Source organism: Streptomyces venezuelae (assembly GCF_008642275.1).
GTDB classification, from domain to species: domain Bacteria; phylum Actinomycetota; class Actinomycetes; order Streptomycetales; family Streptomycetaceae; genus Streptomyces; species Streptomyces venezuelae_E.
Window position 1 is genome coordinate 3,912,986 of the sequence record NZ_CP029189.1, and the last position, 109,915, is coordinate 4,022,900.

The 109,915-nt window shown below is 71.5% G+C and carries 113 protein-coding genes and 1 pseudogene (2 of these 114 cut by a window edge); 56 read left to right on the plus strand and 58 right to left on the minus strand.

The window, feature by feature from the left end:
- Nucleotides 1–276: the 5' portion of an MbtH family protein gene (locus DEJ51_RS35740; protein ID WP_150258377.1), read on the minus strand. Its footprint begins 102 nt before the window's first position; only the first 276 of its 378 coding nucleotides appear in the window; the start codon lies at nt 274–276; its stop codon lies off the left edge, out of view.
- Nucleotides 277–864: 588 nt separating this feature from the next.
- On the opposite strand from DEJ51_RS35740, the gene DEJ51_RS17185 reads away from it, so the two are divergent.
- From DEJ51_RS17185 to DEJ51_RS17200, 4 genes are all read left to right on the plus strand, one after another.
- Nucleotides 865–1,731, plus strand: coding sequence for a cupin-like domain-containing protein (locus DEJ51_RS17185; RefSeq protein ID WP_223835846.1), 867 nt, complete (start codon nt 865–867; stop codon nt 1,729–1,731).
- Nucleotides 1,732–1,823: 92 nt separating this feature from the next.
- A complete protein-coding gene (gene ectB / locus DEJ51_RS17190; protein WP_150258379.1) occupies nt 1,824–3,074 on the plus strand; it encodes a diaminobutyrate--2-oxoglutarate transaminase in 1,251 nt (416 codons plus the stop codon).
- A gap of 130 nt (nt 3,075–3,204) precedes the next feature.
- The gene (locus DEJ51_RS17195) at nt 3,205–4,509 is read left to right on the plus strand and encodes an MFS transporter (RefSeq protein WP_150258380.1); all 1,305 of its coding nucleotides are present in this window, start codon (nt 3,205–3,207) and stop codon (nt 4,507–4,509) included.
- An 18-nt stretch (nt 4,510–4,527) separates the two neighbouring features.
- A complete protein-coding gene (locus DEJ51_RS17200; protein WP_150258381.1) occupies nt 4,528–5,286 on the plus strand; it encodes a thioesterase II family protein in 759 nt (252 codons plus the stop codon).
- A 28-nt stretch (nt 5,287–5,314) separates the two neighbouring features.
- Here the strand turns inward: DEJ51_RS17200 and DEJ51_RS17205 are convergent, their stop codons facing one another.
- Entirely contained in the window at nt 5,315–6,313 is a 999-nt protein-coding gene (locus tag DEJ51_RS17205; RefSeq protein WP_150258382.1) for a ketoacyl-ACP synthase III family protein, read from the minus strand.
- A gap of 325 nt (nt 6,314–6,638) precedes the next feature.
- Between DEJ51_RS17205 and DEJ51_RS17210 the strand changes: the two genes are divergently transcribed.
- From DEJ51_RS17210 to DEJ51_RS17245, 8 genes are all read left to right on the plus strand, one after another.
- Nucleotides 6,639–7,916, plus strand: a complete 1,278-nt coding sequence (locus tag DEJ51_RS17210) for a lysine N(6)-hydroxylase/L-ornithine N(5)-oxygenase family protein (RefSeq protein ID WP_223835847.1) — start codon at nt 6,639–6,641, stop codon at nt 7,914–7,916.
- Nucleotides 7,917–7,930: 14 nt separating this feature from the next.
- The gene (locus DEJ51_RS17215) at nt 7,931–10,111 is read left to right on the plus strand and encodes an AMP-binding protein (RefSeq protein ID WP_190620442.1); all 2,181 of its coding nucleotides are present in this window, start codon (nt 7,931–7,933) and stop codon (nt 10,109–10,111) included.
- Nucleotides 10,108–10,401 carry a phosphopantetheine-binding protein gene (locus tag DEJ51_RS17220; protein ID WP_150258384.1) on the plus strand — a complete coding sequence of 98 codons (294 nt, stop codon included), beginning with the start codon at nt 10,108–10,110 and terminating at the stop codon, nt 10,399–10,401. The genes DEJ51_RS17215 and DEJ51_RS17220 overlap by 4 nt, the downstream gene beginning before the upstream one ends.
- Entirely contained in the window at nt 10,398–11,123 is a 726-nt protein-coding gene (locus tag DEJ51_RS17225; protein ID WP_150258385.1) for a hypothetical protein, read from the plus strand. Before DEJ51_RS17220 ends, DEJ51_RS17225 begins: the two co-directional genes overlap by 4 nt.
- Nucleotides 11,120–11,365, plus strand: coding sequence for a phosphopantetheine-binding protein (locus tag DEJ51_RS17230; protein WP_150258386.1), 246 nt, complete (start codon nt 11,120–11,122; stop codon nt 11,363–11,365). Before DEJ51_RS17225 ends, DEJ51_RS17230 begins: the two co-directional genes overlap by 4 nt.
- A 95-nt stretch (nt 11,366–11,460) precedes the next feature.
- On the plus strand, nt 11,461–11,892 hold the full coding sequence (locus tag DEJ51_RS17235) for a GNAT family N-acetyltransferase (protein WP_150258387.1): 432 nt from the start codon (nt 11,461–11,463) through the stop codon (nt 11,890–11,892).
- Nucleotides 11,893–11,986: 94 nt separating this feature from the next.
- Nucleotides 11,987–13,171: a cytochrome P450 gene (locus tag DEJ51_RS17240; RefSeq protein ID WP_150258388.1), complete on the plus strand. Its 1,185-nt coding sequence runs from the start codon at nt 11,987–11,989 to the stop codon at nt 13,169–13,171.
- 77 nt (nt 13,172–13,248) lie between these two features.
- Complete coding sequence (locus tag DEJ51_RS17245; protein WP_150258389.1) at nt 13,249–14,064, plus strand: dimethylarginine dimethylaminohydrolase family protein; 816 nt, start codon at nt 13,249–13,251, stop codon at nt 14,062–14,064.
- 104 nt (nt 14,065–14,168) lie between these two features.
- Here DEJ51_RS17245 and DEJ51_RS17250 read toward each other — a convergent pair whose 3' ends face one another.
- From DEJ51_RS17250 to DEJ51_RS17290, 9 genes are all read right to left on the minus strand, one after another.
- A complete protein-coding gene (locus DEJ51_RS17250; RefSeq protein ID WP_150258390.1) occupies nt 14,169–15,518 on the minus strand; it encodes a sulfate adenylyltransferase subunit 1 in 1,350 nt (449 codons plus the stop codon).
- 2 nt (nt 15,519–15,520) lie between these two features.
- Entirely contained in the window at nt 15,521–16,456 is a 936-nt protein-coding gene (gene cysD / locus DEJ51_RS17255; RefSeq protein ID WP_150258391.1) for a sulfate adenylyltransferase subunit CysD, read from the minus strand.
- Nucleotides 16,453–17,007, minus strand: coding sequence for an adenylyl-sulfate kinase (gene cysC / locus DEJ51_RS17260; protein ID WP_150258392.1), 555 nt, complete (start codon nt 17,005–17,007; stop codon nt 16,453–16,455). The genes cysD and cysC overlap by 4 nt, the downstream gene beginning before the upstream one ends.
- 109 nt (nt 17,008–17,116) lie before the next feature.
- Nucleotides 17,117–18,391 carry a (3,5-dihydroxyphenyl)acetyl-CoA 1,2-dioxygenase DpgC gene (dpgC, locus tag DEJ51_RS17265; protein WP_150258393.1) on the minus strand — a complete coding sequence of 425 codons (1,275 nt, stop codon included), beginning with the start codon at nt 18,389–18,391 and terminating at the stop codon, nt 17,117–17,119.
- Nucleotides 18,388–19,047 (minus strand): enoyl-CoA-hydratase DpgB, encoded by a 660-nt coding sequence (gene dpgB / locus DEJ51_RS17270; protein ID WP_150258394.1) that lies wholly within the window; start codon nt 19,045–19,047, stop codon nt 18,388–18,390. The genes dpgC and dpgB overlap by 4 nt, the downstream gene beginning before the upstream one ends.
- Before the next feature lie 14 nt (nt 19,048–19,061).
- The gene (dpgA, locus tag DEJ51_RS17275) at nt 19,062–20,141 is read right to left on the minus strand and encodes a 3,5-dihydroxyphenylacetyl-CoA synthase DpgA (RefSeq protein ID WP_150258395.1); all 1,080 of its coding nucleotides are present in this window, start codon (nt 20,139–20,141) and stop codon (nt 19,062–19,064) included.
- Between the two features lie 110 nt (nt 20,142–20,251).
- Nucleotides 20,252–21,535, minus strand: coding sequence for a PLP-dependent aminotransferase family protein (locus DEJ51_RS17280; RefSeq protein ID WP_223835848.1), 1,284 nt, complete (start codon nt 21,533–21,535; stop codon nt 20,252–20,254).
- 215 nt (nt 21,536–21,750) lie between these two features.
- On the minus strand, nt 21,751–24,879 hold the full coding sequence (locus DEJ51_RS17285) for a non-ribosomal peptide synthetase (RefSeq protein ID WP_150258396.1): 3,129 nt from the start codon (nt 24,877–24,879) through the stop codon (nt 21,751–21,753).
- A gap of 376 nt (nt 24,880–25,255) precedes the next feature.
- Nucleotides 25,256–26,293, minus strand: a complete 1,038-nt coding sequence (locus DEJ51_RS17290) for a helix-turn-helix transcriptional regulator (RefSeq protein ID WP_150258397.1) — start codon at nt 26,291–26,293, stop codon at nt 25,256–25,258.
- Nucleotides 26,294–26,573: 280 nt separating this feature from the next.
- Between DEJ51_RS17290 and DEJ51_RS17295 the strand changes: the two genes are divergently transcribed.
- The 3 genes from DEJ51_RS17295 (at nt 26,574) to DEJ51_RS17300 (ending at nt 28,286) form a co-directional block, all read left to right on the plus strand.
- Complete coding sequence (locus tag DEJ51_RS17295) at nt 26,574–26,855, plus strand: hypothetical protein (RefSeq protein WP_150258398.1); 282 nt, start codon at nt 26,574–26,576, stop codon at nt 26,853–26,855.
- A 97-nt stretch (nt 26,856–26,952) separates the two neighbouring features.
- Entirely contained in the window at nt 26,953–27,132 is a 180-nt protein-coding gene (locus DEJ51_RS34550; RefSeq protein WP_190620446.1) for a hypothetical protein, read from the plus strand.
- A 158-nt stretch (nt 27,133–27,290) separates the two neighbouring features.
- Nucleotides 27,291–28,286, plus strand: a complete 996-nt coding sequence (locus tag DEJ51_RS17300) for a ParB/RepB/Spo0J family partition protein (protein WP_190620448.1) — start codon at nt 27,291–27,293, stop codon at nt 28,284–28,286.
- Between the two features lie 128 nt (nt 28,287–28,414).
- Here the strand turns inward: DEJ51_RS17300 and DEJ51_RS17305 are convergent, their stop codons facing one another.
- A complete protein-coding gene (locus DEJ51_RS17305) occupies nt 28,415–29,089 on the minus strand; it encodes a hypothetical protein (protein ID WP_223835849.1) in 675 nt (224 codons plus the stop codon).
- 78 nt (nt 29,090–29,167) lie between these two features.
- Here DEJ51_RS17305 and DEJ51_RS17310 point away from each other — a divergent pair, with 78 nt between their 5' ends.
- Nucleotides 29,168–31,012, plus strand: a complete 1,845-nt coding sequence (locus tag DEJ51_RS17310; RefSeq protein ID WP_150258400.1) for an NHL domain-containing thioredoxin family protein — start codon at nt 29,168–29,170, stop codon at nt 31,010–31,012.
- 24 nt (nt 31,013–31,036) lie between these two features.
- Here DEJ51_RS17310 and DEJ51_RS17315 read toward each other — a convergent pair whose 3' ends face one another.
- The gene (locus DEJ51_RS17315) at nt 31,037–32,329 is read right to left on the minus strand and encodes a M18 family aminopeptidase (RefSeq protein WP_150258401.1); all 1,293 of its coding nucleotides are present in this window, start codon (nt 32,327–32,329) and stop codon (nt 31,037–31,039) included.
- Nucleotides 32,330–32,478: 149 nt separating this feature from the next.
- Here DEJ51_RS17315 and DEJ51_RS35855 point away from each other — a divergent pair, with 149 nt between their 5' ends.
- Entirely contained in the window at nt 32,479–32,694 is a 216-nt protein-coding gene (locus tag DEJ51_RS35855; RefSeq protein WP_223836184.1) for a helix-turn-helix domain-containing protein, read from the plus strand.
- Between the two features lie 166 nt (nt 32,695–32,860).
- Here DEJ51_RS35855 and DEJ51_RS17325 read toward each other — a convergent pair whose 3' ends face one another.
- The 4 genes from DEJ51_RS17325 to DEJ51_RS17340 form a co-directional block, all read right to left on the minus strand.
- Nucleotides 32,861–33,589, minus strand: a complete 729-nt coding sequence (locus DEJ51_RS17325; protein WP_150258402.1) for a hypothetical protein — start codon at nt 33,587–33,589, stop codon at nt 32,861–32,863.
- A 147-nt stretch (nt 33,590–33,736) separates the two neighbouring features.
- Nucleotides 33,737–35,563 (minus strand): acyl-CoA dehydrogenase, encoded by a 1,827-nt coding sequence (locus DEJ51_RS17330; protein ID WP_150261980.1) that lies wholly within the window; start codon nt 35,561–35,563, stop codon nt 33,737–33,739.
- A 116-nt stretch (nt 35,564–35,679) separates the two neighbouring features.
- Entirely contained in the window at nt 35,680–36,042 is a 363-nt protein-coding gene (locus DEJ51_RS17335; RefSeq protein ID WP_150258403.1) for an ATP-binding protein, read from the minus strand.
- The gene (locus tag DEJ51_RS17340; protein ID WP_150258404.1) at nt 36,039–36,245 is read right to left on the minus strand and encodes a hypothetical protein; all 207 of its coding nucleotides are present in this window, start codon (nt 36,243–36,245) and stop codon (nt 36,039–36,041) included. The genes DEJ51_RS17335 and DEJ51_RS17340 overlap by 4 nt, the downstream gene beginning before the upstream one ends.
- Nucleotides 36,246–36,360: 115 nt before the next feature.
- Here DEJ51_RS17340 and DEJ51_RS17345 point away from each other — a divergent pair, with 115 nt between their 5' ends.
- The 5 genes from DEJ51_RS17345 (at nt 36,361) to DEJ51_RS17365 (ending at nt 40,396) form a co-directional block, all read left to right on the plus strand.
- Nucleotides 36,361–37,212, plus strand: a complete 852-nt coding sequence (locus tag DEJ51_RS17345; protein WP_150258405.1) for a helix-turn-helix domain-containing protein — start codon at nt 36,361–36,363, stop codon at nt 37,210–37,212.
- Nucleotides 37,193–37,552 (plus strand): DUF397 domain-containing protein, encoded by a 360-nt coding sequence (locus DEJ51_RS17350; RefSeq protein WP_150258406.1) that lies wholly within the window; start codon nt 37,193–37,195, stop codon nt 37,550–37,552. The genes DEJ51_RS17345 and DEJ51_RS17350 overlap by 20 nt, the downstream gene beginning before the upstream one ends.
- Before the next feature lie 81 nt (nt 37,553–37,633).
- The gene (locus DEJ51_RS17355) at nt 37,634–38,092 is read left to right on the plus strand and encodes an SseB family protein (protein WP_033215170.1); all 459 of its coding nucleotides are present in this window, start codon (nt 37,634–37,636) and stop codon (nt 38,090–38,092) included.
- A gap of 58 nt (nt 38,093–38,150) precedes the next feature.
- Nucleotides 38,151–39,101, plus strand: a complete 951-nt coding sequence (locus DEJ51_RS17360; protein ID WP_223836185.1) for an ArsR/SmtB family transcription factor — start codon at nt 38,151–38,153, stop codon at nt 39,099–39,101.
- A 299-nt stretch (nt 39,102–39,400) separates the two neighbouring features.
- Complete coding sequence (locus DEJ51_RS17365) at nt 39,401–40,396, plus strand: pirin family protein (RefSeq protein ID WP_150258408.1); 996 nt, start codon at nt 39,401–39,403, stop codon at nt 40,394–40,396.
- 10 nt (nt 40,397–40,406) lie between these two features.
- On the opposite strand, the gene DEJ51_RS17370 is transcribed toward DEJ51_RS17365, so the two are convergent.
- Entirely contained in the window at nt 40,407–41,480 is a 1,074-nt protein-coding gene (locus DEJ51_RS17370) for an AI-2E family transporter (protein WP_150258409.1), read from the minus strand.
- A 60-nt stretch (nt 41,481–41,540) separates the two neighbouring features.
- Nucleotides 41,541–43,820, minus strand: coding sequence for a SpoIIE family protein phosphatase (locus DEJ51_RS17375; RefSeq protein WP_150258410.1), 2,280 nt, complete (start codon nt 43,818–43,820; stop codon nt 41,541–41,543).
- Between the two features lie 171 nt (nt 43,821–43,991).
- Here DEJ51_RS17375 and aspS point away from each other — a divergent pair, with 171 nt between their 5' ends.
- Nucleotides 43,992–45,812, plus strand: coding sequence for an aspartate--tRNA ligase (aspS, locus tag DEJ51_RS17380; RefSeq protein ID WP_150258411.1), 1,821 nt, complete (start codon nt 43,992–43,994; stop codon nt 45,810–45,812).
- A 123-nt stretch (nt 45,813–45,935) separates the two neighbouring features.
- On the opposite strand, the gene DEJ51_RS17385 is transcribed toward aspS, so the two are convergent.
- A complete protein-coding gene (locus DEJ51_RS17385) occupies nt 45,936–47,849 on the minus strand; it encodes a VWA domain-containing protein (protein ID WP_223835850.1) in 1,914 nt (637 codons plus the stop codon).
- A 309-nt stretch (nt 47,850–48,158) separates the two neighbouring features.
- Here DEJ51_RS17385 and DEJ51_RS17390 point away from each other — a divergent pair, with 309 nt between their 5' ends.
- Nucleotides 48,159–50,246 (plus strand): PhoX family protein, encoded by a 2,088-nt coding sequence (locus tag DEJ51_RS17390; protein WP_150258413.1) that lies wholly within the window; start codon nt 48,159–48,161, stop codon nt 50,244–50,246.
- Between the two features lie 81 nt (nt 50,247–50,327).
- On the opposite strand, the gene DEJ51_RS17395 is transcribed toward DEJ51_RS17390, so the two are convergent.
- The 4 genes from DEJ51_RS17395 to DEJ51_RS17410 form a co-directional block, all read right to left on the minus strand.
- Entirely contained in the window at nt 50,328–51,617 is a 1,290-nt protein-coding gene (locus DEJ51_RS17395; RefSeq protein ID WP_150258414.1) for a sensor histidine kinase, read from the minus strand.
- Nucleotides 51,605–52,306 carry a hypothetical protein gene (locus DEJ51_RS17400; protein WP_150258415.1) on the minus strand — a complete coding sequence of 234 codons (702 nt, stop codon included), beginning with the start codon at nt 52,304–52,306 and terminating at the stop codon, nt 51,605–51,607. The genes DEJ51_RS17395 and DEJ51_RS17400 overlap by 13 nt, the downstream gene beginning before the upstream one ends.
- A gap of 76 nt (nt 52,307–52,382) precedes the next feature.
- Nucleotides 52,383–54,377 (minus strand): FUSC family protein, encoded by a 1,995-nt coding sequence (locus tag DEJ51_RS17405; protein ID WP_150258416.1) that lies wholly within the window; start codon nt 54,375–54,377, stop codon nt 52,383–52,385.
- A gap of 82 nt (nt 54,378–54,459) precedes the next feature.
- Nucleotides 54,460–55,287, minus strand: coding sequence for a hypothetical protein (locus DEJ51_RS17410; RefSeq protein WP_150258417.1), 828 nt, complete (start codon nt 55,285–55,287; stop codon nt 54,460–54,462).
- Between the two features lie 125 nt (nt 55,288–55,412).
- On the opposite strand from DEJ51_RS17410, the gene DEJ51_RS17415 reads away from it, so the two are divergent.
- The 3 genes from DEJ51_RS17415 (at nt 55,413) to DEJ51_RS17425 (ending at nt 56,891) form a co-directional block, all read left to right on the plus strand.
- Entirely contained in the window at nt 55,413–55,886 is a 474-nt protein-coding gene (locus DEJ51_RS17415) for an RrF2 family transcriptional regulator (RefSeq protein ID WP_150261981.1), read from the plus strand.
- Between the two features lie 135 nt (nt 55,887–56,021).
- Nucleotides 56,022–56,420 carry a RidA family protein gene (locus DEJ51_RS17420; RefSeq protein ID WP_150258418.1) on the plus strand — a complete coding sequence of 133 codons (399 nt, stop codon included), beginning with the start codon at nt 56,022–56,024 and terminating at the stop codon, nt 56,418–56,420.
- Between the two features lie 66 nt (nt 56,421–56,486).
- Nucleotides 56,487–56,891, plus strand: a complete 405-nt coding sequence (locus DEJ51_RS17425) for a hypothetical protein (RefSeq protein WP_150258419.1) — start codon at nt 56,487–56,489, stop codon at nt 56,889–56,891.
- Nucleotides 56,892–56,987: 96 nt separating this feature from the next.
- Here the strand turns inward: DEJ51_RS17425 and DEJ51_RS17430 are convergent, their stop codons facing one another.
- From DEJ51_RS17430 to DEJ51_RS17455, 6 genes are all read right to left on the minus strand, one after another.
- A complete protein-coding gene (locus DEJ51_RS17430) occupies nt 56,988–57,182 on the minus strand; it encodes a hypothetical protein (RefSeq protein ID WP_150258420.1) in 195 nt (64 codons plus the stop codon).
- A 57-nt stretch (nt 57,183–57,239) separates the two neighbouring features.
- Entirely contained in the window at nt 57,240–57,623 is a 384-nt protein-coding gene (locus DEJ51_RS17435; RefSeq protein ID WP_150258421.1) for a hypothetical protein, read from the minus strand.
- A gap of 114 nt (nt 57,624–57,737) precedes the next feature.
- Nucleotides 57,738–58,337 carry a class F sortase gene (locus tag DEJ51_RS17440; protein ID WP_150258422.1) on the minus strand — a complete coding sequence of 200 codons (600 nt, stop codon included), beginning with the start codon at nt 58,335–58,337 and terminating at the stop codon, nt 57,738–57,740.
- A gap of 219 nt (nt 58,338–58,556) precedes the next feature.
- On the minus strand, nt 58,557–58,805 hold the full coding sequence (locus tag DEJ51_RS17445) for a hypothetical protein (protein ID WP_150258423.1): 249 nt from the start codon (nt 58,803–58,805) through the stop codon (nt 58,557–58,559).
- Between the two features lie 21 nt (nt 58,806–58,826).
- Complete coding sequence (locus tag DEJ51_RS17450) at nt 58,827–59,594, minus strand: CbtA family protein (RefSeq protein WP_150258424.1); 768 nt, start codon at nt 59,592–59,594, stop codon at nt 58,827–58,829.
- 50 nt (nt 59,595–59,644) lie between these two features.
- Complete coding sequence (locus DEJ51_RS17455) at nt 59,645–59,860, minus strand: CbtB domain-containing protein (protein WP_150258425.1); 216 nt, start codon at nt 59,858–59,860, stop codon at nt 59,645–59,647.
- Between the two features lie 188 nt (nt 59,861–60,048).
- Here DEJ51_RS17455 and DEJ51_RS17460 point away from each other — a divergent pair, with 188 nt between their 5' ends.
- Nucleotides 60,049–60,504, plus strand: a complete 456-nt coding sequence (locus DEJ51_RS17460) for a histidine phosphatase family protein (RefSeq protein ID WP_150258426.1) — start codon at nt 60,049–60,051, stop codon at nt 60,502–60,504.
- Between the two features lie 118 nt (nt 60,505–60,622).
- Here the strand turns inward: DEJ51_RS17460 and pucL are convergent, their stop codons facing one another.
- The 6 genes from pucL to DEJ51_RS17490 form a co-directional block, all read right to left on the minus strand.
- Complete coding sequence (gene pucL, locus DEJ51_RS17465) at nt 60,623–61,540, minus strand: factor-independent urate hydroxylase (RefSeq protein ID WP_150258427.1); 918 nt, start codon at nt 61,538–61,540, stop codon at nt 60,623–60,625.
- 282 nt (nt 61,541–61,822) lie between these two features.
- A complete protein-coding gene (locus DEJ51_RS17470; protein WP_150258428.1) occupies nt 61,823–63,172 on the minus strand; it encodes an aspartate aminotransferase family protein in 1,350 nt (449 codons plus the stop codon).
- Between the two features lie 67 nt (nt 63,173–63,239).
- Nucleotides 63,240–64,091 carry a PaaX family transcriptional regulator C-terminal domain-containing protein gene (locus DEJ51_RS17475; protein ID WP_150258429.1) on the minus strand — a complete coding sequence of 284 codons (852 nt, stop codon included), beginning with the start codon at nt 64,089–64,091 and terminating at the stop codon, nt 63,240–63,242.
- Between the two features lie 206 nt (nt 64,092–64,297).
- Entirely contained in the window at nt 64,298–67,597 is a 3,300-nt protein-coding gene (locus tag DEJ51_RS17480; protein WP_150258430.1) for a BTAD domain-containing putative transcriptional regulator, read from the minus strand.
- 122 nt (nt 67,598–67,719) lie between these two features.
- Nucleotides 67,720–68,091 (minus strand): hypothetical protein, encoded by a 372-nt coding sequence (locus DEJ51_RS17485; RefSeq protein WP_150258431.1) that lies wholly within the window; start codon nt 68,089–68,091, stop codon nt 67,720–67,722.
- A 197-nt stretch (nt 68,092–68,288) separates the two neighbouring features.
- Nucleotides 68,289–68,492 (minus strand): cold-shock protein, encoded by a 204-nt coding sequence (locus DEJ51_RS17490; protein WP_030011983.1) that lies wholly within the window; start codon nt 68,490–68,492, stop codon nt 68,289–68,291.
- Nucleotides 68,493–68,924: 432 nt separating this feature from the next.
- On the opposite strand from DEJ51_RS17490, the gene DEJ51_RS17495 reads away from it, so the two are divergent.
- Complete coding sequence (locus DEJ51_RS17495) at nt 68,925–69,290, plus strand: 5-carboxymethyl-2-hydroxymuconate Delta-isomerase (protein WP_150258432.1); 366 nt, start codon at nt 68,925–68,927, stop codon at nt 69,288–69,290.
- 31 nt (nt 69,291–69,321) lie between these two features.
- Here the strand turns inward: DEJ51_RS17495 and DEJ51_RS17500 are convergent, their stop codons facing one another.
- The gene (locus tag DEJ51_RS17500) at nt 69,322–70,062 is read right to left on the minus strand and encodes a PP2C family protein-serine/threonine phosphatase (protein WP_150258433.1); all 741 of its coding nucleotides are present in this window, start codon (nt 70,060–70,062) and stop codon (nt 69,322–69,324) included.
- Between the two features lie 257 nt (nt 70,063–70,319).
- Here DEJ51_RS17500 and DEJ51_RS17505 point away from each other — a divergent pair, with 257 nt between their 5' ends.
- The 3 genes from DEJ51_RS17505 to DEJ51_RS17515 all read left to right on the plus strand — a co-directional run bounded on the left by DEJ51_RS17505 (nt 70,320) and on the right by DEJ51_RS17515 (nt 72,562).
- Nucleotides 70,320–70,565 (plus strand): hypothetical protein, encoded by a 246-nt coding sequence (locus DEJ51_RS17505; RefSeq protein WP_223835851.1) that lies wholly within the window; start codon nt 70,320–70,322, stop codon nt 70,563–70,565.
- 53 nt (nt 70,566–70,618) lie between these two features.
- The gene (locus tag DEJ51_RS17510; RefSeq protein WP_150258435.1) at nt 70,619–71,989 is read left to right on the plus strand and encodes an FAD-binding oxidoreductase; all 1,371 of its coding nucleotides are present in this window, start codon (nt 70,619–70,621) and stop codon (nt 71,987–71,989) included.
- A 138-nt stretch (nt 71,990–72,127) separates the two neighbouring features.
- Complete coding sequence (locus DEJ51_RS17515; RefSeq protein WP_150258436.1) at nt 72,128–72,562, plus strand: hypothetical protein; 435 nt, start codon at nt 72,128–72,130, stop codon at nt 72,560–72,562.
- Between the two features lie 88 nt (nt 72,563–72,650).
- Here DEJ51_RS17515 and DEJ51_RS17520 read toward each other — a convergent pair whose 3' ends face one another.
- Nucleotides 72,651–74,045, minus strand: a complete 1,395-nt coding sequence (locus tag DEJ51_RS17520; protein ID WP_150258437.1) for a chloride channel protein — start codon at nt 74,043–74,045, stop codon at nt 72,651–72,653.
- A 55-nt stretch (nt 74,046–74,100) separates the two neighbouring features.
- Nucleotides 74,101–74,649 carry a potassium channel family protein gene (locus DEJ51_RS17525; RefSeq protein WP_150258438.1) on the minus strand — a complete coding sequence of 183 codons (549 nt, stop codon included), beginning with the start codon at nt 74,647–74,649 and terminating at the stop codon, nt 74,101–74,103.
- A gap of 112 nt (nt 74,650–74,761) precedes the next feature.
- Here DEJ51_RS17525 and DEJ51_RS17530 point away from each other — a divergent pair, with 112 nt between their 5' ends.
- The 3 genes from DEJ51_RS17530 to DEJ51_RS17540 all read left to right on the plus strand — a co-directional run bounded on the left by DEJ51_RS17530 (nt 74,762) and on the right by DEJ51_RS17540 (nt 77,343).
- Nucleotides 74,762–75,151 (plus strand): SHOCT domain-containing protein, encoded by a 390-nt coding sequence (locus tag DEJ51_RS17530; protein WP_150261982.1) that lies wholly within the window; start codon nt 74,762–74,764, stop codon nt 75,149–75,151.
- 108 nt (nt 75,152–75,259) lie between these two features.
- Nucleotides 75,260–75,745, plus strand: coding sequence for a MarR family winged helix-turn-helix transcriptional regulator (locus DEJ51_RS17535; RefSeq protein ID WP_150258439.1), 486 nt, complete (start codon nt 75,260–75,262; stop codon nt 75,743–75,745).
- Nucleotides 75,746–75,858: 113 nt separating this feature from the next.
- Complete coding sequence (locus DEJ51_RS17540; protein WP_150258440.1) at nt 75,859–77,343, plus strand: MFS transporter; 1,485 nt, start codon at nt 75,859–75,861, stop codon at nt 77,341–77,343.
- On the opposite strand, the gene DEJ51_RS17545 is transcribed toward DEJ51_RS17540, so the two are convergent.
- Entirely contained in the window at nt 77,306–77,734 is a 429-nt protein-coding gene (locus DEJ51_RS17545; RefSeq protein WP_150258441.1) for a MarR family transcriptional regulator, read from the minus strand. The two genes, DEJ51_RS17540 and DEJ51_RS17545, sit on opposite strands and share 38 nt — an antisense overlap.
- Nucleotides 77,735–77,765: 31 nt before the next feature.
- On the minus strand, nt 77,766–78,608 hold the full coding sequence (locus DEJ51_RS17550) for an NAD(P)H-binding protein (RefSeq protein ID WP_150258442.1): 843 nt from the start codon (nt 78,606–78,608) through the stop codon (nt 77,766–77,768).
- Nucleotides 78,609–78,706: 98 nt separating this feature from the next.
- Here DEJ51_RS17550 and DEJ51_RS17555 point away from each other — a divergent pair, with 98 nt between their 5' ends.
- Entirely contained in the window at nt 78,707–79,177 is a 471-nt protein-coding gene (locus tag DEJ51_RS17555) for a MarR family winged helix-turn-helix transcriptional regulator (protein ID WP_150258443.1), read from the plus strand.
- Nucleotides 79,178–79,255: 78 nt separating this feature from the next.
- Here DEJ51_RS17555 and DEJ51_RS17560 read toward each other — a convergent pair whose 3' ends face one another.
- A complete protein-coding gene (locus DEJ51_RS17560) occupies nt 79,256–81,103 on the minus strand; it encodes a galactose oxidase early set domain-containing protein (RefSeq protein WP_150258444.1) in 1,848 nt (615 codons plus the stop codon).
- Between the two features lie 376 nt (nt 81,104–81,479).
- Here DEJ51_RS17560 and DEJ51_RS17565 point away from each other — a divergent pair, with 376 nt between their 5' ends.
- Genes DEJ51_RS17565 through DEJ51_RS17575 form a run of 3 tightly spaced genes read left to right on the plus strand, consistent with a single transcriptional unit; the run spans nt 81,480 to nt 82,973 of the window.
- Nucleotides 81,480–81,890 (plus strand): VOC family protein, encoded by a 411-nt coding sequence (locus tag DEJ51_RS17565; RefSeq protein ID WP_150258445.1) that lies wholly within the window; start codon nt 81,480–81,482, stop codon nt 81,888–81,890.
- A gap of 28 nt (nt 81,891–81,918) precedes the next feature.
- Nucleotides 81,919–82,347 carry a helix-turn-helix transcriptional regulator gene (locus DEJ51_RS17570; RefSeq protein ID WP_150258446.1) on the plus strand — a complete coding sequence of 143 codons (429 nt, stop codon included), beginning with the start codon at nt 81,919–81,921 and terminating at the stop codon, nt 82,345–82,347.
- 5 nt (nt 82,348–82,352) lie between these two features.
- Nucleotides 82,353–82,973: a glyoxalase gene (locus DEJ51_RS17575; RefSeq protein ID WP_150258447.1), complete on the plus strand. Its 621-nt coding sequence runs from the start codon at nt 82,353–82,355 to the stop codon at nt 82,971–82,973.
- Nucleotides 82,974–83,146: 173 nt separating this feature from the next.
- On the opposite strand, the pseudogene DEJ51_RS17580 reads toward DEJ51_RS17575, so the two are convergent.
- Nucleotides 83,147–83,980 (minus strand): annotated as a pseudogene (locus DEJ51_RS17580) (alpha/beta fold hydrolase).
- A 48-nt stretch (nt 83,981–84,028) separates the two neighbouring features.
- On the opposite strand from DEJ51_RS17580, the gene DEJ51_RS17585 reads away from it, so the two are divergent.
- Entirely contained in the window at nt 84,029–84,640 is a 612-nt protein-coding gene (locus DEJ51_RS17585; protein WP_150258448.1) for a TetR/AcrR family transcriptional regulator, read from the plus strand.
- A gap of 51 nt (nt 84,641–84,691) precedes the next feature.
- Here the strand turns inward: DEJ51_RS17585 and DEJ51_RS17590 are convergent, their stop codons facing one another.
- The gene (locus DEJ51_RS17590; protein WP_150258449.1) at nt 84,692–85,156 is read right to left on the minus strand and encodes a DUF1772 domain-containing protein; all 465 of its coding nucleotides are present in this window, start codon (nt 85,154–85,156) and stop codon (nt 84,692–84,694) included.
- 302 nt (nt 85,157–85,458) lie between these two features.
- Between DEJ51_RS17590 and DEJ51_RS17595 the strand changes: the two genes are divergently transcribed.
- Nucleotides 85,459–86,772, plus strand: coding sequence for a VWA domain-containing protein (locus DEJ51_RS17595; protein ID WP_150258450.1), 1,314 nt, complete (start codon nt 85,459–85,461; stop codon nt 86,770–86,772).
- A gap of 49 nt (nt 86,773–86,821) precedes the next feature.
- On the opposite strand, the gene DEJ51_RS17600 is transcribed toward DEJ51_RS17595, so the two are convergent.
- The 6 genes from DEJ51_RS17600 to DEJ51_RS17625 form a co-directional block, all read right to left on the minus strand.
- Nucleotides 86,822–87,784, minus strand: a complete 963-nt coding sequence (locus DEJ51_RS17600) for a CAP domain-containing protein (RefSeq protein WP_150258451.1) — start codon at nt 87,782–87,784, stop codon at nt 86,822–86,824.
- A gap of 165 nt (nt 87,785–87,949) precedes the next feature.
- Entirely contained in the window at nt 87,950–90,124 is a 2,175-nt protein-coding gene (locus DEJ51_RS17605; RefSeq protein ID WP_150258452.1) for a hypothetical protein, read from the minus strand.
- On the minus strand, nt 90,121–90,822 hold the full coding sequence (locus DEJ51_RS17610) for an ABC transporter ATP-binding protein (protein ID WP_150258453.1): 702 nt from the start codon (nt 90,820–90,822) through the stop codon (nt 90,121–90,123). The genes DEJ51_RS17605 and DEJ51_RS17610 overlap by 4 nt, the downstream gene beginning before the upstream one ends.
- 64 nt (nt 90,823–90,886) lie before the next feature.
- A complete protein-coding gene (locus DEJ51_RS17615) occupies nt 90,887–91,240 on the minus strand; it encodes a hypothetical protein (protein ID WP_150258454.1) in 354 nt (117 codons plus the stop codon).
- 19 nt (nt 91,241–91,259) lie between these two features.
- Complete coding sequence (locus tag DEJ51_RS17620) at nt 91,260–91,601, minus strand: hypothetical protein (RefSeq protein WP_150258455.1); 342 nt, start codon at nt 91,599–91,601, stop codon at nt 91,260–91,262.
- Between the two features lie 199 nt (nt 91,602–91,800).
- Nucleotides 91,801–93,504 carry an FAD-dependent oxidoreductase gene (locus tag DEJ51_RS17625; protein ID WP_150258456.1) on the minus strand — a complete coding sequence of 568 codons (1,704 nt, stop codon included), beginning with the start codon at nt 93,502–93,504 and terminating at the stop codon, nt 91,801–91,803.
- 48 nt (nt 93,505–93,552) lie between these two features.
- Between DEJ51_RS17625 and DEJ51_RS17630 the strand changes: the two genes are divergently transcribed.
- Complete coding sequence (locus DEJ51_RS17630; RefSeq protein ID WP_223835852.1) at nt 93,553–94,227, plus strand: TetR/AcrR family transcriptional regulator; 675 nt, start codon at nt 93,553–93,555, stop codon at nt 94,225–94,227.
- Nucleotides 94,228–94,435: 208 nt separating this feature from the next.
- On the opposite strand, the gene DEJ51_RS17635 is transcribed toward DEJ51_RS17630, so the two are convergent.
- Nucleotides 94,436–95,374, minus strand: coding sequence for an alpha/beta fold hydrolase (locus tag DEJ51_RS17635; RefSeq protein WP_150258457.1), 939 nt, complete (start codon nt 95,372–95,374; stop codon nt 94,436–94,438).
- Nucleotides 95,375–95,502: 128 nt separating this feature from the next.
- Here DEJ51_RS17635 and DEJ51_RS17640 point away from each other — a divergent pair, with 128 nt between their 5' ends.
- The 9 genes from DEJ51_RS17640 (at nt 95,503) to DEJ51_RS17680 (ending at nt 100,972) form a co-directional block, all read left to right on the plus strand.
- On the plus strand, nt 95,503–96,129 hold the full coding sequence (locus DEJ51_RS17640) for a TetR/AcrR family transcriptional regulator (RefSeq protein WP_150258458.1): 627 nt from the start codon (nt 95,503–95,505) through the stop codon (nt 96,127–96,129).
- 128 nt (nt 96,130–96,257) lie between these two features.
- On the plus strand, nt 96,258–96,710 hold the full coding sequence (locus tag DEJ51_RS17645) for a DUF3995 domain-containing protein (protein WP_150258459.1): 453 nt from the start codon (nt 96,258–96,260) through the stop codon (nt 96,708–96,710).
- 31 nt (nt 96,711–96,741) lie between these two features.
- Nucleotides 96,742–97,242 (plus strand): RNA polymerase sigma factor, encoded by a 501-nt coding sequence (locus DEJ51_RS17650; RefSeq protein WP_150258460.1) that lies wholly within the window; start codon nt 96,742–96,744, stop codon nt 97,240–97,242.
- Complete coding sequence (locus DEJ51_RS17655) at nt 97,239–97,691, plus strand: hypothetical protein (RefSeq protein ID WP_150258461.1); 453 nt, start codon at nt 97,239–97,241, stop codon at nt 97,689–97,691. Before DEJ51_RS17650 ends, DEJ51_RS17655 begins: the two co-directional genes overlap by 4 nt.
- Nucleotides 97,688–97,861: a hypothetical protein gene (locus tag DEJ51_RS35105; protein WP_223835853.1), complete on the plus strand. Its 174-nt coding sequence runs from the start codon at nt 97,688–97,690 to the stop codon at nt 97,859–97,861. The genes DEJ51_RS17655 and DEJ51_RS35105 overlap by 4 nt, the downstream gene beginning before the upstream one ends.
- Before the next feature lie 144 nt (nt 97,862–98,005).
- Nucleotides 98,006–98,692: a hypothetical protein gene (locus DEJ51_RS35110; RefSeq protein WP_223835854.1), complete on the plus strand. Its 687-nt coding sequence runs from the start codon at nt 98,006–98,008 to the stop codon at nt 98,690–98,692.
- Nucleotides 98,693–99,031: 339 nt separating this feature from the next.
- On the plus strand, nt 99,032–99,508 hold the full coding sequence (locus tag DEJ51_RS17670) for a cupin domain-containing protein (protein WP_150258462.1): 477 nt from the start codon (nt 99,032–99,034) through the stop codon (nt 99,506–99,508).
- Nucleotides 99,509–99,785: 277 nt separating this feature from the next.
- The gene (locus DEJ51_RS17675) at nt 99,786–100,223 is read left to right on the plus strand and encodes an NUDIX hydrolase (RefSeq protein ID WP_150258463.1); all 438 of its coding nucleotides are present in this window, start codon (nt 99,786–99,788) and stop codon (nt 100,221–100,223) included.
- Nucleotides 100,224–100,492: 269 nt separating this feature from the next.
- Nucleotides 100,493–100,972, plus strand: a complete 480-nt coding sequence (locus DEJ51_RS17680; protein ID WP_223835855.1) for a hypothetical protein — start codon at nt 100,493–100,495, stop codon at nt 100,970–100,972.
- Between the two features lie 374 nt (nt 100,973–101,346).
- Here the strand turns inward: DEJ51_RS17680 and DEJ51_RS17685 are convergent, their stop codons facing one another.
- The 7 genes from DEJ51_RS17685 to DEJ51_RS17710 form a co-directional block, all read right to left on the minus strand.
- Entirely contained in the window at nt 101,347–101,901 is a 555-nt protein-coding gene (locus DEJ51_RS17685) for a GNAT family N-acetyltransferase (RefSeq protein ID WP_150258464.1), read from the minus strand.
- The gene (locus DEJ51_RS17690) at nt 101,898–102,407 is read right to left on the minus strand and encodes a lasso peptide biosynthesis B2 protein (RefSeq protein WP_150261985.1); all 510 of its coding nucleotides are present in this window, start codon (nt 102,405–102,407) and stop codon (nt 101,898–101,900) included. Before DEJ51_RS17690 ends, DEJ51_RS17685 begins: the two co-directional genes overlap by 4 nt.
- A gap of 116 nt (nt 102,408–102,523) precedes the next feature.
- Nucleotides 102,524–102,649 (minus strand): hypothetical protein, encoded by a 126-nt coding sequence (locus tag DEJ51_RS35565; RefSeq protein ID WP_263411709.1) that lies wholly within the window; start codon nt 102,647–102,649, stop codon nt 102,524–102,526.
- A gap of 538 nt (nt 102,650–103,187) precedes the next feature.
- Nucleotides 103,188–103,736: a hypothetical protein gene (locus DEJ51_RS17695; protein WP_150258465.1), complete on the minus strand. Its 549-nt coding sequence runs from the start codon at nt 103,734–103,736 to the stop codon at nt 103,188–103,190.
- A 729-nt stretch (nt 103,737–104,465) separates the two neighbouring features.
- A complete protein-coding gene (locus tag DEJ51_RS17700) occupies nt 104,466–105,497 on the minus strand; it encodes a helix-turn-helix domain-containing protein (RefSeq protein ID WP_150258466.1) in 1,032 nt (343 codons plus the stop codon).
- Between the two features lie 7 nt (nt 105,498–105,504).
- The gene (locus DEJ51_RS17705) at nt 105,505–106,116 is read right to left on the minus strand and encodes a hypothetical protein (protein WP_150258467.1); all 612 of its coding nucleotides are present in this window, start codon (nt 106,114–106,116) and stop codon (nt 105,505–105,507) included.
- Between the two features lie 137 nt (nt 106,117–106,253).
- Complete coding sequence (locus tag DEJ51_RS17710; RefSeq protein ID WP_150258468.1) at nt 106,254–107,279, minus strand: tetratricopeptide repeat protein; 1,026 nt, start codon at nt 107,277–107,279, stop codon at nt 106,254–106,256.
- Nucleotides 107,280–107,751: 472 nt separating this feature from the next.
- Between DEJ51_RS17710 and DEJ51_RS17715 the strand changes: the two genes are divergently transcribed.
- From DEJ51_RS17715 to DEJ51_RS17730, 5 genes are all read left to right on the plus strand, one after another.
- Complete coding sequence (locus tag DEJ51_RS17715) at nt 107,752–108,078, plus strand: hypothetical protein (RefSeq protein ID WP_150258469.1); 327 nt, start codon at nt 107,752–107,754, stop codon at nt 108,076–108,078.
- Between the two features lie 35 nt (nt 108,079–108,113).
- The gene (locus tag DEJ51_RS34555; RefSeq protein WP_190620452.1) at nt 108,114–108,260 is read left to right on the plus strand and encodes a hypothetical protein; all 147 of its coding nucleotides are present in this window, start codon (nt 108,114–108,116) and stop codon (nt 108,258–108,260) included.
- Between the two features lie 104 nt (nt 108,261–108,364).
- Nucleotides 108,365–108,667 carry a hypothetical protein gene (locus tag DEJ51_RS17720; RefSeq protein ID WP_150258470.1) on the plus strand — a complete coding sequence of 101 codons (303 nt, stop codon included), beginning with the start codon at nt 108,365–108,367 and terminating at the stop codon, nt 108,665–108,667.
- 9 nt (nt 108,668–108,676) lie between these two features.
- Complete coding sequence (locus tag DEJ51_RS17725) at nt 108,677–109,096, plus strand: hypothetical protein (RefSeq protein WP_150258471.1); 420 nt, start codon at nt 108,677–108,679, stop codon at nt 109,094–109,096.
- 5 nt (nt 109,097–109,101) lie between these two features.
- Nucleotides 109,102–109,915: the 5' portion of a UDP-N-acetylglucosamine 1-carboxyvinyltransferase gene (locus tag DEJ51_RS17730; RefSeq protein WP_150258472.1), read on the plus strand. Its footprint extends 488 nt past the window's final position; the window shows 814 of its 1,302 coding nt (coding positions 1–814); it begins with the start codon at nt 109,102–109,104; the stop codon falls past the right edge of the window.

Sequence of the window (109,915 nt, forward strand, 5' to 3'; positions counted from 1 at the left end):
GGACATGGCCTTGAGTTCGTCGGCGTCCACCAGCTGCGAGAGTACCATTCGACTTCCTTGTGCGATTAGAGATCCGGCGTTTTCAAGGGCCTCGCGAACGCTCTTCGGGCGCATGTCCGTCCAGACCCGTTCGATGTGGTCGAGGCATTCCTGGCGGGGACGCGGGCCGCCCACCGCCGTCCAGCCGTCCGGCAGTTCGCTGACGGCCGGCCAAATCGAGTACTGCTCCTCACCGTTTACCACCACTAGGTATTCGGCGTTCTCGTCGTCGAACATCAGATCAGAGGTCCCATACAGTAGTTACCGGTCAGAGAGGTGCGGGATGCGCTCTCGGTAAAGACACTGCCGGATCTTCATCTGCCGCCCGTCGTGGCGGTCCAGGAATTTCAATTCCCGAAGTTCGGCGGGATTCAAGCTAGGTCAGCCCCGCAAAAAGTGTCAAGAAACCTCGGACCGCAGCGCTTTCGGTGAACAGGCGGCTGTCCTTCTCGGGCGGTGCAGGTCAAGTGGTCAACCAGGAGTTCCCGTGCAATCCCCCTTGACCATATGGGCGGACCTGGGAATCCTCGAACACCGGCAGAAGCGCCCGGTAAGTCGCCGGAGCGCAGGACCGGAGCGATCACAGACATTACGAGCCGGACGGAAACCGTCCAAGGCCGTGCCGCCCGAGCGGATCTGTTCGCACCCCGGCCACCGCACCTTGTTCGACCGGCGCCGCGCCCCACTTGGACAGCGGCCCGCGCAGAGTCCGGCGCCCCGCCGGCGCCCGGGCGCCGCCGATGTCCTGCGCCCGAGCCCGCCCGCCGACGCGGAAGACGATAGGAGATGTCAGTGACAACGACGGCCCAACCGGTCGCTGTGGACGTGCGGACCGATCTGAGCCCGGAGGAGTTCCGTGCCGAGTACATGGGGCGCAGGCCGGTCCTGATGCGCGGCGCGGCCGCGCACATGCCCGCCGTGTCCACGTGGTCGGCCGCCCGGCTCGCCGAGGCGGCGCCCGACCAGGAGGTCCGGGTCAAGGTGGGCACGGTGTCCACGGGGCGCACGGCCGTCATCCGGCTCGCCGACTACGCCCGTCAGCTCGCCGAGTGGGAGGCCGCGGTCGCCAGGGGGGACGATGCCGGCGATCCGCCCGGCTACCTGCACGACGTGCCGCTGCTGTCGATGATCCCGGAGCTGCGCCGCGAACTGGAGCCCTTCCCGGCCGACTACTTCCCCCCGTTCTTCCGCGACCAGTGGTGGAAGTTCACGCAGTTCTTCGTCGGGCCCGCCCGTGCGGTGACCCCGCTGCACTTCGACACCCTGCTCACCCACAACCTGTTCTTCCAGATACAGGGGTCCAAGCGGTTCGTCATGGTGGCCGACGCCGAGCGCGACAAGTGCTACCCCTACAACTGGCGTTGGGCGGAGGTCGACCCGGAGGCGCCGGACCTCGAACGGCATCCGCTCTTCCGTGACGCGACGGTCATGACCTGCGACGTCGAAGCGGGTGACGTCTTCTACATGCCGCCCGGGACGCTCCACAAGGTCGTCTCTCCCGGCGCCTCGATCTCGTTCAACATCGACTGGCACGACCGCGCCAGCGCACTGCGGGGCGTCACGGCGGTGCGCGAGGGCATGCCGCTGAAGAACCTGCGCTACAACCTGCTGTTCGCGTTGGGGGTGGTCGCCGGACTGCCGCGCCGCCTCCTGATGCCCGGACTGCGCTCGTACTACTCCTACATCTCCTAGTGCTCCGACCGGAGGGCTCCACCTCTCCGGTCAGAGCACTGGCGAAGGCCGGGCCACGGCCTTGCTCCTCCTCTCATAGGGAAAGGGATTCCATGAGCATCTTTGACCAGCACGAGTCGAACGTGCGGTCCTACAGCAGGCGTTGGCCGGTCGTCTTCTCCCGCGCCACGGGCAGCCACCTGCACACCGAGGACGGCGGGCGCTGGCTCGACTTCTTCGCCGGCGCCGGCTCGCTGAACTACGGGCACAACAACCCCGTGCTCAAGCAGGCGCTGCTGGACTACGTGGCCGCGGACGGGGTCATCCACGCCCTCGACATGTTCACCACCGCACGGCACGACCTGCTGGAGACGCTGGTCGAGGTGGTGCTCCGGCCGCGCGGCATGGACCACAAGGTGATCTTCCCGGGACCCGGCGGCGCCAACGCCGTCGAGGCGGCCCTGAAGCTGGCCCGTACGGTCACCGGCCGCACCGGGATCGTGCACTTCACCAACTCCTTCCACGGCGCGACGCTCGGCGCGCTCGCGGTCACGGGCAACCCCGCGCACCGCCGCTACGCCGGCGTGCCGCTCACCGGCGCGACCCCGGTGCCGTTCGACGGACAGGACGGACACCCCACTCCGGAGTACCTGGCCCGGCTCCTGGACAACCCGGGCAGCGGGCTCGACCTGCCGGCCGCGGTGATCGTGGAGACGGTGCAGGCCGAGGGCGGCGTGAACGTGGCGAGCAACGAGTGGCTCCGTGCGCTCGCCGATCTGTGCCGACAGCACGAGATCCTGCTGATCGTCGACGACATCCAGGCGGGCTGCGGCCGGACCGGCGGCTTCTTCAGCTTCGAGGACGCGGGCATCGTGCCGGACATCATCTGCCTCTCGAAGTCGATCGGCGGATACGGGCTGCCGCTCGCGCTGACCCTGGTCCGGCCGGAGCTGGACGTGTGGAAGCCGGGAGCCCACAGCGGCACGTTCCGCGGCGTGAACCCGGCGTTCGTCACGGCGACGAAGGCGCTCTCGACGTACTGGCGCGACGACGTGCTGGAGAAGTCCACGCGTGTGCGGGGCGAGTGGGTCGGCAACGCGCTGGCGGACATCGCCGGTGCCCACCCCGGCGCCGGTCTGTCGACCCGCGGCCGCGGCCTCATGCAGGGCCTGGTGGTCGGCGCGGGACTGGCCGACGCGGTGGCCGACGAGGCGTTCACGCGGGGTCTGCTGGTGGAGACCGCAGGTCCCAGGGACGAGGTCGTCAAGCTGCTGCCGCCGCTGACGGCCACCGACGCGGAACTGGCCGAGGGGATCGAGATCCTCGAACAGTCGGTACGCGTGGTGCTCGAACGCGCCGCATAGGGAACGTGGTCATGGCCGCACCGGAACTCAGCCCGTCAGTGATCCGAGACAGGAATCCGCTTGTGAACTCGCAGTACATCGACCCGATGCGTGCCCTGCCGCACGCCCCGACCCGAGGGGTGGCACGCTGATGGCGGAGGGGAAGGGCAGCGGCAGGCGGCGCGCCCTCGCCGAGGCGCTGGCACCGCTCGCGCTGCGGGAGTTCCGCATCCTGTGGACCGGTCAGGCCGTGTCGGCCGCCGGCGGCGGGATGACGAAGGTGGCCCTGATCTTCGCCGTGCTGGCGGTGGACGGGTCGGTCACGGACATCGGCCTGGTGATGACCGCGCAGGTCCTCACCCAGGTCCTGTTCACGCTGGCCGGCGGGGTGTGGGCGGACCGGCTGCGCCGCCAGTTCCTGATGCTGACGTCCGACCTGATCCGCGCCGCCACGCAACTGGTGCTGGCCGTGCTCCTGCTGACCGATGCCGCCCAGGTGTGGCACCTGGCGGCCGGCGCCGCGGTCTTCGGAGGCGCGCAGGCGTTCTTCGGCCCGGCGTCCAGGGGGCTGATGGCGGAGATCACGCCGCCCGAGCTGCTGCAACGCAGCAACGCACTGATGTCGTTCAGCACCAGCGCCTCCACGGTGCTGAGCCCGGCGCTGGCCGGTGTGCTGATCGCGCTGTGGGGGCCGGGGCTCGTGCTGGCCATGGACGCCGTCACGTTCATCGTGAGCGCCGTGTCGCTGGCGATGCTGCGGCTCCCTCCGCGCACGATCCCCGCGCCCGAGTCGTTCTGGCGGGACCTGGGCACCGGCTGGCGCGAGTTCGCCGTACGGCGGTGGCTGTGGCTCAACCTGATGGTGCACATGCTGCAGAACCTCGCCGTCGCGGCGTACTACGTCCTGGGCCCCGCCATCGCCAACGATTCGCTCGGCGGGCCCTCGGCCTGGGGCGTCATCGTCGCGGGGTTCGCGTGCGGCGCCCTCGTGGGCGGGTTCGTGGCGCTGCGGCTGGAGCCCAGCCGGCCGTTGATCGTCGGCAACCTCGCGCTGGCCCTGACCGCGCTGCCGCTGCTTTCCCTCGCGGTGCCGATGCCGCTGTGGGCCGTGGTGGGCGCGGCGTTCCTCAGCGGAGCGGCGACCCTGTTCCTCGACGCCCTGTGGCAGGCGTCGATGCAGCAGCTGATCCCCGCGGAGGTGATGTCGCGGGTCGAGTCCTACGACTGGCTGTTCTCCACCATCGCCGCCCCGCTCGGCCTCGCCCTGGTCGGCCCGCTGGCCGCCCAGAACGGGCAGACCCAGACCCTGCTGATCGCCGCCGCGATGATCGTCATCCCGTGCGCTCTCACTCCGCTGGTGCCCGGCATCCGTGCGGTCCGGCGCGAGCCGGACGGCCGTATCACGGGCCCCACCCCCAGCCCGGCGGCGAATCCGCAGAAGCCCGCACACGTCTGAGCCGACGAACGAGGAACCATGACCAACGGACAGGACGCATGGATACGCCGGTACCGGGCGGCGCCCGAGGCCCCGGTGCAGGTGGTGTGCCTGCCGCACGCCGGCGGGACCGCGAGCTACTTCCGGCCGATGGCGAAGGGGCTGTTCCCCGCGGCGGAGGTGCTGGCGGTGCAGTACCCCGGCCGGCAGGACCGCATCGGCGAACCGTGCATCACCGACTTCGAGGAACTGATCGAGCGCACGTTCGCCGCGGTGCGCTCCGCGACGGACAGACCGGTGGCGCTGTTCGGACACAGCATGGGGGCGCTGCTGGCCTTCGAGGTGGCCGGACGGCTGGAGGCCTGCGGAGCGGCGCCGACGGCGCTGTTCGCATCCGGAGCGCGGCCCCCCGGCCTGCCGCTGGACAGGTCCGGCCACACGGCGACCGACGACGAGCTGATCGCCGAACTCGCCGCGCTGGACGGTACCGACGAGCGGTTGCTGCAGAACGAGGACATGCGCGTGATGGTGCTGTCCGCGCTGCGCGCGGACTACCGGATGCTGGAGTCCCGCCGGCCCCACGGCTCAGCGGTGGCGTGCCCGGTCGTGTCCCTGACCGGGGACGCGGACCCCGTCGTGTCGGTCGGCGAGGCGGGCGGGTGGGCGGACCACACCACCGGCCCCTTCGACCTGCACGTCTTTCCCGGTGGCCACTTCTACCTCGGTGACCACTGGGCCGGTGTGAGCGCGGCGATCACGCAGCGGCTCGGGCGGCCCGCACCGGTACGGGCGGGATGACGGACGCGGGCCGGGAGGCCGGTCGGCCTCAGGGCCCGACCGGCCACGCGGCCGGGGCGGCGATCTCCAGTACCGCGCCACCGAAGGCGAACCCGGTGGAGTCGCCCATCATGACGACCCGGTCGCCGACCTCGACGGCCCCCGTCTCCAACAGGTGGGTCAGCCCGACGAACGGGTCGCCGCCACTGATGAGGTGGCCGATCGTGCGGCCCAGTCCCCACGTGGTGCGCTCGTCGTCGATGCCGAACTCGGCGTAGAGGTCACGGTCGACCAGGAACCGGCCGGAGTAGGGCAGGAGCCAGTGCCTGACGTCCTCCGGCCCGGTCTCCGCGTCGGCGAGCACGGCCCGCAGGCAGTCGCGCTTGGCCTCGGTCATCGTCCGCATCATCGACACGACGCGCCTGCGCTGCGCCGTGCGGTACGCCTGCTGGTCGTCGAAGCGGCCGGGGTCCAGCGGGGTGAGCCTGCTGAGCCTGCCGTCGCCCACGATCTCGGTGGAAAGGAGCCGTGCGACACCGGACCCGCGGGCCAGGACCATGGCGGTCGCGCCGTCACCGGCGACGGCGCCCTGGTCCTCGCGATAACGGTCCACCTGCCGTCCGTACTTGTCCGCCGAGGTCAGCACGGCCGCACCGCCGGCGGACACGTACATCGCGCCGAGCTCCAGCGAGGCGATCGCGCTGTTGCAGCCCTGCCGCAGCCCGAGGGCCCGGGCCCGTCCGTCGTGGGCCATGCCCTGTACGTAGGAGGCCGGCTCGGCGACTCCCTCCGGTCCCTGTTCGTCGACGTAGGCGTGGACGAACACGCCGATGTCGGCGTGGTCGACGGCGGACCGGGCGATGGCGGTGCGGGCGGCCTCGACGGCCATGTCGGCGGCGCAGCCGGAGCCCGCGACCGATATCGACTCGTAGCCGTGCGCCTCACGGACGGCCGGGTCGTACCGGCCGGCCGCCACCGCGTCCTGCACCGGCTCCCGGTCCCCGAGGACCACCGCAGTGGACCGGACATACACATCGTCCCAACGCACGAGACAACCTCCTGGAGCCTTAGGGGTGCTGAGAGTGAATGAGCCCGACCGTAACGATCTCCACGCAGCACCGGCAACGCTCGTGCCGGACGAGGTCCGTGACACCGCAGCGCGCCGGGCGCGCCTGGTCACGGCCTCGGAAGCGGCCCCGGAGGCCGCCTCGTCACGCCCTTCCGGCCCGTGTTCACGCACCTCGTGCGTGCCTTCACCGACCGGTGACGCTGTGGATACGATCCCGCGACGAACCGGGCCTGAAGGAGCGGGAATCGACCGCACCGTGCCCCGTGGGGTGCCCGAACGACCTGAACCGGAGAGGAACACCACCGTGACAGCCGCCGTGCTGCCCAACGTAGAGACCGTGGATGTCGCGGGGGTCGGCTTCGGTCCCGCCAACCTCGCCCTGGCGATCGCGCTCCAGGAGTCCGGGGCGCCGGTCACCATGGCCTTCCACGAGCGGCAGGCGAGCTTCGGCTGGCACACCGGCATGCTGATCGAAGGCGCCACCATGCAGGTCTCCTTCCTCAAGGACCTGGCGACGATGCGCAACCCCGGCAGCCGCTACACGTTCCTCGCCTACCTGCACGCCCACGGCAGGATGCCGGCCTTCATCAACAGCAAGATGCTGTACCCGTACCGGATCGAGTTCCACGACTACCTCGGCTGGTCCGCCGCGCAGTTCGACGCCCACACGTCCTACGGCTCGACCGTCGTGGACATCAGCCCGGTCCAGGGCCCCGACGGTCACGTCGACCTCCTCGACATCACCACGCAGGACGCCGACGGGAACCGGCACGTCCAGCGGGCACGCAACGTGGTGATCGGCACCGGGATGGTCCCCCACCTGCCCCCCGGCGTGACCGCCTCGGCCCGGATCCGCCACAGCTCCCAGCTGCTCACCCACGACTTCGGCACCCCCCGCCACGGCCGGTACCTCGTCGTCGGGGCCGGGCAGAGCGCCGCCGAGTGCGCCGACTACCTCCACCGCACCCACGGCGACGCGGCCGTGCACGCCGTCCACTCGCGCTACGGCTACAGCGTCGCGGACGACAGTCCCTTCGCGAACGCCATCTTCGACCCGGCAGCCGTCGACGACTTCTACCGGGCGCCGGACCAGACCAAGGAGGCGCTGCTCGCCCACCACGGCAACACCAACTACGCCGTGGTCGATCTGGACCTGAGCCAGGAGCTGTACCGGCGCGTCTACCTGGAGGAGGTGCAGGGCAGCCCGCGGCTGCACGTCCACCGGGTCTCGCGGCTGCGCTCCTGCACGGAGACCGCCGACGGCGTCGAGGCGGAGGTGGAGTCGCTGGTCACCGGTGAGGTGACGCGACTGATGGTGGACGGCGTCGTCTACGCCACCGGCTACCGGCCGGCGGATCCCCTGCCCCTGCTCGGCGACCTGGCCGACGAGTGCAAGAAGGACGACAGCGGCCGCCTGTACGTGGACCGCGACTACCGCGTCCGCACCTCGGACTCGCTGCGCTGCGGCATCTACCTGCACGGTGCCGGCACCGAGGCCAGCCACGGCCTGAGCGCAGGACTCCTTTCCAACACCGCGGTCCGCGCCGGCGAGATCGTGGAATCGATACTCCGCCAGAACTGACCCGGAGAGACACAGTGTTCGTTCCACCGAAGTACCGGGTCACCGAGCCCGGCCAGCTGCACGACATCATCCGGCAGAACCCCATGGGCATGCTGGTGAGCAACGGCCCCACCACGCCGTTCACCACCCTCCTGCCGATCATCCACCCCCCGCGCGACGACGAGCCCGAGTCCTTCTCCGGCTTCTCGCTGCTCGGCCACCTCAACCGGGCCAACCCGCACTGGCGGGCACTGGCCGGGGGCGGCCCCGCGAGCCTCGTCTTCAGCGGCCCCCACAGCTACGTCACCCCGGCCCTGTACGACACGTCGGTGGCCGCACCCACCTGGAACTACGTCACGGCCGAGCTGACCGGCGAACTGGTGCCCCTGCCCGCGGGCGAGGAGACCCTGGAGGTCGTCCGGCGCACCGCCGAACTGTTCGAGCACCGGTTCGGCAAGGGCTGGGAGTCCGCCGGGTCGGTCGACTACTTCCGGAGCATCGTGAGCGGGGTCGGCGCCTTCCGGTTCGACGTGACCTCCTCGCGGGCCCTGGTCAAGCTCAGCCAGGAGAAGAGCCCCGCGGTACGCGCCCGGGTGGCCCGGAGCATGCTCGACGACGCAGACGCAACCCGTCGCGCGCTCGGCGCCCACATGTGCCGGGTCGGGCGGGCGGAGCCGGCGCCGGGCCCCGCCCTGTGGGGTGGGACCGCACGGCCGGAGTGCCTCCTGGAGGGGCTGGTCCGCACCGTGGCGGAACGCCCCGACGAGCTCGCCCTGGTCGACGGGTCCACCCGGCTGACCTACGCGGAGCTGTGGGCCTGGGTCGCCGAGCTCGCCGCGACGCTCGGCCGCAACGGGGTCGAACCCGGCACCCGCGTCGCGGTGACCGGCGGGCGCAGTGCGCGCACCGTCGCCGCCCTGCTCGCCACCGTCGCGGTCGGTGCGACCTACGTTCCGCTGGACGCGTCGTACCCGGTGAACCGGCTCACGTTCATGCTGCGGGACAGCGGCGCGAGCCTGCTGCTGCACGACGGGCCGCCGCCGATCGCGGACGCGACGGCGACCCTTGCCATCGAGGACCCCTCGGGAGCCGGGGCCGGCGACTTCCGGCCGGTCGCCTGCCGGCCCGACCTGCCGGTGTACGTCATCTACACCTCCGGCTCGACCGGCAGGCCCAAGGGCGTGACGATCCAGCACAGCGTCCTGGACAACATGGCGACCTGGCAGCGCACCGACTCCGTCCGGCCCGACCTGCGGACGGCGCAGTTCGCGCCGCTGAACTTCGACGTCTGCTTCCAGGAGATCCTGGGAACGCTGTGCGGCGGCGGCACCCTCGTCATCGCCCCCGAGACGCTGCGGCGCGATCCGTTCGCCTTCCTGACCTGGCTGGCCGAACAGCGCATCGAGCGCCTGTTCCTCCCCTACGTCGCCCTGCACATGCTCGCGGTCGCGGCCTCGGCGCAGGACGGCGGACCGGACCTGTCGCTGCTGGAGGTGAACACGGCCGGGGAGCAGCTGCTGACCACGCCCCCGATCCGGGCCCTGTTCGAGGCGCTGCCCCGGGCCCGGCTCGGCAACCACTACGGACAGAGCGAGTCCGCGATGGTCAGCTCGTACGTCCTGCCCGCCGACCCCGGCACCTGGCCGCTGCTGCCGCCCATCGGCCGGCCGCTGCCCGGCTGCGAGCTGCTGGTGGATCCCACCGACCCGGACGACCCGACCGTCGGCGAACTGCTCGTCGCGGGCGCCCCGGTCTCGCTGGGCTATCTCGACCGGCCGGAGCTCAACGCCGAACGCTTCGTGACCGTCGAACGTACCCCGCACGGGCACACCGAGGCCTTCCGCACCGGCGACCTCGTGCGGGTCGAGGGCGACCTCGTGTACTTCCTCAGCAGGCTCGACCACGACGTGAAGATCCGCGGCATCCGCGTCAACCTGCTGGAGGTCGAGGCGTGCCTGTTGCAGCAGCCGGGCGTCGCCACCGCGGTCTGCGTGGCCCTGGAGCCGGTCCCCGGCTCACGTCAGCTCCGGGCGGCCGTGACCCTGCACCCGGACGTGGAGGAGCCCGGCGATCTCCGCGCCGCGCTCGCCGACCTGCTGCCCGAGGCATCGGTACCCGCCTCGGTGACCGTACTGACCGGACTGCCGCGGACCCCGAGCGGCAAGATCGACCGTGACTCGGTCGCCGAGTCCCTGGCGAGCGGAGGCCACCGATGACGACCGGACCACTCACCGGCGGGACCACCGAGGCCGGGACCACCGCGGCCGACGCCGCCGGGCCGTACCCGGCGCGCATCGCGGAGCTCTGGTCGGCGGCGCTCGGCACGCCGGTCACCGCGGCCGGCCACGACTTCTTCGCGGACGGCGGGGACTCCTTCCAGGCCGCGCTCGCGACCGCGACGGTGCGCCGGGAGTGGGGGTTGGAGATCACCGTCCAACTGCTCATCGACCACCCCGTGCTGCGGGAGTACGCGGAGCGGGTGGCGCGGCTCGTGGACGAGCGGTGACGGCTCCCACGGCACCGGACGCGCTGATGGTCCTGGACTACCCGGGGCGCCGGCCGGAGGCTCCGGTCACCGCCCTGGGGCTCGACGGCATGGTCGCGCTCCTGGCGGACCCGCTGCCCGTCGAGGGAACCGGCCCCGCGTACGCGGCCCGGCTCGACGACGGCCCCGGGCCGGTGCTGGCGTACTGCGCCGCCTCGGCCATCGCGGTCCACCTCGCCCGCCGGTCCGGGCACCCGCGCCCCCTGGTCCTCTTCGACCCGATGCCGACCACCGACGACGACGTCGCCCGCGGTTACGCCGACGCGGTCGCGCAGGTGCCGGGGGGCTCCGAGCCACCCGTGCCGTTCGGGGAACTGCCGGCCGCGCCGGAGGCGTTCCTGCGGGCCGTCCGCCAGGACCTCGCGCGGCGTGCGGAGGCGGCCCTGCGGGCGCAGGGCCTGGACGACGAGGTGACCGCCGGGCCGGTGGCGCACTTCACCCGGCAGCACCTGTCCTACCTCGCCTACCTGCTGGCGGCGAGGGGCGCCCTGCCCAGGGAGCCCGTCGGACCGGTGCTCCAGGTCCTGTCCCGCGACCACCCCGACCACGGGGACTGGCTCCCCGAGGGGCCGCTGACGACGCTGCGCGTCGACTGCGACCGGGCCGGGCTCACGGCCCACGAGACGACCAGGACCGGCGTGGTGTCGTTCCTGTCCGCGACAACGAGGAGGCAACACGCATGACGGGTGAAGAGCTGCGGACCGAGGTCCGGACGATCTGGCAGGACGTGCTGGGGACCGACGTGGACGACGACACCGACTTCTTCGGTGCGGGAGGCCACTCGTTCGCCGCGCTGCGCATCATCGCGGTGGTCAACGACCGGCACGGGACGTCGGCGCCGGTGAAGGTGCTGTTCGACAACCCCCGGTTCGCCGACTTCGTCGCGGCCCTGGACGAGCAGCCCGAACTCAGCCGCCAGGGCTGACGGTCCCGCTGTCCCGCCGTCCCGCCGTCCCGCGGGCCGGTCGAGCACGCATGTGATCAGTGGTCCGCGGGCGGCCTTGCTGCTTGCATGGACCCATGACCACTGAACTCTCCGCCGGCTACGACATATCCACCGACGTGGACCGGCTCGACCGTGCACTCGTTCACCGGTGGCTCTCCCAGGACGCGTACTGGGCCCTGGGCCGGTCCCGGGAGAAGCAGGACACGGCCATCGACTTCTCCTTGAACTTCGGCGTCTACGACAGCACCACCGGGGCGCAGGTCGGTTACGCCCGTGTCGTCACCGACCGGGCCACGTTCGCCTGGCTGTGCGACGTGTTCATCGCGCCCGACAGCAGGGGGAAGGGCCTGGGGCACGCCCTCGCCGGTGCCGTCTGCGCGCACCTCGCACCCTTCGGACTGCGTCGCACGGCGCTGGCGACGGCCGATGCCCACGCGATCTACGCCAAGGAAGGCTTCGTGCGGCTGGAGCAGCCGGAGAACTGGATGGTGCTGGGCGCGCAGTAGGCCCCGTGGCGGCCCCGTACGACCACGCGACCACACGGCCGGTCCCGCGATCGCGGGGCCGCAACCACTGACCACCGAGAAGCAGGGGGCTTCCTTGTCCGTTTCGTTGACGGTCGACTTGTTGGATTCGGCGCTGTACGCGGACGGGAACCCGTACGAGGTGTGGCGGGCGATGCGGGAGGCCGGACCCGTCCACCACCAGGTGGCGAAGTCCGGGGCGCGGCACTGGGCCGTGGTCGGGCACGAGGCCGGCAAGCAGGTGCTGACCGACTGGCGGGTCTTCACCTCCACCCGTGGCACGACACTGCGCGAGAGCGACAACTCCGCCCCGTACCCCGGTGCGGGGAAGATGCCCGTCCTCACCGATCCGCCCCGGCACACCGAGCTGCGCAGGGCCGTCGCCCCGCTGTTCACACCACGTGCCGTGGAGAAGCTGGGTGCGCTCGGCCGTGAGGTGGCGGGTGCGCTCCTGGCCGACCTGAGGGAACGGGGCGGCGGCGACTTCGTCACCGATGTCGCCGCGCGGTTCCCCCTCGCGGTGCAGGCCGAGATCCTGGGCATCGCCCCCGACGACATCCCGCTGGTCCTGGACGCCACGGGCCGCTCCGCGGACGAGACCGGAGACGGCGCCACCGGCCACCACGACGTCATGGCGTACTACCTGAAGGCGCTGGGCACCCGGCGGGGGGACGCCGGCCGGGACCTGGTCGGCACCCTGTTGCAGGCCCGCACGGCCGGCCTGCCGCTGTCGGACGAGGAGATCGTCCTGACCTGTGACAACATCGTGGTGGCAGCGACCCAGACCGCTCAACACGCCGCCAGTGGAGCTCTGTTGGCCCTGCTGGAGCACCCGGACGCGTGGCGGGCGCTGCGCGCGGGACGGGTCGACCCGGACTGCGCCATCGACGAACTGCTGCGTTTCACCGCACCGGCCACGCACGTGATGCGCACCGCGGTGTGCGACACCGAGCTCGCCGGTACCGCGATCCGCGCCGGCGACGCGGTGGCGGTGTGGATCCCCTCCGCCAACCGCGACGGAAGCGTCTTCGCCGACCCGGACGAGCTGGTCCTGGACCGTCGTCCCAACCCGCACCTGAGTCTCGGTGCGGGCATGCACTTCTGCCTCGGCGGTCCCATGGTCCGTGTGCTGCTGCGGGCACTGCTGGAGGACCTGATCGGGGCCGGGACGTCCCTGGCACTCGCGAACCCGCCCGTCCGCAAGTCCGGCGCGGTGGCCAACGGACTGCGCTCCCTGCCGGTGACGGTCGTCCCCGCCTGACCGGACCGTCACGAAAGCGCGCGCGCAAGGGTGCCACCCGTGCCGTGAGCGTGCCCCGACCACCCTAGGAACCCACCGTGAACAGCGAACTCCTCGTCTCCGACGCGATCCACTTCCGTGTCGACTACGAGATCAACCCCTACATGGACACCGGGGTCCAGCCCGACACCGCGGCGGCGCTCGCCGAGCACCAGGCGATCGTCGCCGCGCACCTCGCCGCGGGCCGCAAGGTCGAGTACGTGCCGTCCGCGCCGGAGTGTCCGGACATGGTGTTCACCGCCAACGCCGCCGTGGTCCGCGGCCACCGCGCCGTCCTGGGCCGCCCGCCGGCCCAGCGGGCGGCCGAGATCCCCTACTTCCGGGAGTGGCTGTCGGGCCGGGGCTACGAGGTCGTCGAGGCACCCTACGCGTTCAGCGGTCAGGGCGATGCGCTGGCCTGCGGTGAGCTGCTGCTGACCGGACACGGCCAGCGCACCGACGAGCGGATGCTCGGCGTGCTGGCCCGGGAGCTGGACTACGAGGTGGTGCCGCTGCGCACGGTGAGCTCCCGCTGGTACGACCTCGACCTGGCCGTCGGCGTCATCGGCCCGGACACGCTGGCGTACTGCCCGCAGGCCCTCGACGCGGCCGGCCAGCGGACCCTGCGCGGGCTCGGGGTCGACCTGATCGAGGTGTCCGTCGAAGAAGCGGCGCGGTTCGCCCTGAACCTCGTCAGTGACGGGACCACCGTGACCATGGCTCAGGACGCACCGCGCCTGGCCGCCGCACTGCGCGACCGTGGTCTGCGGGTGGTCACACTCGACACGACCCAGCTGGCGAAGGGCGGCGGCGGTATCCGCTGCACCGCCCTCACCCTGGACAACCCGCCGGCCGGACGGCCGTCGGACGGCTGAGCGCGGCGCCGCCGGTCCGCCCCGCATCGTGAGCGCCACGTGAGAGAGCCCCCGCCGACACCCGGCGGGGGCTCTCTCACGTGCCGCTCACGGCCCGCGTCCGCTCAGAAGTCCCACCCCTCGCCGTCCTCGGCCGGGGCCTCGGCGGCCCGCTCGGCGAAGGCGTGGCCGGCCATCCCGGCGGCCAGCGTGGTTCCGTCGGCCGGGTCGATGATCAGGAAGGAGCCGGTGCGGCGGGAATCGGCGTAGTCGTCGATGGGCAGCGGCTCGGCGGTACGGATCACCACCTGCCCGATGTCGTTGGCGCGGAGCGAGCCGGGCGCCGCGTCGTGCGACAGGTCGTCCAGCGTGAGCCGGGACGGGATCTCCCTGACGATCGCCTTGACCGTGCGGGTGGCGTGCTTGACCAGGACCCGGGCTCCCGGTGCGAGTGGCCGGTCCGCGACGTGGCAGACGGTGGCCGCGATGTCCTGGGTGACGGCCGGCACGCAGGCGGTCGGAGCGATGAGGTCGCCGCGGGAGACGTCGAGGTGACCGGCCAGGTGCAGCGTCACCGACTGCGGCGCCCAGGCGACGTCGACGTCCTCACCCAGCCGTTCGATGCCGGTGACCGTCGTCGTCCGGCCCGACGGCTGGACGGTGACCTCCTGGTGGACGTGGAAGGAGCCGACGGCGATCTGCCCGGCGTAGCCGCGGTAGTCGGGGTGCTCGGGGGTCTGCGGGCGGATGACGTACTGCACCGGGAAGCGGGCCGGGGAACCGGCGGCCTCGTGGCTGACCGGGACGTTCTCCAGGTGCTCCAGCACGGTGGGGCCGCCGTACCAGTCCATGTGCGCGGACGGCTCCACGACATTGTCGCCGGCCAGGGCCGAGATCGGGATCGCGGTGACCTCGGACACGCCGAGCCGCGCCGCATAGGCGGTGAACTCCTCGGCGATGGCGGCGAAGACGGATTCCTGGTAGCCGACGAGGTCCATCTTGTTGACGGCGAGGACCACGTGCGGGACGCGCAGGAGTGCGGCGACGGCCGCGTGCCGGCGGGTCTGTTCGATGACGCCGTTGCGGGCGTCGACGAGGACCACGGCCAGGTCGGCGGTGGAGGCGCCGGTGACCATGTTCCGGGTGTACTGCACGTGCCCGGGGGTGTCGGCGAGGATGAACCGGCGGCGTGCGGTGGCGAAGTAGCGGTAGGCGACGTCGATGGTGATGCCCTGTTCCCGCTCGGCCCGCAGGCCGTCGGTGAGCAGTGCGAGGTCGGGGGCGTCCTGGCCGCGCTGGGCGGAGACGGCCTCGACGGCCTCCATCTGGTCGGTCAGGACCGACTTGGAGTCGTGCAGCAGGCGGCCCACCAGGGTGGACTTGCCGTCGTCGACGGAGCCGGCGGTCGCGAAGCGCAGCAGGGTGGTGGCCGCGAGGTCGTCGAGTCCGGCGACCTGTTCGGTGGTGCTGGTCATGTCTAGAAGTACCCTTCGCGCTTGCGGTCTTCCATCGCGGCTTCGGACATCTTGTCGTCGGCGCGGGTCGCGCCCCGTTCGGTGAGGCGGGAGACGGCGATCTCGGCGATCACGGCGTCGAGTGTGGTGGCGTCGGAGTCGACGGCGCCGGTGCAGGACATGTCGCCGACGGTCCGGTAGCGGATGAGACGCGTTTCGGGTGTCTCGTTCTCCTTCGGGCCGCCCCATTCGCCGGCCGTGAGCCACATGCCGTTGCGCTGGAAGACCTCGCGCTGGTGGGCGAAGTAGATCTCCGGGAGTTCGATGCCCTCGCGGGCGATGTACTGCCAGACGTCCAGTTCGGTCCAGTTGGAGAGGGGGAAGACGCGGACGTGTTCGCCGGGGGCGTGGCGGCCGTTGTAGAGCTGCCAGAGTTCGGGGCGCTGGCGGCGCGGGTCCCACTGGGAGAACTCGTCGCGGAGGGAGAACACGCGTTCCTTGGCGCGGGCCTTCTCCTCGTCGCGGCGGCCGCCGCCGAAGACGGCGTCGAACTTCAGCTGCTGGATCGCCTCCGTGAGGGGGACGGTCTGCAGGGGGTTGCGGGTGCCGTCGGGGCGCTCGCGCAGCTTGCCGGCGTCGATGTAGTCCTGGACGGACGCCACGTGCAGGCGCAGCCCGTGCCGGGCGACGGTGCGGTCGCGGTACTCCAGCACCTCGGGGAAGTTGTGCCCGGTGTCGACGTGCAGCAGCGTGAACGGCACCGGCGCCGGCGCGAACGCCTTGAGCGCCAGGTGCAGCATGACGATGGAGTCCTTGCCGCCGGAGAACAGGATCACCGGCTTCTCGAACTCGCCCGCCACCTCACGGAAGATGTGCACGGCCTCCGACTCAAGGGCGTCGAGGTGGCTGAGCGCCCATGCACCGGCCACCCCCTCGGCCACTGCGGTCGATGACGTCATGCGATGCCCCTTCTCTTCAGCAGATCCAGCAGTGCCTGTGCCGATTCGTCCACGCTCTGCCGGTGCGCCGCGATCCGGAGGTCCGGATCGGTCGGCGGTTCGTACGGATCGTCCACGCCGGTCAGCCCGGTCAGCTCACCGGCGGCCTGCTTGGCGTACAGACCCTTCACGTCGCGACCGGAGCACACCTGTACGGGCGTGGCGACGTGCACCTCCAGGTACGGGGTTCCGGACGCCTCGTGGCGCCGGCGCACCGCATCCCTGCTCTCCTCGTAGGGGGCGATGACCGGAACGAGGACCAGCACGCCGTGCGAGGACAGCAGTTCGGCGACGAAGCCGATCCGCTGCACGTTCGTGTGGCGGTCCTCGCGGGTGAAGCCCAGTCCTGCGGAGAGGAACGCGCGGATCTCGTCCCCGTCGAGCACCTCCACCCGCCGCCCGGCCGCGCGCAGCCGTCCGGCTGCCGCGGCCGCGACGGTGGTCTTGCCCGCACTCGGCAGGCCGGTGAGCCAGACAGTGGCGCCGCTCTCCCGCGGCCCGGAGCGAACCATGATCGGTTCAACCTCTTTCCCACTCGGTGATTTCGGTCGGCAGGCAGCCGGTGTGCCGGGTGCGGCGCACCCGGCACACCGGCCGTTCATGACGCGGGGGCGGAGGAGGTCAGACCTTCTCCGCGAACCGGCCCACCTTGTCGATGACGTCCTCGCCGTACAGGCGCAGGGCCTGCTGGAGCGCGAACTCGGACATGTAGCGGCGGAACGCGTCCACCGGTTCCTCGGCCAGGTTCAGCATCCGGCGGTTGGGTACGACGGCGGGGCCGCCCAGCCGGTCGACGGCCCGGGCGAGGGCCGCGTCGACCTCCTCCGGTTCCACGACCTCGTCGACCAGCAGCCGGGCGTCCGGCTCGGTGGCCCGGATCCGGCGGCCTTGCAGAATGACCTGCCGGGCGATCCGCGGTCCGGTGTGCCGGCCGAGCCTGAAGTTGCCGGCCCCGGGCACGATGCCCTCCCGGGCGGCCGGAAGGCTGAGATAGGCGTCCGACGCCGCCAGCACGTGGTCGAAGGCGAGCAGCAGCTGTGTGCCGCCGCCGATGGCGAACGTCTCCACGGCCGCCACCCACGGCTTCTCGATCGTGCGGGCATACCAGGGCGCGTCCTCGGACCGTACCCCCCGCACGAGCTTGTGGATGTAGCCGAGCTCGCGCCGCAGCAGGAACCCGACCAGCGAAATGTCCCCGGCGTGCAGGCTCTTGAGGTTGATCCCCGCGCTGAACACGCGTCGGCCCCGGTACCGCGGGTGCGTCATCGTGCCGCCGCGCAGCACACCGACCTTCACCTGCGGATCGAGGAGCGCCAGGTCGACGACGGTCTCCATGTCGTCGACCTGCTGGTCGTCCTCGGCGTTCAGGCAGTCGTCGCGGCACATCGTGAGATACGCCGCGCCGTCCCTCCGCTCCAACCGGACCGACTCCGTCTCGACGACGCCCGTGCGCAGGAACTGCGGCAGCAGGTCCAGCGCCCGGGGGGTGGGCGCGAGCATCGTGTCGAGCAGGTGCGAACCTGCCTGCGGCGCCCCCAGGACGGCCCGCAGGAAGATTCCCTGGTCCACCTCGTGGCCCTCCTTGTCCGCCTGCCGCCGGGCGCGGTCGGCCGCGAGCTGCCCGGCCGTCGGCACCAGCGCGGGGTACTCGGCCGCGGCGGCCTCAAGGAGTTCCGCGATCCGCAGCCCCTGGGTGCGACCGGCCGTGAGGTGGTCGTACACCGCATCGGCATGCGCGTCGAGGAAGGACGTCCGCAGCGTCCGCGCGGCGTTCTTCGCCGCGTCGAGCTCCGTGCGCTGCGCGGGCAGCCGGGAGCCGGGCTGCGGGAGCGCGGAAACCAGTTCCTCGACGCGGGCGGCCGCCTCCTGCAACGCCGGCCAGACCGGCACGCTCACGAGGCCTCCGCAACGGGTCGGCGCAGCAGACGGTCGCACGCCGCGAGGTGCGGGCCGAGGGCGTCCTCGAAGCTCGTCGTGGCGGCGTCGAAGAGGAGCTGCCGGCGGATGGCGATCTCCTTGCCGGCCAGCCCGCCCACCAGTTCTGCCACCGCCGCGAGCGCCTGTGCCGGGTCTTCGGCCAGCTCGTCGGCGAGACCGAGCTCCACCGCCTCGGCGGCCCCTATGGGCAGCCCGAACAGCAGCGCGCGGCGCACCCGTGCGGCCCCGGCCAGCTGGACGAGCCGGTAGCCGGCCATGCCGGGCCAGGTCGCGGTGCCGTCGGCCGGCACCAGCAGTCGGGTACCGGGCGTGACCACCCGGATGTCACAGGCCAGGAAGGCGTCCAGGGCCGCGCCGCCGCAGTCGCCCGTGGCGACCGCCACGGTGGCGCGCGGCAGCCGTTCGAGCCGGCGCACCGCCCGTTCCCACTTGCTGACCTTCATCACGTCGAGGCCGCCGGTCCAGCCTTCGGCCGGGGCGCCGCCGACCTCCACCGTGACGACACCCGGGCCGGGCCGGTCCTCGGCCGCGTCGCAGACCGTCTGGACGGCCTTCACCGTCGCCGCCGACGGCGGCTCGGTGCCGTCGATCACCAGGGTCAGCACTTCTTCCATGACTTCCTCCGCATTCACCACTGCACCAGCGCCGTTTCGATCGTTGAGCCGGGCCCCATGGTCATCAGCACCCCGTACTCACCGGGCCGGGCGACTCCCTCGTCCAGGAGACGTTCGTACGAGAACAGGAACGAGCCGCTCGACACGTTCCCGTGGTCACGCAGCACACCGACGGTGTGCCGGACGTCGTGCCGGGTCAGCCCGAGGTTGACCACGACGGCGTCGATGACCTTCTTGCCGCCGGAGTGCACCAGCCAGTGGGCGATGTCGCTGCGGCGCAGTCCGGTGTCCGCCAGCAGCCTGTCCACGACCAGCTCGGCATGCGCGCCGACCACGTAGGGGACCTGCGGGTCCAGGAAGAAGCTGAAGCGGTTCTGCTCGCGGTCCCAGTCGTAGCGCATCGCGTCGACGGCCTCGGGGATGATGCAGCTGGCGAACTTCAGGATGCGCGGGCCCTCGGGGACCGTCACCTCGTCCGGGGCGGCGCCGGACCGGATGGCGAGCGCGGCGGCGCCGTCACCGAAGAGGCTGTTGACGACGGCCGTCCGCATCGTGGCGTCCATGGCGTAGGCGGCGGAGCAGGCCTCCACGCACAGCACCACGGCGAGCTCGCCGGGGTGGGCGGCGGCCCAGCCGGAGACCACGCCGAGGGCGTTGAGACCCGCGTTGCAGCCCATGCCGACGATGTCGGAACGGCTGCAGTGCCGGTCGATCCCGAGCTCCTTGATGAGCAGGGCGCTCAGTCCCGGCGTGAGCAGCCCGGTGGAGGTCACACAGCACAGGTGGCGCAGATCGGAGAGCTCGGCCCCGGCGCGCTTGAGACACGCCTGCAGTGCCTCGGCTCCCATTTCGAGGGCCTTGGCCTTGTGCTTGTCGAGGAGGACGCCCTGCGGCTCGTGGACGCGGCCGCCGAGGCCGTCCGGCGCGGGAAGGGTCAGATTGCGCCGCTCGATGGCGCTGTTGAGGAAGACCGAACGGATCCTGGGGTCGGTGATCTCGAAGGCGTCGAGCACCTCCTGCTGGGTGTACGAGGTGGGTGTCACCGCCGTACCCACGCCCAGGACACGGGGCTGAAGCTCGGTGGCCAGGGTCATCGGAACGTCCACCCCCAGGTACGCGGCTTGCTCCGCGGTTGTCGTTTCCGCATCGGTCCGGACACGTGCACGTCCTCTCTCACTGGGAATTGCCTTGCCTGCACAGCCGGTCAGAGCGCCTCGCACTGCGCCTCGACGAAGCGCGCAAGCCGCGCGGCGCCCTCCTCGATCTCGGCGCGCGTCAGGTAGCTGGTGGAAAGCCGGATGCCGTGGTGGCCTCCGGCGCCGGGATGGAAGTGCGTCAGCGGGGTCCAGAGCACCCCGAAGTCCTTGGCCGACGTGATCAGCCGCGCGTCGTCCACCCGGAACGGGACCCGCATGGTGAGGAAGAAGCCACCGGTCGGCTCGTTCCAGCTCACGCCGAGTGCTTCGCGGCGTTCGGCGGGCAGCCGGGCGTCGAGCTGACGCAGCATCTCGCGCATCGCCTCGCCGTAGTGGGCCGCCGCCTCGGCGTTCAGTTGCGACAGCCGGCCCTGGGCGCCGAGCAGCGCGCCGGCCACGGCCGCCTGGCTCAGCGACGAGGTGTTGACCGTCACCATGCTCTTGATCTTGGCCAGCTCGTCGGCCAGCAGGTGTTCCCCACCCGCGGGGTCACGGACGCGCTGGTCCGCTACGACGAAACCGACCCGCGCTCCGGGAAAGACCGTCTTGGAGTACGAGCCCAGGTGCACCACGCGGCGCGACCGGTCCCGGGACTTCAGGGTCGGCAGCGGCGTGCCGGGGCTCACCTGCCGGTACGGACTGTCCTCCAGCACCAGGAAGTCGTAGCGCTCGGCGAGCTCCAGGAGCTTCTCGCGTGCCTCGGGTCCCATGGTGGTGCCGGACGGGTTGGAGTGGTCGGGGACCACGTAGAACGCCCGGGGGCGGCGGCCCTGCGCCAGCTCCGCCAGCACGGCGGACTCCAGATCGGAGGGATCGAAGCCGTCCTCGCGTTCCTCCACCGGGCGTACGGCGATGTCGAGCAGCCGGGCGGCGCCGGTGATGCCGACGTAGCAGGGGCTGGAGACCAGCAGGACGTCGTCGGGACCGGCGAACAGTGCGCGCAGCACCAGGAACATGGCCTCCTGCGCGCCGACGGTGACCACGATGGACTCGGCCGGCACGTCGGTGTCCTCGTCCGCCCGGAGGGAGTCGGCGATGACGCCGCGGATCAGCCCGGCGGTCGGCCCGTACTGGTACAGCGCCGTCCGGACGTCCTGCGCCGAGGCGCCCTGCTCCGCCAGATGGTCCAGATATCGGCGGATGCAGGCGAACACCTGCTCGCTGTCGAAGAAACCGTCGTAGGGCCGTCCGGGGGCGAATGAAATCGCGTCGGGATAGCGGTGGGTGATTTCATTCAGGAAGTTCATGGTGTCCAGCACCGGCTCGGAAAGACTGCCGTGCAGCTCTTCCATTTCCAGTCGATCCCGCGATCGGGGATGGGTGGAAACGGTGATTCCTGGCATTGAATTCCCCCGGACACCATGGAGTTAAGGCTTTCTGGAAGCCTCAGCATCACACGATGGTTCGTGCCCCGACAATGCTGTCCAAGTGTTTACCGGGCGCCGTCCGTATTTTCCGGACCATTGTGAATTGCATTGGCTTCCGGCATTGATCCGTGAACCGGTGGTCAGCCCGTCGGGGCCAGGGGACGGGGCGCGGACACCCGCTGTCCGGGATCGGCCACGGCGGCCGTGAGCAGGGAGACGAAGAGGTCACGGATCCGCTCGACCGTCGAGGCGTCGAACAGGGCGGTGTCGTACTCGACGTAGCCGGTGGCGCCCACCGGACGGCGCCGATCGTCGTACTGCTCGGTGATGCTGAGGAGCAGGTCGAACTTCGACGTCGACGTGGCCTCCTCGACGACCGACACCTCCAGGCCGGGCACGGTGAACTCGTAACCGCTGACGTTCTGCAGGACGAGCATGACCTGGAAGAGCGGATGCCGGGACAGGGAACGGCCCGGGTTGACGGCCGCCACCACCTGCTCGAAGGGCACGTCCTGGTGGGAGTAGGCGGCGAGGTCGGTCTCCCGCACCCTGGCGAGCAGCTCGCCGAAGGACGGGTCTCCGGACAGGTCGGTCCGCAGGACGACCGTGTTGACGAAGAAACCGACGAGGTCCTCCAGCGCGGTGTTCCCGCGCCCCGCCACCACGCTGCCCAGGAGGATGTCGTCTCCGGCGCCCAGCCGGTGCAGCGCTGCCGCCAGTGCGGCCTGGAGCACCATGAAGGGCGTGGTGTCGCTGCCGCGGGCCAGCTCGACGACGGACGTGAGGAGCTCGGCGTCGAGCCGCAGCGGCAGTGCCGCGCCCCGGTGGGTGCTGTCCGCGGGGCGCGGACGGTCGAAGGGCAGGGCGATCTCGTCCGGTGCCCCCTCCAGGGCGTCCTTCCAGTACGCGAGCTGGCGCCCGGCGAGGCTGTCGGGGGACCCGGGGTCGCCGAGGAGCGTGTGCTGCCACAGGGTGTAGTCCGCGTACTGCACGGGAAGTTCGGTCCAGGCGGGGGCCCTGCCCGCGCGCCTGGCCGCGTAGGCGGACGCCAGGTCGCGGCTGAGCGGCGCCTTGGACCAGCCGTCCGAAGCGATGTGGTGCAGCGTCAGCAACAGGACGTGCTCCCGCGCGGCCCACGTGAACAGTTCGGCACGCAGGGACGGATCGGCCCTGAGGTCGAACGGCCGGCTGCCGGCCTCGCGCACCGCGGCGTCGAGGTCCGCCTCGTCGACTTCCGTGACGGGCAGGGTGAGCCGCAGTTCGTCCGGACCGAGCACCACCTGGTACGGCTCGCCCTGCGCCTCGCCCACGACGGTGCGCAGGCTCTCGTGCCGGACGATCACGTCCCGGACCGCCTCGCGCAGCGCGTCCCGGTCCAGGTCGCCCGTCAGCCGCAGGACGACGGGCAGGTTGTACAGGGAGGAAGGGCCGCCCCACTGCTCCAGGAACCACATGCGGTGCTGGGCGGTGGACAGCGGGACGCGGGCCGGACGCTCCTGCCGGGCGAGCACCGGCCGCCGGCTGCCGGGATCCTGCGCGCGCAGCACCGGGAGCAGCGCGGCGACCGTGGGGGCGCCGAAGAAGAGGCGGACGGACACATCCGTGTCGAAGGCGCTCCGGATCCTGCCGATCAGCCGGGTGACGAGGAGGGAGTGACCGCCGAGGTCGAAGAAGCTGTCGTCGATGCCGACCCGGGTGGTGCCGAGGACCTCGGCGAAGAGCGCGCACAGCTTCTCCTCGTCCGGGGTGCGCGGAGCGCGGTAGGCGCCCGCCGCCGTGAACTCCGGTGCGGGCAGCGCCCGGTAGTCGACCTTGCCGTTCGGCGTGAGGGGGAAGGCGTCCAGGGCGACGAACGCGGCAGGGACCATGTACGCGGGCAGCGAGGCTCCGGCGTGGCCGCGCAGCGCGCCCGTGTCGACGGGCCCGTCACCGACGAGGTAGGCCACCAGGGTCTTGTCACCGTTGGTCTCGCGGGCCGTGACCACGACCTGGGAAACCCCGGGGAACGTCGACAGGACGGTCTCGATCTCGCCGGGTTCGACGCGGAAGCCGCGGATCTTGACCTGGTCGTCGGTCCGGCCGAGGAACTCGATCAGGCCTTCCGGATTGCGGCACACGATGTCGCCGGTGCGGTACATGCGGCTGCCGGCCGGTCCGTGGGGGTCGGCGACGAAGCGCTCGGCGGTGAGACCGGGCCGGTGGAGGTACCCGCGGGCCAGGCCGGTCCCGGCGATGTACAGCTCACCGGGGGTGCCGACGGGCACCGGGGCCAGCTGCCCGTCCAGGACGTACGTGCGCGTGCCGTCCAGCGGGCGGCCCATGGGGACCCGGTCGGCGACCTGGGCCGCGTCGGTGAAGGCGTGGTGGGTGGCGTACAGCGTGGTCTCGGTGGGACCGTACGTGGCGCGCACCACGGTGCCGGGGCAGGCCCGCAGTACCCGTCGCACCGCGACCGGGGAGATGACGTCGCCGCCCGTGGACACCTCGCGCAGGCCGTGGAAGGTCTCCGGGGCCGTCTCGGCGATGGTGCGGAACAGGCCGGCGGGCATCTCCAGACTGGTGATCTCCTCGGATTCGAACAGCTCCCGCAGCCGGGCCGCGGACACGTCGTCGGCTGCGGCGATCACCGAGGTGCCACCGCGCAGCAGCGGCATCCACAGGCCGTGCAGGGATGCGTCGAACGCGTACGGGACGATCATCAGGACCCGCTCGTGGTGTCCCGTGGCGAACATGGAGTCGTCCACCAGGTCCAGAACGTCCCGGTGGGTGACCGCGACGCCCTTGGGGAGTCCGGTGGAGCCGGACGTGAACATCACGTAGGCCAGCTGCCCCGGCTCGCACACCGCTGCCACCGGCCCGGGCGCGGCCTCGTAGAGCTCGGGGTCGTCCACGCGCACCACGGTGAAATCGCCCGCGGGACTGGTCCGTGCAGCCATCACCGCATCGGTGAGCAGGATCCCCGCCCCCGTCCGGCGGATGATCCATTCGGCCCGCTCAGTCGGGAAACCGGGGTGCAGGGGCACGTAGCAGCCACCGGCCTTGAGGACTCCCAGGAACGCCACGAGGACGTCCACGGTGCGGTCGGTGAGTACCGCGACCGGCGTCTCCCGGGACACCCCGAGGCCGATGAGGACGTGCGCCAGCGCATCGGAGCGCCGGTCCAGCTCCCGGTACGTCAGCCGGCGGCCGGCGGAACGCACCGCCACCGCGTCCGGAGTGCGACCGGCGTGCTCTCGGAACCGCCCGTGAAGGGAAAGCGAATCACGCATCTGGTGCGACTCCACATCGTGTGCAAGGCGGCGGCCGGAAGCGTCGCAGCAGAGGCGAGCGCGGCTCCGATCCGGCCGGGAAAAGAAGACGGCGCGACGGGAGGCGAATTCCGGGGCGGTGCCCGGACCGTTTCGTCGCCCGAGCTGGAATGGCCTTTCCCCGGACACGGGTCACCGATGGCCGAAGAGTCCCGGTGACGTCCGCCACGAGATCACGGCCGGATTTTCGGTGTCAACGCACCATTGAGCGCGTCGAGTTGCACATCGGGCGGATGGCCGGTCGCGCGGGTCGCAGCTCGCGCGCCGGCCCGGGGTGTGCCTGCTGTCCAAGCGAATTCCGGAACCAGTTGGACAGCAGGCCCGCACCCCTGCGGTGTCACTCGACGCGAGCGGGCAGGAACCCCTGCTGGATGGCGAGCACGCCCGCCTGGAAACGGCTCCGCGCGCCCAGGTGGGTCATGAGGCTGGACGTGATGCGGCGAGCGGTGCGCGGTGACACCGCCAGGCGCGTCGCGATGGCCTCGTCGGTGAGGCCGAGCGCCAGGAGTCTGAGCGCCTCGGCCTGCTGGCAGGTCAGCTCTCCAGGAGCCGGCTGCACCGGTGCTTCGAGCTGATCGGCAGCCTGCCACACACTGTCGAACAGGGTGAGCAGCGCGGTGACCATCCCCGGTGAGCTGACTTGAACGGCGCCCGCGCCGGTATCGTCGGCGTCGGAGGCGATCATCGCCAGTTTCCGGTCGTAGATGATCATCCGGTTGGGCAGGGACGGGACGGTGCGCACCTCACATCCCTGTTCGGTCAGCCAGTGTGCGTGTTCCATGGTCGGCCGGTCGTTGCGGATGCTGTTCAGGTAGACCGTGCGCATCTGTACGCCACGCCGGAGCAGCTGCTGGTTGAGGGGCCGGGACGCCTGCATGTTCTCCGGCTTCTGCGGGCCGCCGGGCGCGAAGGTGAGCAGCTCCTCGGCCACCTGCCCGTTGAGGATCTTCAGGTGGTCGCGGATGGCGTCCAGCCCCACGAGGTACTTGACCTCGGCCCCGTCGGTGCCGCCGGACTGGCGTCCGTCGTAGTCCAGGATGAATCGGGCGGCAGCGGCCTGCGCGGCCTCCAACCTCTGTGTGTGCCGGGCCAGTTCGGAGCGCTGCTCGGCGATCAGGATCTCCATCCCCACGTGCGGACTGACCGCGTGCAGGTGGTGGGGTGATTCGATCGAGGCGCGGACGAGTGCCAGCTCGCTCAGGCGGTCGAGGGCGCTCCGGACGACGTGCTCCGGGAGGGCCAGGCGGGCGCAGATATCGGCTACGCCTTGCGTTCGGTCCAGCAGGGCGACGTAGACGGACTCGATGACGGGGTCCAGGCCGAGTGAGCTCAGTGAACTCGGATGGCCCGGCTGTTTTGCGTCTGTGTCGACCATGCGCCCCCGCTTTGGTGTTTCTCGCGTCATTTCGCAACGGGGAGTTGAGTTTATGTGATCGAGTTGCGGCCAGGCAAGAAGCTGCCTGAGTTGAACGCGTTGATTCCTATGTGCCCAGTTGGCCCGGCTGTGTACGCTCGGCGCTCGCTGGCGGCCGTGGACATCGGCCCGGCGACCGGAATAAGCGGAATGGCATCGTCCGACCCCGGACATTCGGAGTGCAAGGGCACCTATGTTTCTCGTCCACCTATCACTGCGGCCTCGTCGGCCCGATGCGGCCGTGCCGTCGTCGGCGGCGGAGGCCATCGCCGGGGCGTGCGCCGGCCGGGACGGCTTCGAGCACGTGAGCGTGCATCCGGACGCCCTGCCCCACCCGATCCTGGGCTTCTACCTGCGTGCCGATTCCCTGGAGGAGGCCGAGTCGGCGACCCTCTCCCTGTGGTGCCGTGCCGGCTCGGCCGTTCCGGAGCTGAGGGCCTGGGAACCGGTCCGTGCCGAGGGCCCGTTGTTCCGGCCCGACCTCGAAGCGGACCCGATCCCGGGGCTGGGGTGGACGGAGTAGGTCATGGCCGGTTTACCTCCCACCCGCGTGCTTTCCTTCGTCCGGCGCGGACGGCAATCTTCTGACTGTAGCCAGCATCCAGTCACGGGGGTAACCGATGTCTCACCTGATTTCGCGCAACGCAATTCGCAGCCTGATTCTGGCCGGTGTTCTCGCGCTGGCGACCGGATTCGCCGTGCAGGTCGAGGAGGTCGAGCCCCGGACGCAGGAGGTCCAGGTGCTGGCGGACGGCCCGGTGAATTACGGGGCCACCCCGACCGACCACGGATGGCAGTGAAGCCGACAGCCGCTGAATCGGATTGCCTTCGCGTGATGGGAATGGTTGTGGACCGGGCAGATTCAGAATATCTGATCAAACTTCAGCAATCCGTCCTCAAGGAACTTCCCGTGGAGAGAGTTCCGGTGGAAGTCCTCCGGACGGGATTCTCCGCACGAGTGCACGGTGAAGACGCCGATCACATCCGGATACTCGCCGAGAACGCCGACGACCTCCCGCCGATCCTCGTCCACCGCCCGACCATGACCGTCATCGACGGTGCCCACCGGTTGCGCGTGGTCGAGCTGCTGGGAGAGGACCGCATCGCGGTGCGGTTCTTCGACGGCGACCAGGAGGATGCACGACTCCTGGCGGTGGCGGCCAACATCGCGCACGGCCGGCCGCTGTCCACGACCGACCGGACGGCCGCCGCGATGCGGATCTTCTCCGCGCACCCCCAGTGGTCCGACCGGGCCGTCGCGGTGGTGGCCGGACTCTCCCCCAAGAAGATCGGGCGGCTCCGCAGGGAGATGGCGCTGCCGCAGTCCGACAGCAGGGTCGGGCGGGACGGCCGGGTCCGGCCCATCGACACCGCCCACCGGCGGGAACGGGCCGGAGAGCTCATCCGGACCAACCCCGGCTTCTCCCTGCGCCAGATCGCGGCCGAAGTCGGGCTGGCCCCGGCGACCGTCGCGGACGTGCGCAACCGGATCCAGCGCGGCGACAGCCCGGTGCCCCGAGGCGTACGGGGCCGCGCGGCCCAGGCCGCGGACGCGGCGCGACACGCTCCGGCGGAAGCGGTCACCGTCCGGGTGCCCGCGACCGGAGCCACGGTCACCCGGCTGCCGTCCGCACGGCGCCGTACCCTCGCCGAGGAGAAGGCACCGGTCATGGCCCTGGAGGACGTCAGGAAGATCACCGGCATGCTGACCCGCGACCCTTCGCTGCGGCACAACGCCTCGGGGCGCTCCGTCCTGCGCCTGCTCGACGTCTGCTCCCTGATCACCCGGGAACGGCAGAAGATCGCCGAGACGGTGCCCGCGCACTGCAAGGAGTCGGTGGCGCGGCTGGCCGAGGGGTACGCCGGGATGTGGCGGCTGCTCGCCGAGGAGCTGGTGCAGCAGGTCGAGGAGATGTACGAACCGGGCGGAGACGGCCGGCCGCTCAGCGCGTGAACCCCGGGCGGACGGGGTCGCAGCCGCCCCGCGCCGAACGGCGACGGGGCGGCCCGGCGGACCGGTCACACGACCCTCGTCCGGGAGTTCTCGGAGGTCGCCGTGGTCGAGCGCGCCCGGTGCGGGCGTCAGTCACCGACCTGGTGTTCCACGCGGTGGCGGATGTACTCGTCCGGATGGGACCGGGCGATCGCCACCGCCTCGTCCACCAGCGCGTGCAGCTCCGGCCGGTACGACGACTTCCTCAGCGGCAGCAGCGGCAGGATGCAGCGCCGGACGTCCAGGTGCTCGTTGCGCACGAACTCGGCCAGTGCGGCGCGGTACCACGCGGTCAACACCGACGTGTCGTCGTCGTCGGCCGGTGCCGGGTGCTCCGCCCGGACCTCGGGCATGCGCGCGGTCAGGGCCGACCAGTACCAGGCCCGTGCGGCGCCCGCCCGCTCGGGATCGGTGCCGGTGAGCAGGTAGTCGAGCAGTGCGGCCTGGACGCGCCGGTGGCCGAAGGCGTTGAGGGCCGGTTCGACGAACTGCCGGTTGAAACTGGGGTTGGGGTCGTGGACCGCGGCCGCCATCAGCGCGTCGAAGGAGTAGTCGGAAAGGACCACGCCACGCCGCCAGAGCTCGCGCAGTGCGGCCCGGGCGCGCTGTTCCCACGTGGGCCCGCCGGCCTGCTCCGGCTCGGCGGCGACCTCGATCCCGAGGACCCTTAAGAGGTCCGCCAGCGACCGGGCGAAGCCCTCGCGCCGGGTTTCCGGGCTCCCGGGTATCGCCATGAACTCCGCCGTGTTCCCATCCGCGGTCATACGTCGCTCCTCTGCCCGGGCCGTGGCCCGCCGTACGCGTGTGATCCGACGTTCATACCAGGATGGCAAGCTTGAAGGATGAACGATGCTGCCCCGGCGCCCACCCCCGCGCCCGCCCCCCGCAAGCGTGCCCGTGTCCGTGCCCCAGAGCTGATCGGCAAGGGCGGCTGGATCAACACCGGCGGGAAGGACCTGAAGCTTGCCGACTTCCGAGGTCGCACATTGATCCTCGATTTCTGGACGTTCTGCTGCATCAACTGCCTGCACGTCCTCGACGAGCTGCGCGAGCTGGAGGAGAAGCACCGCGACACCGTCGTGATCATCGGGGTGCACTCCCCGAAGTTCGTGCACGAGGCGGAGCACGCCGCCGTCGTCGACGCCGTCGAGCGGTACCAGGTGCACCACCCCGTGCTCGACGATCCGGAGCTCGCGACCTGGAAGCAGTACGCCGTACGCGCCTGGCCCACGCTCGTCGTGATCGACCCCGAGGGGTACGTCGTCGCCCAGCACGCCGGCGAGGGACACGCGCACGCCATCGCCCGTCTGGTCGAGGAGCTGGAGGCCGAGCACGAGGCCAAGGGCACGCTGCGGCGCGGCGACGGGCCCTACGTGGCGCCCGAGCCGGTGGCCGGAGCCCTGCGCTTCCCCGGGAAGGCGCTGCTGCTGCCCTCCGGGAACCTGCTGGTCTCCGACTCCACCCGGCACCAGCTCGTGGAGCTGGCCGCCGACGGCGAGAGCGTCGTACGCCGTATCGGCAGCGGCGAGCGCGGCTTCGCCGGGGACAGCTTCAGCGAGCCGCAGGGCCTCGCGCTGCTGCCCGACGGCAGGGTCGTCGTCGCCGACACCGTCAACCACGCGCTGCGCGTCTACGACCCGGCCACCGGGCAGGTGGAGACCGTCGCCGGGACCGGCCGGCAGTGGTGGCAGGGGTCGCCGACCTCGGGGCCGGCGCTGGAGGTGGACCTGTCCTCGCCGTGGGACGTGGCGTGGTGGCAGGGCCGGGTCTGGATCGCCATGGCCGGCGTGCACCAGCTGTGGACCTGGGACCCGGAGGCCGGGACGGTCGAGGTCGCGGCCGGTACGACCAACGAGGGGCTGCTCGACGGGCCGGCCGCCGAGGCCTGGTTCGCCCAGCCCTCGGGGCTCGCGGCCGCCGGGGACCGGCTGTGGATCGCCGACTCCGAGACCAGCGCCCTGCGGTACGTGGAGGCCGGTGACGAGGGGTACGTCGTCAGGTCCGCCGTGGGCACCGGGCTGTTCGACTTCGGGCACCGGGACGGCGACGCCGCCCAGGCGCTGCTCCAGCACCCGCTCGGCGTGACGGCCCTGCCCGACGGCTCGGTCGCGGTGTGCGACACGTACAACCACGCGCTGCGCCGCTACGACCCGGCGACCGGCCAGGTCTCGACGCTGGCGACCGATCTGCGCGAGCCCAGCGACGCCGTGCTGGTGGGCGAGGACATCGTCGTCGTCGAGTCGGCCCGGCACCGGCTGACCCGGCTGCGCCTCCCGGAGGAAGCGGTCCGGGTGGACGCCGTCGCCCACCGCACGCAGCGGGCCGCCACCGAGGTGGCGCCCGGCACGCTCCGCCTCGACGTGGTCTTCCAGGCGCCGGCCGGGCAGAAGCTCGACACCCGCTACGGGCCCTCCACCCGGCTGCTGGTCTCCTCGACCCCGCCGGAGCTGCTGGCGGCCGGCGAGGGCGCCGGGACCGACCTGTTCCGGGAGCTCGCGCTGAACCCGGAGGTCACCGAGGGCGTCCTGCACGTGTCGGCGATGGCGGCGTCCTGCGACGACGACCCCGCCAACGAGTACCCGGCCTGCCACGTCCACCAGCAGGACTGGGGCGTCCCGGTCCGCGTCACCCCCGACGGCGCCTCCCGGCTGCCCCTCGTCCTCGCGGGGATGGACGCCGAGGGGTAGCCGGCCGGGGTCTTCCTGGGGGGCTCAGCCCTCCAGGAAGGCCACCAGGGCGTTCGCGAGGAGGAACGGGTCGTCCGCGCCGCACAGTTCGCGGGCGCTGTGCATCGAGAGGATCGCGACGCCGATGTCGACGGTCTGAATGCCGTGGCGGGCGGCGGTGATCGGGCCGATCGTGGTGCCGCACGGCATCGAGTTGTTGGAGACGAAGGTCTGCCACGGGATGCCGGCCCGCTCGCACGCGGCGGCGAACACGGCGCGCCCGCTGCCGTCGGTGGCGTACCGCTGGTTGACGTTGACCTTCAGGATCGGTCCGCCGTTGGCGCGCGGGTGGTGCGTCGGGTCGTGCCGCTCACCGTAGTTGGGGTGCACGGCGTGTCCGGTGTCCGAGGACAGGCAGATGGTGCCCGCGAAGGCCCGCGCGCGGTCCTCGTACGAGCCGCCGCGGGCGAAGACTGAACGTTCCAGCACGTTGCCCAGCAGCGGGCCGTCCGCGCCCGTGTCGGACTGCGAGCCGTTCTCCTCGTGGTCGAAGGCGGCCAGCACGGGGATGTGGTCGAGCTTTCCGGTGGCGGAGACCGCGGCGAGGGCCGCGACGCCCGCGTGGACCGACAGCAGGTTGTCCATGCGGGGGCCGGCCACCAGCTCGCGGTCGCGGCCCAGGTACGAGGGCGGCTCGATGGAGTGGACCATCAGGTCCCAGCCGGCCACCGACCCCTGTTCCAGGCCCTCTTCCTCCTCCAGGAAGGCGATCAGGTCGCCCTCCTGCACGTCGCCCAGACCCCAGATCGGCTGCATGTGCCGCTGCTTGTCGAGCTTGAGGCCGTCGCTGTTCACCGACCGGTCCAGGTGCACGGCGAGTTGGGGTACGCGCAGCAGGGCGCGGTCCACGTTCACCAGGCGCTCGGTGCCGTCGCGCAGGGTCAGCCGCCCGGCGAGGCCCAGGTCGCGGTCCAGCCAGGTGTTGAGCAGGGTGCCGCCGTAGATTTCGACGGCGATCTGCCGCCAGCCCTGGGAGCCCGTGTCCGGCAGCGGCTTGACCCGCAGGTTCGGGGAGTCGGTGTGTGCGCCGATGATCCGGAACGGGGTGTGCGCGGACGCGCCTTCGGGGACGAACCAGGCGATGAGCGCACCGCCGCGGAGCACGAACTTGCCCCCGGTGCCCGTATCCCAGGCGTCCGTTTCCGACAACTGCCTGAAGCCCGCCTTCTCCAGCCGCTCCGCCGCGTTGGCCACGGCGTGGTACGGCGACGGACTGGCCGTCAGGAAGGTCATCAGATCGTCGGTGTGGCCGCGGTCGAAGCGGGCGGGAGAGCTCATCGTATTTCCCTTGTGTGGAAGCCCCCGGCTTCAGCCGGGTGAGGAAACGCATTTCCGGCTCGGAACCTCGCCGCGGCGGATTGCCGGAGCGTGAGGCTGTGACCTGTGCTGGTGTTCGGATCGTGCCCGACCCTAGCGTCCGCGGGGCGGTGGTTCCTTCGGCGAAGAGGTCGTTGAAGTACCGTTTCTATCCGACTCGCGCACGGTCCGTGGAACTGTCGCGGACGGTCGGGTGCGTGCGGCGTGGCTGCGGCCCGGCTCCGCCCGCCCGTGCCGAGGACGGCCGTGGAGCGGCTGTCGGACCTCATCGAAGGTCTTCCTCTCGGTCGGGGCGGGCCGCGGTGGAACAGGAACCCCACGCGTGAGCGTGGGAACCCCCTCCGGCCGGGGAGGGGAGGAAACCAAGTGGTTCACCTTAACGAGGGCCCGGATGCCTTCTGTCACGGCCGGACGGTGCGGACGGTCCTGACGGTGCTGACGGCCGGGTGGACCGGCTCCGTGCCCGCGTGCCTCTCTGCGGTCCCTTCCGTCTCAGCCCGGCGGACGCTCGAACCGGCGCTGCAGCTGCCTGCGCTCGCCCCGGCGGATGCGCGGGAGCATCTCCGGGGTCTGCGGGGAGCGCTGCGCGCGCCTCTTGCGTCCGGCGCAGAAGATACAGGCCTCGCCGGGAGGAGCGTCGGGGTCGATCGGCGCGCCGGGATGTTCGGCGCATCCCGAGGCATTGCGTGGCCGGGAGAGTTCGCGGGCGACGATGAAGGCGCGGTGGAGGTCGTCGGCGATGCGCACGAAGTCCTCGGCGGGTGAGGACAGGCCCAGGTGGAACCGCTGGTCCTCGACGGTGCGCACGTACGTGCGCAGGCGCTGGAGCGTGTACGGGGGGTCCGGTACGGGGTACCCGAGACGCCGCTGCTCCCCGGCGGGTGCGGCGGGCGGGCCGCCACGGCCGCGCTGTCCGAGGCGCCGGCGGTCGTTGCAGATGAGGCAGCGGCCCCAGCCTTCGGGTGCCTCGGGGTCGAGAGCGCCGTTGGGGTGCTCGGGGCAGCCGGTGTAGCTCTTGGCGGGAGCCAGTCCGGTGGCCGTCTGGAAGGCCACGTACAGCGCGTCGGCGATGGTGTCGTACTCGGCGGGGTGGGCGCCGTCGTACAGCTCCTTCAGGTGGTCGCCGAGGCTGCCCAGGCTCGCCTGCAGCTCCTTGAGGGCGTACGGCCGCCCGGTGGGGACGGAGTACCCCCTGCTGCCGTGCTGATCCTGTGGACTCATGTCTACGAGCGTCCCATGAACAACTGACATCGCGGAAAGCCGCAGGACAGGGGCCTGGGGCCGGGTACGCGCCAGCGGCCGGGCCCCTGTGCGGGGGGCCCGGCCGCTGGTGCGTGTGCGCGGCGGTGGCGCGGTGGGGACGCCTGTTTAGAAGGCGGCCTCGTCGAGCTCCATGAGGGAGTTGTCGACGGACTCGGCCAGCGCGCGGGCGACCGAGACGTTCGGCAGGACCTGCGACGCGAAGAACTTCGCGGCGGCGATCTTGCCGGTGTAGAAGGGGACGTCCTTCGCGGAGGCGGTCGCCAGCTTCTCGGCGGCCACGGCGGCGCCCTTGAGCAGCAGGTAGCCGACGACCACGTCACCCGAGGCCATCAGCAGGCGGGTGGTGTTCTGGCCGACCTTGTAGATGTTCTTGACGTCCTCGCCGGTGGCGGTGAGGTCGACGATCATCTGGCCGACGATGGCCTCCAGGTCGACGGCGGCCTTGGCGAGCGCGTCGCGGGCGCCGGCCAGCTCCTCGCCGCCGACGGCCTCGGCCAGGAACTTCTTGATCGTCTCGGAGAGGACGTTCAGGGAGGCACCCTGGTCGCGGACGATCTTCCGGAAGAAGAAGTCCTGGCCCTGGATGGCGGTGGTGCCCTCGTAGAGGGTGTCGATCTTGGCGTCGCGGATGTACTGCTCGATCGGGTACTCCTGCAGGTAGCCGGAGCCACCGAAGGTCTGCAGGGACTGGGCGAGCTGCTCGTAGGACTTCTCGGAGCCGTAGCCCTTCACGATCGGCAGGAGCAGGTCGTTCAGGCCGATCTCGGCGGAGGCGTCCTGGCCGGCGGCCTGCTTGACCTGGATCTCGTCCTGCACGGAGGCCGTGTAGAGGACCAGGGCGCGCATGCCCTCGGCGTAGGCCTTCTGCGTCATGAGCGAGCGGCGCACGTCGGGGTGGTGCGTGATGGTGACCTTGGGCGCGGTCTTGTCCATGAAGTTCGCCAGGTCCGGGCCCTGCACGCGCTCCTTGGCGTACTCCAGCGCGTTCAGGTAGCCGGTGGAGAGGGTGGCGATGGCCTTCGTGCCGACCATCATGCGGGCGAACTCGATGATCATGAACATCTGGCGGATGCCGTCGTGCTTGTCGCCGATCAGCCAGCCCTTGGCGGGGTGCTGGTCGCCGAAGGTCATCTCGCACGTGTTGGAGGCCTTGAGGCCCATCTTGTGCTCGACGTTGGTGGCGTAGACGCCGTTGCGCTCGCCCAGCTCGCCGGTCTCCCAGTCGAAGTGGAACTTCGGGACGAGGAAGAGGGACAGGCCCTTGGTGCCCGGGCCGTGGCCCTCGGGGCGCGCGAGGACGTAGTGGAGGATGTTCTCCTCCATGTCGTGCTCACCGGACGTGATGAAGCGCTTCACGCCCTCGATGTGCCAGGAGCCGTCCTCCTGCTGGATCGCCTTGGTGCGGCCGGCGCCGACGTCCGAGCCGGCGTCCGGCTCGGTGAGGACCATGGTGGAGCCCCAGCGCTTCTCGACGGCTATCTGCGCGACCTTCTTCTGCGCCTCGTTGCCCTCCTCGTGGAGGACGCCGGCGAACGCCGGGCCGGAGGAGTACATCCACACGGCGGGGTTCGAGCCGAGCAGGAGCTCCGCGTAGGACCAGACGAGGGAGCGCGGCGAGACGGTGCCGCCGATCTCCTCCGGGATGCCAAGACGCCAGTACTCGGAGTCCATGAAGGCCTTGTAGCTCTTCTTGAACGAGGCCGGGACCGGGGCGGTGTTGGTCTCCGGGTCGAAGACGGGCGGGTTGCGGTCGGCGTCCGCGAAGGACTCGGCCAGCTCGTTCTCGGCGAGGCGGGCGATCTCGGAAAGGATGTTCTTCGCGGTCTCCGCGTCCATCTCCTCGAACGGACCGGTGCCGTACTGCTGGTCGCGGCCGAGCACCTCGAAGAGGTTGAACTCGATGTCGCGGAGATTCGACTTGTAGTGCCCCATGGCGACGGCTCCGTTAAGGCTCGGGGAGACAGGTTCCTCGTACATACCAATCGGTAACAACATGATGCTACCCACCGGTAATAACGGCAACCCTTCGGCTCCGACTGTGACCAGGGTCAAAGCTCGCACCAGACCGTCTTGGTCCGGTACCCCTCGGTGACCCCCCATCGCAGCGCCACGGCGTCCAGCAGGGCGAGCCCCCGCCCGGACTCGTCGGTGGCGGCCGCCTCCCGCCGTACGGGCCGGGCCCGCGGGTCGGGATCGGTGAGCTCGACCCGCGTACGGGCTGCCCTTCCGGTCCCGGTGACGCGCAGGGTGACGGGCGTGCCCTCGCCGAGGTGGGTGATCACGTTGGCCAGCAGCTCGCTGACGCACAGCTCGGCGTCGCCGGATCCCGGGCCGAGGTGCTCCCGCACGGCGTGCCGCAGTACGGGGGCCGCCTGAGGGGTGGCGAGCAGCCGGACGGTGAGCTCGTTCACGGCTTCGCCAGCGCTTCGGCCAGCCGCTGCGCGGTGGCGGCGCTGCAGTTGCCGAGCGTGATCAGGGGCGGCGAGTCGTACCGCCCGGCGTAGGAGAGCAGGTGTACGTCCAGCGAGGGCAGCGTGATCCCGTGCGCGGCGAGCGCGGCGCGTAGGGCGGTGAGGGCCGCGGTGGCCTCGCGGTCGTGGGGGTGGTCGCTCATGGCGAACCCTTCCGTGGCGGAGTGTGACGAACTCCTCACAGAGTGGTGCGGTGGTGCGTACGGTGGGAAGGGTTTCCCGTTGCGCTGGACAAGTGGCAAATGGCGGTGGTGGGTTGTGCCTGCTCGCAAGGACCCGGACGCGTCGGCGAACGTGCCGTCCTTCTACGGCGCGGAGCTCCGTTACAAGCGGGAGGCGGCCGGACTCACGCTCGACCAGCTGGCGGAGGGCAGCTTTCGGGGTGTGCCGTTCCTGAGTCAGATCGAACGCGGCGAGCGCAGAATGCCGCTGGACCTGGCCCGACACGTGGACGTGAGGCTGGGCACGGACGGCTTTTTCGAGCGCCGCTGTGAAGACGCGCGCCGCGCGAGGCAGTCGGGGTACGCCGAATACTTCGCGGACGTCGCGGAGATGGAGCCGTTCGCCGAGACGATCGAGGACTGGGCTCCGATGCTCGTGCCGGGGCTGCTCCAGACCCCGGCATACGCGCGGGCGATCAGCCGCGCCGCAATGCCCCGGGCAGCCGACGAGGCGATCGAGGTCCTGGTGGCGGCCCGGATGGGCCGGGCGAAGCTCTTCGACGGGGAGTGCCCGCCCGAATTCTGGGTGGTGCTGGACGAGTCGGTGATCCGCCGCCCGGCCCTGCCCGCGCCGCAGATGGCGGAGCTGCTGGAGCACATCGCGGCCGTGGTCCGCCGGACCAGGTCCATTCTGCAAGTCGTCCCGGAAACGACCGGGGCACACGCGCTCATGATGGGCATGGCGAGGTTCATGACCTTTCCGGACGCGCCGCCCGTGGTCTACGTGGAGAGCCTGCACAGCGGCCAACTCATCGACTTTCCGGCGCTCGTGAAGGACTACCGCAGGTCTTACGATCTGCTGAGGGCCGCCGCCTTGCCGCCGGAGGCGTCCCTGGCCCTCCTCGACGCCGCGGCAGAGGACTACCGAAATGGCAAGCAGCGCAATTGACCTGAGCACCGCGACCTGGCGCAAGAGCAGCTTCAGCAACGGCACCGGCGGGGAGTGCGTCGAGGTGGCCGAGGGTTTCATCGGCGCTGCCCAGTGGCGCAAGAGCAGCTACAGCAACGGCACGGGCGGCGACTGCGTCGAGGTGGCCGAGGGTTTCATCGGCGCTGCCCAGTGGCGCAAGAGCAGCTACACCAACGGTGACAACGGCGACTGCGTCGAGGTGGCGGACGGGCTTGCCGGAGTCGTTCCCGTCCGGGATTCCAAGCGGCCCGACGGCGGCACGGTCGTGGTGAGCGCGGCAGCCTGGGGGCTCTTCGTGGCCGCGCTGAAGGGCTGCTGACCGCACCCCGCAGGGGAGCCGTAGAGGATCGGTGACCGGTACCGGCCGGTACGGCCGCAGGCGCTCGGTAGGCTTCGGCCCATGTACGGCTACGACCAGAACCCGGGTGCCCAGCAGCAGTATGCGCAGCAGCCCCCGCAGGGCTACGCGCAACAGGCGCCGCCGCTGTACCCGGAGCCGTCCCCGCCCTCCCTCACGGACGCCGTGCGGGCCTTCACCACGGGGTCCCTCTCCGCCGAGGACTTCCAGCAGATCTTCGCCACCTCGAAGGTCTACTGCCCGCGCGGCGACACCCCCGGGTTCCTGGCGCTGCACAACACGCAGCACCCGGTGATCCCGATGTTCACCACGCTCAAGGAGCTGCGCCGGTACGCCGGCAAGGAGTCCAAGTACTTCGTGATCACCGGCGCCGAGGTGATCGACCTGCTGCCGACCGGGTACGGCTTCGTCCTCGACATGGAAGGCGACCACCGGATGGTCTTCGACGCGAAGGCGGTCGAGCAGATGGTCGACTTCGCCATGCGCCGCATGTATGGCTAGACGCCATTGCCACGCAGATGGCTAGACGCCTGACCTGACGGGGGCGGCATTGCTGAGGGTGCACTTCACCGCCGAGGACCTGTTCGACGTCACCTTCGCGAGCGAGCCGCTGCCGATGGTGGAGCTGGCCATGGCGCTGGTCGCCTGGCAGCGCACCGACGAGGCGGCGGTCTTCGGCCGCTGGCGGAGCCGTGTCGGCCGGGAGCTGCCCGCCCGCGCCCGCCCGCTGCTCGACCTCCTGCGCCCCGACGGCGACAACCCCCAGTTCGTCGAGCCGTACGCGCGCACCCTGGAGGAAGGCCTCGCCGCCGTACGGGAGGCGGGTACGCGGCTCACCCCCGAGGAGCTGCGCCGCGTCGCGGCCCGGGCGCCGGGCGGCGCGTCCTGGCTGCGTGCGCTGTGGGGGCAGGAGCGCGAGGCGTGGGACCAGCTCGACGGCGCGCTGCGGTCCGCGTACGAGGTGCTCGTCGCCCCGCACTGGCCGCGCATCCGGCAGTCCTTCCAGGCGGACGTGGCCTGGCGGACCCGGCTGCTGGCCACCCACGGCATCAAGGCCGCGCTGGCGAGCACGCACCCGGCGGCGGGCTGGACGGGCACGGCCTTCGAGGTCGACCGGGACCCGGCGTACGAGATCCGGCTGCCGGGCCGGGGCCTGCTGCTGATGCCGTCGCCGTTCTGGACGGGGCGGCCGCTGCTCGCCGGGCACCCCTCGGGGCGCCATGTGCTGCTGTACCCGGCGATGACCCCGCTGCCGCTGGTCGGCCCGGGCCCGGCGGAGGGTGCGCTGGACGCGCTGCTGGGGCGCACCCGGGCGGCCGTGTTGCAACTTCTGGTCCAGCAGCGCACCACCAGTGAGCTGGCCCGGGACCTCGACATCAGCCTCCCGTCGGTCTCGGAGCACACCCGGACCCTGCGCGCCGCCGGCCTGATCACCACCCGGCGGGACGGCAGGGCGGTCCTGCACTCGGTGACGGGGCTGGGCGTGGACCTGCTGCACAGCGGCGGCTGAGCCACGCTTCGGTCCTGCCCGAAAGGATCGCGGCCCGGACCGGTCCGCCCGCAGGATCGGTGCGGCGGGGGACGAGGACCGGGGCCGTGGCGGCCGCGGGGGTGATGGCGTCGGGTACGGGGGTCCTGGCGGCGGGATCCGCGCGGGCGTCCGCGGTGCCGGTCACCCTGTCGCTGGAGTAATCGCAGGTCAGGACAGGTGGGGCCCCGGAGGAATTTTCCTCCGGGGCCCTTCTGTTGTGTCGGTGTGGCAGAAAGTTCGAGTTTCAACTAAACTCGACGCAGAAGGAGGTCCTGACCATGCCCGCAGTGACTGTTGAGAACCCGTTGACCCTTCCGCGAGTGGCCGCGCCGCAGGCCGCCGTCCCGCGCAAGGTGCTGGCCGTCGTCTCCGCTCCCGGTGGGTTCGAGGGCGAGGGATTCCCGGTGCGCCGCGCGTTCGCCGGGATCAACTACCAGTACCTCGACCCGTTCATCATGATGGACCAGATGGGTGAGGTGGAGTACGCCCCCGGCGAGCCCAAGGGCACGCCCTGGCACCCGCACCGCGGCTTCGAGACCGTCACGTACCTGATCGACGGGACCTTCGTCCACCAGGACAGCAACGGCGGCGGCGGAGTCATCAACGGCGGCGACACCCAGTGGATGACCGCCGGGTCCGGCCTCCTGCACATCGAGGCGCCGCCGGAGTCCCTCGTCGTGTCCGGCGGGCTGTTCCACGGCCTCCAGCTGTGGGTGAACCTCCCGGCCTCCGACAAGATGATGCCCCCGCGCTACCAGGACATCGGCGGCGGGCAGGTCCAGCTGCTGACGACCCCGGACGGCGGTTCCCTGCTCCGTGTCATCGCAGGTGAACTGGACGGCCACCAGGGCCCGGGCATCACCCACACCCCGATCACGATGATCCACGCGACCGTGTCGCCGGGCGCGCAGATCACGCTGCCGTGGCGCGAGGACTTCAACGCGCTGGCCTACGTGATGGCCGGGCGCGGGTCCGTCGGAGAGGACCGCAGGCCCGTGCAGACGGGGCAGACGGCCGTCTTCGGCGAGGGCGGCTCGCTCACGGTGCGGGCGGACGCGTCCCAGGACTCCAACGCCCCGGACCTGGAGGTCGTGCTCCTCGGCGGACGTCCGATCCGGGAGCCGATGGCGCACTACGGGCCGTTCGTGATGAACAGCAAGCACGAGCTGCAGCAGGCCTTCGACGACTTCCAGGCGGGCCGGCTGGGCCGCATCCCCACCACCGCGCGCACCGGCCTCGGCCACCGCGGCACGGGCGAGGCCGACCAGGACTGACCCGGAGGTCCTAGGCGGGATCCACGGGCCCGGGCGCCGCATCCGCGGTGTACCGGGCCCGCAGCTCCGAGATCACCCCGAAGACGGCGGCGGTCAGCGGCACCGCCAGCAGCATCCCGAGGATCCCGGCGACGCTCGCGCCCGCGGTGATGGCCAGCATCACCACGGCCGGGTGCATCTGCACGGTGCGGCTCTGCACCACCGGCTGCAGCACGTAACCCTCGATCATCTGGACCAGCAGCACCAGGCCCAGCGCCCACAGACCGATGATCCAGCCCCGGTCGGCGAAGGCCACGAGGACGGCCACGGCGCCCGACAGGATGGCCCCGAGGTAGGGGATGTAGGCCGTCACGAAGACCAGGGCGGCGAGCCCCAGCGCACCCGGCACGTCGAGGACCAGCAGGCCCGCGCCGATCAGCACGGCGTCCACCAGGGCCACGAACGTGGTCCCGCGCATGAACCCCTCGACGGCCTCGAAGGCACGCCGGCCCATGGCCTCCATCAGGTCGCCCGAGCGGCTCGGGACGATCGAGCGCAGCGTTCCCACGGCTCCGTCGGAGTCGCGCAGGAAGAAGAAGATCAGCACCAGCGCGAGCAGCACCATCGCGATCATCGAGCCCACCACGCTGATCCCCGAGACCACGCCCGAGGCGGCCGTGCCGCCGAACTTGGCGAGCAGGTCCTTGGAGTTCGCCGCGACGTCCTCCAGCGAGGTCCCCACCGCCCCGAAGTGCTCGGAGACCATCTCGCCGGCCTTGCGCAGCGAGTCGACGATCTCGCCGCCCGTCTCGATGAGGGCGAGGACGACGACGTACGTGGCCCCGCCGACGACGGCGACCACGGCGAGGCAGGTCAGGGCCGCGGCCAGTGAGCGGTTCACCCCCATGCGGACCAGGCGCCGGTGCATCGGCCCGAGCAGGGCCGTACCGAGCACGGCCAGCAGCACGGGCGTCACGGCGGCCTCGAAGACGGTGCACAGCCACACGCCGACGGCGAGGACCGCGGTGACGAGCAGGACGACGCCGCACCAGGCGGCGAGCCGCCGTACGGGCTCGGGCAGGAGACGATCCGGGGGATTGGACACCGCTGCATCCCATCACACCCCATCACGCCCCATCACACCCCGTCGCGCCGTGCCGACGGGTCAGAACGCCTGGTCGGCGTCCGCCTTCGACTGCTCGTGCAGCTCGAACCAGATCGACTTGCCCTCGCCGCGCGGGTCCACGCCCCACGCGTCGGCCAGCATCTCCATCAGCAGCACCCCGCGCCCGCTGGAGGACATCTCCCCCGGCTGGCGCTTGTGCGGGAGCTCGTCGCTGCCGTCGGCGACCTCGACGCGCAGCCGGCGCGCGCCCAGCTCGCCGACCGCCTCCGCGACCAGCAGCGCGTCGCCGTCGGTGTGCGTCAGTACGTTCGTCACCATCTCGGAGACCATCAGCACCGCGGAGTCCACCTGGTCGGCGTCGGCCCAGTCGTGCAGCAGCTCGCGGATCTGCTGCCGCGCGCCCGCGATCCGTTCGGGCTCCACCTGGGCCACGGTGAGCACGGTGCGGCGCACGGGCCGGGCCGGGTGCGGCAGCGGGGAGCCGGGCCCGCGGTCCGCGCTCTCGCGGCGCAGCAGCACGACCGCTATGTCGTCCTCGCGGCGGTCGGCGAGCGGGCCGGTGGTGTGGTGCGAGGACGGCCCGTGCACGGCCTGGACCAGCAGGTCGGCCAGCCTTTCGAGGTGGGCCGGCGCGACGTGTGCCGCCGTGGCGGCCGCCCCGTCCTCGTACGCGGCCTCGTACCCGCCCTCGTACGGGCCGTCGTGCGCGCCCTCGTGCGCGTCGGACTCCAGGACCGCCCGCAGCCGCGCCCAGCCGGTGTCGAGGTCGTGCCCGCCGGTCTCGATGAGCCCGTCGGTGCAGAGCATCATCGTCTCGCCGGGCTCCAGGGTGAACCGGGTGGTGGGGTAGTCGGACTCGGGATCGATGCCCAGCGGCAGTCCGCCCGCGGTGGGGCGCATCAGGACGGTGCCGTCGGCCATCCGGATCGCGGGATCGGGGTGGCCGGCGCGGGCCACCTCCAGCATGCCGGTCCGGGGATCGCACTCCACGTACAGGCAGGTCGCGAACCGCGGGCTGAGGAAGTCGGAGTCCCGGCCGCCGTCCGGCCCGTACGGGCCGGACTCCGGGGAGGAGCACAGCCCGGCCAGGAAGCGGGAGGCCCGCGAGAGCACCGCGTCCGGCCGGTGGCCCTCGGACGCGTACGCCCGTACGGCGATCCGCAGCTGGCCCATCAAACCGGCCGCCCGGACGTCGTGCCCCTGCACGTCGCCGATGACCAGCGCGAACCTGCCCGACGGCAGCGGGATCATGTCGTACCAGTCGCCGCCCACCTGGAGTCCGCCGCCCGTCGGGACGTAGCGGGCCGCGATCCGCATGCCGGGGATCTCCGGGCCGAGCTGCGGCATCATCGACCGCTGCAGGCCGGTGGTGAGTTCCCGCTCGGACTCGGCCACGACGGCGCGCTGGAGCGCCTGGGCCAGCATCCGGGCGACGGTCGTCAGGACGGACCGCTCGTCGGGGGAGAAGGACGCCGGGTGCTTGAAGGCGGCCATCCAGGCGCCCATGGTCCGCCCGGCCACGATCAGCGGCAGGAACGCCCAGGAGACCCGGTCGAAGCGCTGCGCGAGCGGCCAGGCGGCCGGGAAGCGCCGTTTGTAGTCCTCGGGAGTGGCCAGGTAGATAGCCCGCCCGGTACGGACGACCTCCGCCGCCGGATAGTCCGTCTCCAGCGGCATGTCGGAGAACGGGCCCTCGTCCCCCGGATCGTGCCCGTGGTGCCCGATGATCGACAACCGGTCGCCGGCCACCCCGAAAACGGCCAGCCCGTCCGGGCTGAAACCGGGCATCGACAGCGAGGCGGCGACCCGCAGCACCTCGGCCGTGGACCGTGCCTCCGCCAGCGCACGGCCCGCGTCCAGCAGGAAGGCCTCGCGGGAGCGCCGCCAGTCGCCCGTGATGGGGGTGTGGGCGGCCGTGGTGCCGGGCTGCGGCTCGGCGATCTCCTGGATGGTGCCGATCAGCTCGTAGTCCGTGGTCCCTCCCCCGGACTCCGTCCGGGGGGACCCCCCTGGCGCCCGGTTCTCCACCGGCTTGGAGCGGCTGCGCACGGTCCGCAGCACCCGGCCGTCGACGTCCATGATCCGGAGCCGGGCCTCGGCGAGGGTGCCCTCGGCGACGGCCATGTTGACGATCCCGTTGATCTCGTTCCAGTCCACCGGGTGGAAGCGGGACCGTACGGTGGCCTCCGGCAGCACCACCGGTTCGGCGGGCAGCCCGAGGAGCCGGGCGGCCTCTCCGTCGAGAGTGACCGTCCCGGAGGCGTTGTCCCATCGCCACAGACCGGTCGCGATGGCGGCCAGGACGTCCTCGGTGCGCACCCGGCCATCTTTACAGGTCGCATCCGTTACGTGCCTGTTCGCCCGGACCGTTCGGCCGGACCGCCGGACGCATCTGCGCAGGCCGGAGGGAGTGCCCGCCCCGCCACCTTCCCGGACGGTAACCTTGGGACGGTTGAATCCACCCTGGTATCGCGTAGAACTGGATGACTGATGCATCGGTACAGGTCCCACACCTGCGGCGAGCTCCGCGCTTCTGACGTCGCCGCCGACGTCCGACTGAGCGGCTGGCTGCACAACCGTCGAGACCTGGGCGGCATCCTCTTCATCGATCTGCGCGACCACTACGGCATCACGCAGCTGGTCGCCCGGCCCGGCACCGCGGCGAACGAGGCGCTGAGCAGCGTCACCAAGGAGACCGTCGTCCGCATCGACGGCAAGGTCGTCTCCCGCGGCGCGGACAACGTCAACCCGGAGCTGCCGACCGGCGAGATCGAGATCGAGGTCTCCGCGGTCGAGGTGCTCGGCGCGGCCGCCCCGCTGCCGTTCACGATCAACACCGACGACGGGGTGAACGAGGAGCGGCGCCTGGAGTACCGCTTCCTCGACCTGCGCCGCGAGCGCATGCACCGCAACATCATGCTGCGCTCGGCCGTCATCGCGTCGATCCGCTCGAAGATGGTGGCCCTCGGCTTCAACGAGATGGCGACCCCGATCCTCACCGCGACCTCCCCCGAGGGCGCCCGTGACTTCGTCGTGCCGTCCCGCCTGAACCCGGGCAAGTTCTACGCGCTGCCGCAGGCGCCGCAGCAGTTCAAGCAGCTGCTGATGATCTCCGGCTTCGACCGCTACTTCCAGATCGCGCCCTGCTTCCGCGACGAGGACGCCCGCGCCGACCGCTCGCCGGGCGAGTTCTACCAGCTCGACGTGGAGATGTCCTTCGTCGAGCAGGAGGACGTCTTCCAGCCGATCGAGCGCCTGATGACCGAGCTCTTCACCGAGTTCGGAGGCGGCCGCGAGGTCACCTCGCCGTTCCCGCGGATCCCGTTCCGCGAGTCGATGCTGAAGTACGGCAACGACAAGCCCGACCTGCGCGCCAAGCTGGAGCTCGTCGACATCACCGACGTGTTCGCGGGCTCGGAGTTCAAGGCGTTCGCCGGCAAGCACGTGCGTGCCCTGGCCGTCCCGGACACCGCCGCGCAGCCGCGCAAGTTCTTCGACGGCCTCGGCGAGTACGCGATCTCGCTGGGCGCCAAGGGCCTGGCCTGGGTGCGCGTCGGCGAGGACGGTGCGCTGACCGGCCCGATCGCCAAGTTCCTCACCGAGGAGAACGTCAAGGTCCTCACCGAGCGCCTGGGCCTGGTCCCCGGCCACGCCGTGTTCTTCGGAGCGGGCGAGTTCGACGAGGTCTCCAAGATCATGTCCGGCGTCCGCGTCGAGGCGGCCAAGCGTGCGGGCCACTTCGAGGAGAACGTCTTCCGGTTCTGCTGGATCGTCGACTTCCCGATGTACGAGAAGGACGAGGAGACCGGCAAGATCGACTTCTCCCACAACCCCTTCTCCATGCCGCAGGGCGGCATGAAGGACCTGGAGGAGAAGGACCCGCTCGACATCCTGGCCTGGCAGTACGACATCGTCTGCAACGGCATCGAGCTGTCCTCCGGCGCGATCCGCAACCACGAGCCCGAGGTCATGCTGAAGGCCTTCGAGATCGCTGGTTACGAGGCCGAGACCGTCGAGCGCGAGTTCGCGGGCATGCTGCGCGCGTTCCGCCTGGGCGCCCCGCCGCACGGTGGCATCGCCCCGGGCGTGGACCGCATCGTGATGCTGCTGGCCGACGAGCCGAACATCCGCGAGACCATCGCCTTCCCGCTGAACGGCAACGCGCAGGACCTGATGATGGGCGCGCCGACGGTGCTGGAGGAGGCCCGTCTGCGCGAGCTGAACATCGCGCTGCGCAAGCCGGTCGAGACGAAGGCGGCCGCTGCCGAGCGTCCCGTCGGCGAGGCCGTCCACCCGGACGCGGCGCGCTGACGTACGGCGGTAGGTCGGTACGTCCGTACGGACGTACCGACCTGCTGACCTGCTGACCTGCTGACGGCGAAGGGCCCGGGATCCGAGGATCCCGGGCCCTTCGCCGTGTCCGGCAGACCGGTGTCAGAACCGGTCGAGGACGCCCTTGAGGAGGGCCGACGAGGTCAGCTCGGTGGGGGCGGGGCCGGCGTGGAAGAAGCCGGCGTTCTCGGCGTCCAGCTTGCGCAGGAAGTCGAAGGCCTTCGCGTCGTGGTCACCGAAGGCCACGAACTGCCAGTGGATGCCCGGAGCCGTGGTGGCGGCGTCGGCCAGTGCCTGGCGGGCGGGCTGGCGGTTGTCGGGGGCGCCGTCGGTCTGGAAGACGACCAGGGCCGGGCCCTCGCCGCCGTCCTTCTGGTAGCGCTCCACGACGGCCTCGACGGCAACGTGGTAGCTGGTGCGGCCCATGCGGCCGAGCTCGGCGTGGCGGGTCTCGACCCAGGCGGCGTCGTGGCCGTCGAGGGTCAGGTCGGCGGTGCCGTCCAACTCCGTGGAGAAGAACACGGTGTGCACGGTCGCCGCGTCGTCGAGGTGCGCGGCGAGGGCGAGGGCGTGGTCGGCGAGGTACTGGGCGCTGCCGTCCTTGTAGAACCCGCGCATCGACCCGGACCGGTCCAGCACGAGGTACACCTTGGCACGGGCCCCGGCCTTGCCCCTGCTCCGCAGCACCTGCCCGGCGGCCTTGTACGCCCCGGCGACCTCAGGAGCCCGCCGCCGCACGACGGCCGCCCCGTTCGCGGCCCCACCGGTCGCCTCCGGCGCGGCCTGCGTCTCGGCCTCCTCCGCAGCCGGCGCCTCGTCCTGCGCCTGCGGCGCGGTGGCCTGCTCCGCAGCGGCGGCGGCCGGTTCGGCTTCCGGCGCGGTGGCCTCGGCGGCGGCCGGTGCGGGCTCGGGCTGCGCCTCGGTGGCGGTGTCCGCCTCCGGCGCTTCGGCCTGCTCCGCGGCGGAGGCCTCGGCGGGCTCCGCGGCCGGGGTCTCGTCCTGCGCCTGCGGCGCGGTGGCCTGCTCCGCGGCGGTGACCGGCTCGGCAGCGGCAGCGGCCGGTTCGGCCTCAGCGGCGGCCGGTGCGGCCTCGGGCTGCGCCTCGTTGGCGGTGTCCGCCTCCGGGGAGTTGGCCTGGTCCGCAGTGGCGGGGGCGGGGGTGTCCTGGCCTTCGGCCTCGGCGGGCTCGGCGGCCGGGGCGTCGTCCTGCGCCTGCGGCGCGGTGGCCTCGGCGGCGGCCGGCTCTGCGGCGGTGGTGTCCGCCTCGGGCTGCTCGGCGGCCGGGGTCTCGTCCTGCGCCTGCGGTGCGTCGGCCTGCTCCGCGGCGGTGACCGGCTCGGCAGCGGCAGCGGCCGGTTCGGCCTCGGGGGCGGTGGCCTCGGCCTGCTCCGCGGCGGCGGGGGTGTCCTGGCCTTCGGCCTCGGCGGGCTCGGCGGCCGGGGCGTCGTCCTGCGCCTGCGGCGCGGTGGCCTCGGCGGCGGCCGGGGTCTCGTCCTGCGCCTGCGGCGCGTCGGCCTGCTCCGCGGTAGTGGTGGTGTCCGCCTCCGGCGCGGTGGCTTCGGCGGCGGCCGGTGCGGGCTCCGGCTGCGCCTCGGTGGCGGTGTCCGCCTCCGGGGAGTTGGCCTCCGTAGCAGCGGGGGTGTCCTGGCCTTCGGCCTCGGCGGGTTCCGCAACCGGGGCGTCCTGTGCCTGCGGCGCGTCGGTCTGGTCCGCGGCAGCGGTGGACGGGTCCGCCGCAGCGGCGGGGGTTTCTCCGCCGGGCTTCGCCGCAGGCGCACGGCGGGCTTCCGGGACCGTGGGGTCCGCCGCCGGGGCGGGGGCGGTGAGGACCGTGCCCGGTTCACGGTCGCGCGGGGTGGACTGCGGCGGAACGGTCGGGTTGTCGAAGGACGCCGCCACCAGTTCGGCGGCGACGTCCAGAGGGGTCCGTTCCGCCTGGTTCGGGACAGCGGCCGAAGGGGTGTCCGTAGTCTCCGGAACGGATTCCGCGGACCGTCCGAATACCTTGCGCAACAAGCTCCGAATACCCATGGGCCAGGCCTTTCGCATGTGTGCGTGCGTCATTTGTCCGTGCTGCGCGGATGATCCCTGCCCAGAGTGGACACGTAAGGTTATCGGCCGCTGGGGTGGATCTTCGGCAGGGGCGCCTTTCGTGGCGCCCGGCTCCCACACACCCGCACCGCGTTCCTGAACTGCCGCTCCGACGTGCCGGGTTCACCGACCGTTCATCCCCGCGCCGCCGCTTCGGCGCAACCCGGGCCTACCGTCGCGCCTGGATCGTACCGACGCGTTGTCGGCACCCACGCAGCTACTCGGAGGACACTCGTGCGCAAGCTTCTGCCGTTCATCGGCAACCCGCATGGGAGCGGCCGGTCCGCTCTCACCTGTCGTTACCGCTGTGGCGACGCCTGCTTCCACGAGGTGCCGAACACAAGCGACAACGAGTACGTCGGCGACGTCATAGCCCGCGCCTACTCCCGCCGGGCGATGCTGCGCTCCGCCGCCGTCGTCACGGTGGCCACCGCGGCCGGTTCCGCCGTGGCGTTCGGCGGCCCGGGGCAGAGCGCCAACGCCACCCCCTCCGCCGATGCCGCCGCGGCCGCCGCGGGCAAGGGCGGGGACGCGGCCCGGGGTCTGCGCTTCAAGGCCGTCGCGCCGAACACCGACGACAAGGTGACCATCCCCGAGGGCCACGAGCAGAACGTGGTGATCCGCTGGGGCGACCCGATCGTCAAGGGTGCCCCGGGCTTCAACGCCGACAAGCAGACGGCCGCCGCGCAGGCCGGTCAGTTCGGCTACAACAACGACTTCCTGAGCCTCCTCCCGCTCGGCGGCGACTACGAGCGTCAGCAGCTGCTCGTGGCCAACCACGAGTACACGGACGAGAACCTGATGTTCAAGGCGTACGACGCGGCCAACCCGACCCGCGAGCAGGTCGAGATCGCCTGGGCCGCGCACGGCCTGTCCGTGGTCGCCGTCCAGGAGGACCACCGCAGCGGCAAGCTGACCGCGATCAGCCGCCACCAGCTCAACCGCCGTCTGACGGCCACCAGCGAGTTCCGGATGACGGGTCCCGCCGCGGGCAGCGCCCTGCTGAAGACCTCCGTCGACCCCACCGGCACCAAGGTGCTCGGCACCCTCAACAACTGCGCCGGCGGCACCACCCCGTGGGGCACCACCCTCCACGGCGAGGAGAACTTCAACCAGTACTTCGCGAACGCCGGCCAGGTCACCGACCCGGCCCAGGCCGCCCGCCTGAAGCGCTACGGCATGACCACCGGCGCCACCGAGCGCAAGTGGGAGCGGTTCGACAAGCGCTTCGACGTGGCCCAGGAGCCCAACGAGTCGCACCGCTTCGGCTGGGTCGTCGAGCTGGACCCGTACGACCCGCACTCGGTCCCGCGCAAGCGCACCGCGCTCGGCCGCTTCAAGCACGAGGCCGCGCAGCCCCGCCTGACCGAGGACGGCCGCCCGGTCGTCTACATGGGCGACGACGAGCGTTTCGACTACTTCTACAAGTTCGTCTCGTCGAAGCAGATGAAGAAGGGCAACTCGCGCGCCGCGAAGGAGCACAACCTCACGCTGCTCGACGAGGGCACCCTCTACGTCGCCAAGCTCACCGGTGACTCCCCGGCCGCCGAGCTCGACGGCACCGGCAAGCTCCCCTCCGACGGCGAGTTCGACGGCTCCGGCGTGTGGATCAAGCTGGCCACCGGCAACGTCTCGCACGTCGAGGGCATGACCGCCGAGGAGGTGTACGTCTTCACGCGCCAGGCAGCCGACAAGGTGGGCGCGACGAAGATGGACCGCCCCGAGGACGTCGAGCCCTCCCCGCGTACCGGTCGTGTCTACATCGCGCTGACCAACAACACCGACCGCGGCAAGCCCGGCAAGGAAGGCGCCACCGAGGCCAACCCGCGCAACCTGAACAAGCACGGCCAGATCCTGGAGCTCGCCGAGAACTTCGACGACCCGGCGGGCGACGGCTTCGCCTGGCGGCTGTTCCTGGTCGCCGGTGACCCGAACGACCCGGCGACCTACTTCGCGGGCTTCCCCAAGGACAAGGTCAGCCCGATCTCCTGCCCGGACAACGTGGCGTTCGACCCGCACGGCAACCTGTGGATCTCCACCGACGGCAACCAGCTCGGCTCCCACGACGGCCTGTTCGGTGTCGCGACGGCCGGTGAGCGCCGCGGTGAGCTGAAGCAGTTCCTGACCGTTCCGCGCGGCGCCGAGACCTGTGGCCCGCTGATCCAGGACAAGCGCGTCCTGGTCTCCGTCCAGCACCCGGGCGAGATCGACGGTGCGTCCGTCGAGAAGCCGCAGTCGGTGTGGCCCGACGGCCCCGGCAAGATCGTCCGCCCCGCGGTCGTGTCCGTCTGGCGCAAGGACGGCCGCAACATCGGTGTCTGACCGGTCCAGTTGACCCCAGGGGCGTGTTTCACGTGAAACACGCCCCTGGGGCATACAGGCCGCAGAACCATCCGAAGCCGGTCAATTCTCCTGTGGGACCCTGCCGACAGGGAGCCGGAGCGTCGTCACCGCGCCCCCGCCGGGCGCGTTGGCGAAGCCCACCACGATGTCCAGCACGGCCGCCTGGCCCATCACGATCGTGAGTCCCAGGCCGTGGCCGCGCCCGCGGCCCGGGTCCCCGGTACGGAAACGCTGCGGACCCCGCTCGATCAGCTCGGGCGGGTAGCCCGGCCCGTGGTCGCGGACCACCACCACCGGCCCCTCCACGGTCACCTCGACCGGCGGTCTGCCGTGTTTGCCGGCGTTGACCAGCAGATTGGCCAGGATGCGGTCCAGCCGTCGCCGGTCGGTGACCACCGTCATGTCCTGGACCACCCGTACCGAGGCGGCCGGTGCCGTCTCCGGTGCGGCCCCGCCCCCGCCGGCGACCGCGGCGACCGCCCGTTGCACCGCCCGGCCGAGCTCCACCCGGGCGAGATCGGCCCGTTCGACTCCCGAGTCCAGGCGGGAGATCTCCAGCAGGTCCTCGGTCAGCAGGTGCAGGGCCTTCAGCCGGTTGTTGATCATTTCCTTGGGGCGGCCCTCGGGCAGCAGCGCGGCCGCGGCCAGCGAACCGGTGAGCGGCGTGCGCAGCTCGTGCGCGACATCCGCCGTGAAGCGCTTCTCCGCCTCCAGCCGGCCCTGGAGCGAGCTCGCCATCGAGTCCAGCGCGTGGGCGACGTCCTGGACCTCGTCACGGGACCGGCCCGGCCCCGGACCGTCCCCTTCGGCCCCGAGGTTCACCCGGGCGTCCAGGTCCCCGGCGCTGATCCGCCGGGCCACGGCGGCCGTGGCCGCGAGCCGCCGGCTGATCCGGTCGGCGAGGAACAGGCCGGCCAGTGCCACCAGCCCGGCCGCGAGGACCGCCGAGGCGAGGATGGCGGTGTCGATGTCCCGCAGCCGCTCGCGGGTGCTCCCGAAGGGCAGCCAGACCGCGAGTGCCTGCCCGTCCGCGGGTCCGGCCGCCCACATGACGGGCTTTCCGCCCTGTACTCCGACGATGCTTCCGGTCTGGCCGCTCGCGACGAGCTCGCGCAGTCGCCGGGGGAGGTCGGGCGGGTTCAGCACGGCGTTCACGTCGCCGTGCGCGGTGCCGTACTCGTAGTGGCCCAGGGCGTGCTCCAGCTCGGTGGCGGCGGCCTTGCGGACCTCCCCGACCATCTGCCGGGCGACCACGTTGTGCACCAGGATGCCGAGTGCGGCGGCGACCATGCAGCACACCATGGTGGTGGTCAGCGCGATCTTCCAGCGCAGGCTGCTCAGCGCGCGCATCGCGACCCGTCCTCGCTCGGCGGGTTCTGGGTGAGCCCCGGGCAGTCGTCGAGGGTGAGCTGGGACAGGTTCATGATCCCGGCTTTGGGGTCCCACACGTAGTCGGAGACGGCCACGTAGGCGGGGTTGGTCGTGGGCTCGCGGACGGCCAGGTGCTCGGCGGCCACCTCGACGCCCTCCAGTACCGCGCGCCGGGACAGGATCCGGGCGATGTTCCCGTCGTCCTGGACGGTGTAGACGCGCAGCTCGCTGATCCGGCCGTCGACGTCCAGGGCGGTGATGAGCTCCTCCCGGCCGTTGCCCGTCAGATCGTGCAGGACGGCCGGGCGCACCGGGCAGTCGGGGCCGCCGTCCACAGCCTGTGTGCAGAGCGCGAGCCGTCCGGCGGCGCGCGGGTCGACGAGCCGGCCGCTCCCGCCGTCCTGCTCGGCGGCGGAGGTGATGTCGGCGCGTACGACCGACAGCGGGTCCACCCCGCGCATGTCCAGGCCGGCCACCTCGGGCAGGCCGGGCACCACGGCGGCCGTGCCCGGTTTCTGGTCCGGGGCGGGCGGGTCGGGGCGGATGTCCTTCCACAGGCTCTTCGGGGCGTGCACCGTGCCGAGGTCGCCCTCGCTCTGCAGTCCCTCCACGTCGGCGCACCCCGCCAGGAGTACGGCGAGGACCATCACGGCAGGGACGGGGCGCATGCTCCGATGCTGCCCCGTCGGCCCCCGCCCGGCCCGGGAGGCGGCCCATTCGGGGGACGCGCGGGGCGGTGCCGGGTCAGGACTCCGGCCGGGCGATGGCCAGGGCGGCCGCGATCTCCTGGCGGACCGGGGCCAGCACGCTCGTCCCGGCGCCCTCCGGCTCCGCGGCCACCCGGACCGGGACGGTGCTGCTGCGCACCCGGTGGGCCAGGTCGTGGAGCTGCCGCGCGATCGCCTCGACCTCCTCGGCCGGGGGCGGCGCCGCGCCGTGGTTGACCCGGACCCGTGCGGCGGTGGTCGCGTCCACGATCCGCTCGACGGCGACCACCAGCGGCCACCAGGCGGCGGCCCGCGCCCCGGTGGGCGGCGGCTCGGTCAGCGCCCGCTGGAACTCGCTGCGCACGCCCGACAGGTCCCGGTAGATGCGCCGCCGGGCCTGGAGGCGGGCGGTCCGCGCCGCCGCGAACGCGGCCTCGTCGGCGACCGGCGCGAAGGCCCGTTCCGCGTAGCGTGCGGCATCGTCGACGGTGTCGGCGAGCCGGTCCCCGATCCGGGTGTGCCAGCTCTCGGGCCACAGGAGGTAGCCGAAGACGAGGGTGATCGCACAGCCGATCAGGCTGTCCACCAGCCGGGGGCGGATCAGGTCGAAGCCCTGGTGGTTGAGCAGGTCCGAGAGGAGCAGGATCACCGGGGTGATCGCGGCGGTCTGGAAGGCGTACCCCTTGGCCGAGAAGGCGGGGATCAGTCCGGCCAGTACCACCATCACCGGGACGTCCCACCAGCCGCGCGGTACCTCGGAGAGCACGGCGGCGGCGATGACCAGCCCGCCCGCGGTGCCGAGCGCGCGCAGCACGGCCCGGGAGAACACCGAGCCGAAGTCGGGCTTGAGGACGAAGGTGACGGTCAGGGCGACCCAGTAGGACCGCTCGACCTCGATCACCGATACGAGGCACTGCGCGATCCCGATGCACAGGGCGAGCCGCAGCCCGTACCGCCAGGAGGCCCGGGACAGCACCATGTCGCGGACCGTCCGCCGGGCCCGTACCCGCAGTGCGGCAGGCCGGCCGAGGCGGTCGTCCACGTTGTTCAGGTCGGGTTCGGCGATGTGCACGATCTTCGCGGCGTGCCGCAGGGCCGCGTCGACGGCCCGTTCGGCCGGGGTGTGCGGGGCGGGCAGCTCCAGTACGGGGGTTCCGGTGCGGCCCTCCTCGACGGCGTCGGCCAGTTCCCTCACGGCCGCCGGGATCTCGGGGGGCAGCGGCCGGCCGCGCAGGTGCGCGGCCGGCGCGGCCTCCACCAGCGGGATCACCACGTTGAGCTGGGCCAGCAGGCGTACCAGCGAGGGGCTGCGCCCGTGTACCCGGGCCCGGCGGCCGAGCACGAGGTCGTAGGCGTGGTTGATGGCCTGGGTGACCTGCTGCCGGCGTTCGTCGTAGCGGTCGCCGGGTCCGCCGGCGGCCTCCAGGGCGTCGGCCAGGGCCCGGTAGGTGTCGGCCACGGCGGTGCGTTCCGGCTGCCGGCGGCGCAGCGGCCAGCCCAGCAGGCTCAGCGCGAGGACGAACAGACCGCCCGCGGTCAGCAGCAGCGGGGCGGTCCACCAGGGCCGGGGCAGCGGCAGTCCGGCGCCGATGACGGAGTTGAGCAGGAGCAGCAGCCCGGACACGGAGGCGACCGAGCCGATGGAAGAGATCATTCCGGAGACGAGGGCGATGAGGGTGAGTGCTCCGACAGCCAGCCAGCCCTGCCCGTAGACCAGGGTCCCCAGCGTCACGCCCACCGCGCCGAAGAGCTGGGGGACGGCGATGTTCAGGACGCGCATCCGGTAGGCGTCGGCGGTGTCGCCGATGACTCCGGCGAGGGCTCCCATGGAGGCGAGCGCGCCGAATTCGGGCTCGTCGAGCGCGAAACCGACGGCGAGCGGGACGGACATCGCGACGGAGGCCCGGGCCACGGCGGCCCAGGGGATCGGTGCGGCACTGGGCTTCAGCCCGTTGAGGAGCCAGGAGGGCGGAGCCAGCGGATGGTGCCGGGCTCGCCGCGACGCTATGTGTTCGGTGCGTTCGGTGCTCATTCCCGCTTCCGTGCCCGCCGCTCGCGAATCGGTTCTTCTGTGATCTTCTGCATGGTTCTGTGCGTGTTGGTACCTTCCGAGCTTATGGGGTGCGGCGTAGTCGTCCCATCACCCCTGCGGCGAGTGCGGCGGCGAGCCCGATCAGCAGCACCACCCAGGCGGTCGTGCGCAGGTACGCGGTGAGGGCGTCGTACACCGCCCCGGCGGCGGGCCGGTCGATGTCGGCGGGCAGATCGTCCAGGGTGAGCCGGCGGCACACGTCCACCGCCAGCCACAGGAGTCCGGCCCCGACCGCGAGCCCCACACCGGTGGCCATCACGGCGCGCCGCCGGTGGACGGCCACGGCGATGGCCGCCGCGGCCAGGACCAGGGTCAGTGCGGGCAGCCAGACGCCGGCGACCTGGAGCATGTGGAACCCCTTCCGGAGAGCGCCGAGATTGTCGTACTCCATGACCTTCACGGTCAGGTGGGTCACCGGGATGCGGTCGGCGAAGGGCACGTCGTCGGCGACGAGGTCGCCCCTGACCTGGCCGATGACGGGTGCGAGGTCGATGGTCAGGGCGTCGCCGTGGCCGGTGGTGAGGGCGTCGAGGAACGCCGCGTGGGCGGCGCGGTTGGCCGCGTCCCAGGCGGTCCGGTAGGCGGGGGTGCCGGCGAAGGAGTGCAGGGCTTCCCCGAGCAGGGTGTCCACGCCGATCTGGAAGGGCCCCGCGTCGATCTGGCCGGCGAGGGCGCGGGTGACCTGGGTGACGACGACCTCCTGCACCTTCGCGTTCTCGGCGAGCGGGGACATGGCGGCGGTGTACCGGTCGGCGTTGCCCAGCTCGCGGTCGGCCCAGTACGCGACGGCGCTCGCGGGCACCAGGAGGGCCACGAGCACGATCAGTACCGTCGACAGGATGGTGCGCACGTCACCAGGGAAAGCGGACGCGGGGCCGGGCGCGAGCGGTGTTGCTGCGGGCGGGTGGCGGACCGGCGCGCGGCGGGGCACCCTTGCGCCCATAATCCTGGACATCTAATATCCAGAATATGAAGATGAGCGAGGGCGTCGAGTGGGCGCTGCACAGCTGCGTCAACCTGGCCTGGAGCGGTCCGGAGAGGGCCGTGTCGGCGGCGCGTCTGGCCGCCTGGCACGACCTGCCCGCGGCCTACCTCAACAAGCAGCTGCAGGCGCTGGCCCGGGCGGGCATCGTCACGTCCACCCCCGGCCCCCGGGGCGGCTTCCGGCTGGCCCGCCCGCTCGACGCCATCTCGCTCATGGACGTGGTCGCCGCCGTCGAAGGGCCCGAGGAGGCCTTCCGGTGCGCGGAGATCCGGCAGCAGGGGCCCGGCGCCGACGCCCCTGCCGCCTATGCGGCCGACTGCGCCATCGCGCACGCCATGACCCGGGCCGAACTCGCCTGGCGCAGGGCACTGGCGGCCCAGAACCTCGACGAGATCCGGCAGCAGGCCGAACGGCAGGCCCCCGGGGCCCCCGAGCGCCTCCGCGCCTGGCTCGCCGCGCGCTAGGGGGCGTCCGCAGGCCAGCGCAACCCAGGCACGGCGCGACCCTGGCACGGCGCGACCCCGGCACGGCGCGACCCCGGCACGGCGCACCTCAGGCACCACACGTACGGACACGGAAACGGACCCAGGGAGCTCGGCATGACGCGCAGCATCACCAACCCGGCAGGACTCCACACCCCGACCGGCTACGGCTACAGCCACATCGTCTCCGCACCCGGTGAGCAGGTGTTCATAGCCGGGCAGTACGGCTCCGACGAGCACGGCCACGTCGTCTCCGGGGACTTCGCCGAGCAGGTCGAGCGGGCCTTCGCCAATCTCCGTACCGCCCTCGCGGCCGTCGGTCTCGGCCCCTCCGACGTGGTCCGTATCGGCACCTACATCGTCGGCCACGACCAGCGGAAGCTGGAGATCCTGCTCAAGCAGCTGGATGCCACCTGGGGGACCGAGCTGCCCGCCCAGACCCTGATCGGCGTGGCCGCGCTGGCCCTGCCCGACATGCTCTTCGAGATCGACGCGGTGGCCGTGCGCACGCCCTGACCACTGATCCACTTGCCGCCCGGGGGTGGCGGGTGTGCCCTGGAGGATGGGAGAGAGGAGCCCGTCATGGCACATGCGGCACCCTCCGCCTTCGGGCGGCACCGGCAGTCGGCGAGCACGTCCCACCTGCACAAGAGCGCGTTCGTGGGACCTGTGCTCCTCGGACTCGTCTACGGATTCTGGGCCGCCTTCATCGAGCGCCAGGCGGGGCCGGTGACCACGGCCAACGTCTTCTACGGGATCCTGTGCGGCGTGATCTTCGCGGGGATCATGTTCACCCTGGCGAGGGTCGGCCCCCGGATGATGCGTGAGGTCCATGCCGCCGCCTACGGAGCCTTCGGCGGCATCGCGGCGGGCTATCTGCACAGCCTCACCGGCCAGTCGATCCTCAAAGCCGTCGTGGTGGGCCTCGCCGTCGGCGCGGGTGTCGGCCTGGCGGCGTTCTACCGCTACTACACGCACGAGGACTGAGCGGTCCGGCGGCGAGCGCCGGTCGTCCGGGCCGAGGGGCCCGGACGACCGGCGTTCGGCCGCGTGTCCGGCGCGCCTGCGCGGTCCTGCGCGGTCCTACGCGGCCGAGTCCGCGGGGGCGGTCCGCTGCGGTTCGCTCTCGGCCTCCACGGGCGTGGCCGTGGCTGTTCCCGTGGCCGTGGCCGTGGCCTTCGGTGACGCGGCCGGTTCGGTCGGCCGGACCGGCGGGGAGAACCGCGTGACCTCGGCGCGGAGCATGGCGTTCAGTGCGGCGTACGGGTCGATGGGCATGGCGGAACCTCACGGTGCTCAGGGGGGTGTGGGGGCTGCGTTCGGACCTCGGTCCGCTCAGCAGCGCAGCACCACGCTCCGCACCGTCCGCCGGGACAGCGCCGGTTCGGCCGCGTCCGCCGCGGGCCCGCACGCCGGGCCGGCCGGATGTTCCACGTGAAACACGGCGAGCGGTGCCCGCCGTACCCCCGGCAACGCGCGCGTGACCGTCCGTACGGCCGCCCGCGCCTCGGGGTCGGGGGCCGGAGCCGGATCGGACTGGCCCTCGACGGGCTCGGGGGACTCGACGGGGGCGCCCGGTACGGCGGGCACGGCGGAGGCGGAGCGGAACTCGGCGGCCTCGGCGCCGGCCGGACCGGCGCCGAAGACGCACAGCAGCACGACACAGGCCACGGTCAGAGCCCTGGCCAGTGCCGAACGCGTGTAGTGCCTCCCGCTCATGCGAGGGGCATGCCCCGCCACGCCGAAGGACTCCCGGGCGGACGCCGAGAAGCCCCCGACCGGGGGACGAAGACACCCCCCTCGGCTGACAGACCGCCACCTGGCCCGGTGGTTTCAGTGGGTCCGGCGCTGCCCGGTCAGCCGGGCCAGCACGGCGGTCTCGCCGCCCACCAGCCGCAGTTGGGCCCGGCCGGGCGTCCCCTCGTGGCCGGAGGCCCTGCCCGGTGAGATCCGTACGACGGTGAACACGGCGGTACGGCTGTCCGCGCGCGGGATCTCGATGGTCCGGCCCCGCCGCAACTCACCGAGGCGAAGCCCTTCCACGGTCACCACAGCGGTCCCGGCGGCGCCGGGCGCCGGTCCCCCCGTGTCCCACGCGACCGCCGCACGGCCGCCGGTCAGCGGCAGGTCCACGCCCAGGCTCGGGATGCGCAACCGCAGCGGGCGCGCCGCCCGCAGGGGTCCGTCGACGCCGCGCAGCGGCCCGGGGGCGCTGCGCGGCGACCGGGCCCCCGTACCGGGGGTGTGCTCGCCGGACTGCTCCAGCTCCCGCACCAGGCGGCGGTGGCCGGACAGCCCCAACGCCCTTGAGGGAAGCGCGTCGTCGGTGGTCACGGCCGCGGACCGGGCACCCTCGGTCCGTTGCAGCACCGCGATACCGGTGGACAGCAGAACCACCGTCAGCGAGGCGACGACCCACTTGGCGCGGGGCATGGGATTCCCTCCTGTCCGGCTCGCACGGCCGGGTCATGTGAGCAGTGGACACCTCCTCTGCCCGTCGGTAACCCGTGCAACACGGTGGACTGACATGGCGTCACGGGCGTGTCGTCGCCCGATCGGGGAGTCTTCGCAGTTCGAGAAGGGTCCACCGGCCGGATGCCCGCCGTGGCGCCCATACGCCCGAACGGGTGAGAGACGGCCTGGGCCGTCGGCCTAACCGCACATGACGAAGGCGGCCGTGCCCGCCCCCATCAGCGCGCCGGCCAGATGCATGGCCGGGTGACCGTAGTCGCCGTACCAGAGGTGCCGGGCCAGGCCGCCCAGCGCGGCCAGTGCGGCGATGATCCCGATCTGGCCGAAGAGCGTGACGGCACAGCAGGGGGCCAGGAGCAGCAGGAGCGAGTTCAGCCAGAACGGGGCCGCGCCCGTCCAGCCCCGCCACTGCCTGATTGCCGTCGCCATGTACTACCGGCCCCCTCGTGCTCAACTGGTCGGCTGCACAGCCTCCTTGGGTGCGGAGGCGGATACAAGGGCTCGTTCGGCTAGATAACCGAAAGCCAGGCCGAAAGTCGTCCACAGCGCCGTCTGGATGGCCAGGGACGCGAGGCGGAACTCCCAGATCAGCGCGGCGGGGAAGTCCGCCGGGACCTCGTTGACGCCGGGCAGCAGGGCGTAGGAGAGGCCGATGACCAGGACGAAGGCCGCGCCGGCGACGACCGACGCGTTCCAGTTGCCGAGCTTCGGCGCGAGCCGCCGCCCCAGGATCAGCGCGCCGGCCGCCAGCAGCACGCTCAGGGCGATCATCAGCAGGTAGAGGGCGGTCCGCCGGGCGGCGGTCCCGGGATCGCCCACGGCGGGGGGATTGGCGGGGTACTTGAAGAACGGCACCAGCGTGACGGTGACGTACAGACCCCCGATGACCAGGGCGGCCGTGGCCCGCGGGCCGAAGCGGCCGATGCGGCCCAGGGCGAAGCAGTAGACGAGCGCGGCGATGCCGCCGAGCGCCACCGCGTAGAGCAGGACGCCGGTGCCGAGGCCGGCCGTGGCCTGGAGGGCCCGGCTGACCGGCGCGTCCTCGCCGTGGTCGTGACCGGCCGCGGCGGCTTCCTCGATGGCGATCGCCGCGTCCACCTTGGACTCACCGAGGAGGTACGCGACGAGGAACGCGGCCACGCCGGCCAGCAGGCCGGCGATCATGCCGCGGACGAGCAGGGTGCGGGGGGAGACCCCACCCGGAGAAGTGGAAGTCATCGGTTCTGTTCCCTTGCTGAGACGTCGGACGTCGGTTGGCGGCAGGGGAATCAGTGGCAGGGGAAGCCGAGCAGGTGGCGGCCGTCGTGCAGCCATTCGTGGATGGTCTCCCCTTCGAAGACCGAGGTGGCGCCCTGCTCGGCGCCGACGAAGTACAGCAGGACGAGCATGAGGATGCCGACGAACACGGCCCAGGGGGCCAGCGCGGAGAGCGAGATGGGGGCGACGGCGGGTGAGTTCGTCGTGGGCACGGCGGAGTGGGCCATGGCAGAACCTCCAGAGGGAACACGCGTCCCGGTCAGTGGTGCTCGCTACGACGGTGGCGGGTCTGACTTTCCTCCCGCTCGGGGAGGTTTCACAGTGGCGCGACCGTGCCGGATTCTCACCGTGCTTCCGTCGTTCCGTCGTAAGTCAATTGAACCATTTGTGACCGTACCGCGCTTACGCTCCCCTTATGAAGACCCCGTTGGTACGAGTTCGACTGGTCAGTTTCCCTCTGGACGCGGCCGCCCGCCAGGGCCGCTTCGGTCACGCCCGGCCCTGCCCGGGCCACGAGGGGCTGCGCGGACTGGCCACGGGTGACTGGGCCGGTCGCACCCTGGACGAGGTGGCGGGCGGGGACCCGGACGGTGTGCGGGCCTGGCTGTCGGATCCCGGGTACGCGCCTCCGGGCGGGGAGTCCGTGGACGCGCTGATCGCCCGCGTCGGGGCCGAGCTCGCGGGCCTGGCCGCCGGGACGCACCGGATCGTGGTGGAGCAGGCCGTCGTCCGGGCGGCCGTGGTGCACGCCCTGGAGCTGCCCGCGGCGGCCTTCTGGCGGCTCGACGTACGGCCGGAGTCGGTGACCACCCTCACGGGGCGGGCGGGGCGCTGGAACCTGCTGGTCGGCCGGTCGCAGGACGAGCCGTAGCCGCGGAAGCGGGACGAGCCGTGGCCGCGGAAGCGGGACCAGTCGTGGCCGCGGACGGGAAAAGATGCGGCCCGGACCCCGCGACGCGGTCCGGGCCGATCGGGCGGTCAGCCGCGCCTCACGCGACGATCCAGTCGGACGTCGAGATGACCGGCTGCACGCCGTCGCGGTGGATGGTGCCCTCGATCAGGCCGTACGGCCGGTCCGCCGCGAAGTAGACCTCGTTGTCGTTCTTGAGGCCGAAGGGCTCCAGGTCGACGAGGAAGTGGTGCTTGTTGGGGAGGTTGAGGCGCACCTCGTTGACCTTGGCGCAGTTGTCGAGCACCCGCTCGGCCATCTGGTTCAGGGTCTGCTGCAGCGAGTACGAGTACGTCTCCGCGAAGGCCTCCAGCAGGTTCCTGCGGACCTTCTTGTACGCCTGGTCCCAGTCGTACCCCGTGTCGTCGGCGGCCAGCGCCGAGTGCGCCCAGCGCGCGGTGACCTTGGTCGCCAGGATGCGGTCGTACGCCTCCCGCAGCGTCGTGTACTTGTCCTTGATGTAGCCGTGGAACTCGGAGTTCGTCGAGTTCATCACCGTCAGGTCCTTCAGACCCGAGATGACCTGCAGGCCGGTCGTCTCGCTGTAGGTGATCTGCGCGGTGCGCACCTCCTGGCCCTTGCGGACGAAGGAGTGCTGCTCCTTGCGCGTGGGGACCGGGATGCGGTCCCAGGCGTACTCCTCGATGCGGATCTGGGCCTCGCGGATCGGCTGCTGGGAAGAGACGAAGTGCTTGGCGAGCTGGATGCCGAAGGCCTCGGGGGAGTCGATGCCGTGCTCCTTGCCGAAGGCGTACACCGTGTTCTTGGTGGTGTCGGTCGGCAGGCAGTTGGCGTTGTCGCCGGTGAGGTGGACGTCGCGGAACTCACCGCGGAGCGCGACCGAGACGTTGAGGTCGCGGATCTCGTGCCAGGAGCCGTCGCTGCCCTTGCGGGTGACCTTCACGATGCGGTTCTCGGCCTTGCCGTACTGGTTCTGGGCCAGGACGTGCTTGCTCATGCTGTCTTCCTTCGGGTACTCGGGAACACGGAGTCCGGTGGTCTGGATCCCGTACGCCCGGCGTCCAGCGCCCGCCCGAGTCAAGGACGTCCCGCTCCCCGCCGTTCGGCCCCTCGCCGAGGGACCGCCCCGGGCCTGACGTGCATCCCGGTTCGTAGGTGCTTGGCCTGTTGTGTGTCTTACGGCCTGCACGGATTGCAGCACGCGTACGGGGGGTTGATCCCCGTACGAATCCTCCGAACACCAGCACCCACGCCTTGGGCGACCCCACAGAACCACAGGTCAGGAGGTGTGCGCATCCGCCACCGAGAGGGCCTCGTCGAGGATCTCCAGGCCCTTGGCGACGTCCTCGGGCGAGATGTTGCACGGCGGCGCGATGTGGATGCGGTTGCCGGCGACGAGCGGCCAGAGCCCGCCCTTCTTGCAGGCGGCCCCGAACTCGGCCATCGGGGCGTTCTCCGCGCCGGAGGCGTTGTACGGGACCAGCGGCTCGCGGGTGTCCTTGCTCCGGACCAGCTCCAGTGCCCAGAAGGTGCCGAGTCCGCGGACCTCCCCGACGGAGGGGTGCCGCTCGGCGAGCGCGCGCAGGCCGGGGCCGAGCAGCTCCGCACCCGTCCGCGCGGACTGCTCCACGATGCCCTCCTCCTCCATGACGCCGATCGTCGCGACGGCGGCCGCGCACGCCAGCACGTGCCCGGAGTAGGTCAGCCCGCCCGGGTAGGGCCGACGGGCGAAGGTCTCGGCGATGGCGCCCGAGACGGCGACCCCGCCGAGCGGCAGGTATCCGCTGGTCACGCCCTTGGCGAAGCAGATCAGGTCGGGGGTCACGTCCCAGTGCTCGGAGGCGAACCACTTCCCGGTGCGGCCGAAGCCGACCATGATCTCGTCGAGGACGAAGACGATGCCGAAGCGGTCGCACAGCGCGCGGACCCCGGCCAGGTAGCCCTCCGGGTGCACGAGCACGCCCGGGGCGCCGCCGACCGTCTCCAGGATGATCGCGGCGATGGACTGCGGCCCCTCGAAGACGATGGTGTCCTCCAGGTGGCGCAGGGCCCGCTCGCACTCCTCGGCCCCGGTGGCCGCGTAGAAGGGCGAGCGGTAGGCGAACGGCCCCCAGAAGTGCACGACGCCGGCGGTCGCGGAGTCGTTGCCGAAGCGGCGGGCGTCGCCCGTCAGGTTGATCGCGGTGGAGGTGGCGCCGTGGTACGAGCGGTACGCGGACAGCACCTTGGGCCGGCCGGTGTGCAGCCGGGCCATGCGGACGGCGTTCTCCACGGCCTCGGCGCCGGCGTTGGTGAAGAAGATCTTGTCGAGGTCGCCGGGGGTCCGCTCGGCGATCAGCCGGGCCGCCTCGGAGCGCACGTCGACGGCGAATCCCGGCGCGACGGTGCACAGCTTGGCCGCCTGTTCCTGGATCGCCGCAGTGACCTTCGGGTGCTGGTAGCCGATGTTCGTGTAGACGAGGGCGCTGGAGAAGTCGAGGAAGCGGTTGCCCTCGTAGTCCCAGAAGTACGAGCCCTCCGCGCCCGCCACGGCGAGCGGATCGATGAGCTCCTGCGCAGACCAGGAGTGGAAGACGTGCTTCCGGTCAGCGTCTTTCACGGCGGCGAGGGCGGAGGCTTCTGCGTTCATGAAACGAGAGTAGTTGTCCACGATGTGGAATGGGTGGGGACCGGTCCGCCGGCCCCCGTCCGGCGGGTCAGGCCAGTGCCTCGCCGTACAGGCGGAACAGCCGCGGCCCCGGGGCCGGAGCGGCGGCCTCCAGCCTGGCCCAGGCCTCGGACGCCGCCGCCCGGGCCGTCGTGCCCGGCCACGGCTGCGGCAGCAGCTCCGGCGGGAGCAGCGGATCGGGGAGCATCGCGGCGGAGAAGGCGGCGGCCAGCGTGACGGCGTGCGCCAGCCCGGCGGCCCGGCCGGGCTCGGCGGGGAGCTCCGCGAGCGCGCGGAGCTCCCCGTACCGCGCCGCGATCTCCGGCAGCGGCCACAGCCGCTCCGCCAGGGCCCGGGGCCCGGCGGTGCCGCCCGTGCCGCCCACCGTCAGGTCCCCGGTGCTCAGGCAGGTCAGCGCCTCGGAGAGGCCCAGCTCCGCCGCGTGTGCCCGCACGTACGGCCCGATCGCGTTCGGCGTGACGTACAGACCGCCCTGGACCGGGGCGGCCCCCAGCCCGGTGAGGGCGTCCCGCAGGGAGTCCCGGGCGGCCCGGGCGGATTCCGGTACGGCGAAGGCGAAGGCGTGCCAGAGCCCGTCCCACGGCTCCAGCCCCCGGTCCTGCCGGTACGCGTGCCGGACGAACTCCACCTCCGGTACGAGGGCCTGCCCGGCCGCCGGCCCGGCGCCCGGCTCCGCCCCCGCCGCCAGGCACAGCACGGCCCGCCTGCCGCGCCCCTCCGCCGTGAACCGGCCCTCGGTCACCAGCCGCTTCACGCACAGCCGCACCTGCTGGTCGGTCATCCCGAGCAGGGCGGCGACCTCGTACAACTCCTCGCCCGCGACCGTCCCGTCCTCCCGGACCAGCGCGTGCACCACCATCCGCGTGGGGATCCCGCTCATCGCGGCGCCACCTCCTCGTGCATCGTCGTCACGCCCCCGAGGCCCAGCACGTCGCGCAGCCAGGGCGTGCGCTGCACCCGTATCTCTTCATCCGCACGAGAATAGTACGTTCATTGTGTGTACGATCGTTTTTGATGTGAACGAATAAAAGAGCGAGTGCAACCCGTCCGGCCTGCTCGCCGGCCAGCGGCGCTTCCCGGAGGGATTCAGCCGCCCAGCGTGAGTCGCGCGAGTTCCCGCACGGCGGCCGGCCCCGGCACACCGCCCCCGGCCGCGTACCCCTCGTACCGCGCGCACTCCTCGTAGGCGTCGCCGAGCGCGGCGCGCGCCGCGGACTCCACCCGGGCCGCGTCGGGGCGCGAGTGGTCCGGCCCGCCGCGCACGGCGAGGGCCGCGGCCAGCAGCCGGGCCGCCTCGCGCGGGCGGTCCAGCTGCACCGCCTGGTCCGCGACGCCCACCAGCACCTGCGCGAGCGTCGGCGCGTGCCCGGCCGCCACGGCCAGCTCCAGCGCCTCGGCGCGGTGGGCGCGGGCGGCGGCCAACGCGCCGTCCGCCGCGTCCAGGTACCCGAGGGAGTCCAACACCACCACCTCGAACACCGGGTGCACGGCGACCTCGCGGACCGCGTCCCCGGCCCGCGCCAGTTCGGCCCGGGCCGACGCCGGCTCGCCGCTCCAGCGCGCCAGGTCCGCCTTGCCGTGGGCCATCATGGCCAGCGCCTCGGGCCAGCCGGCCGCCACCGCGTCCCGCTCGGCCCGCGCCATGACCTCCGCACTGCGGGCCGCGTCCCCGGCGAGCCGGCACAGCTGTGCCTGCCTGACCCAGGCGTACAGCCGGTCCTCGACGACACCCAGCTCGCCGATCACCGCCACCGCCTCCTCGTAGTGACCGATCGCCGCGCGGTGGTCGCCGCGCCGGGCCACCAGATCCGCCAGCAGCGTCAGCGCGAAGGAGATCCCCCAGCGTTCCCCGAGCGCACGGAACCCGGTCAGGGCCGCCTCGATCGAGGCTTCGGCCTCGGCGGGCGGGCCGCCGGCTCCCAGCAGCGCCTTGGCACCTTCCAGCCGGGCCTGCGCCCGGACCCAGGGGTCCTCGTCTGCCTGCAGTCCCGCCCACGCGTCCGGCGGCGGCGCCTCGGCCCCGTCCGTACGGCGCAGCAGCCGCTCCAGCGGCTCCAGGAAGCGGACCACCGGATGCCGGCTCCCGCTGCGTCCGGCGAACAACAGCCCCTGGCGGAGCAGTTCCGCGGTCCGCAGGTCGTCACCGAGTCCGGCCGTCGCGAAGAGCGCGGCCAGCGCACAGGCCACGGCGCGGGCCTCGTCGTCCGCGTGCGCCTCGGGCGCTTCGGGCGTTCCGTCGCCGCCACCGGTCCCGTCCGGTCCCGGGGTCCCGTCCGGTCCCGGGGTCCCGTCCGGCCCCCCGGGAACGGGCAACGCGAGGGCCTGCGACGCCAGTTCGGCGCCGTCCGCCTTGTGCCCGCCGAGCCACCAGTACCACCCGGCCGCCGCCACCAGCCGTACGGCCGCCCGCGCGTCGCCCGCCGCGATCGCACCGCGCAGCGCCGCGGCCAGGTTGTCGTGCTCCTCGGTGAGCCGGCCGAGCCACTCCAGCTGCTCGGCCCGCCGCAGGTACGGGTCCGCGGCCTCGGCCAGGCCGGTGAAGTGGGCGGCGTGCGCACGCCGGAGCACCTCCCGCTCGCCGGCCTCTTCGAGCCGCTCCAGCGCGTACGCGCGGATCGTCTCCAGCATCCGGTAGCGCCCGTCGCCCGCCGTCACCAGCAGGGACTTGTCGGTCAGCGAGGTGATCAGGTCGAGTACGTCGTAGACCTCGACGGGGCCGCCCGCGCAGACCCCCTCGGCTGACTCCACCGTGGCGCCGCCGGGGAACGCGGCGAGCCTGCGCAGCAGCACCTGCTCCGGCTCCGTCAGCAGGTCCCAGCTCCAGTCCACCACGGCGCGCAGCGTCCGGTGCTGGCGCGGAGCCGTCCGCGCGCCGCCCGTCAGCAGCCGGAAGCGGTCGTCGAGCCGGGCCGCGAGCTGCTCGGGGCTCATCGTCCGCAGCCGGGCCGCCGCCAGTTCCACGGCCAGCGGCATCCCGTCGAGGGCCCGGCAGATCCGGGTCACGGCCGGAGCGTTCTCCTCGGTGACGGCGAAGCCGGAACGGGCCGCCGCCGCACGGTCGTTCAGCAGCCGCACCGACGCGTAGGACATGGCCTGTGCCGCGTCGGCGTCCCGGGGCGGGAGGGCCAGCGGCCGCACCGGCCACAACGCCTCGCCGGTGAGGCCGAGCGGCTCCCGGCTGGTCGCCAGGATGCGCAGCCCCGGACAGGCGCCGAGCAGCCGGTCGGCCGTCGCGGCGACCGCTTCGACCAGGTGCTCGCAGTTGTCGAGGACCAGCAGCGCGGTACGGGAACGCAGGGCCGCGGTGAGCCGGTCCAGCGGGTCACCCGCGGCGGGTGCCTGGTCCCGCAGGGCCAGCGCGTTCAGGACGGCGGGCGGTACGTCGGCCTCCGCGCTCAGCGGTCCGAGCTCCACCAGCCAGACACCGTCGGGGAACCGGGCCAGCAGGGGGCGGGCGCTCTGGACGGCCAGCCTGGTCTTTCCGGCGCCGCCGGGCCCGGTCAGCGTGGTGAGCCGGAAGCGGCCTATGAGGGAGTCGACTTGGCGGAGGTCCTCGTCACGGCCCACGAAACTGGCCAGTCCGGCCCGCAGGTTGGTCGGTGACGGTGACGGTGACGGCGGGGGTGCGTCGGGGCCCGGCGGCCCCGACGGGACCTCGACCTGTCCGCGCAGTACGGCGGTGTGCAGGGCGGAGAGCTCCGGGGAGGGATCCGCCCCGAGCTCCTCGGCGAGGGCCTCGCGTGCCTTCCCGTAGACGGTGAGCGCCTCGGCGGGCCGTCCGGCCGCGACGAGAGCCCGCATCAGTGCCCCGACGAGCCCCTCCCGCAGGGGGTGTTCGGCGACGAGGGAGGTCAGCTCGCCGGTCAGCTCCCGGCCGCGTCCCACCCGTAGATCCGCCTCGATCCGGTCCTCCAGGGCCGCCATCCGCAACTCCGACAGCCGGGTCACCGGGGCCCGGAAGAAGGCGGAGCCCGCGACGTCCAACAGGGCCGGGCCGCGCCACAGTTCCAGGGCCTGGCGCAGCAGCCGCGCCGCCGTCGCGGGGTCACGGGCCAGTGCCCCGCGGCCCGCCGAGGCCAGCCGTTCGAAGCGGACCACGTCCACGGCGTCGGGTTCGACGACCAGGCGGTATCCGGCGGGGTGCGCTTCCACCCCCACCCCGGGCAGGGCCCGGCGCAGCCGTGACACCAGCGCCTGAAGGGCGTTGGCGGCACCGGCCGGCGGAGCGTCTTGCCAGATCCCGTCGACGAGGAGCTCCGAGGCGACCACCCGCCCCGGCTCCAGTGCCAGGAGGATCAGCAGCGCCCGCAGGCGGGTCCCCCCGACTCCGACGCCGCTTCCGTCCTCGCCCCGTACGTCCAGGGCACCCAGCATCGAGATCCGCATGGCGAACATTGTGCGGCGTCGTTCGGCGGTACTGCCATTGCATTGTCCGGAACGGGCACGTCGAGGACGGCCGCCCGCTGGGAATTGCGGGCCGCCGTCCTCCGTGGTGCCGCGACGGTGGGTTATTTGTCGGAGTAGCTGAAGTCCCCGACGGTCCAGGCGCTGACGTCCTTGACCGCGATCCGGTACATTCCGCCGGTCTCGGGGATGCCCAGGGTGCCCTGGAGGATGCGTGCCACGTGGAAATGAAGGTGTGAGGGTGCCCCGGCCTGCTGTCTGTCGCCGCGTCCGGGAGAGCTGAAGATCTCGGCGAACGGGCCCAGCTGGTCGGAGTCCCGCAGGACCTCGGCCACCCGCTGGCGCCAGACGCTCTCGGGGGCGAGGCGGCCTGTGATGACGGCGCCGTGGACCACGACGGTCAGGGACATCTGATTGGTCTGCTCCGACTCGACCATGGCGGCGAGATCGAGGAGCAGGTCGTCAGGGATCGACATGGGCACGGACTCTAGCAAGCGTGCTCGCATACCGGCCCGGCTTCCGGGGAGTGGCCTGTTCGGCGCGCTCCGGGAGACGGCGGACGGCCGGGGCCCGCACCCCTGGGTGCGGGCCCCGGCCGTCCGCGCGCGGCGCGGGCGCCGTCCGCCAGGCGTCGGTTGCAAGGCGTCAGGCGTCAGGCGTCACATGCCGGTCGTCAGGCGGGAACGATGTTCTCGGCCTGCGGGCCCTTCTGGCCCTGAGTGACGTCGAAGGTGACCTTCTGGCCTTCCTGAAGCTCACGGAAGCCGGAAGAGGCGATGTTCGAGTAGTGGGCGAAGACGTCGGCGCCGCCACCCTCCTGCTCGATGAAGCCGAAGCCCTTTTCCGCGTTGAACCACTTCACGGTGCCAGATGCCATATGAATTCTCCTTTGGGGCAGTGCCCGGATCCACACTGTGCGGGCCCGGTGTCGCCGTGATGATTGCCCCGACCGGAACGAGTAGATATCACTGCATGCACCGGAAATGAAAAGTGCGCCCACCGAAAATCCGGTGAGAGCACTTGTAAGTTTTTGGGAACCACAACTGCAACGAACGTCACCGTAGCACAGCGGGTCTCGGCGGCCAGGGAAATTCCGGCGCGTCCCACGCGTAATTCAGTCGCGGCCACTGCGGAAATTCGGGCCGGAAAATAATATGAACGGCAGAAGGTTTTTCGAGGTGCGGTCCCACGGCCGATGTCCGGGAGTCCGCCCCCGGCCCGGTGCCCTCGACTACCGTCAGCCGGGTACCCGCCGACCGGCGCGGGACCGGGGCCGTCGCCCCGAATCCGTAGAGCAGGGAGTGTCCCCGTGCCCCACGCAGTCGTCGACTACTCGGACTCGCTGACCGGTGCCTTCGACCGGCGGGCCTTCGCGCTCGAACTGCACGTGCTGGTGGCCGAGATCCTCGACACCGCGATCGGCAACTGCAAGACGCGCTTCCACCGGCTGGAGGAGTCCGTCGTGGGCGAAGGCACCGACGGCCGCGCGGTGGTCGTGCACGTCGAGCTGGCCATCGCCCGGGGCCGCACGGCGCAGACCAAGTCCCGCCTGACCCGTGCGGTGCTGGAGCTGGTCGAGCGTCACACGGCGAAGGCCGCCGGCCTGGAGGTCCACGCCTCCGTGGACGTGCGGGACTTGGGCGAGGCCTACACCCGGAGCGTGGCGGCCCTCTGACGCGCGCCGGCGGGATCCGGAAGGGACGCGCTCAGGCGCCGATGCGCAGCAGCGCGAGCGTGATGTTGTCGGGGCCGCCGGCGTCGATGGCGGCCCGCCACAGCTCGAACGCGGCCCGGCCGTCGTCGTGCACCCGCAGCAGCCCCTCGATCTCCTCGGCCGGCACCGGGTCGGTCAGCCCGTCGCTGCACACCAGGTAGCGATCGCCCTCGGTGACCGGGAAGGCCTCGATGTGGGGGGTGATCTCGTTGTACCCGCGGGTGCCGCCGAGGACCTGGGTGACCGCCGAGGTGGTGCGGTGCCCGGGGAGCGGCGGCGGGCTGTCGTCCACGCTGACCTGGCGCAGCCCGTCCTGCGCCGCGTGGAACACCTTGCTGTCGCCGACGTTGAACATCAGCAGCGAGTCCGCGAGGACGAGCGCGCCCGCGACCGTGGTTCCCATGGTGGCCAGTTCCGGCCGCCCTTCGGTGGCCGAGTACACGGCGCGGTTGCAGATGCTCAGTGCGTCACCGACGGCTTCCGGGCCGTCCAGTGAGGGCCCGAGCGAGGAGAGCTGGCGTACCACCAGCTCGCTGGCGACCTCGCCGGCCGGCTGACCGCCGAGGCCGTCGGCGACCGCGACGACGAGCGGTCTGCCGAAGGGGAAGACCAGGGTCTGCGGATTCTGGGTCACGGTCCCGCACAGGGTCCACGGTCCGATGACGAGGCTGTCCTCGTTGTGCTCGCGCACCAGCCCGACATGACTCAGGGCGGTCACAGCTATGTACGGCACCTCGGCGTCCCGCCTTTCGGCAACGGCAACGGCAACGGCAACGGCCAGTGCGACGGCCAGGGCGACGGCGGCGCGACGCCGCACGTGTCCGTCCCCACCATTGTCGCGCCGCTCCGGCATGCGGGCTCCGGCGCGCCGGAGCACCCTGGTCGTGGAGCCGCCTGTTCCCCGACCGGTGGCCCTGCGAGGAAGGACTGCCGCAGATGTTCGCGAGGCTGAGCACCTACCAGGGTTCACCGGTCCCCGCGGAGGGGGACGTGAGCGGGAATTCCGAGGCGATTGTCAGGCAGGTCCAGGACGTTCCCGGATTCCGGGGTGTCTACTACCTCGTCGACCGGGCCACGGGCGTGGCCAAGTCGCTGACCTTGTGGGACGACGAGCGGACCATGATGGACAGCGAGGAGGAGGCCGCCCGGATCCGTGAGAAGACCGCGCAGCGGGAGGGCCAGCGGATCGTCTCGGTCGAACGCTTCGAGGTGGGCTTCAGCCACCTGCAGCCGTAGCGCGGCGCAGCGTGGAACGAACGACGTAACGTGATGTGCGAGGAGCCGCAGCCATGGGCAAGCTCTCGATCGACCAGTTGCGAGAACGGGTACGCGGGGCGGTCGTCACCCCGGACGACGAGTCCTACGACGAGGCGCGCAAGGTCCACAACGCCATGATCGACCGGAGGCCGGCGGCCGTCGTGCACTGCGCCAACGCGGGGGACGTGATGGCCGCGGTCGACTTCGCCCGCGAGAACGGGCTCGACCTGGCGGTGCGGGGCGGCGGGCACAGCGTGCCCGGCTTCGGCACCTGCGACGGCGGCGTGGTGGCCGACCTGTCCGGGATGCGCGGCGTCCGCGTCGACGTCGCGGGGCGCACGGCCCGCGCCGAGGGCGGGGCGACCTGGGGCGACTTCAACGCGGCCACGTACCCCTTCGGTCTGGCCACGACGGGCGGGATCATCTCCACCACCGGCGTCGGCGGTCTCACCCTCGGCGGCGGCATCGGCTACCTGGCCCGTGGACTGGGCCTGAGCTGCGACAACCTGGTCTCGGCCGACGTGGTGACCGCGGACGGCTCCCTCGTGGTGGCGAGCGAGGAGGAGAACGCCGACCTCTTCTGGGCGCTCCGCGGCGGTGGCGGCAACTTCGGCGCGGTGACCTCGTTCGAGTTCCGGCTGAGCCCCGTCAAGGACATCTACGGCGGACCGATGCTCTTCGAACTCGCGGACGCCCCCACCGTGCTGCGTTCCTTCGCCGACCACATCGCCGACGCGCCGGAGCAGCTCGGCGGCTTCCCGGCCTTCCAGATAGCCCCGCCGCTCCCGTTCATCCCGGAGGACCGGCACGGCGACACCTTCGCGCTGATCGTGGCGTGCTGGACCGGGCCGCTCGACGAGGGGGAGCGGGCCCTCCAGGCCTTCCACGACTTCGCGCCGGTGGTCGCCGAACACGTCGGCCCGATGCCCTACCCGGCGCTCAACAGCGCCTTCGACGCGCTCGTGCCGCCCGGCCTCCAGCACTACTGGAAGGCCAATTTCGTGACCGAGCTCAGCGACGACGTGATCGACGCGCACCTGCGGCATGCTCCGGGCCTGCCCGCGGTGAACTCGACGGTCCACATCTACCCGATCAACGGCGCCTGCCACCGCGTCGCACCGGACGCCTCGGCCTTCGCCTACCGGGACGCCTCCTTCGCCACGGTGATCGCCGGCATGTGGCCCGATCCGGCCACCAACGAGTCCGGCACGGCCTGGGTGCGCGACTACTACGAGGCGACCGCCCCGCACTCGGAGGAGGGCGGCTACATCAACTTCATGGCCGACGACGACCAGGACCGGATCCGGACGAACTACAAGGGCAACTACGACCGGCTGGTCGCGGTCAAGCGGGCCTACGACCCCGGGAACCTGTTCCACCTGAACCAGAACATCCGGCCCTAGAGGCCTGCGGGCCCGCGGCCCTCCGGCCCCGTCGCGGGGCGTGGTGGTGCGGATGCGGAGTGCTCCTTCGTCTGCATAGTTTGGTCGGGTGTACCGGAAGATCCGGTACACCCGATTTGTCAGACTGAGGAAGGTCCCATGAAGCGTTCCCGTTTCCCGCTGATCGGTGTGCTCTGCGTCGGTGCGGTTCTCGGCCTCTCCGCGTGCTCCGACGACAGCTCCTCCCCCGAGGAGGAGGCCACCAAGGCCGCCGCGGACCTGTGCACCGACCTGAACGCGCTGAAGGCCGACAACGCCAAGCTGAAGGCCCTGAACCCGGCCAACGCGACCAAGGACCAGGTCAAGGACGCCTATGAAGCCGTCCAGAAGGACTGGGAGGGGGTCAAGGAGAACGCGGCCCAGCTGAAGGACGCGGAGCGCGCCGCGGTCCAGTCGGCGGCCGAGGACCTCAAGAAGAGCTACCAGGACCTGCCCGGCGACACGACCGGCAAGGACGCGCGCACCCAGTTGCAGCCGCAGATCGAGAAGCTGGACCAGGCCGCCGCGGCCGCCTCCACCGGCCTGCGCTGCTGACCGCCCGACCGGGCCCCTCCCCCTCCCCGCCCCGCGTACGCAGGACCCCGCCCGGCTCCCCGGACGGGGTCCTCTCCGCCGTTCGGCCCTACTTCGCGGCAGGCTCCGCGGGCGCGGCCGGCTCGGCGGGCGGCGCGGGCACGGGGGGCAGCTCGGGGATCGGGGGCCCCACCGGCAGCAGCTCGGTGACCACGAAGGCGACCACGGCCGCGATGATCACCACCGGGATCATCGCGGTGCCGCCGAGCATCAGGACCACCATCACCACGCTGCTCACCGGCAGCCGCAGCGCGCTGGCGGCCGTCGCCGCCATGCCCGCTCCCATCGCGGGCACGATCCCCAGACCGGGCAGCGGCCCGAGCAGGACGCCCGCCACGGCGCCGAGGCAGAGCGCCGGGAAGATGGGGCCGCCGCGCAGGCTGCCGAGGCAGATGGCGTACGCGGTGCCCTTGAAGACCAGTACGCCGATCAGCGCACCCACGCCCCAGGCGTGCGGATCGGCGGCCAGCCTGCCGATCATCGCCTGGCCCGATCCGGTGACATCGGCGGGTGTGAGGCCGGTGATGAGCGCGTACAGGCTGGCGCAGGCCGCGGCGGCCAGCGCGCACTGGACGGTGCGCAGGAGGGGCCGCTGGAGGACGTACGCGGCGATCAGCCGGGCGCCGGTCAGCACCGGGTGCAGGGCGAGGGCCAGGGCCGCGGCGATGAGCACCGCCCAGAGCACGTCGGGCACGTCCAGGTGGGGCACGGGTACCCCGAGCTCCAGCTTCAGGCTCCCGATCTTCAGCCCGGTCCAGCGTCCGAGGCCCGTGAAGACCAGGTCCCCGACCCCGGCGGACAGCAGGGACGGCAGCATCACCGCGAACAGCTGCGGTCCGCCCACGCCCGCCACCTCGATCAGCAGCACCGCGGCGATCAGCGGGTTCCCGAAGATCGTGGCGATGGCGGCCGCGGCTCCCGCCGCGCCGACGAGCGCGGTGCCCTGCGGGGTCACCGGTACCTGCGCGAGGTTGCGGAAGAGCAGGGCCAGTCCGCCGCCGAGGGCGATCAGCGGGGCCTCCGGACCCAGCACCGCGCCGAGCGGCAGGCTGGCCACCGCCGCGATGATGACGCCGGGAAGGTAGGAGGCCGAGGCCCCGCCGGTGTGCAGACCGGCCGCGGGCAGGTGACCGCCGTTGCCGCGCATGTGCGGGACGACCAGGCCGACCACGACACCGGCGACCAGCAGCAGGGGCAGCGGCCACCACCAGGGCGGGGTGTCCCAGCCCAGGGCCTCGGGGAGGTCCGTCCACATCGCGTGTTCCATGTTGTGCAGCGCGGCGAGGAACCAGAACGACGCGAGGGAGACCGGGATGCTGATGAGGGCGCAGAAGAACAACAGCTTCAGGTATCCGGGACTGCGGAGGGTCTGCCTCAGGACGTCGGCCTCCTGCGGCTGCGTCCCGCCGGGGGGCGGTTCGGATCGAGGACGCGACTGCGGCATGGCTCACTTCCTTTCCGCTTCCTCGATGGTCCACCCGGGGGGCGTACTCCGCCGCTCAGGACTCGTCCTCCAGGCCGGGGGCCTGTGAACTCCGCCTGTGCATGCCGATTTTGATCGCCCCGACCAGCGCTTTCGCGATGATGCCGATGAGGATCAGGTCGGCGACCATCTGGAAGGTGACCAGTACCCGGCCGCCCTGGGTGGTGGCGACGATGTCCCCGAAGCCGACGGTGGCGAACGTGGTGATCGTGAAGTAGAGGGCGTCCGTGCGGCTCAGCGGCTCCGAGAACGCCGCGGGGTCCTGCGCGGCGAGCAGGTAGTACGTCGCGGAGAACAGCACCAGGAACAGCGGTACGCCGGTGGCCAGCGCCTCCAGCGCGCGCATCCGGGGGAACTGTGCATGGGAGATGGCGGTGATCTGCCAGGCCGTCAGGAACCCGAAGACCGCCAGGCCGAGGACGAGCGTCAGCACGGTGGTGATGCCGAAACCGCCCTCCAGGGGCACCACGTAGTAGAGCCCCGTGAGCAGGGCGACCGCGAGCACCGAGCGCAGGAGGTGGCCCAGCAGGACGAGCCGCCGCTGATCGGCCGCGTTGCGTTCCATGGCTTCAGGAGAACGGGCCGGAGCCCGTCGCGCGACCGGAGTCGTTCCCCGGCATGCGGAGCGCATCGGTCGCCTGTATGAATGAAGGACCACGTGCATGATCGGAGCGAGCATGGACGACTACCCGCTTCTCAACTTCTTCTGGACGATGCTGTGGTTCTTCGTGTGGGTCCTGTGGTTCTTCCTCCTCTTCAAGGTCATCACGGACATCTTCCGTGACCACACCCTGGGCGGATGGGGGAAGGCGGGCTGGCTCGTCCTCGTGCTGCTGCTGCCGTTCCTGGGCATCTTCGTGTACCTGATCGCCCGCGGGCGCAGCATGCACGAACGGGACCGCAAGCAGGCCGAGGAGCAGCAGGAGGCCTTCCGTTCGTACGTGCAGCAGACGGCCGGGGCCGGCTCGGGCTCGGCGGACGAGCTGCACAAGCTCGCCGCCCTCAAGGACAAGGGCGACATCACCCAGGAGGAATTCGACCGGGCGAAGGCCAAGATCCTGGCCTGAGCGTGCGGCGTGCGGCGGTGGGGGAGGCTCGTGCCTCCCCCACCGCCTCTCGCTGTAGTTCGGTTGCCGATAATCCGCGACGGATCGATTCTCGTTACCCTGGCAGGCATGACAGCCATGGCGCCCACGCGAACCGAACCGGACCTGTCCTTCCTCCTGGACCACACCAGTCACGTGCTGCGTACGCAGATGAGTGCGCGGCTCGGCGAGATCGGGCTCACCCCGCGGATGCACTGCGTGCTCGTCCATGCCCTGGAGGAGGAGCGCACCCAGGCGCAGCTCGCCGAGATCGGCGACATGGACAAGACCACGATGGTGGTCACCGTCGACGCGCTGGAGAAGGCCGGTCTCGCCGAGCGCAGGCCCTCCAGTACGGACCGGCGGGCCCGGGTCATCGCGGTGACCGAGGAGGGGGCGAAGGTCGCCAAGGAGAGCCAGAAGATCGTTGACCAGGTGCACGAGGGCGCGCTCGGCGCCCTGCCCGGCGAGGAGCGGGAGGTGTTGCTCCGGGCGTTGAACCGGCTGGTCACGGGGCATCTGGAGACCCCGGCCGAAGGTCCGCGGCCGGCTCGGCGGGCGCGTCAGAAGGGGTAGCGGGGAACGGCCGGCCGCGGGTCGCGATCGCACTGGATCCGTAAAAGATAGTCTGCAACAAAACTATCTGTTACGGTCTTTCTCGTTGTCCTCTACGAACGGGAGAGACCGCCATGCCTGCCGCCACCACCCCTTCCCCTTCCGCTCCTCCCGCGCGCTCCCGCCGGCTCGCCCTGGGCGTCCTGGCCACCGGAATGCTGATGACGGTCCTCGACGGCAGCATCGTCACCGTCGCGATGCCGGCCATCCAGAGCGACCTCGGCTTCACCCCCGCCGGGCTGAGCTGGGTCGTCAACGCCTACCTCATCGCCTTCGGCGCGCTGCTCCTGCTCGCCGGCCGCCTCGGCGACCTGATCGGCCGCAAGCGGATGTTCCTCGCGGGCACCGCGGTGTTCACCGCCGCCTCGCTGATGGCCGGGCTCGCCACCTCGCCCGAGGTACTGATCGCCGCCCGTTTCCTGCAGGGCGCCGGCAGCGCGATGGCCTCCGCCGTCAGCCTCGGCATCCTCGTCACCCTCTTCACCGAGCCGCGCGAACGGGCCGGTGCCATCGGGGTGTTCAGCTTCACCGGCGCGGCGGGCGCCTCGATCGGGCAGGTCCTCGGCGGTGTCCTCACCGATGCGCTGACCTGGAACTGGATCTTCTTCATCAACCTGCCCATCGGTGTCGCGGTGCTCCTCGTCGCCCTCCCGTCCCTGCCGGGCGACCGGGGACTGGGCCTGAAGGCGGGCGCGGACACCCTCGGCGCGCTGCTCGTCACCTCCGGCCTGATGCTCGGGATCTACACGGTCGTCAAGATCGAGTCTCACGGGGCGACTTCGGCCCACACCCTCGGCTTCGGCGCCCTCGCGCTCGCCCTGCTCGCCGGTTTCCTCGTCCGCCAGGCCACGGCGCGCAACCCGCTCATGCCGCTGCGGATCTTCCGCTCGCGCAGCGTCCTCGGCGCCAACCTGGTCCAGATGCTGATGGTCGCCGCACTGTTCTCCTTCCAGATCCTCGTCGCGCTCTACATGCAGAACGTGCTCGGGTACTCCGCCTCCGAGACCGGTCTCGCGATGCTGCCGGCGGCCGCCGTGATCGGACTCGTCTCGCTCACCGTCTCGGCCCGCCTGAACTCCCGCTTCGGCGAGCGCACGGTCCTGCTGGCCGGTCTGGTCCTCCTGGTCGGCGTACTCGGACTGCTGACCCGCGTACCCGGTCAGGCCGAGCGCGCGAACTACCTCACCGACCTGCTCCCGGTGATGCTCCTCGCCGCCGGCTTCGGCCTCGCCCTCCCCGCGCTGACGTCGCTCGGCATGTCCGGTGCGAAGGAGGCCGACGCGGGCCTGGCGTCCGGGCTCTTCAACACCACCCAGCAGATCGGCATGGCGCTGGGCATCGCGGTCCTCTCCACCCTGGCCGCCTCCCGTACGGAGTCCCTCACCGCGGCGGGCACTCCCGTCCCCGAGGCGCTGACCGGCGGCTACCACCTGGCCTTCGCGGTCGGCGCCGTCCTGATCCTGGTCGCCCTGGCCGTTGCCGCGACCGTCCTGCGTGGCCCGAAGGCTTCCCCGCGGCCGGTCACGGCCGAGCAGCGGACCCCGCTCGCGGCTCGGTGAGGTTGCGGGTCATGCGCTCCAGGACGGTGACCGCGGTGACGTACTCCTCGCGGGTGATGCCCCGCGTTGACAGCTCGCGGAAGGCGTCCACGCGCAGGGCGACCTCCACGAGGCGGGACCGGCCGTCGTCCGTCAGGGCGAGGTGGTCCGGTCGCGGCCGGACCACCCAGCCGCCGGCGAGCACCGAGGCGACGGCCGAGGCCAGGGCCGCGGCGTCGGCGCCCGCGGCCAGGGTGGTCAGGACGCTGGTGTCGGTGGCCCGCGGGTCGTCCTTGACGACATTCAGGACCTGCCAGTCGAGTCGGGAGAGGCCGAAGTCGGCCAACAGGGCGTCCATGGACGCGGTGAGGGCCTGGTCCGTGCGGTTGAGCCAGTAGCCGATGGGCTTCATGTCCTGCTCCTCCAGGGTCGATCGCCTTCGGTCAGCGGCCGGTGAAGGCGTCCGCGTTCTCCTCCGCCCACTGCCGGTAGGTACGGGCGGACACCCCGAGCAGGGTCCCGGTGGTCTCGCCGATGGCGGCCGGGCCGTGCTCGGCCGCCTCCCACAGGTCGAGCAGCGAGGACACCATCGGGGCGGGCATGTGCCGGCCCATCTGCTCCTCGGCCTCGGCCCGGGTGACGTGCTCGACGGGGATCTCACGACCGAGGGTCTGCCCGAGGACGGCGAGCTGCTCGCGGAAGGACAGCGACTCGGGGCCGGTCAGGGTGAGGGAGCGGCCGGTGAGGGAGTCCCCGGTCAGGGCCAGGGCGGCGATGTCGGCGATGTCCGCGGGGTGGATGGGCGCGATCTGCGCGTCCGGGTGGGCGAGCTGCACCGGCATCGACCGGCCGATGGGCCACGCCCAGCCCAGCGAGTTGCTCGCGAAGGCGTCGGGGCGCAGGAACGTACAGGTCAGAGCGGAGCCGGCAAGGGCGCGCTCGACCTGCAGGCTGTGGCTCGCGAGCGGGTCGTTCTCGGCGTCGGGGGCCAGCACCGAGGACGAGGACAGCAGGACGACGTGCTCGACCCCGCTGTCCTCGGCGGCCTTGACGAGGTCGTGGATGCCGTCGGGCTGCGGGTAGAGGAAGACCTGGCGGACGCCGCGGAGCGCCGCGGCGAAGGTCTCGGGCCGGTCCAGGGCGAGACCGGCGGTCTCGACGCCGGCCGGGACGGTCGCTTCGGCGGGGCGGGCGCTGGCGGCGCGGACGGCGAGTCCTGCGGAGTGCAGGCGGTCGACGACGGCCCGGCCGACCCGGCCGCGCGCGCCGGTGATGAGGATGGTCACGAGAGCTCCATTCGTTCGCGATGACATATGCATGCTTGCATGCACACGTTTTCACGTCAACACATGTCTGTGTGGGCTCACGTATGTACGATGAGGGCATGACGAAGCACGAGACGGCGACCGACGAGGAACTGCTGGACGCCGTGGGCCCGGCCTTCGGGAAGCTGCGGCGCTCCTCGCTCCTGGAGGTCGAGAACCCGATCTCGCAGAAGGACCTGAGCCGCACCCTGGTCCTCAACATCGTCCTGGAGGCCGAGCAGGGCGACGGCCGCGAGATCACCGTCGGCGGCGTGGCCGAGCACCTGGGCGTCGATCCCTCGGTGGCCAGCCGCATGGTGTCCGACGGCATCTCCGCCGGCTACCTCGTGCGCGCCGCCTCCCAGCAGGACGGCCGCCGTACGATCCTCCACCTCAGCCCCGAGGGGCGGGAGATGATGGACCGCTTCCGGCGCCACCAGCGCGCGGCCTTCGAGTACGTGACGGCCGACTGGAGCGAGCGCGACCGCCTCGACTTCGCCCGCCTCATGCTGAAGTACGTCGACTCCCAGAACGCGCTGCGCCACCGCTGACGAAGTCGTCGCCGCCCCGGACGCATCGCGGCCCCGGGCCGACGGTCCGGGGCCGCGATGCGCCGTGGCGCGGTGGGGCTATCGGAACGAGACCCACTTGGCCGCGCTCGGCACCCCGTACTCGTCCAGCAGGAAGAGCATGTAGTAGCCGGGCGGGACGTCGTTGGCCGAAGGCGGTGCCTGCAGGCGCAGGCTGTTCCCCTGACGCTTGACGATGCCCAGCTCCAGGTGGCGCTGGCTGGTGTTGAGCGAGTGCGTCGCCGTGGTCGGGGCCAGCAGGACGGCCTTCTTGACCTTGTCGGGCGTGGAGGTGCCCACGGTGAAGGCGGTGTCGTACCGCAGCGGCGTGTCGGGGGCGCGGTCGAGGGCCGGGCGGCTGCCCTGGTGGAGGTAGGCCGGCTCGAAGATCTCGATGCTGCCGTTCATGTCGTCGTCGATCTTCGGGTCGTTGGCGAGCTGCTGCAGCTCGTCACCCGTGACCATGACCCGGCCGTCCGGGAGGACGACGGCGTTGGAGTGGTAGCCGCGCGGCAGCCGCTGGGCCGGTCCCAGCTTCCACTCGCCCAGCGCGTTGCGGGTCTCGATCTGCCGGTACTTCAGATCGGACTTGGGGTTGTAGTCGCCGTTGCCGTAGTCCCGGATGCCGTGGGCACCGTTGACGGTCAGCAGGCTCGCGTCCGGCAGCAGCAGCGTGTCGTCCTGCGTGCGGCCGAAGGCGCGGGGCTGCTGCTTCTCCCAGGCGCCGCCGCTCGTGAGCCGGTAGGTGTTGGGGTCGTCCCGGTCGCCGCCGAGGACCAGTACGGAGTCCGGGCCGCGCAGTCCGGCGGGCAGCGCCACGGCGGAGCCGTAGCCGCGGTGGACGCCGTCGGGGCGCGCGGGCAGGTCCGTACGGGTCTCCGCGACCGGGTCGAAGGCCCACTGCTTGGTGGCGTGCCGGCCCAGGCCGTACACCTTGCCGTCGCGCAGGGTGAACAGGTGCGGGTAGTCGCTGTCGGCGCCGAACGGCGCGTCCACGCGCAGGGTGTCGGTGGGGACGTCCCTCGGGATCAGGGTCTTCTCGAACGGGACCGGGTGGCTCTTGGCGGGGAAGCGCTCGACGACCGAGGTGGAGGTGCCCCAGCCCTGGTCGGTGTGGCCGGACATGATCAGCAGGCGCCCGTCGGGGGCGGTGGCCACGGAGGGGTACCAGCGGCCGACCTCCATGTCCTTGTTCACGGACCAGCTCTCGGTCCACGGGTCGAAGACCAGCGACAGCTTGGCGCCGGCCCCGCCGCCGTAGCCGAGGTTGCCGCCGAAGACGCCGACCATGCCGTTGGGCAGGAAGGCGTGTCCCGCGCAGAAGAAGGGCGCCGGCCGCTTCTCGCCCGTGCCGTCGGGCACGACCAGCTCGGGCGGGGTGACCTTCGTGAAGGCGTCCGGGCCGGTGCCGCGGCGCGGGTCCCACAGGAAGGCGCGGCCGGCGTTCGCCCTGCCGAGGGTGTTGGTCGGCGCGGGCTCCTCGGTCGGGTCGGTCTCCATCCGCTCGAAGGAGAAGAGGAGCACCTTTCCGGTCGGGAGCATGGCGATGTGGGCGGCGAAGTCCGGGGACTGGAAGTACTCGGCGAACTGCCCGAACGCCTTCGGGTGGAAGCGCGCGTTCACGTCGGCCTGGGAGCGGGTCAGGGAGTTCAGGCTGTCGATCCGGGCGAGCTGGGAGTACCCGCCCAGCTTGACGAGCTGTTCGCGGACCTTCGTATGCTCCTGGGCGTGTTCGGCGCCGAGGGCCGCTTTTTCCTCGGGGCGGGCAGAACCGTCGTGCGCGGCTGCCGGAACGGCCGTGACCAGGGCGGCGGTGGCCGCGAGGACGGAGATCGCGGCCCGGCGGGCGGCCCGGCGCGCGGTTCGGGGGACTGACCGTCGCGCGGACCGGCGCTTGATACGTGACATGTGACTCCTCACGAGGGGTGCTGGAGCGCGGGTGCCGTGCCCGTGCGGGCACAGGGCGCCCACGACGCCTACGAGCACAGACCTATGCCGACGCCGCGCGCGCCGCACACCGGGAAGATCGCCCGCGCCTCGGGCCGCCCGGGTGAAGGCACCGCCCTGAGCTGCGCTGACGACGGCCCGAGGGCCAGCCCCCGATCCCCCGCCCGGCCGCAACCCGTAGTGATCACGTACACCGGCTCGGCCCCCTGCGAACCGGGACGCGGCCGCTCCCTTCGGCGCGGGCGGCTCCGACCCCCCCGCACAGGCCCGGAAGAGGGCCCTCATCGGTCAGTTTTCGAGAAGCGCCCTTCCTTCAGGCGTAGTTACCGTGACGGACATGGACATCAGCATTCACATGAGCACCCTCCCGCAGAACGACCCGGACGCCGCGGTGGCCTTCTACCGCGACATCCTCGGCTTCGAGGTCCGCAGTGACGTGGGCCAGGGCAAGATGCGCTGGATCACGGTCGGCCCGGCCGGCCAGCCCGGCACCGCCATCCTGCTCGCCCCGCCGGCGGTCGACCCCGGTGTCACCGAGGCGGAGCGCCGCACCATCGCCGAGATGATGGCGAAGGGCACCTACGGCTGGATCCTCCTCGCCACCAAGAACCTCGACAGCACCTTCGAGAAGATCCAGGCAGCCGACGCCGAGGTCGTCCAGGAGCCGACCGAGCAGCCGTACGGAGTCCGCGACTGCGCGTTCCGCGACCCCGCCGGCAACCTGATCCGCATCCAGGAAATCCGCTGACCGGTTCCGTCGACGAAGGGGGTCCACCATGTGTCGTCCCGCGTGGAGACAGGCACTGATCGAGGCAGCTCACCTGGAGGACCTGGCGCGGCTGCGGCGCGTCCGGGACCGGCTCGACCGGCAGTACGCGCGTCCGCTGGACGTCGAGGAGCTCGCCCGCGACGCGGACATGGCGGCCGGGCACCTCGGCCGCCGGTTCCGGCTCGCCTACGGCGCGTCCCCGTACGCCTACCTGACGGCTCGCCGCGTCCAGCGTGCGACGGACCTGCTGCGGGCCGGCGGCCTCGGGGTCGCCGACGTCGGCCGGGCCGTCGGCTGCGCGACCCCGGGCATCTTCCGCGCCCGGTTCACCGAGCTGGTCGGGACCGCTCCGGACGCGTATCCGCGTACCGCGCGAGGCCCGGCCGAAGCGGTCAGGATTCGAGAAGCCTCCGCCCCGGCGCCGGAACTAGCGTGATGTTCATGACCTCCACCGAGTCCTTCACCCTTGAGGTGGCCGACACCACGGCCGCCCACCGCTTCTACACCGCCTTCGCCCCGGACGTGCAGGTCCGCCTGCGGGCCTCGGAGGCACCGACGACCGGCTTCCGCGGGTTCGCGCTCTCGCTCACCGTCCCCCGGCCGGCCGACGTGGACGCCCTCGCAGGCGCTGCCCTCGCCGCCGGTGCCACCACCCTGAAGCCCGCCTCGAAGTCGTTCTGGGGCTACGCCGCCGTCGTGCAGGCCCCGGACGGGACGGTCTGGAAGCTCGCGACGTCCGCGAAGCGGGACGCCGGCCCGGCCACCGGGCGGATCGACGACGTCGTGCTCCTGCTGGGGGTGGCCGACGTGTCCGCCACCAAGCAGTTCTACGTCGGCCGCGGCCTCGCCGTGGCCAAGGGCTTCGGCAGCAAGTACGTCGAGTTCGCCACTCCGTCGAGCCCCTTCAAGCTGGCGCTGTACGGGCGCCGCGCCCTGGCCAAGGACGTCGGCGTACCGGTCGACGGCTCCGGTTCCCACCGGCTCGTCATCGGGGGCACCGGCGGGCCCTTCACCGACCCCGACGGCTTCGCCTGGGAGGCCGCGGTACCGGCCACGGCTTGAGCATCGGGCATCGGCAAGCGGGCCGTCGGCTGATCCATCGGCGACCGGCCGCCGGCGACCCGGCCGCCGGCGACCCGGCCACCGGTCCCCCGGTTTCGGCACCGCAGCAGCCCCAGGCCGTCGGCCTGGGGCTTTGCCACGGGGCAGATCAGCGGCCGGTGGCCGACCGGGCCTCAGGCGGTCTCCCGGACGAAGCGGCGCAGCTCCGCGCAGAGGGCCCCGGGATCGTCCAGCTGGACGAGCGTGCCGGCCTTGGGGATCTCCACGTACCGTCCGTGCGGCAGCAGTTCGGCGAGCCGCCGCCCCGTGGCGGGCGGCATCATGCGGTCCTCGGCTCCCCAGACGACCAGCGCGGGCCGGTCGAACTCCGCGAGCTTCTCCGCGGCCTGAAGGTAGGTGTCCTTCCGGGTGCTGCGGCAGAACTTCGCGAGATCCCGGCGGATCGCACGCCGGCTGAGCAGGGGCCGGTACCAGCGCCGGACCAGCGCGTAGGGGATCGGGCGCCGCGCCATCCCGCCCAGCGAGCTCCCCATCCGTACGAGGAAGGGGACGCGGAAGGACTGCAGCAGCAGGAACAGGCCGCCCGGGATCCGGGAGGCCGCGTACAGGGTCCTGCCCTGGATGCCCGGCGGGTAGTTCTCCAGCGCCTCGCACGAGGTGAGCACCAGGCGGCCGACGCGTTCGTCGCGCACGCCCACCAGGAGCTGGGCCGTGCCCGCGTCGTTCTGGACCAGGGTGACGTCACGCAGTCCGAGCCGCTCCAGGAACTCGGCCAGGAGCGCGGCGACGCCGTGCGCCGAAAGGTCCGCGTCCGGCCGCATCGGCCTGCGATGGCTGCCGATCGGCAGTACGGGCACCACCACCCGGAAATCGGCCCGCAGTTAGCGTACCACCTCGTCCCAGACCGACTCGTCGAAGCCGAGCCCGTGGACGAGCACCACGACCTCCCCGTCCCCGCCCGTGTCCGTGAAGTCGATGACGCCTGCGCTCAGTTCGATCTCGGACAAGGTGGTACCTCCGACTTGATAGACCGATCTAGTGAGAGACTATCGAGCGTGAGAACCACGGGCGACACCAGAGCGCGCATCGTCACCGCCGCGACCGAGCTGTTCCGGCGGCAGGGCTACGCCGCCAGCGGCATGAAGCAGATCGTCGCGGCCGCCGGCGCCCCGTACGGCTCGGCCTACCACTTCTTCCCCGGGGGCAAGGCGCAGCTCGGCGAGGAGGTGATCCGTACGTCCGGGGCGGCCTACCTGGAACTGATCGCCGGCCTCTTCTCCCCGGCGCAGGACGCGGACATGGCCACCGTCACCCGCGACGCGTTCACGGCCGCGGCGCAGACCCTGCACGAGCTCGACTTCACCGACCCGTGCCCCATCGCCACCCTCGCGCTGGAGGTGGCCGGCACCCACGAACCGCTGCGCCTGGCCACCGCGGAGGTCTTCGCGAGCTGGACGGACGGGCTCGCCGCCTTCTACCGGGCGGGCGGCATCGCCGAGCCCGCCGCGCACGAGACCGCGAGCTCCGTGATCGCCCTGCTGGAGGGCGCGTTCATGCTCGGCCGCGCCGCGCGGAGCACCGGCCCGGTGCTGGCGGCGTCCCGGGCCGCGGAGGCCGTCGTCCGCGCGGCGCAGTCCGGGGCCGCCGCTGCGCCGGCCGACTCGTAGGGGCGCATGGCCGGGGCGGGCGGGCAGGCGGGCGGGCCGGGCCTGGCGTCGTCAGGCGCGGGCCGGTGTCCTCAGGGAGGCGAAGACCAGCAGCGCGAACGCGGCCACCGCGGTGGCGGTGCGAATGTCGTTGAAGGTCTCCCAGTGCCGCAGGACCTCCGTGTGGTCGGCCGGGGCCGAGCCGTGTGCCCACTCCTTGATCCGGCTGTTGATCGGGACGTTGCCGAACCGGGTGACCAGGAGGGAGGTGAGGGCCAGCAGGCCGGCCCCGCCCGCGAGCAGCCGCGTACGGCCGTGGGCCACGGCGGCGAGGGTGAGTGAGCTGACGATCGACACGCCCATCGCCGCCTGCATGGTGATGCCGTTCATCTTCATGAGTTCGGTGTGGAACGACAGGCGTATGTCGAGTGGTACCGCGTTGAAGGTGGGGACGAGGTTGGCCGCCCCGTACCCGAACGCACCGGCGAGGAGTCCGGTGGAGAGGAGGGCCAGGCCCAGCAGAAGGCGTGTGCGCATGGTCGTCGGCTCCTGTGCGTCGGTGCTCACGGTGAGTTGGCGGGGCGGCGGGAAGGCGGGCGCGCAGGGCGCGTGCGCGAGTCTGCATGCCTGCATGCATGCCTGCCTGTGGACAAGGGTCCGGGCTCTCCCGCGACAAGTCCAAGAAGAAGTGCTTCTCGGAAGGAGAAGGACGGGTTGTCGGGGTGGGCCCTCCGCGGAACCGCTTACGGAGTTCGGCCACAGGATCCCCCGCCCTCGGCAAGACTGGGCCGTGCACGCGTCCGCTGAGGCCCGAGAGGCCCGCCGGGAGGAAGCCGCCCATGTCACCCATGCTCGCCAAAGGCGGTAACGCCCCGCTCCCCGGAGGGCGTTGCTCCGTCACCGTGACCGCCACCGCGCCCGCGGCCGCGTCCGACGTCTGCGCCGTACTCCTCGCCAAGGACGGCAGGGTGCGCGGTGACGACGACCTGGTCTTCTACAACCATCCGGCACAGGACGGGGTGGTCCTCGGCGGCCGGACCATCGTCGTGGACCTGCCGGCGGTACCTGCCGCGGTGGACCGGATCGCGATCGTGGCGGGCATCGACCCGATGCTGCCGGCCGCTCACTTCACGCCCGCCGACACCCCGCGCGCGGTCATCGACTGCGGGGGAGTGCGGATCGGGTTCGACCCTCCGCCGTTCACGCTCCGGGAGACGGCCGTCGTGCTGGTGGAGATCTACCGGCGCGAAGGCGCGTGGAAGGTACGGGCGGTCGGCCAGGGCTGGGACACGGGCCTGGCGGGTCTGGCGACCGCCTTCGGCATCCAGGTCGACGATGCGGGACCGGCTGCGGCTCCGGCCGCGGCCCCGGTTGCGGCTCAGGCCGCGGCCCGGGCGGTGGCCCCGGCGGTGACCCCCGTCCCGGCTGTGATACCGGCCGCGCCCCCGGTTCCGGCGGCGGCGATGAGCCTGGAGAAGGTCCAGCGGGCGGCACCGGGACTGGTCAGCCTCTACAAGGCCGCCCAGGTCTCCCTGGCCAAGAGGGGGGTCATCGGCCAACGCGCCGCCGTCTACCTGGTGATGGACCACTCCGGGAGCATGAGCGGGTTCTACCGCGACGGCACCATGCAACAGCTGGCGGAACAGGTGCTCGGGCTGTCGGTCAACCTCGACGACGACGGCATAGTGCCGCTCATGTTCTTCTCCAACGGAGTCGACCTGATCGCGGACCTCAACCTGGAGAACTACCGGGGCCGGATCGACCGCCTCCACGCACCGCTGGACTGGGGTGGCACGTGCTACGCCCCGGCGATGCGGGCCGTCATCGACCACTACCAGGCCACCGGCGCCCGTGATCCGGCGTTCGTGGTCTTCCAGACCGACGGAGAGCCGTTCGACCGCAAGGCGACCAGAGAACTGCTGCGCAGCGCCAGCGTGTTGCCGATCTTCTGGCAGTTCGTCGGATTCGGGTCCCAGAACCTCCGCTTCCTGCGCAGTCTGGACACCCTCGACCGGCGGACGGTCGACAACGCCGGCTACTTCGCGGCGGGCCGGCAGCCGTCCGCGCGCTCGGACGCGGACCTCTACGACCGCCTCATGAAGGAGTTCCCGGACTGGCTCGTGGCCGCCCGGGCGGCCGGGGTGATCCGATAGGCCACCGCCGCCCGGATCCCCGTCCACGAACGGTGCGCGGGGAGCCCCGTCACTTGCCGTCGGAGAAGTTGTGCACGCCCCACCAGCCCGAGGAGTCGTGGTAGAGGCCCACGCCGACCTCGGTGAAGTCCGGGTTGACCTGGGCCTTGTAGTGCCCGGAGCTGTGGCGCCACATCGACTGGAACTTCTCGGCGGCTTCCTGTGCGGTCATCGAGGCGTCGCTGAACCAGACGATGTTCTCGCCGGTCCAGGTGCGCGAGCCCGTCTTCAGGTAGGCGCGGTCCGCTGACGAGGAGTGGGCGAAGCCGTTGTTCCTCATGTGCTCGGCCCACTTGCGGGCGAAGTCGCCGAGGTCCTGCCGGAGCGTCAGCGGGGGCCGGCCGACGGCGGCCCGTTCGCCGTTGAGCAGCTGCAGGGACAGCGCCTGGGCCGTCGCGACGTCCTGGGTCGTGGTGCGAGCGCCGGGCACCTTGGGGTCCGGTCCCGTCGGACCGCTTCCCGGAGCAGTGCGGGTCGGGGGTGCGGTGGGCTTGGTGGCGCCCTCCGTGGCTGCCGCTCCGGAGCGCTGCCCCGCGTCCTTCGTCTGCGCGGGCGGCGCGGACACGGGTGCGGACGCCGGCGCGGATGCCGGGGCCGACGCGGTGGCGCCCGGGCCCGCCGTCGCCCCGGCCGCCGGACCGCCGGCGGCGGTCGTGGACGCCGTGGCGGCCGACAGGCCGTCCGCCGCGTCCGGCCGGCCGGCGAGTGCGGAAGGCGAGCCCGTCGCGGCGGTGCGCTCCGGGGCCCCGCCGGATATGAGGGCGTAGGCACTGCCGGCCCCGGCCAGCAGCACCACGGCGGCCGCCGCCATCAGAGGAGTCCGGCGACGGCTCTTGCGGTGGCCGCCCGCCGCGCCGTGCGCGCCGCGCGCCCGGCCCCGCCGGGCCGGTGCGGCACCGACACCGTCCGAGCGGGTGTCCGTACCGGCGTCCGCGTCCGTGCCGTACGTGAACTCATCGTCGTGATAGCGCATCGCATCTCCTCGAAGGTGACGGCCCACCTGGCCTGACACTGAAGGAGACCCGTGCGCCGGGCGGCGATAACACCTTTCTCGCAGGGAATGTGCGGCCGGCCCCGTCCCGTACGCGCACGCGGCTCCCCCCCATCGGGTAAGGAGCCGCGGCGTGCGGGGCGTGTGTCAGTCCGCCGACGGGCGCCAGGACCGTGCCAGCCGTGCGGCGCCCCAGGCTCCCCAGAGCCAGACGGTGACGGCCATGACACCGGCTCCGGCCAGGGCGCTCTGGAGCATGCCCCCCGTTCCGGTGTGCTCGCTGGTGTAGGCGACGGCCTGGACGGGGGTGGCGAGCCAGTAGTGCATGAACAGGCCGATCAGCGCGGCTGAGGCGAGCGGCACGAGCAGCGTGAAGAACGCGGTGCTGAGGTAGATGACCCTGTTCCCGGCGAGAACGCTGACGGCGTTCACCTGACGGGCGAACCGGAGGAACTCGGCGAGGTTCGTCACCATGATCGAGATGATGATGACGACGACGGCGAAGGTCCCGTACAGCATGACCCAGCGCCCGTTGAGGTCGTCCATGTTCGCCGAGGTCAGCCAGGAACCGGCGATGGTCTCCACGGGCACGGTCATGCCGAGGTGCCGGTTCGCCGCGGCCTTGACCGCGGGCAGCGACAGGTCGCGGCCCTTGTCGCCGACCAGAACGAGGGTGGGGCCCTGCGGCTCCGCGGACTCCCTGGCGTAGATGCCCTGGCCCGGCGTGTCCCAGGTGGCGAGTGCCAGGACCCGTGCGTCGGGGTGGGTGCGCCCGATCTCCGTGGGCTGCGCGGAGCACGGGAGGGCGAGGCGCTTGAGCGCCGTACACGGACCGTTGAGCTCGGCGGTGGACTTGGCCTGGTCCACGCTGAGTCGGAGCATTTCGACCCCGTCCGGCAGCTCCTCCAGGAAGGCCCGGGGTACCGGCTTGTCCTGGTTCAGTGAGACCAGTACCGCGCTGCTGCCCACCCTCTGTACGGTGTGCTGCGCCTGGACGGCGGGTCCGGTGTTGAGCGTGGCCCAGAGCTGGGTCTGTCCCACGAGGACGAACGCGATGACGACCCCCGCCGTGAGGCGGACGGTGGCGCCGGGCCATGCGGCCGCCCACCGGCCGGCCAGCAGGCCGCCCGGCCAGCCGCGCCGGTGGCTGAGCGACGCGAGGCCGTTGCCCGCGGCCACGGCGCCGAGCCCGATCAGCGACGGCAGCGTGAGGATGGTGCCGCCGACGCCGATCACGTACACGAGGAGCCTGGTGCCCGAGCTGCTGGTCAGCCCCGGCCCCTGCACCGCCACGAACAGCATGAAGGGGCAGAGGTAGGGCCACCAGCGCGGCAGGCGGGTCCGGAACAGACGCGGCCTGACCCCGTCGCGCCGGTCCTGCCGCGGGTGCAGCAGCAGTACGCAGGCCAGGACGAGGAACGCGGCCAGCAGGGGGGCGGTGAGCAGGGCCCACGCCCACTGGTGGGTGTCCGCTTCGGAGACCGTGTAGCCGGTGAGGGGAACGCGGGTGTCGCCCACCAGGATCCAGCAGGAGGCGGCGAACCCGAGTGCGGCGCCGGCCCCGACGGCGAGCAGCGCTTCACCGGCGTTGACGACGGCCCGCACGCGGCGGCCTCCTCCGAGGGCTTCGAGGAGGGCCGTGCGCTGGTCCCGGGCGTCCGAACCGGCGCGGGCGGCCGCGGCGATCAGTGCGGAGACCGGCAGGGCGCCCATGAACGCGGTGAGGGCGAAGAGGAAGTAGGCGGGCTTGGAGAACATCACCTCGCCGATGCCGAGCGGCTTCGGCGTGCCGAATCCGGTGGCCGGCCACATCCTGGACGTGTCCGTGCTCTCGAAGGGCCGCACATAGGCGAACCACTCGCCGGGGCTGGCCAGTCGGCGCGGGTCGATGGTGCCGGCGAGGCTGCCGAAGCGGGTGTCGATGCCTTCACCGCGTCCTGCGGCGAGCAGGGCGGGGGAGAGGACGGCCTGGCCGGGTCCGGGCCAGGCGGACAGCCCCGGCGGGACGGGGGCGTCCGGTGTGAGGGGCGTGATGTAGACGACCTGGTACTGCACGTTGTCGACGACGTCGAACGCGGGCTTGTACAGCAGGCGGGCCCGCTCACCGCTGTTCTCCGCGACCTGGACGGGGGACCGGGCGGCGTCGCGCAGGTCACGCCCCTCGTAGGCCGCGTGTATCAACGTCATCGTGACGAGGACGAGGCTGGCGGCGAAGGTGGCGCAGACGAGCGCGACGGCCCGGATCCTGCCCGTGGAGGCCGCGCGGCCCGTGACCATGCCGATGCGGAGCAACTGCCGCCACAGGGGTGCTCCGGTGCTCATCGGGCCTCCTGCGGGACGAGCTTGCCGTCCACGAGGTGCACGGTGTCGTCGGCGAGCGCGGCGACCTGCGCGTCGTGCGTCACGACGAGGAGGGCGCACGGCCAGCGCCGGGGCACGTCGAAGAGCAGCTCGGCCACCGCGGTGCGGTTCGCGTCGTCGAGTGCGCCCGTCGGCTCGTCGGCGAGCAGCAGCGACGGCTGGTTGACCAGGGCGCGCGCGACGGCCGTTCGCTGCCGTTCGCCTCCCGACAGGGTGCCGGTCGGCCGGTCGTGGCGCGGTACTCCGAGACTGCCCAGCAGTTCCGAGGCGGTCTTGTAGGTCTTCTTCCGGTCGGCGCCCGCCAGCAGCCCGGCGAGGGCCACGTTCTCCACCGGCGTCAGCTCGGGAAGCAGCTCACCGAACTGGAAGACGACGCCGATGTGGCGGCTGCGGTGGCGCGTCTGCTCCCTCCGGCTCATCCGGCCGAGGTCCGAGTCCGCGACCCGCACGACACCCTCCGGCTTCACGAGTCCCAGGGCGCAGGAAAGCAAGGTGCTCTTTCCGCTGCCCGAAGGTCCCATGACGGCGACGGAATTCCCTTCGTGGAGGCGCAGGTCGATTCCGTCGAACAATGTCCTGTCGCCGATCCGGTGCCGAAGCCCGCTGAACTCCAGTGCAGGTGTCTTCGGGGCCGACGTACGCGGTGAAGCGTTTTGCATTCTCTACCATCCGGAAAAAGGTGTGGGGCCGCCGGTATCGGCGGCCCCACACAAAGACTTCTGCTTAGCTCGTGCGCTCCACGTCACACTTGTCCGGCGCCCAGCCCACGGAGATGCAGCCCTGCACCATCCACACCGTGTTTCCGGCACCACTGGTGGCGGTCGTACCGGAACCACCCTTGTTGTGCAGCGTGTAGGGGTATCCGTCGCTGTTCTTGCGCGAATAGCGGACGTATACCGTCATGCCGTCCTGCTTGAGGTCCGTCACCGCGGCACGGGTGTTCGTGCCGTAGGAGTAGCCGCGGACGGCATTGTCCTTGGTGGAGCTCAGGTCAATCGCCATGGCCGGAGAGCTGCAGATCACAGCCGCGGCACCCAGGCCGAGCGCGATCATCCCGGACTTCTTCATCTTTCCCATCCCCGCTTTTCCTTCCACTTCAGCCTTCGCGCTTCACGTCGCACTTGTCGGGCCAGCCATCGATCGACACGCAGGCCTGGATCACGTAGATCGCGCCTCCCGCACCACTGGTCATGGTGGTTCCCGAGCCGCTCTTGTTCCAGAGTGCGTACTGCTCGCCGCTGGTTTCCCGCTTGTAGTTCACATAGACGGGGTGACCGTCCTGCTTCGTGTCCTTGACCGCGACGCGCGTGTTGGTCCCGTAGGAGTACGCGTGCACCTGCCCGTCCTTCGACGAGCTGAGGTCGATTGCCATGGCGGGCGAGCTGCCGAGCACGGCAAGGGCCCCCACGGCCACGATGACAGAGGTTTTGGTCTTCACAGTTCCCCCAGAAAAATAATGGGCACGTGGTTGCGGTGTTGGTCGCAACCTTGGCGCCGGAAAGTGAAGTTAACACAAGATCAACTTGTTTACTTCTGCACTAAAGCGCCGCGAAATTCAAGGGGTCTTATGGGGCTTTCTATTCCGTACTGTCCTTCTTGCCGCGCTGGATGTGGTGTGTCCGGAATGCCGCCCGTTCTCAACGCGCCGCGGTGGTACCGCCGATCCGGGCCGCACGGTCCGGAGCTCCGAACCACCGCGACAGGGCGTCGGCGAGTCCGGCCACCGTGTCCGCGGTGTCCGCCGCGTCTCCTGTGCCCGGCGTGGCCGCGCCGTCCGGAGCGTCCTGGGAGGCTACGGCGTCCGGCGTGGCCCCGGCGCCCCCGGCGCCGGCCGCCCACGCGACGATTCCGTCCGGGCGCACGAGCAGTCCGTTATGCCCCGTTCCGTTGCCCGGGCGGGCGGCGGTGACGACGCGCACGCGCTCGCCGTACCCCGCCGCGTGCGCCCTGAGTTCCGCGTCGTCGGCGAGGTCGAGCAGCAGTGCCCGGCCGTCGTGGAGCAGGTCCGCGAGGTGCGTCCCGTCGGTGAGTTCGAGATCCGGGGCGCTGCGGCCGACCAGCGGATGGCTGCCGGGAAGGCCGGGAAGGTCGTACCGGTGCGAGACGCCGGCGGTCTTCTTGGCGAAGTACGTGGTGCCGGCGGCGGACCCGGTCAGGTCGGCGACGACACCGCGCAGCGCGCGGGCCTGCGGTTCGGGCCGCATCAGGGCGATCTGCGCCCGGGTCCAGTCGAGTACCCACGCCCCGACCGGGTGCCGTTCGGCCGTGTACGAGTCCAGCAGCCCCTCCGGCGCGTGCCCGCGTACGACCGCGGCGAGCTTCCAGCCGAGGTTCATCGCGTCCCCGATCCCGAGGTTCAGTCCCTGGCCGCCGAACGGCGAGTGGACGTGCGCGGCGTCCCCTGCCAGGAGGACCCGGCCGGCGCGGTAGTCGGCCGCCTGGCGCGCGTTGTCGGTGAAGCGGGTGGCGGTGTGCACCCCGGTGATCGTGACGTCGGTGCCGGAGACGCGGCGCAGACTCCTCTGCAACTCCTCTGCGGTGACCGCCGTTTCCCGGTCGGCCGGCGGGCCGTCGAACTCGACCGTGAGGATGCGGCCTGGCATCGGCCCGTGTACGTACACCCCGGTGTCCGTGTGGTTCCAGCCGGTCCCCAGCGCCTCGGAGCCGGTCATCTCGACGAGCGCCTGACGGCCGGTGATCTGCGGATCCGTACCGGGAAAGGCGAACCCGGCGAGCTTGCGGACCGCGCTTCGGCCGCCGTCGCAGCCGACGAGCCAGGCCGCGCGCACGGCTTCGGCCGAGCCGTCCGCGGCCCGGACCACGCGGACCTCGGTTCCGCCCTCGTCGGCGTCGAACCCCGTCAACTCGGTGCCGCTGCGCACCTCGACGCCGAGCCGGCGGGCCCGCTCGGCGAGTATCCGCTCGATTTCCTGCTGCGGTACGAGGCTGACGTCCCGAGCGGGACCGGCGTTCACGAAGTCGGGGTCGGCCGCGTCCAGCAGCTCCCCGTTCAGCATGATCCCGGCGAAGTGTCCCGAGAACCGGGCCGGCGGGCGAGGGGGCGGTGCGTCCGCCCGGCCGGTCTGCTGTCGCCGTGCGCGTGCGAACGCCTGGAACCGCTCGGCGGAGCGCTGCTGGACCTCGGCCAGCGCGGGCAGCATGCCGCGCCGGTAGAAGGCCTCGGCGGTCGCGGTGTTGACCGACCCCGCCTTGATGGTCGGGTCCACTTCGGTCCGCCGCTCGACCACCACCACGCGTGCGCCACCGAGCCGGAGCTCGCAGGCGAGCATCAGTCCTACGGGGCCGCCTCCGGCCACCACTACGTCGAAGTCCGTGTTCATGGCTTTCACTGTAGTCACTAAAACTTTAGAGTCGCTATAGTGTTGTCTGTGACCGAGGAAACCGAGAAGCACGGCTCCGGAAAGCGCGCGGCCGACGGGGCGTTGACCTTGCGCGAGCGCAAGAAGCGCGAGACCCGGCAGCGGATCTCGGACGAGGCGACGATGCTCTTCGCGGCGCGCGGCTTCGACCAGGTGACCGTGGCGGAGGTGGCCAGGGCCGCCCAGGTCTCCACGATGACGGTCTTCAACCACTTCCCCCGCAAGGAAGACCTCTTCCTGGACCGCATCCCCGAAGCCGTCGAGCTCCTCACCGCCGCGGTACGGAACCGCCCGGCCGGCGAGACCCCGCTCGCCGCACTGCGCGCTCTGCTGCTCCGGCTCCTGGACCAGCGCCATCCGCTGGCGGCGGTGAGCGACGACTTCCCGTACTTCTGGCGCGTCGTGCTGGACTCACCCGCCCTGCGGGCGCGGGCGCGCGAAGGCGTCGAGGAGGTGGAACAGGCGCTGGGGGACGCGATCGCCGAGACCGCCCCCGGCGGTGACGGCCCCGGCCCCCGCCTCGCGGCGGCACTGGCCATCGCCGCGTACCGGGCCGTCTACGTCGCCACGGCCCGCCGCCTGCTCGCGGGCGAGCGCGCGGCGGACGTGGCCGACGACCACCGGTCGCGGGTGAACGGCGCGTTCGACGCCCTGGAGCGCGCCCTTCCTCCGGCGCCCCGATGACCGCGACCCAACGCCTGTGGTCAGGCGTCCGACTCCCCGTCGAGGACGCACTCCACTAGGCCCGGGGCACTCCTGGGCCGTCACCCCCCCCCGACGGCGCGGCGCCGGCCGGTTCCGCGGGGCTTGACGGAATCCGGACGGCGCAGCGCCCGCCCGGCCCCCTCCGGGGGCGGCCGCCGGAGCGGGGCGGGACGTGCCTGCCGTGGGCCTACGCGTCCACTGCCGCCGGGTCGAGGGAGTCGGCGTCCTCCATGAAGGACAGCATCCGGGCGTTGATCACGTCGGGGTGGTCGATCTGCGGGCCGTGTCCGCTCGCCGTGATGATCTCGGCGCGGGCTCCGCGGACGAGGCGCGGTACGCGTTCCAGCTGGCGCTTGGGGTGCACGAGCAGGCTGTGCTTGCCCATGATCAGGTAGAGCGGGGTCCGGATGGACCGCAGCGCGTCCTCCGTCAGCGGCAGCGGCGCGGGGCGGCGGATCCGGTACGCACGGGCGCCGAGCTGGATCCACTTGCGCATCTCGGGGATGGCGAGGACCGGCTGGTCCAGCCACTTCGCGAGCCGGGGGCGCAGCGCCTTCGGGGCAAAGGTGGCGAACAGGCTGATGAAGATCCAGACGAAGAAGCGCAGGCCGACCTTCTCCAGGCCGCCGGGGTCGAGGGCGGTGACCGAGGCGAGCCGTCCGGGCCGCAGGTGGGCCTGGTTGAGGACGAGCCAGCCGCCGTAGGAGGAGCCGACGAGGTGCACCCGGTCCAGGCCCAGCGCGTCGAGCGCCTCGTCCATCCACTGCGCGGCGCGCTCGGGCTGCCACATGGGCTCGCGGTGGACGCTGCGGTTCGCGTCACCGGGGGTGTCGAGGGCGTAGACGGGCCGGTCGAGGCTGAGCCCGGGGGTGTTGGGGAACCACATCGCCGAGCTGTAGCCGGCGCCGTGGATCAGGACGATCGGGGTCCGGGACGCGGCGGCGGGATCCGCGGGCCCGTACCGGTAGACGTGGGTGGTGCCGAAGCTCGTCTCCACGTCCGTCTCGGATCGGGCGGGCGCCCCCATCGCGCGGAGCACGTCCTCGGCGGCGAAGTAGCGGTCGCGCAGGGTGTCGTTGACGTAGCGGCCGACATCGCGGCGTACGCGGGCGGTGTTCTCGGGCACGGCGGCACCTCCTGGGAAGATCCGTTCTTCGTGGTACGACCGTATCATCAATGTGGTACATCGGTACCATGAAGGTGGTTCGGACAGCGGAGCGCGAACCCACCATCGACAGGCGGAGACACCGGAACATGCCGAAGCGTGTGGATCACGAGGAGCGGCGCGCCCAGATCGCCGAGGCGCTCATCCAGGTCGCGGGGCGGCGTGGACTGCATGCGGTCGGCATGCGGGACGTGGCCGCGGAAGCCGGGGTTTCGCTCCGGCTCGTGCAGTACTACTTCGAGACCAAGGAGAAACTGCTCTTCTACGGCCTCCGGCACCTGACCGACCGCTTCACGGCGAGGGTGGGCGCGCGCCTGGCCGCCGCCGGCCCGGACCCCGGCCCGCGCGCCACGGTGGAGGCGCTGCTGCTGGCCTCGCTGCCGACGGACGAGGAGAGCCGTACGTTCCACCTGCTGTACAGCTCCTACGCGATCCTGTCCGTGACCGACGAGGCCCTGGCCGCCCAGCCCTTCATCGACAACCCCGACGCCGCCGAGAACTCCCTGACCGGACTCCTCGAACAGGCGCAGAAGGCAGGACTGGCCGACCCGGGCGCCGACGCGCGCACGGAGGCGGTCAGCCTGCTCGCGATGGCGGCGACCATGGGGACCAGCATCCTGGTGGGCCAGCGGGGTCCGGAGTCCGCGATCGCGGTTCTCCGTCACCACCTGGACCGGATCTTCAAGGCCGCCCCGGGGGGTTCGGCGGGCGCGTAACGCAAGGGGAGGAGGGGCGGACGTTGCGGCTCGCGCCGTCCGAAGAATTCGCGCACCCCGACGGAACGTTTCGCTGGGACGGCTCCTCTGGAGGGTGACGGATTCCCGAAGTCGCCGTAGGAGGACCCATGCCGTACCGGCCCGAGACCCCCGCTCCCACCCGCGCTGCCGCCCTCGTCGCCTCGGTGCTCGTCGTGGACGCCCTGCTCCACCTGTACTGGACGACGGGCGCCACCTGGCCCGCGGCCGACGACGGGAGCCTGTCCCAAGCGGTTCTCGGTACGGAGGTGCCGTTCACACCGCCGGTCCTGGTCCCGCTCGTCGCCCTGCTCCTCACCGCCGCCGCCGTCGTCCTCGCCCACTCCCGCCGCCCCCGCCACCGGCTCCTCCGTCTCGGCACCCTGGCCGTGGCCGCGGGCCTCTCGTCACGCGCCCTCGCGGGGATCTACTGGGTGTTCGCGAAGGAGACCGGCACCCCCTTCCACTGGCTCAACCTCACGGTCTACACACCGCTGTGCGCCGTCCTGGCCGTCGCCGCACTGTGCGTGGCGCGTGGGAAGGACGAGGCGCGTGCCCGGTGATGGCGGTGAGCGCGGTGAGCGCGGTGAGCGTATGGACGAGGACCGAACGGTCCGGCTCGTGCGAGCCGCCCAGCGCGGCGACACCCTCGCCATGGCCGAACTCCTCGACGTCCTCACCCCCTACGTCGGCCGCGTCTGCGCGGCCATCGCGCTGGACCACGGGGCGGACGCGGCGCAGGAAGCACTGGTGGCGGTCTTCAAGTCGCTGCGCAGCCTGAGGGATCCGGCCGCCCTGCACGGCTGGACCCGTGCCATCGCGGTGCGCGAGGCGGTCCGCACCGCCCGCCGCGCCGCCCGCACCGTCCCGGGCGATGTCAGCGAGCTCCCGGCCCGCGGAGACCCCCAGCTCTCCGCCGACATCAGGGACGTACTGGACCGGCTCTCCCCCGAACACCGCGCGGTGTTGATGCTGCGTGACGTGGAGGGCCTGGACGAGCGCACGGCGGCAACCCTGCTCGGCGTGCGCACGGGCACGGTGAAGTCCCGGCTGCACCGGGCCCGCGACACCTTCCGGAAGGCGTGGACGTCATGAACGAGCTCTGGCCCACCACCGACTTCGACCCCGTACGCCGCCTGCGCGCCCTGGCCGCCGGCATCCGGGGCGCCCATGTGACCGAGGCGCACCTCGACGCACCCTTCGAGCAGGTCTGGAGCGTCCTGGGGGACCTGGAGGGCGGGTTCGGGCAGGTCGTCACCGACATGGAGCGGCTGCGCGTCGTGCGACGACAGGGCGAACGGGTCGAGGCGCTGGCCCGCAGCAGATACGGAATGCGGGCCCGGCTGCGCGGCGTGCAGCGGCCGGGCTGGTGCTGGCTGCAGAGCCGGTTCCTGCTGATCGGGGTGGCCGCGACCCCCGAAGGCCGGGGCACGCGCGTGGCGTTCACCGGAGGCGTGCGGCTGCCGTCCCGCGCCGCCCTGATCCCCCTGGGCGTACGTCGTGAGGGCAGCCGCAGCGTGGAGAACCTGACGGCCCTGCTGTGAGCGGACGGCTGTGGAGGGACCGCCCGGAACGCGTCCACACGCCGCGCCGCCGCACGAAGCCTTCGGCCTCGGCCGCCTCCGCCTTGGCCTTCACCGCGGGCGAGGGCCTCGGCCTGCTGTGGCCGGCCGCGGTGACGGCCCGGCTGGCCGGCGCCCCTGCGTACCGCTGACCCATGACCGCCGCACTGAAGGTCGGTGTCCGCGCTGCAGCGCTGACGGTGGCCGGCGGGGCGAAGAACAAATCCGGCGGTGGGCACGGCGGGTGATCCCTACGATGGGGATCACCGATCCGGACGACTGGGGGTGCGCGAGAGATGGACTACAACCCGTACGCGGTCAAGCCGATCACCGAAGTGCGACCGCCGGCCCCGCCCGCGTGGACCACGTTCGACGATCATCTTCTCTACACGGTCCGCGTAGTGCACGACTTGATGCACGGCCGGCTCTCCGGGCGGCGCCCCGTGCCCTCCACGGCCCGGCTCGTGCCGGGGGAACTGCCGCTTGCCGTGGGGCCGGCTTCCCGCTCGACGTGGCGTGCGGTGGGCAACGGCACGTATCGGCACAACAGCGTGGTCGCCTTCGGCGGACCGGCGTTCGTCGTCGGCAGCATGGTCGGATCGGCACTCGGCAACGCCGCCCGCAGGAACAGGGCCGCTGCGGATGCACAACCCCGCTGGGTGGCAGATGGCCCCGGCGAGCTCACCGTCACCAACCGGCGGGCGTACTTCGGCCAGACGGCCAGGCCACTGGACTTGAACTGGTCGGGACTCCAGTCGGTGGACCTGGTCGGTCCCGATGTCTTCAGGTGCTCGTTCCAGGACGCGAACGGCGGCGGCTACTGCACCGTGCAGCTCCATTCCATGTGGGCATCGCTCATGTTCGCCCTCGCCGCGCACGTCGCGTTCCCCGCCCACCCGAGGCTGCTCTCCGGCGGCTGGTTACCCCCGGACTTCGAGGCACGCTGCGCGGCGGTCGGTGCGGACTGTCCCTCTGTCCGCTGAACCACTGCTGTTCACCGCCCCGAAGGGCGCGCAGGGGACACGCCCCCATGACGGCCGGCCAGACCGGCGCCTGACGCCCCCGGGACTCAGCGCGCCACGGCGGTACGGCGGCAACCGCGCGCCCGCCCCGAGCGCGTCGTCTCCCGCGGCATGCGACCGAGCCCCACCAGTGACCCTGGTCCGAGGGGTGGCGTTGGGTCGGTGGAGGGCCTCCCGGTCCGAAGATGCCGCCATTGTCGCTAAACGATGCCCAGTGGGCTGTGCTGGTGTGCGTGGACGGGGTAGGAGGGCCGGAGCGAGACCGCGACCTGTACCGCCTCAGCCGACCGGGAGACAAGCATGACCATCAAGGACATCGGGCCGGAACCTCAGAGCTTCGACCTTGAGGAGGCGACGCTCGAGAACACGAGCTACCGCGCGGTGGCCTGGTCCGGGAAACACCTTCAGCTGACCCTCATGTCCATCCCGGTGGGTGAGGACATCGGCTTGGAGGCGCACCCGGAGACCGACCAGTTCCTACGACTCGACGCAGGCCGGGGACGTGTCCAGATGGGCCCGACCAAGGATCGACTCGACTTCGACCGGGAGGTAGAAGACGGCTGGGCGATCTTCGTGCCCGCCGGCACTTGGCACAACGTCACCAACATCGGTGACGAGACCCTGCAGCTCTACGCCGTATACGCGCCGGTCCACCACGCTTCGGGGAAGGTGCATGCGACGGCCGCCGACGCGGAGCGCGACGAGGACGCGCGCAACGACGATCCGCCGAGCTGGTCGGTCCAGCCGGCTCACCAGCCGTCGGACGAGCACGCCTGACCAGCGGGGGGCGAGGCATATCCGTCCGGGCGGTGCGCGGCCGGACGGCGATCACGCGTTTTCCGGCGGCCGGGCGGGACGGATTCCAGAGCCCGGGCCGTACGGGATCTGCGTGAACACCGTCCCCGCCCGGAACCGAGCGCGCCCGGAGGAGCAGGGCGAGCGCCAGTGTGTCCCTCGCCGGCCCCTCCGCCTCGTTCATCACGGGGTAATCCGTCCACGTCGACGGCGGCCGGCTGCTTCACTGAGACGCCAACAAGCAAGGAGAAAGGCCGACATGAAGGAACGAGTCCGCGCCGTCCTGGTCACCGCCGACGACACGATGCTGGTCATCCGCCGGACCAGGCCCGACGTCCCCGAGTACTGGGTCCTCCCGGGCGGCGGCGTCGAGCCCGGCGACGAGTCCCGGGAGGCCGCCCTCCACCGCGAGATCCACGAGGAGATCGCCGGGAAGGCCGACATCGTCCGGCTCCTCCACACCATGGAGTCCGGCGACGAGCGCCAGCTCTTCTATCTCGCCCGCATCGCGAGCTGGTCCTTCGAGGACCGGACCGGTCCCGAGTTCAGCGCCGAGGGCCGAGGCGAGTACGCGCTGGAGCAGATCCCGCTGACCGTGGCAGGGCTCGACGGCATCGACCTCAAGCCCGAAGAGATCAGCCACGTCCTGCGGGGCGCCATCAGCGCCGGAAGCCTCGGGTGCGAGGCAACTTACTGAGTCTTCGGTACGTGCTGACCCACGCCCATCCGGTCGGTCCGCTCGGGCGAGGTGATCCTCACAAGGGGCACGGCAACAACCTGGGGTCGCGTCAGAGGAGTTACGGCGGTGCGAATGGCGCACGTGCCGGGATAGGTCTAGACAACAAACAAGCCCCAGGTCGCTGAACTGGGGCTTTGTCATGGAACACATGATGGGAATCGAACCCGCGCTATAGGTTTGGGAATGGAGAGGCCGGAGCACGTGTGCAACGGGAAGTGTAAGAATAGATGACCACGATCGAGAGCCTGTGGGAAGGCTTTGAGCTTCCCATCAAGGATGCACTCCACTACGCCGACGGGCGCTCTTACGATGTCGCCCTCGATCGAGCCGCACCGATGGGTTTCACGGCACTCTCCCCCTTTGATCTCGATGAGATGCTGGAAAGCGATCCGTCTTGGGTGTCTTCGGTCGATGGGCTTGCCGCTGTAGACCTGGGTGAGAGGGGGCTGCTGTGGGGTGGCGAGGGTTCGTACGGTTCGGAGGGGTTCGTTGCGCGTTTGACTGTTGACCGTGCTCTGGTTTGGGCAATGTTCTTTATGGAATCCAATCCATTCGACCGGATTCTGCTGTCCGAAAACGTCGCTACCTTTAGTTCGACCTCGGGGTTCGAGATTGCGGTCGACATCGACGATCCGCGAATCCAGATCTCTGTACGCCCTCCGGCGCGCCGGGGCACACCCTCCGGACGCGGCCCGGGGCCGCGCTGAAGGACGCGACGGCGCCGGGCCGGTCGGCCTTCGGAGAAGGGCCTGGCAGGGCCAAGTGGTGAGGGACTGCTGAACCGGTCTATCCAACGACTAAGGCCCCGGTCGCTGGCCTGGGCCCTCGTATCTGAGCGGATGACGGGAATCGAACCCGCGCTAGAAGCGAGGAAGATCAAACCCACCGGTTTCGTCGTCCCTGGTCAGAGGCGCTAATGTCGCTCTGACCTGCGGGGACTGGGGATCTCTGGTGATCTTGAGTTGTCAATGATGACCTGCTGTTACCCCATCCTATTGCGCGCTAGCTGCACGGCTACCGCACACCTCCGGGGCGCATTCACGCAGGTCATCACCGCTCCCGGCGGCCGATCAGAGAAGCGCTACTTCACGGCGGACGGTCCCTCGAAGTCCTCGGGGAGCGCATCCATCAGCAGCTCATCGACCGGCTTGCCGAGCCAGAAGCCCGACTGCCGCAGGCGCCCGGACTGCTTGAAACCGGCCTTCTCGTACGCCGTCACCCCGGCGGCGTTGGGCTCCAGGACCTTGAGCCACACCGTGCGCAGTGCACCGAGGTGGAAAGCCCAGTCCAGGGTCAGGCGGGTCGCCTCGGTCGCGTAGCCCTTGCCCCGGTGCTCGGGGGCGATGACGATCACGAACTCGGCGTTGTGGACAAACGTGTTGACGATGAGAACGGTCATTCCGACGGGTTCGGAGCCGTCCAGGATCTCGAACTGCTGGTAGTTGCGGTTCCCGCGCTGTCCGTCCCAGCCCTTCTCCCGCACCTCCCACGCCTGAGGGAACTGGTTGCCGTACCCGAGGATCGTCCCCGGGTCGTTCTCCCACCGGTGGTAGTGGGGGAGCATCTCCCGGCGGGGCTGACCGAGCGCGAGGCGCTGCCCGCGCAAGAGGATCAGCGGTTCGGTCGTGTCGCTCATGTCGTCCTCCTGTGTGGCCCCCTTCGAGCGGGGCCAGGTCCGTCCGGCGTGTACGTCACCGCGTACAGCGCGGTATCCGGCGGCTCCTCCACGGGCCGCCCCTGCCAGTCAACGATCCATGCGTGCAGGCGCACCGGGTCACCCGCGATCCCGTGGCGCCACTCGCCCCTCACCCCGGCCAGGGCCAGCAACAAAGCCGCAGCGGACGACTGTTCCAGACAGGCCCACCGGGCGGGCACGATTCGCGAAGCCCACCGAACCGCCCGTACAGCTGCCTGTGCCTGCTCCGGGCTGGCCAGGGGCAATGCGCGGCCGATGCACCCCAGGCGTACGAGACGGCGGAACCTTCCGCCGTGCCGTCCCACGGCGCCCGCAGCGGCTGTTGCAAGGAGCACGGGCAGGGCAGCGAGCCTCCATGTCCACGGAGCCCTTGCCGGGCGCGTGAGGGCCGCTGCGGACTCGATGGTTCCCCACGACGGGGCCTCGGTCAGATGCTCCACCACCATGGCGCCCTTGGGAAAATGATCCCCCTCGGGCGGTACGGGACGCAGCTGGGTCCGCCCAGTCCGGTAGTCGACCACCACGCAGGCGTACGGCAGCACCAGCGCCACCACGTCCTCGTTCACCGTGCCACCTCCGCGACCGGCACCCAATCCACCGGGTTCTCCACATCGATCGCCGCCATCCACATCTCGGCAACCAGCGCGGCCAGCAGGGGAGGCCACACCGATCTCGCGCCGAGCGCCACGCTGTGCAATGCGCTCCTTAACGGTCCGGGGTCGATCAGTCCAGCCGCCGCTAGACGACCGTCCGCCAAAGCAAGCAGGTGAGCGAGGTTCGCCCGTACTCCTCGGTGGAAGTCCCCGGCGAACACGCCTTTGGCCGCCCGGCTGCGATGCGCTGCGGGCAGGTGGGCGCAGCTGCGACCAGGCCAATGCGTGTCGTCGGTAGTCGGCTGTCACCCGGGATTGCTCCTGCAAGCGGTGGACGGACGAGGAGGGGACGGAGCCGCGATCAGGCCGCTGTGTGAGGGGTGGGTGCCTGCTGTGGTCAGCAGCGGGGCGAACGTCCCGCACCCCAGTTCCTCGGCGCGCGCCTGCCCGACGACCCTCGGCGACCCCGCAGGCCAGGTGTTGCCGCCGTCCGCCCCGCCCTCGACCAGATTGAGCAGCGCCTCCGCGGCCTGCTCGACGAGCTCGGGATCTCGGCGATCGGGTGATTGCGCCAGGGTGGGTCCCTCGGGTAGGCGTCGTCAACTGATGCTGGATCAGGGTTTGGTGAGAGCACTACGCTGAGAGGCGCAACAGTACTTCTCGGCGGCTGGCGGGGTCTGCCACGATGTAGTCGACCACGGCTTGCCAGACATCAGGGCGCTCGAGCTGTCGAACCACTGCCTCGGCCGGCATGGCACTGGCTTGGTTCGGGATCTGCCGGGAGCCGATTGCGGATCGGTACTCACTCGCCGTCACGCGCTTCCGGCCTTGGTTGGCCGCGGTTTCGATCATCGAGCGAAGAGTGTCCCAGCGTTGGTGGTCAGGTGTGCCAGACCTTGAGTAGTCGCAGGCTGCTTCCCTCAAGACGGAGTAGGAGACCTGGACATCAGCGAAGATGCGCGCGCGCATGTCCGGGCTGAACCATTGCGCAAGAGCTACGTACTCCCTTGCCCTGGCTGCCTGTAGACCGTGTCGGGCAGCTGCGCGTTTGAAGGCGCTCGAACGGCAAGCTGCATCACTGGGAAACTGAACCAGCAGCGCGTCACCCACCTTGATGCGAGCTGCGGCATCCAGGTCGCCATAAGGTGCGGGGCTAGCTGGTTCAGGGAAGAGTGCGGTCATGCATCCTTGATAGCGGCTCTCCCGCAGCCAGACAGTCCGTGCGGCTCCGATCACTCGCATGGGTTGCGGGGCGCAGGCGCAGTCCGTGCGACCGCCGTGGCTGCCTCGGACGTCAGGGCTCCCGGGCAGCGCTGTCTCCGGGAGTACGTCGTTCCGGAAGGTGTGGCGATCACGCTCAACGCTTCGTGGGGGCTGGAAGAGGATCTGACCTTGAAGCCGCCGGTCGGGACTGCCGCACGCAGGAGGCTGGGCGCCTGTCTGGGTTGGGGCGATGGCACGTGGGCCCTCCGATGGCACGTGGGCCCTCGGAGGTCCAGGGAACACAAAAGCCCGGGTCGTTGACCTGGGGCTTTGCTATGGAGCGGATGACGGGAATCGAACCCGCGCTATAAGCTTGGGAATCTACTGCGCGGAACGTACTCGCGAGGTGCCTGACCTGCGGAAACAGGCCCTGGCGGGCCTCTCTCGGAGGCTCTCCGGGAACCGTTTCTGACCCCTGTTGACCCTCCTTAAGGGCACGGTTGGGGCACGCGCGTCGTGGTGGAGCCCTGCAGGGGGCGTGAGCCGTCTGAATCGCCCGCGACCAGCTATCGCTGGTAGATCGCCGACGCCGGGATTGCTCCCGCAAGCAGTCGGCTGAAGGGGCGGGGAGCTACGTCCGTACGTCGAGGGGCCGCGACCGGATCGGAAGATCGGTCGCGGCCCCTCGGTGCACTGCGGGTGGGCGCATCAGACGGCGTGAAGACTGAGCGTGCCGCCGTACTCGGACCGGAACTCACGGAGCTGGAGTCCGACCACGGTGGCTAGCTCCTTGTCCGAGTACCCATGATCCGACCGATGTGTTTCCAGGATGCTGGTCAGGATGCTTGGTTCCTCGCGGTCGGGCTCGGCGGGCTCGTTCCTGCGGTAGCCGTGCTGTGACAGCTGGACCTGCAGACTCTTGTACCGGCTCTCGTCGATGCGATCCAGGCGCTTTGCGGCCTGGATCACTGCGGCCATGGATGCCTTCCAGTGCTGCTTCAGCTGGATTGCCCGCTGGAGTGTCAGGCCAGAAAGGTGGGGGCCGATGAGGGGGCCTGGCATCAGCAGCTCGGAGGCGAACACGTCCGCTTCCCGCTCGCCGTTGTCGCTCGGCAGCTGGTGCATCACAAGGTGCCCCAGCTCGTGGAAGACGGTGAACCGCTCCCGCGCCGGCGGCATGCCTTCGTTCAGGATGATCAAGGGCAGGCTGTTGGGTGGCCGCACGCTGAGGCCGGAGATCTTGGGGGACTCCAGGTTGCGTCGGACTACGACGATGCCAGCCCTCTCGACTGTTCGGATCACGTCGTGCACGGGGCCGTCGGGCAGGTGCCAGCTCGCTCGGATCTTCGCTGCGGCCCGTTCCGGGGTGTGCTCGTCGGCGTCGAGGACGGGGAGCCGGTAGATCGGCTCGATGTCCACGCTCGCCTCGAGTCGGCGGAGCTGCATGAGGAGCAGGTTGACCTCGGCTTCGATGCGCTGGAGCGCGGTCTTGCCGAGGCCGGACTGCTTGCGATGGTAGAAGCCAGACGGACCCAGCCCGACTGGCTCGTCCGGCCAGTCGAGCAGCTCTCTGGGATAGCCGAGGGCTTCCGCCACCGCTTGCACACGTTCGGGAGTCAGCGTTCCGACGCCGTTCTCCGCCTTGGACAGGGCTGCCTGCGAGATGCCTGCGAGTCCAGCCAGCTTGGACTGGGACAAGCCACGAGACTCCCGCGCGAGTTGCAGTAGGCGCGGGTTCATGGGGTGGCTACCTCTCTTCTGTACCGGTCTGATCTGCGATTTCGCGCCGCTTGGGCCGCACGATCGTATCCCGCATGGGGACCGCCGGCATCGGGGCGATAGGCGCCGCAATACCAGTCTCGCCGAGGCCGAGATCCAACTCCAGAACCCAGAGCCGATCGTCGTCGAGACTGCACGCGATGGCCATCCGTTCCAGGCCGAGCCCCTCCTTGTCGGGGAGGTAGCCGGCGACCAGGTGGGTAAGGGCTTCCATGCCCGGCAACACCTGGTTGGCGTACTCACGCCTCTGCTGCGTGGGTATGCCGCTGGTCCGGTACTTGCGGTCCCTGAACTTCTTGAACCGCAGGACGATCTTCTCTTCGAACGTCAGGAGGAGGAAGCCGCGACTGTCCCCGACCTTGACGCCCTCGCAGCCGTCGAACGCATTGACGGCTTCGTAGCGGATGAAGTCGTACACGAGATTGGCTCGTGAACGAGTGCTGATGATGATGCCGAGTTCGCTGTCCTGCTTCAGCAGTCCGAGCCAACGTCGCCATCCGAGTTCGATGCAGCCGCCGATTTTCTGGAGATGCGGCGACAGGACCAACTCGGCCTCTACTGCGCTGAGAGGTTCGGTCACAGGGAGATCCTGACGGACTTAACTATCTGCTGTCAATTATTCCGCAAACTATTCACCGAGGGGGATCGTCCTGCTCGTAGGGGGAGGTGCGGCGTGGGGGCACGCGGACCAGCTGGGCCAGGGCACGCAGGGTGGAGTCAGGCGGCAAGGCGAGCTGCATGCTCGCGGAGCTCCTGGGCTTCGGCGACTCCGCTGTACCGCCGCAGGCGGACGCGCATGTCCTGGAGGGCGGCCTGGACCTTCACCGAGCGGATGCCGTCCGCGCAGTCGAGGAAGTCGCGCCAGGTGGCCAGGGCGCCGTCCACGTCGCCTTGACGGAGGCGGACGCCCCCGAGGTCGGCGAGGACGATGGCGCGGGTGCGGCGGCGGTCGAGGCCGTGGATGTCGAGGGCGAGGTGGAGGTGTTCCTCGGCGGCGTCGAGGTCGCCGAGGCGGGAGAGGATCATGCCGGATTCGTGGGCCCAGCGGCCGGGGGAGTAGTGGGCGGCCCAGGAGTCGCCGCCCGCGGCGGCCGGCTTGCCGATGGCGGTCTCGGACATGGCGAGGTGCTTGGTGGCCATGCGGCGGTCGTCGTCCTGGGCGGCGGCGTTGGCGAGGGTGGCCTCGTAGTAGGCGACGGCTCGTGGGTTGTCGAGGTGGCGGCCGTACTCCACGCAGGCTTCGCCGAGCTGGACGGCTTCGGCCCGGTAGCCGAGGTCGACGCACTGCACCGCGAGGCCGCGGAGCGCGGTCGCCGACAGCTCCGGGTCGCCGGCTTCGGCGGCCAGGCGGAAGGAGTGCGCGTAGTAACGCTGGGCGAGTCCGCGGAGCTCGGGGGTGTCGCCTTCGTCCTGGGCCATCCAGCCAGCCAGGTGGACGAGCTGGGAGGTGGCGGCGAAGAGATCGCGGCCGGTGGCGTCGGTGAAGCGGCCATCCAGCCAGGGGGCGACGTCCTGGGTGAGGTAGCGAACGGCCAGGTGGCGGGCGTGTCCGCCTCCGAGTTCGGATGCGGAGTCGCCGAGGGCCTTCACCATGTGGCGTACGGCGGCCACCTCGCCCTGGCCGACGCGGACGGCTCCGGGAAGGGCGGTCTTGGTCCGGCGGGTGATGCTGTCCATGTCGGGCAGGCCGAGTGCGGACAGGGCGTATCCGCTGGAGGCGAGGATGAACTCCCGACGTTCCACGTCGCTCCTTCCCAGGTGCAGGACTGATGCAACGGTATCTGCGTGGAGTGCCGCAGGCATGGGCTCCGAGAGGTTGATCGCCTCGGGATCCAGTCCCAACACCTGGGCGATGTAAGGCCACCAGTGATCCGGCGTCCGCTCTCCCTCGATCCAACGGCGGGCGTGCTGGCGCTGCAGACGGCGCGGGTCACCGCTTTCCGCCAGGCCCAGGGCCCGTGCGAGGTCGGACGGACCCCAGCCCCGTGCCTCGCACGCCTGCCTGATCAGTTCCGCGACGGCCGGGTTCTTCGGCACCCGTCATCCTCCCCACCTGGGTTACGCGGGATTACGCAGGACTACATCGTGGGCTCTGTCCTAGGACTACGGACGGTCGTTCACTGAACGTCACCCGCACCAACCTCGATTGGCTCGAATCGGCCCAGTTCAGGGCCTGTTCGTGCTGCCCGGATGCGAAAGGACCTCGGTGGCGACCATGAAGTCCGCTACGAATCCCAGTACCCCCGAGACCACACCGCCGTCGTCGGTGGACGGAGAGGTGGCGCATGCCGCCTCCCCCGACGGGGAGACCGGAGGCACCCCTCCGGTCATCGCCCACGTCGTCCCGGCCCACCGAGACCTGGTCTACGACCACCTCGCCGGGCAGATGCTGCTGCCGGTGGAGGTCGTCCTCAGCGACGGGTCCACCGCGCACTCGGTACTGAGGGTCGGCCCCAGCCGGGTGGAACTGCTGAGCATCCAGCTGGGACAGGCCATTGACCGGCGGCAGAAGATGCTGGACGACCGGGTGGTGGCGTCGTGAGCCAGCCCGGGTTATCGGAGCCCCTGGAGGCGGCCTTGTCGTGGCTGTGGGCATTCGGCACCGCAGCCGGGCTGACCATGCTCGGCGTCCTCGCCCACGGCGAGTACGCCGACTCCGCGGGGCTCGCGGCCACCCCCGTGCTCAGCACCGACGACACCGGCTTCGCCGACGACGGCGTGTAGGCCGCTACGGAGCCCGGCCCGCCAACCCGGCCCACCGGCGCCGGGCGCCCGAAGTCGGAGCCCCAATTCGCGCACTTCCCGCACCCCTCACCTGGGAGGTTTCCGTGCGACACGTCACCACACCCCCCGCCGCCGCCGATACGACGGACATCCGGCTCACCACGGGCTACTACCTCGACCCCGACGGCCTGGGCGATTACGTCACCAGCCTGTTGGCCCGCTGCGCGACCGTCTTCGACGTCAAGCCGCTGCTGATCATGGACCTGGACGACCCCGCCGCATCCGGCCTCGACGCCGACAAGGGCGGCCACATCGCGCCGGGCGCCCTGGTCGAGGGTGAGGTCATCGTGCAGGCCGGCGCCCGCATCGAGAAGGGCGCCATGGTCACCGGCCCCGTCCTGATCTGAACCGGCTCCGTGATCTCCGCCGGTGCCCTGATTCGCGAGCACACGGTGATCGGGCCCGGTTGCCGCATCGGCTTCAACGCGGAGATCACCCGCAGCCTGCTGGCCGGACACATCCTCGCCAAGCACGCGTGCTTCATCGGGGACTCGGTGGTCGGCCGCCGCGTGAATCTCGGCGCGTTCTGCTCCACCACCGGACTGCGTTGCGACGGTGGCCCGATCGCCGAACCGGCCATAGAGGAGATCACCATCAATCTCGGCGGTCACCGGATCGGCACCGGGCAGACCAAGTTCGGAGCCGTCATCGGCGATGAGGTCGCCCTCCCCGCCGGGACCACGCTCGCCCCCGGAACCCTGATCGGTGCCGGCACCAGCCTCTACCCCCGCAACCAGATCGGCGGCTTCCTCCCCGCCGGCTCCAGGGCCAGGTGACCGCCATGACCCCTGACTTCCTGGTCAAGGTCACCGGCGGCACCCCGCTATCGGGCCGCTATCAGGTGCAGGGCAGTAAGAACATCGCCCTGCACCTGTACGCGGCAGCCATGCTCGCCGACGCCCCCGTGACCCTGCACAACGCGCCCGCCATCGTCGACACCGGAGCGTGCGCCCGTATCCTCCAGCACACCGGCATGGGCGCCGACTTCGACGGCGACACCTTCACCACCGGACCTGCCCGGCAGGTGTGCCCGGTCATCCACCCCGTCATCGGACACCGGGTCCGCACCACGGCGGTCCTGGCCGCCGCAGTCCTGGCCCGCACCGGCATGGTCTCCTTCCCCTACCCGGGCGGCGATGCCTTCTGCCCCCGCGTCATCGACCGGCACCTGGCCGCGATGCAGGCCGCCGGTGCCGACGTCATCACCTCCGACAGCGGCGTCCGTGCGTTCACGGGCACGCACGGGGTCCGGCCCTTCACCGTGGACGTGAATACCCCGTACGGCCCTTCGCTCGGCGCCACGGTCACGGCCATGCTCCTCGCGGCCCGCGCCGAAGGAACCTCGCTGATCACCAGCCCGAGCATCGAACCCGAGGTCACCGAGACAGCCCGCTTCCTGTCCCACCGCGGCGTCGGTATTGCCTTCGACGCCGGCAGCCTCACGGTCTCGGGCACCGACTTCATCTCCGGCGGCGCCTTCACCATCGCCGGAGACCGGATCGAGGCCGCGACCGTGGCCATGGCCGCCGCCGCGACCGGCGGGAACGTCATCCTCGACGGCATCAACCTCTACGACCTGCCCGAAGGGCTGACGA

What these genes read in the sequence shown, in the direction of transcription:
- ectB (WP_150258379.1), top strand. Translation starts at nt 1,824, where the DNA reads ATGAGCATCTTTGACCAGCACGAGTCGAACGTGCGGTCCTACAGCAGG.
- DEJ51_RS17195 (WP_150258380.1), top strand. Translation starts at nt 3,205, where the DNA reads ATGGCGGAGGGGAAGGGCAGCGGCAGGCGGCGCGCCCTCGCCGAGGCG.
- DEJ51_RS17200 (WP_150258381.1), top strand. Translation starts at nt 4,528, where the DNA reads ATGACCAACGGACAGGACGCATGGATACGCCGGTACCGGGCGGCGCCC.
- DEJ51_RS17220 (WP_150258384.1), top strand. Translation starts at nt 10,108, where the DNA reads ATGACGACCGGACCACTCACCGGCGGGACCACCGAGGCCGGGACCACC.
- DEJ51_RS17230 (WP_150258386.1), top strand. Translation starts at nt 11,120, where the DNA reads ATGACGGGTGAAGAGCTGCGGACCGAGGTCCGGACGATCTGGCAGGAC.
- DEJ51_RS17235 (WP_150258387.1), top strand. Translation starts at nt 11,461, where the DNA reads ATGACCACTGAACTCTCCGCCGGCTACGACATATCCACCGACGTGGAC.
- DEJ51_RS17250 (WP_150258390.1), bottom strand. Translation starts at nt 15,518, where the DNA reads ATGACCAGCACCACCGAACAGGTCGCCGGACTCGACGACCTCGCGGCC.
- cysD (WP_150258391.1), bottom strand. Translation starts at nt 16,456, where the DNA reads ATGACGTCATCGACCGCAGTGGCCGAGGGGGTGGCCGGTGCATGGGCG.
- cysC (WP_150258392.1), bottom strand. Translation starts at nt 17,007, where the DNA reads ATGGTTCGCTCCGGGCCGCGGGAGAGCGGCGCCACTGTCTGGCTCACC.
- dpgB (WP_150258394.1), bottom strand. Translation starts at nt 19,047, where the DNA reads ATGGAAGAAGTGCTGACCCTGGTGATCGACGGCACCGAGCCGCCGTCG.
- dpgA (WP_150258395.1), bottom strand. Translation starts at nt 20,141, where the DNA reads ATGACCCTGGCCACCGAGCTTCAGCCCCGTGTCCTGGGCGTGGGTACG.
- DEJ51_RS17280 (WP_223835848.1), bottom strand. Translation starts at nt 21,535, where the DNA reads ATGGAAGAGCTGCACGGCAGTCTTTCCGAGCCGGTGCTGGACACCATG.
- DEJ51_RS17285 (WP_150258396.1), bottom strand. Translation starts at nt 24,879, where the DNA reads ATGCGTGATTCGCTTTCCCTTCACGGGCGGTTCCGAGAGCACGCCGGT.
- DEJ51_RS17290 (WP_150258397.1), bottom strand. Translation starts at nt 26,293, where the DNA reads ATGGTCGACACAGACGCAAAACAGCCGGGCCATCCGAGTTCACTGAGC.
- DEJ51_RS34550 (WP_190620446.1), top strand. Translation starts at nt 26,953, where the DNA reads ATGTCTCACCTGATTTCGCGCAACGCAATTCGCAGCCTGATTCTGGCC.
- DEJ51_RS17305 (WP_223835849.1), bottom strand. Translation starts at nt 29,089, where the DNA reads ATGACCGCGGATGGGAACACGGCGGAGTTCATGGCGATACCCGGGAGC.
- DEJ51_RS17310 (WP_150258400.1), top strand. Translation starts at nt 29,168, where the DNA reads ATGAACGATGCTGCCCCGGCGCCCACCCCCGCGCCCGCCCCCCGCAAG.
- DEJ51_RS17315 (WP_150258401.1), bottom strand. Translation starts at nt 32,329, where the DNA reads ATGAGCTCTCCCGCCCGCTTCGACCGCGGCCACACCGACGATCTGATG.
- DEJ51_RS17325 (WP_150258402.1), bottom strand. Translation starts at nt 33,589, where the DNA reads ATGAGTCCACAGGATCAGCACGGCAGCAGGGGGTACTCCGTCCCCACC.
- DEJ51_RS17330 (WP_150261980.1), bottom strand. Translation starts at nt 35,563, where the DNA reads ATGGGGCACTACAAGTCGAATCTCCGCGACATCGAGTTCAACCTCTTC.
- DEJ51_RS17340 (WP_150258404.1), bottom strand. Translation starts at nt 36,245, where the DNA reads ATGAGCGACCACCCCCACGACCGCGAGGCCACCGCGGCCCTCACCGCC.
- DEJ51_RS17350 (WP_150258406.1), top strand. Translation starts at nt 37,193, where the DNA reads ATGGCAAGCAGCGCAATTGACCTGAGCACCGCGACCTGGCGCAAGAGC.
- DEJ51_RS17355 (WP_033215170.1), top strand. Translation starts at nt 37,634, where the DNA reads ATGTACGGCTACGACCAGAACCCGGGTGCCCAGCAGCAGTATGCGCAG.
- DEJ51_RS17365 (WP_150258408.1), top strand. Translation starts at nt 39,401, where the DNA reads ATGCCCGCAGTGACTGTTGAGAACCCGTTGACCCTTCCGCGAGTGGCC.
- aspS (WP_150258411.1), top strand. Translation starts at nt 43,992, where the DNA reads ATGCATCGGTACAGGTCCCACACCTGCGGCGAGCTCCGCGCTTCTGAC.
- DEJ51_RS17395 (WP_150258414.1), bottom strand. Translation starts at nt 51,617, where the DNA reads ATGCGCGCGCTGAGCAGCCTGCGCTGGAAGATCGCGCTGACCACCACC.
- DEJ51_RS17400 (WP_150258415.1), bottom strand. Translation starts at nt 52,306, where the DNA reads ATGCGCCCCGTCCCTGCCGTGATGGTCCTCGCCGTACTCCTGGCGGGG.
- DEJ51_RS17405 (WP_150258416.1), bottom strand. Translation starts at nt 54,377, where the DNA reads ATGAGCACCGAACGCACCGAACACATAGCGTCGCGGCGAGCCCGGCAC.
- DEJ51_RS17415 (WP_150261981.1), top strand. Translation starts at nt 55,413, where the DNA reads ATGAGCGAGGGCGTCGAGTGGGCGCTGCACAGCTGCGTCAACCTGGCC.
- DEJ51_RS17420 (WP_150258418.1), top strand. Translation starts at nt 56,022, where the DNA reads ATGACGCGCAGCATCACCAACCCGGCAGGACTCCACACCCCGACCGGC.
- DEJ51_RS17425 (WP_150258419.1), top strand. Translation starts at nt 56,487, where the DNA reads ATGGCACATGCGGCACCCTCCGCCTTCGGGCGGCACCGGCAGTCGGCG.
- DEJ51_RS17430 (WP_150258420.1), bottom strand. Translation starts at nt 57,182, where the DNA reads ATGCCCATCGACCCGTACGCCGCACTGAACGCCATGCTCCGCGCCGAG.
- DEJ51_RS17435 (WP_150258421.1), bottom strand. Translation starts at nt 57,623, where the DNA reads ATGAGCGGGAGGCACTACACGCGTTCGGCACTGGCCAGGGCTCTGACC.
- DEJ51_RS17440 (WP_150258422.1), bottom strand. Translation starts at nt 58,337, where the DNA reads ATGCCCCGCGCCAAGTGGGTCGTCGCCTCGCTGACGGTGGTTCTGCTG.
- DEJ51_RS17445 (WP_150258423.1), bottom strand. Translation starts at nt 58,805, where the DNA reads ATGGCGACGGCAATCAGGCAGTGGCGGGGCTGGACGGGCGCGGCCCCG.
- DEJ51_RS17450 (WP_150258424.1), bottom strand. Translation starts at nt 59,594, where the DNA reads ATGACTTCCACTTCTCCGGGTGGGGTCTCCCCCCGCACCCTGCTCGTC.
- DEJ51_RS17455 (WP_150258425.1), bottom strand. Translation starts at nt 59,860, where the DNA reads ATGGCCCACTCCGCCGTGCCCACGACGAACTCACCCGCCGTCGCCCCC.
- DEJ51_RS17460 (WP_150258426.1), top strand. Translation starts at nt 60,049, where the DNA reads ATGAAGACCCCGTTGGTACGAGTTCGACTGGTCAGTTTCCCTCTGGAC.
- pucL (WP_150258427.1), bottom strand. Translation starts at nt 61,540, where the DNA reads ATGAGCAAGCACGTCCTGGCCCAGAACCAGTACGGCAAGGCCGAGAAC.
- DEJ51_RS17470 (WP_150258428.1), bottom strand. Translation starts at nt 63,172, where the DNA reads ATGAACGCAGAAGCCTCCGCCCTCGCCGCCGTGAAAGACGCTGACCGG.
- DEJ51_RS17475 (WP_150258429.1), bottom strand. Translation starts at nt 64,091, where the DNA reads ATGAGCGGGATCCCCACGCGGATGGTGGTGCACGCGCTGGTCCGGGAG.
- DEJ51_RS17480 (WP_150258430.1), bottom strand. Translation starts at nt 67,597, where the DNA reads ATGCGGATCTCGATGCTGGGTGCCCTGGACGTACGGGGCGAGGACGGA.
- DEJ51_RS17485 (WP_150258431.1), bottom strand. Translation starts at nt 68,091, where the DNA reads ATGTCGATCCCTGACGACCTGCTCCTCGATCTCGCCGCCATGGTCGAG.
- DEJ51_RS17490 (WP_030011983.1), bottom strand. Translation starts at nt 68,492, where the DNA reads ATGGCATCTGGCACCGTGAAGTGGTTCAACGCGGAAAAGGGCTTCGGC.
- DEJ51_RS17510 (WP_150258435.1), top strand. Translation starts at nt 70,619, where the DNA reads ATGGGCAAGCTCTCGATCGACCAGTTGCGAGAACGGGTACGCGGGGCG.
- DEJ51_RS17515 (WP_150258436.1), top strand. Translation starts at nt 72,128, where the DNA reads ATGAAGCGTTCCCGTTTCCCGCTGATCGGTGTGCTCTGCGTCGGTGCG.
- DEJ51_RS17520 (WP_150258437.1), bottom strand. Translation starts at nt 74,045, where the DNA reads ATGCCGCAGTCGCGTCCTCGATCCGAACCGCCCCCCGGCGGGACGCAG.
- DEJ51_RS17525 (WP_150258438.1), bottom strand. Translation starts at nt 74,649, where the DNA reads ATGGAACGCAACGCGGCCGATCAGCGGCGGCTCGTCCTGCTGGGCCAC.
- DEJ51_RS17530 (WP_150261982.1), top strand. Translation starts at nt 74,762, where the DNA reads ATGGACGACTACCCGCTTCTCAACTTCTTCTGGACGATGCTGTGGTTC.
- DEJ51_RS17535 (WP_150258439.1), top strand. Translation starts at nt 75,260, where the DNA reads ATGACAGCCATGGCGCCCACGCGAACCGAACCGGACCTGTCCTTCCTC.
- DEJ51_RS17540 (WP_150258440.1), top strand. Translation starts at nt 75,859, where the DNA reads ATGCCTGCCGCCACCACCCCTTCCCCTTCCGCTCCTCCCGCGCGCTCC.
- DEJ51_RS17545 (WP_150258441.1), bottom strand. Translation starts at nt 77,734, where the DNA reads ATGAAGCCCATCGGCTACTGGCTCAACCGCACGGACCAGGCCCTCACC.
- DEJ51_RS17555 (WP_150258443.1), top strand. Translation starts at nt 78,707, where the DNA reads ATGACGAAGCACGAGACGGCGACCGACGAGGAACTGCTGGACGCCGTG.
- DEJ51_RS17560 (WP_150258444.1), bottom strand. Translation starts at nt 81,103, where the DNA reads ATGTCACGTATCAAGCGCCGGTCCGCGCGACGGTCAGTCCCCCGAACC.
- DEJ51_RS17565 (WP_150258445.1), top strand. Translation starts at nt 81,480, where the DNA reads ATGGACATCAGCATTCACATGAGCACCCTCCCGCAGAACGACCCGGAC.
- DEJ51_RS17570 (WP_150258446.1), top strand. Translation starts at nt 81,919, where the DNA reads ATGTGTCGTCCCGCGTGGAGACAGGCACTGATCGAGGCAGCTCACCTG.
- DEJ51_RS17575 (WP_150258447.1), top strand. Translation starts at nt 82,353, where the DNA reads ATGACCTCCACCGAGTCCTTCACCCTTGAGGTGGCCGACACCACGGCC.
- DEJ51_RS17590 (WP_150258449.1), bottom strand. Translation starts at nt 85,156, where the DNA reads ATGCGCACACGCCTTCTGCTGGGCCTGGCCCTCCTCTCCACCGGACTC.
- DEJ51_RS17595 (WP_150258450.1), top strand. Translation starts at nt 85,459, where the DNA reads ATGTCACCCATGCTCGCCAAAGGCGGTAACGCCCCGCTCCCCGGAGGG.
- DEJ51_RS17600 (WP_150258451.1), bottom strand. Translation starts at nt 87,784, where the DNA reads ATGCGCTATCACGACGATGAGTTCACGTACGGCACGGACGCGGACGCC.
- DEJ51_RS17605 (WP_150258452.1), bottom strand. Translation starts at nt 90,124, where the DNA reads ATGAGCACCGGAGCACCCCTGTGGCGGCAGTTGCTCCGCATCGGCATG.
- DEJ51_RS17610 (WP_150258453.1), bottom strand. Translation starts at nt 90,822, where the DNA reads ATGCAAAACGCTTCACCGCGTACGTCGGCCCCGAAGACACCTGCACTG.
- DEJ51_RS17615 (WP_150258454.1), bottom strand. Translation starts at nt 91,240, where the DNA reads ATGGGAAAGATGAAGAAGTCCGGGATGATCGCGCTCGGCCTGGGTGCC.
- DEJ51_RS17625 (WP_150258456.1), bottom strand. Translation starts at nt 93,504, where the DNA reads ATGAACACGGACTTCGACGTAGTGGTGGCCGGAGGCGGCCCCGTAGGA.
- DEJ51_RS17640 (WP_150258458.1), top strand. Translation starts at nt 95,503, where the DNA reads ATGCCGAAGCGTGTGGATCACGAGGAGCGGCGCGCCCAGATCGCCGAG.
- DEJ51_RS17645 (WP_150258459.1), top strand. Translation starts at nt 96,258, where the DNA reads ATGCCGTACCGGCCCGAGACCCCCGCTCCCACCCGCGCTGCCGCCCTC.
- DEJ51_RS17650 (WP_150258460.1), top strand. Translation starts at nt 96,742, where the DNA reads ATGGACGAGGACCGAACGGTCCGGCTCGTGCGAGCCGCCCAGCGCGGC.
- DEJ51_RS17655 (WP_150258461.1), top strand. Translation starts at nt 97,239, where the DNA reads ATGAACGAGCTCTGGCCCACCACCGACTTCGACCCCGTACGCCGCCTG.
- DEJ51_RS35110 (WP_223835854.1), top strand. Translation starts at nt 98,006, where the DNA reads ATGGACTACAACCCGTACGCGGTCAAGCCGATCACCGAAGTGCGACCG.
- DEJ51_RS17670 (WP_150258462.1), top strand. Translation starts at nt 99,032, where the DNA reads ATGACCATCAAGGACATCGGGCCGGAACCTCAGAGCTTCGACCTTGAG.
- DEJ51_RS17675 (WP_150258463.1), top strand. Translation starts at nt 99,786, where the DNA reads ATGAAGGAACGAGTCCGCGCCGTCCTGGTCACCGCCGACGACACGATG.
- DEJ51_RS17680 (WP_223835855.1), top strand. Translation starts at nt 100,493, where the DNA reads ATGACCACGATCGAGAGCCTGTGGGAAGGCTTTGAGCTTCCCATCAAG.
- DEJ51_RS17685 (WP_150258464.1), bottom strand. Translation starts at nt 101,901, where the DNA reads ATGAGCGACACGACCGAACCGCTGATCCTCTTGCGCGGGCAGCGCCTC.
- DEJ51_RS17690 (WP_150261985.1), bottom strand. Translation starts at nt 102,407, where the DNA reads ATGGTGGTGGAGCATCTGACCGAGGCCCCGTCGTGGGGAACCATCGAG.
- DEJ51_RS17695 (WP_150258465.1), bottom strand. Translation starts at nt 103,736, where the DNA reads ATGACCGCACTCTTCCCTGAACCAGCTAGCCCCGCACCTTATGGCGAC.
- DEJ51_RS17700 (WP_150258466.1), bottom strand. Translation starts at nt 105,497, where the DNA reads ATGAACCCGCGCCTACTGCAACTCGCGCGGGAGTCTCGTGGCTTGTCC.
- DEJ51_RS17715 (WP_150258469.1), top strand. Translation starts at nt 107,752, where the DNA reads ATGAAGTCCGCTACGAATCCCAGTACCCCCGAGACCACACCGCCGTCG.